General features: G+C 63.2%; 98 protein-coding genes and 1 tRNA gene (1 of these 99 running past the window's edge). 28 read left to right on the forward strand and 71 right to left on the reverse strand.

Annotated features, from left to right (window positions below):
- Positions 1–74: 74 nt before the first annotated feature.
- From ftsB to DSC91_RS18825, 9 genes are all read right to left on the reverse strand, one after another.
- Entirely contained in the window at positions 75–506 is a 432-nt protein-coding gene (gene ftsB, locus DSC91_RS18785; protein ID WP_115780344.1) for a cell division protein FtsB, read from the reverse strand.
- Between the two features lie 108 nt (positions 507–614).
- A complete protein-coding gene (gene eno / locus DSC91_RS18790) occupies positions 615–1898 on the reverse strand; it encodes a phosphopyruvate hydratase (protein WP_115780345.1) in 1284 nt (427 codons plus the stop codon).
- Between the two features lie 138 nt (positions 1899–2036).
- Complete coding sequence (kdsA, locus tag DSC91_RS18795) at positions 2037–2891, reverse strand: 3-deoxy-8-phosphooctulonate synthase (RefSeq protein WP_115780346.1); 855 nt, start codon at positions 2889–2891, stop codon at positions 2037–2039.
- Positions 2888–4549, reverse strand: a complete 1662-nt coding sequence (locus DSC91_RS18800) for a CTP synthase (protein WP_115780347.1) — start codon at positions 4547–4549, stop codon at positions 2888–2890. Before DSC91_RS18800 ends, kdsA begins: the two co-directional genes overlap by 4 nt.
- A 179-nt stretch (positions 4550–4728) precedes the next feature.
- Positions 4729–5532 carry an alpha/beta fold hydrolase gene (locus DSC91_RS18805; protein WP_115780348.1) on the reverse strand — a complete coding sequence of 268 codons (804 nt, stop codon included), beginning with the start codon at positions 5530–5532 and terminating at the stop codon, positions 4729–4731.
- A 107-nt stretch (positions 5533–5639) separates the two neighbouring features.
- Complete coding sequence (locus DSC91_RS18810; RefSeq protein WP_115780349.1) at positions 5640–8591, reverse strand: DNA internalization-related competence protein ComEC/Rec2; 2952 nt, start codon at positions 8589–8591, stop codon at positions 5640–5642.
- Positions 8592–8712: 121 nt separating this feature from the next.
- Entirely contained in the window at positions 8713–9501 is a 789-nt protein-coding gene (locus DSC91_RS18815) for a TatD family hydrolase (RefSeq protein ID WP_115780350.1), read from the reverse strand.
- Positions 9502–9548: 47 nt separating this feature from the next.
- Positions 9549–10292, reverse strand: a complete 744-nt coding sequence (gene lolD / locus DSC91_RS18820; protein WP_115780351.1) for a lipoprotein-releasing ABC transporter ATP-binding protein LolD — start codon at positions 10290–10292, stop codon at positions 9549–9551.
- Positions 10285–11538 carry a lipoprotein-releasing ABC transporter permease subunit gene (locus tag DSC91_RS18825; protein ID WP_115780352.1) on the reverse strand — a complete coding sequence of 418 codons (1254 nt, stop codon included), beginning with the start codon at positions 11536–11538 and terminating at the stop codon, positions 10285–10287. The genes lolD and DSC91_RS18825 overlap by 8 nt, the downstream gene beginning before the upstream one ends.
- 436 nt (positions 11539–11974) lie before the next feature.
- Between DSC91_RS18825 and DSC91_RS38035 the strand changes: the two genes are divergently transcribed.
- The 5 genes from DSC91_RS38035 to DSC91_RS18850 all read left to right on the forward strand — a co-directional run bounded on the left by DSC91_RS38035 (position 11975) and on the right by DSC91_RS18850 (position 18969).
- The gene (locus DSC91_RS38035) at positions 11975–13240 is read left to right on the forward strand and encodes a regulator (RefSeq protein WP_115780353.1); all 1266 of its coding nucleotides are present in this window, start codon (positions 11975–11977) and stop codon (positions 13238–13240) included.
- Positions 13241–13280: 40 nt separating this feature from the next.
- Positions 13281–14987, forward strand: coding sequence for a single-stranded-DNA-specific exonuclease RecJ (recJ, locus tag DSC91_RS18835; protein ID WP_115780354.1), 1707 nt, complete (start codon positions 13281–13283; stop codon positions 14985–14987).
- A 110-nt stretch (positions 14988–15097) separates the two neighbouring features.
- Positions 15098–16202 (forward strand): peptide chain release factor 2 gene (gene prfB / locus DSC91_RS18840; RefSeq protein WP_106313460.1). Its coding sequence is split into 2 segments (ribosomal slippage): positions 15098–15178 and positions 15180–16202, totalling 1104 coding nucleotides; the frame shifts between segments, so codons are not numbered across the junction.
- A gap of 152 nt (positions 16203–16354) precedes the next feature.
- Complete coding sequence (gene lysS / locus DSC91_RS18845; protein ID WP_115780355.1) at positions 16355–17896, forward strand: lysine--tRNA ligase; 1542 nt, start codon at positions 16355–16357, stop codon at positions 17894–17896.
- Positions 17897–18216: 320 nt separating this feature from the next.
- A complete protein-coding gene (locus DSC91_RS18850; RefSeq protein WP_115780356.1) occupies positions 18217–18969 on the forward strand; it encodes a glycine zipper 2TM domain-containing protein in 753 nt (250 codons plus the stop codon).
- A 126-nt stretch (positions 18970–19095) separates the two neighbouring features.
- Here the strand turns inward: DSC91_RS18850 and iscX are convergent, their stop codons facing one another.
- The 10 genes from iscX to DSC91_RS18900 form a co-directional block, all read right to left on the reverse strand.
- Positions 19096–19293 carry a Fe-S cluster assembly protein IscX gene (gene iscX, locus DSC91_RS18855; protein WP_007181290.1) on the reverse strand — a complete coding sequence of 66 codons (198 nt, stop codon included), beginning with the start codon at positions 19291–19293 and terminating at the stop codon, positions 19096–19098.
- Positions 19294–19308: 15 nt separating this feature from the next.
- Complete coding sequence (gene fdx, locus DSC91_RS18860) at positions 19309–19650, reverse strand: ISC system 2Fe-2S type ferredoxin (protein WP_097389705.1); 342 nt, start codon at positions 19648–19650, stop codon at positions 19309–19311.
- A 139-nt stretch (positions 19651–19789) separates the two neighbouring features.
- Entirely contained in the window at positions 19790–21661 is a 1872-nt protein-coding gene (gene hscA / locus DSC91_RS18865) for a Fe-S protein assembly chaperone HscA (protein WP_115780357.1), read from the reverse strand.
- 111 nt (positions 21662–21772) lie between these two features.
- The gene (gene hscB / locus DSC91_RS18870) at positions 21773–22300 is read right to left on the reverse strand and encodes a Fe-S protein assembly co-chaperone HscB (RefSeq protein WP_115780358.1); all 528 of its coding nucleotides are present in this window, start codon (positions 22298–22300) and stop codon (positions 21773–21775) included.
- Positions 22301–22489: 189 nt separating this feature from the next.
- A complete protein-coding gene (iscA, locus tag DSC91_RS18875; RefSeq protein WP_028199494.1) occupies positions 22490–22813 on the reverse strand; it encodes an iron-sulfur cluster assembly protein IscA in 324 nt (107 codons plus the stop codon).
- A 197-nt stretch (positions 22814–23010) separates the two neighbouring features.
- Positions 23011–23424 (reverse strand): Fe-S cluster assembly scaffold IscU, encoded by a 414-nt coding sequence (iscU, locus tag DSC91_RS18880; protein ID WP_115780359.1) that lies wholly within the window; start codon positions 23422–23424, stop codon positions 23011–23013.
- Between the two features lie 89 nt (positions 23425–23513).
- Positions 23514–24737 carry an IscS subfamily cysteine desulfurase gene (locus DSC91_RS18885; protein WP_115780360.1) on the reverse strand — a complete coding sequence of 408 codons (1224 nt, stop codon included), beginning with the start codon at positions 24735–24737 and terminating at the stop codon, positions 23514–23516.
- A gap of 74 nt (positions 24738–24811) precedes the next feature.
- Positions 24812–25342 (reverse strand): Fe-S cluster assembly transcriptional regulator IscR, encoded by a 531-nt coding sequence (iscR, locus tag DSC91_RS18890; protein ID WP_028199491.1) that lies wholly within the window; start codon positions 25340–25342, stop codon positions 24812–24814.
- A gap of 142 nt (positions 25343–25484) precedes the next feature.
- Positions 25485–25982, reverse strand: coding sequence for a low molecular weight protein-tyrosine-phosphatase (locus DSC91_RS18895; RefSeq protein ID WP_115780361.1), 498 nt, complete (start codon positions 25980–25982; stop codon positions 25485–25487).
- 97 nt (positions 25983–26079) lie between these two features.
- Entirely contained in the window at positions 26080–26319 is a 240-nt protein-coding gene (locus tag DSC91_RS18900) for a hypothetical protein (protein WP_115780362.1), read from the reverse strand.
- 269 nt (positions 26320–26588) lie between these two features.
- Between DSC91_RS18900 and DSC91_RS18905 the strand changes: the two genes are divergently transcribed.
- A complete protein-coding gene (locus DSC91_RS18905; RefSeq protein WP_115780363.1) occupies positions 26589–27131 on the forward strand; it encodes a hypothetical protein in 543 nt (180 codons plus the stop codon).
- A 246-nt stretch (positions 27132–27377) separates the two neighbouring features.
- Here the strand turns inward: DSC91_RS18905 and DSC91_RS18910 are convergent, their stop codons facing one another.
- Together DSC91_RS18910 and DSC91_RS18915 are read right to left on the reverse strand one after the other, a co-directional pair.
- Positions 27378–28793: a lactate utilization protein B gene (locus DSC91_RS18910; protein WP_115780364.1), complete on the reverse strand. Its 1416-nt coding sequence runs from the start codon at positions 28791–28793 to the stop codon at positions 27378–27380.
- 148 nt (positions 28794–28941) lie between these two features.
- Complete coding sequence (locus tag DSC91_RS18915) at positions 28942–29664, reverse strand: (Fe-S)-binding protein (protein WP_115780365.1); 723 nt, start codon at positions 29662–29664, stop codon at positions 28942–28944.
- A gap of 179 nt (positions 29665–29843) precedes the next feature.
- Here DSC91_RS18915 and DSC91_RS18920 point away from each other — a divergent pair, with 179 nt between their 5' ends.
- Positions 29844–30650, forward strand: a complete 807-nt coding sequence (locus DSC91_RS18920; RefSeq protein WP_115780366.1) for an IclR family transcriptional regulator — start codon at positions 29844–29846, stop codon at positions 30648–30650.
- Between the two features lie 108 nt (positions 30651–30758).
- Here DSC91_RS18920 and pbpG read toward each other — a convergent pair whose 3' ends face one another.
- Positions 30759–31943: a D-alanyl-D-alanine endopeptidase gene (gene pbpG / locus DSC91_RS18925; RefSeq protein ID WP_115780367.1), complete on the reverse strand. Its 1185-nt coding sequence runs from the start codon at positions 31941–31943 to the stop codon at positions 30759–30761.
- A gap of 774 nt (positions 31944–32717) precedes the next feature.
- On the opposite strand from pbpG, the gene DSC91_RS18935 reads away from it, so the two are divergent.
- Positions 32718–33290 carry a phasin family protein gene (locus tag DSC91_RS18935; protein ID WP_054038013.1) on the forward strand — a complete coding sequence of 191 codons (573 nt, stop codon included), beginning with the start codon at positions 32718–32720 and terminating at the stop codon, positions 33288–33290.
- A 337-nt stretch (positions 33291–33627) separates the two neighbouring features.
- On the opposite strand, the gene lpdA is transcribed toward DSC91_RS18935, so the two are convergent.
- From lpdA to aceE, 3 genes are all read right to left on the reverse strand, one after another.
- Positions 33628–35403, reverse strand: coding sequence for a dihydrolipoyl dehydrogenase (lpdA, locus tag DSC91_RS18940; RefSeq protein ID WP_115780369.1), 1776 nt, complete (start codon positions 35401–35403; stop codon positions 33628–33630).
- Between the two features lie 255 nt (positions 35404–35658).
- Positions 35659–37317 (reverse strand): dihydrolipoyllysine-residue acetyltransferase, encoded by a 1659-nt coding sequence (gene aceF / locus DSC91_RS18950; RefSeq protein WP_115780370.1) that lies wholly within the window; start codon positions 37315–37317, stop codon positions 35659–35661.
- 86 nt (positions 37318–37403) lie between these two features.
- A complete protein-coding gene (gene aceE / locus DSC91_RS18955; RefSeq protein ID WP_115780371.1) occupies positions 37404–40100 on the reverse strand; it encodes a pyruvate dehydrogenase (acetyl-transferring), homodimeric type in 2697 nt (898 codons plus the stop codon).
- A 275-nt stretch (positions 40101–40375) separates the two neighbouring features.
- On the opposite strand from aceE, the gene fixL reads away from it, so the two are divergent.
- The 5 genes from fixL to folD all read left to right on the forward strand — a co-directional run bounded on the left by fixL (position 40376) and on the right by folD (position 47674).
- The gene (fixL, locus tag DSC91_RS18960; RefSeq protein ID WP_115780372.1) at positions 40376–42892 is read left to right on the forward strand and encodes an oxygen sensor histidine kinase FixL; all 2517 of its coding nucleotides are present in this window, start codon (positions 40376–40378) and stop codon (positions 42890–42892) included.
- Entirely contained in the window at positions 42889–43533 is a 645-nt protein-coding gene (gene fixJ / locus DSC91_RS18965; RefSeq protein ID WP_011488992.1) for an oxygen response regulator transcription factor FixJ, read from the forward strand. The genes fixL and fixJ overlap by 4 nt, the downstream gene beginning before the upstream one ends.
- Before the next feature lie 596 nt (positions 43534–44129).
- Complete coding sequence (locus tag DSC91_RS18970; protein WP_115780373.1) at positions 44130–45407, forward strand: DUF3300 domain-containing protein; 1278 nt, start codon at positions 44130–44132, stop codon at positions 45405–45407.
- A gap of 20 nt (positions 45408–45427) precedes the next feature.
- Positions 45428–46369 carry a DUF2950 domain-containing protein gene (locus tag DSC91_RS18975; RefSeq protein ID WP_115780374.1) on the forward strand — a complete coding sequence of 314 codons (942 nt, stop codon included), beginning with the start codon at positions 45428–45430 and terminating at the stop codon, positions 46367–46369.
- A gap of 444 nt (positions 46370–46813) precedes the next feature.
- Entirely contained in the window at positions 46814–47674 is an 861-nt protein-coding gene (gene folD / locus DSC91_RS18980; protein ID WP_115780375.1) for a bifunctional methylenetetrahydrofolate dehydrogenase/methenyltetrahydrofolate cyclohydrolase FolD, read from the forward strand.
- 40 nt (positions 47675–47714) lie between these two features.
- On the opposite strand, the gene DSC91_RS18985 is transcribed toward folD, so the two are convergent.
- Positions 47715–48830: an acyltransferase family protein gene (locus DSC91_RS18985; protein WP_115783333.1), complete on the reverse strand. Its 1116-nt coding sequence runs from the start codon at positions 48828–48830 to the stop codon at positions 47715–47717.
- 353 nt (positions 48831–49183) lie between these two features.
- Here DSC91_RS18985 and DSC91_RS18990 point away from each other — a divergent pair, with 353 nt between their 5' ends.
- Entirely contained in the window at positions 49184–51292 is a 2109-nt protein-coding gene (locus tag DSC91_RS18990) for a M3 family metallopeptidase (RefSeq protein WP_115780376.1), read from the forward strand.
- Between the two features lie 171 nt (positions 51293–51463).
- Here the strand turns inward: DSC91_RS18990 and DSC91_RS18995 are convergent, their stop codons facing one another.
- On the reverse strand, positions 51464–52756 hold the full coding sequence (locus tag DSC91_RS18995; RefSeq protein WP_115780377.1) for an amidohydrolase family protein: 1293 nt from the start codon (positions 52754–52756) through the stop codon (positions 51464–51466).
- A 283-nt stretch (positions 52757–53039) separates the two neighbouring features.
- On the opposite strand from DSC91_RS18995, the gene DSC91_RS19000 reads away from it, so the two are divergent.
- Complete coding sequence (locus DSC91_RS19000; RefSeq protein ID WP_115780378.1) at positions 53040–53738, forward strand: aspartate/glutamate racemase family protein; 699 nt, start codon at positions 53040–53042, stop codon at positions 53736–53738.
- Positions 53739–53825: 87 nt separating this feature from the next.
- Here the strand turns inward: DSC91_RS19000 and DSC91_RS19005 are convergent, their stop codons facing one another.
- Genes DSC91_RS19005 through DSC91_RS19020 form a run of 4 tightly spaced genes read right to left on the reverse strand, consistent with a single transcriptional unit; the run spans position 53826 to position 56115 of the window.
- Positions 53826–54311 carry a lysozyme inhibitor LprI family protein gene (locus DSC91_RS19005; RefSeq protein WP_115780379.1) on the reverse strand — a complete coding sequence of 162 codons (486 nt, stop codon included), beginning with the start codon at positions 54309–54311 and terminating at the stop codon, positions 53826–53828.
- On the reverse strand, positions 54295–54855 hold the full coding sequence (locus DSC91_RS19010) for a lysozyme (protein WP_115780380.1): 561 nt from the start codon (positions 54853–54855) through the stop codon (positions 54295–54297). The genes DSC91_RS19005 and DSC91_RS19010 overlap by 17 nt, the downstream gene beginning before the upstream one ends.
- A gap of 23 nt (positions 54856–54878) precedes the next feature.
- Positions 54879–55406 (reverse strand): PAAR domain-containing protein, encoded by a 528-nt coding sequence (locus DSC91_RS19015; protein WP_162831440.1) that lies wholly within the window; start codon positions 55404–55406, stop codon positions 54879–54881.
- A gap of 43 nt (positions 55407–55449) precedes the next feature.
- Positions 55450–56115, reverse strand: coding sequence for a PAAR domain-containing protein (locus DSC91_RS19020; RefSeq protein WP_115780382.1), 666 nt, complete (start codon positions 56113–56115; stop codon positions 55450–55452).
- A 548-nt stretch (positions 56116–56663) separates the two neighbouring features.
- On the opposite strand from DSC91_RS19020, the gene DSC91_RS38535 reads away from it, so the two are divergent.
- Positions 56664–56798 carry a hypothetical protein gene (locus DSC91_RS38535; RefSeq protein WP_279636334.1) on the forward strand — a complete coding sequence of 45 codons (135 nt, stop codon included), beginning with the start codon at positions 56664–56666 and terminating at the stop codon, positions 56796–56798.
- Positions 56799–57521: 723 nt separating this feature from the next.
- Here DSC91_RS38535 and DSC91_RS19030 read toward each other — a convergent pair.
- The 3 genes from DSC91_RS19030 to DSC91_RS19040 all read right to left on the reverse strand — a co-directional run bounded on the left by DSC91_RS19030 (position 57522) and on the right by DSC91_RS19040 (position 58920).
- Entirely contained in the window at positions 57522–57770 is a 249-nt protein-coding gene (locus DSC91_RS19030; RefSeq protein ID WP_115780384.1) for a hypothetical protein, read from the reverse strand.
- Between the two features lie 672 nt (positions 57771–58442).
- Positions 58443–58519 (reverse strand) — tRNA-Met (locus tag DSC91_RS19035).
- A 113-nt stretch (positions 58520–58632) separates the two neighbouring features.
- Complete coding sequence (locus DSC91_RS19040; protein ID WP_115780385.1) at positions 58633–58920, reverse strand: hypothetical protein; 288 nt, start codon at positions 58918–58920, stop codon at positions 58633–58635.
- 171 nt (positions 58921–59091) lie between these two features.
- On the opposite strand from DSC91_RS19040, the gene xth reads away from it, so the two are divergent.
- Positions 59092–59868 (forward strand): exodeoxyribonuclease III, encoded by a 777-nt coding sequence (xth, locus tag DSC91_RS19045; protein WP_115783335.1) that lies wholly within the window; start codon positions 59092–59094, stop codon positions 59866–59868.
- Positions 59869–59953: 85 nt separating this feature from the next.
- On the opposite strand, the gene DSC91_RS19050 is transcribed toward xth, so the two are convergent.
- The 4 genes from DSC91_RS19050 to glnA form a co-directional block, all read right to left on the reverse strand.
- Positions 59954–62281, reverse strand: a complete 2328-nt coding sequence (locus DSC91_RS19050; RefSeq protein WP_115780386.1) for a prolyl oligopeptidase family serine peptidase — start codon at positions 62279–62281, stop codon at positions 59954–59956.
- Positions 62282–62489: 208 nt separating this feature from the next.
- Positions 62490–64007 (reverse strand): nitrogen regulation protein NR(I), encoded by a 1518-nt coding sequence (gene ntrC, locus DSC91_RS19055; RefSeq protein WP_115780387.1) that lies wholly within the window; start codon positions 64005–64007, stop codon positions 62490–62492.
- 45 nt (positions 64008–64052) lie between these two features.
- A complete protein-coding gene (glnL, locus tag DSC91_RS19060) occupies positions 64053–65195 on the reverse strand; it encodes a nitrogen regulation protein NR(II) (protein ID WP_115780388.1) in 1143 nt (380 codons plus the stop codon).
- A 212-nt stretch (positions 65196–65407) separates the two neighbouring features.
- On the reverse strand, positions 65408–66823 hold the full coding sequence (gene glnA / locus DSC91_RS19065) for a type I glutamate--ammonia ligase (RefSeq protein WP_115780389.1): 1416 nt from the start codon (positions 66821–66823) through the stop codon (positions 65408–65410).
- A 439-nt stretch (positions 66824–67262) separates the two neighbouring features.
- Here glnA and DSC91_RS19070 point away from each other — a divergent pair, with 439 nt between their 5' ends.
- Positions 67263–67727: a rhodanese-like domain-containing protein gene (locus DSC91_RS19070; RefSeq protein ID WP_115780390.1), complete on the forward strand. Its 465-nt coding sequence runs from the start codon at positions 67263–67265 to the stop codon at positions 67725–67727.
- 179 nt (positions 67728–67906) lie between these two features.
- Here the strand turns inward: DSC91_RS19070 and DSC91_RS19075 are convergent, their stop codons facing one another.
- The 4 genes from DSC91_RS19075 to DSC91_RS19095 form a co-directional block, all read right to left on the reverse strand.
- Entirely contained in the window at positions 67907–68737 is an 831-nt protein-coding gene (locus DSC91_RS19075; RefSeq protein ID WP_115780391.1) for a competence/damage-inducible protein A, read from the reverse strand.
- 30 nt (positions 68738–68767) lie between these two features.
- The gene (locus DSC91_RS19080; protein ID WP_115780392.1) at positions 68768–69598 is read right to left on the reverse strand and encodes an EI24 domain-containing protein; all 831 of its coding nucleotides are present in this window, start codon (positions 69596–69598) and stop codon (positions 68768–68770) included.
- Between the two features lie 195 nt (positions 69599–69793).
- A complete protein-coding gene (locus DSC91_RS19090) occupies positions 69794–70792 on the reverse strand; it encodes a sterol desaturase family protein (protein ID WP_115780394.1) in 999 nt (332 codons plus the stop codon).
- 46 nt (positions 70793–70838) lie between these two features.
- On the reverse strand, positions 70839–71858 hold the full coding sequence (locus DSC91_RS19095; protein WP_115780395.1) for a YVTN family beta-propeller repeat protein: 1020 nt from the start codon (positions 71856–71858) through the stop codon (positions 70839–70841).
- A 607-nt stretch (positions 71859–72465) separates the two neighbouring features.
- Between DSC91_RS19095 and DSC91_RS19100 the strand changes: the two genes are divergently transcribed.
- Entirely contained in the window at positions 72466–75087 is a 2622-nt protein-coding gene (locus DSC91_RS19100) for a YadA-like family protein (protein WP_115780396.1), read from the forward strand.
- Between the two features lie 270 nt (positions 75088–75357).
- Here the strand turns inward: DSC91_RS19100 and hrpA are convergent, their stop codons facing one another.
- Entirely contained in the window at positions 75358–79683 is a 4326-nt protein-coding gene (hrpA, locus tag DSC91_RS19105; RefSeq protein WP_115780397.1) for an ATP-dependent RNA helicase HrpA, read from the reverse strand.
- A gap of 23 nt (positions 79684–79706) precedes the next feature.
- Here hrpA and argA point away from each other — a divergent pair, with 23 nt between their 5' ends.
- The 4 genes from argA (at position 79707) to proP (ending at position 83835) form a co-directional block, all read left to right on the forward strand.
- On the forward strand, positions 79707–81095 hold the full coding sequence (argA, locus tag DSC91_RS19110) for an amino-acid N-acetyltransferase (protein ID WP_115780398.1): 1389 nt from the start codon (positions 79707–79709) through the stop codon (positions 81093–81095).
- Positions 81096–81194: 99 nt separating this feature from the next.
- Positions 81195–81470: an oxidative damage protection protein gene (locus DSC91_RS19115; protein ID WP_054043359.1), complete on the forward strand. Its 276-nt coding sequence runs from the start codon at positions 81195–81197 to the stop codon at positions 81468–81470.
- Between the two features lie 22 nt (positions 81471–81492).
- Positions 81493–81750 carry a hypothetical protein gene (locus DSC91_RS37545; RefSeq protein ID WP_162831441.1) on the forward strand — a complete coding sequence of 86 codons (258 nt, stop codon included), beginning with the start codon at positions 81493–81495 and terminating at the stop codon, positions 81748–81750.
- A 582-nt stretch (positions 81751–82332) separates the two neighbouring features.
- Positions 82333–83835: a glycine betaine/L-proline transporter ProP gene (gene proP / locus DSC91_RS19120; protein WP_229758052.1), complete on the forward strand. Its 1503-nt coding sequence runs from the start codon at positions 82333–82335 to the stop codon at positions 83833–83835.
- Positions 83836–84017: 182 nt separating this feature from the next.
- Here proP and DSC91_RS19125 read toward each other — a convergent pair whose 3' ends face one another.
- The 11 genes from DSC91_RS19125 to DSC91_RS19175 all read right to left on the reverse strand — a co-directional run bounded on the left by DSC91_RS19125 (position 84018) and on the right by DSC91_RS19175 (position 92908).
- On the reverse strand, positions 84018–84506 hold the full coding sequence (locus tag DSC91_RS19125; RefSeq protein WP_115783338.1) for a metallophosphoesterase family protein: 489 nt from the start codon (positions 84504–84506) through the stop codon (positions 84018–84020).
- A gap of 32 nt (positions 84507–84538) precedes the next feature.
- Positions 84539–85339 (reverse strand): hypothetical protein, encoded by an 801-nt coding sequence (locus DSC91_RS19130; RefSeq protein WP_175171779.1) that lies wholly within the window; start codon positions 85337–85339, stop codon positions 84539–84541.
- Between the two features lie 2 nt (positions 85340–85341).
- Entirely contained in the window at positions 85342–85917 is a 576-nt protein-coding gene (locus tag DSC91_RS19135; protein ID WP_115780399.1) for a TMEM175 family protein, read from the reverse strand.
- 188 nt (positions 85918–86105) lie between these two features.
- Entirely contained in the window at positions 86106–86492 is a 387-nt protein-coding gene (locus DSC91_RS19140; RefSeq protein ID WP_115780400.1) for a DUF488 domain-containing protein, read from the reverse strand.
- A gap of 99 nt (positions 86493–86591) precedes the next feature.
- Positions 86592–86909 (reverse strand): hypothetical protein, encoded by a 318-nt coding sequence (locus DSC91_RS19145; protein ID WP_115780401.1) that lies wholly within the window; start codon positions 86907–86909, stop codon positions 86592–86594.
- A gap of 138 nt (positions 86910–87047) precedes the next feature.
- The gene (locus DSC91_RS19150; protein ID WP_115783341.1) at positions 87048–87386 is read right to left on the reverse strand and encodes a cupin domain-containing protein; all 339 of its coding nucleotides are present in this window, start codon (positions 87384–87386) and stop codon (positions 87048–87050) included.
- Positions 87387–87528: 142 nt separating this feature from the next.
- Positions 87529–88929 (reverse strand): FAD-containing oxidoreductase, encoded by a 1401-nt coding sequence (locus tag DSC91_RS19155; RefSeq protein WP_115780402.1) that lies wholly within the window; start codon positions 88927–88929, stop codon positions 87529–87531.
- Positions 88930–89200: 271 nt separating this feature from the next.
- Positions 89201–89389: a hypothetical protein gene (locus DSC91_RS19160; RefSeq protein WP_054043350.1), complete on the reverse strand. Its 189-nt coding sequence runs from the start codon at positions 89387–89389 to the stop codon at positions 89201–89203.
- A 295-nt stretch (positions 89390–89684) separates the two neighbouring features.
- The gene (locus DSC91_RS19165; protein ID WP_115780403.1) at positions 89685–91994 is read right to left on the reverse strand and encodes a putative bifunctional diguanylate cyclase/phosphodiesterase; all 2310 of its coding nucleotides are present in this window, start codon (positions 91992–91994) and stop codon (positions 89685–89687) included.
- A 114-nt stretch (positions 91995–92108) separates the two neighbouring features.
- Positions 92109–92345 carry a hypothetical protein gene (locus tag DSC91_RS19170; protein ID WP_115780404.1) on the reverse strand — a complete coding sequence of 79 codons (237 nt, stop codon included), beginning with the start codon at positions 92343–92345 and terminating at the stop codon, positions 92109–92111.
- Positions 92342–92908 carry a DUF4865 family protein gene (locus tag DSC91_RS19175; RefSeq protein ID WP_115780405.1) on the reverse strand — a complete coding sequence of 189 codons (567 nt, stop codon included), beginning with the start codon at positions 92906–92908 and terminating at the stop codon, positions 92342–92344. Before DSC91_RS19175 ends, DSC91_RS19170 begins: the two co-directional genes overlap by 4 nt.
- 95 nt (positions 92909–93003) lie before the next feature.
- On the opposite strand from DSC91_RS19175, the gene DSC91_RS19180 reads away from it, so the two are divergent.
- Positions 93004–93867 carry a LysR family transcriptional regulator gene (locus tag DSC91_RS19180; RefSeq protein WP_115780406.1) on the forward strand — a complete coding sequence of 288 codons (864 nt, stop codon included), beginning with the start codon at positions 93004–93006 and terminating at the stop codon, positions 93865–93867.
- Positions 93868–94041: 174 nt separating this feature from the next.
- Here DSC91_RS19180 and DSC91_RS19185 read toward each other — a convergent pair whose 3' ends face one another.
- On the reverse strand, positions 94042–94980 hold the full coding sequence (locus DSC91_RS19185) for an SH3 domain-containing protein (RefSeq protein ID WP_115780407.1): 939 nt from the start codon (positions 94978–94980) through the stop codon (positions 94042–94044).
- A gap of 330 nt (positions 94981–95310) precedes the next feature.
- Here DSC91_RS19185 and DSC91_RS19190 point away from each other — a divergent pair, with 330 nt between their 5' ends.
- Positions 95311–95856, forward strand: coding sequence for a lysozyme inhibitor LprI family protein (locus tag DSC91_RS19190; RefSeq protein WP_115780408.1), 546 nt, complete (start codon positions 95311–95313; stop codon positions 95854–95856).
- 2 nt (positions 95857–95858) lie between these two features.
- Here DSC91_RS19190 and DSC91_RS19195 read toward each other — a convergent pair whose 3' ends face one another.
- The 4 genes from DSC91_RS19195 to DSC91_RS19210 all read right to left on the reverse strand — a co-directional run bounded on the left by DSC91_RS19195 (position 95859) and on the right by DSC91_RS19210 (position 99709).
- The gene (locus tag DSC91_RS19195; RefSeq protein ID WP_115780409.1) at positions 95859–96407 is read right to left on the reverse strand and encodes a nucleoside deaminase; all 549 of its coding nucleotides are present in this window, start codon (positions 96405–96407) and stop codon (positions 95859–95861) included.
- 50 nt (positions 96408–96457) lie between these two features.
- Complete coding sequence (locus tag DSC91_RS19200) at positions 96458–97588, reverse strand: BMP family ABC transporter substrate-binding protein (protein ID WP_115780410.1); 1131 nt, start codon at positions 97586–97588, stop codon at positions 96458–96460.
- 312 nt (positions 97589–97900) lie between these two features.
- Positions 97901–98209, reverse strand: coding sequence for a helix-turn-helix domain-containing protein (locus DSC91_RS19205; RefSeq protein ID WP_115780411.1), 309 nt, complete (start codon positions 98207–98209; stop codon positions 97901–97903).
- Between the two features lie 66 nt (positions 98210–98275).
- Complete coding sequence (locus DSC91_RS19210) at positions 98276–99709, reverse strand: aminotransferase-like domain-containing protein (protein WP_115780412.1); 1434 nt, start codon at positions 99707–99709, stop codon at positions 98276–98278.
- A gap of 170 nt (positions 99710–99879) precedes the next feature.
- Between DSC91_RS19210 and DSC91_RS19215 the strand changes: the two genes are divergently transcribed.
- On the forward strand, positions 99880–102204 hold the full coding sequence (locus tag DSC91_RS19215; protein WP_115783343.1) for an FdhF/YdeP family oxidoreductase: 2325 nt from the start codon (positions 99880–99882) through the stop codon (positions 102202–102204).
- A 50-nt stretch (positions 102205–102254) separates the two neighbouring features.
- On the opposite strand, the gene DSC91_RS19220 is transcribed toward DSC91_RS19215, so the two are convergent.
- The 11 genes from DSC91_RS19220 to glnT all read right to left on the reverse strand — a co-directional run bounded on the left by DSC91_RS19220 (position 102255) and on the right by glnT (position 112003).
- Positions 102255–102758, reverse strand: coding sequence for a M48 metallopeptidase family protein (locus tag DSC91_RS19220; protein WP_115783344.1), 504 nt, complete (start codon positions 102756–102758; stop codon positions 102255–102257).
- A 162-nt stretch (positions 102759–102920) separates the two neighbouring features.
- On the reverse strand, positions 102921–103229 hold the full coding sequence (locus DSC91_RS19225) for a hypothetical protein (RefSeq protein WP_115780413.1): 309 nt from the start codon (positions 103227–103229) through the stop codon (positions 102921–102923).
- Between the two features lie 157 nt (positions 103230–103386).
- Positions 103387–103584, reverse strand: coding sequence for a hypothetical protein (locus DSC91_RS19230; RefSeq protein WP_115780414.1), 198 nt, complete (start codon positions 103582–103584; stop codon positions 103387–103389).
- Between the two features lie 78 nt (positions 103585–103662).
- A complete protein-coding gene (locus tag DSC91_RS19235) occupies positions 103663–103887 on the reverse strand; it encodes a hypothetical protein (protein ID WP_115780415.1) in 225 nt (74 codons plus the stop codon).
- Positions 103888–103908: 21 nt separating this feature from the next.
- Positions 103909–104178 carry a hypothetical protein gene (locus DSC91_RS19240; protein WP_115780416.1) on the reverse strand — a complete coding sequence of 90 codons (270 nt, stop codon included), beginning with the start codon at positions 104176–104178 and terminating at the stop codon, positions 103909–103911.
- Positions 104179–104295: 117 nt separating this feature from the next.
- The gene (locus DSC91_RS19245; RefSeq protein WP_115780417.1) at positions 104296–106113 is read right to left on the reverse strand and encodes a bifunctional protein-serine/threonine kinase/phosphatase; all 1818 of its coding nucleotides are present in this window, start codon (positions 106111–106113) and stop codon (positions 104296–104298) included.
- Positions 106114–107550, reverse strand: a complete 1437-nt coding sequence (locus DSC91_RS19250) for an APC family permease (protein WP_115780418.1) — start codon at positions 107548–107550, stop codon at positions 106114–106116.
- Positions 107551–107630: 80 nt separating this feature from the next.
- On the reverse strand, positions 107631–108992 hold the full coding sequence (locus DSC91_RS19255) for an FMN-binding glutamate synthase family protein (protein ID WP_115780419.1): 1362 nt from the start codon (positions 108990–108992) through the stop codon (positions 107631–107633).
- 25 nt (positions 108993–109017) lie between these two features.
- Positions 109018–109707, reverse strand: a complete 690-nt coding sequence (locus DSC91_RS19260; RefSeq protein WP_115780420.1) for a GltB/FmdC/FwdC-like GXGXG domain-containing protein — start codon at positions 109705–109707, stop codon at positions 109018–109020.
- Positions 109695–110603 carry a class II glutamine amidotransferase gene (locus DSC91_RS19265; RefSeq protein ID WP_115780421.1) on the reverse strand — a complete coding sequence of 303 codons (909 nt, stop codon included), beginning with the start codon at positions 110601–110603 and terminating at the stop codon, positions 109695–109697. Before DSC91_RS19265 ends, DSC91_RS19260 begins: the two co-directional genes overlap by 13 nt.
- A gap of 11 nt (positions 110604–110614) precedes the next feature.
- A complete protein-coding gene (glnT, locus tag DSC91_RS19270; protein ID WP_175171781.1) occupies positions 110615–112003 on the reverse strand; it encodes a type III glutamate--ammonia ligase in 1389 nt (462 codons plus the stop codon).
- Between the two features lie 227 nt (positions 112004–112230).
- Here glnT and DSC91_RS19275 point away from each other — a divergent pair, with 227 nt between their 5' ends.
- Positions 112231–112836: a helix-turn-helix domain-containing protein gene (locus DSC91_RS19275; RefSeq protein WP_115780422.1), complete on the forward strand. Its 606-nt coding sequence runs from the start codon at positions 112231–112233 to the stop codon at positions 112834–112836.
- A gap of 298 nt (positions 112837–113134) precedes the next feature.
- Here the strand turns inward: DSC91_RS19275 and DSC91_RS19280 are convergent, their stop codons facing one another.
- Complete coding sequence (locus tag DSC91_RS19280; RefSeq protein WP_115780423.1) at positions 113135–114100, reverse strand: LysR family transcriptional regulator; 966 nt, start codon at positions 114098–114100, stop codon at positions 113135–113137.
- A 186-nt stretch (positions 114101–114286) separates the two neighbouring features.
- Between DSC91_RS19280 and DSC91_RS19285 the strand changes: the two genes are divergently transcribed.
- Positions 114287–115343, forward strand: the 5' portion of a protein-coding gene (locus DSC91_RS19285; protein ID WP_115780424.1) for an NAD(P)/FAD-dependent oxidoreductase. The gene runs 131 nt beyond the window's last position; the window shows 1057 of its 1188 coding nt (coding positions 1–1057); the start codon lies at positions 114287–114289; its stop codon lies off the right edge, out of view.

Consider the following 115343-nt stretch of genomic DNA (forward strand, 5'->3'; position numbering starts at 1 on the left):
TCGCGTAGAGTAGGCGTCGATACGCCGAGCCGTCTGGGACTGATGTATCGCAAGCCCGACCAGCCTGAACACACTCAGTGCGCGGCCTTCTTGTCTTTGACCGCCTTCCCGCCGTGCTTGCGATCCGGCTTCGCGCGCGATTCCGGATTCGGCACCACATGCAACGGCGCCGCCGACATCTCGCCGCGCGTGGACGTCGTGACCGAGGGCGTGTTCGCAGTCGGCAACGGCGCGTTCGGCGCGACGAACTGCACGAACACTTCGCTGTCTTTCACCATGCCCATTTCGTAACGCGCGCGCTCTTCCACTGCGGCGGTACCGTTCTGCAAATCCTGGACTTCGCCCTGGATACGCTCGTTGCGCAGCTTCGAATCAGTGTTCTTCTGCAGTTGCTGCGCCAGTTGCTGCTGCAACTCATGCACGCGTAGCCAGCCGCCGTGCCCCCACCAGAGCGGGTACTGGATCAGCGCCAGCAGAACGATCAGGACAGCAGTGACAAGCCGCATGAAGTAAGCACAATAAATACACGCCGCCCTGCGCTATACGCAGGGCGGCGGGGTCAATCAGAAACGAAAGATAACCGGTTCATCGGTCAGCGCTAGCGAACAATCCATTTAGCGCAGATTGTAGAACGCCGACTTGCCCGGGTAGCTGGCGATATCACCGAGGTCTTCTTCGATGCGCAGCAACTGGTTGTACTTCGAGATGCGGTCCGAACGCGACAGCGAACCCGTCTTGATCTGACCGGCGTTCAGGCCGACTGCGATGTCCGCAATCGTCGAATCCTCGGTTTCGCCCGAGCGGTGCGAGATCACGGCCGTGTAGCCGGCGCGCTTCGCCATTTCGATCGCCGCGAAGGTTTCCGTCAGCGTGCCGATCTGGTTGATCTTGATGAGGATCGAGTTGGCGATGCCCTTCTCGATACCTTCCTTCAGGATGCGCGTGTTGGTGACGAACAGGTCGTCGCCCACCAGTTGCACCTTCTTGCCGAGCTTGTCGGTCAGGACCTTCCAGCCGGCCCAGTCGCTTTCGTGCATGCCGTCTTCGATCGACACGATCGGGAACTTGTCGGCCAGGTTCGCGAGGTAGTCCGCGAACTCGGTCGACGACAGTTGCAGGCCTTCACCAGCCAGTTGGTACTTGCCGTCGTGGTAGAACTCGCTGGCTGCGCAGTCGAGCGCGAGCAGCACGTCTTCACCGGCGCGATAGCCAGCCTTTTCAATGGCTTGCAGGATGGTCGACAGACATTCGTCGTTGCTGCCGAAGTTCGGCGCGAAGCCGCCTTCGTCGCCCACGGCCGTGCTCATGCCGCGGTCCGACAGGATCTTCTTCAACGCGTGGAAGACTTCGGCGCCGCAACGCAGCGCTTCGCGGAAAGTCGGCTGGCTGACCGGGACGATCATGAATTCCTGGATGTCCAGGCTGTTGTTCGCGTGCGCGCCGCCGTTGACGATGTTCATCATCGGCACCGGCAGTTGCATTGCACCCGAGCCGCCGAAGTAGCGGTACAGCGGCAGGCCGGCTTCTTCAGCGGCAGCCTTCGCGACGGCCATCGACACGGCCAGCATCGCGTTCGCGCCGAGGCGCGACTTGTTGTCCGTGCCGTCGAGTTCCAGCAGGGTCTTGTCGAGGAAAGCCTGCTCGGAAGCGTCGAGGCCCATGATCGCTTCGGAGATTTCGGTGTTGATGTGCTCGACAGCCTTCAGCACGCCCTTGCCGCCGTAACGGCCGGCTTCGCCGTCGCGCAGTTCGATCGCTTCGCGCGAGCCCGTCGATGCACCCGACGGCACCGCGGCGCGGCCCATCGTGCCCGACTCGAGCAGCACGTCGCATTCGACGGTGGGGTTGCCTCGCGAATCGAGAATCTCTCGACCGATGATATCTACGATAGCACTCATGGTTTCCTCAAGAAATGACGTTGAATTCTTTACTTTGAAACTGCACCTGGCGCAGCTGGTCTCCCCAGCACACTACGCGCCCCGATGCTTTCGACGACCATTGTGCAGCCCGATCGTGACACGCCGCGAACGCCTGAATCAGTTGAAATCGCTTTCGAGGAACGGCGCGCGCTTGACGGCCCGATCTAGCGTAACAAGCGTTTCGAGCAGATCGGCCATGCGATGCAGCGGCACGGCGTTCGGGCCGTCCGACTTGGCTTCCGAAGGCTTCGGGTGGGTTTCCATGAAGAGACCCGAGACGCCGACAGCAACCGCGGCACGCGCCAGCACCGGCACGAATTCGCGCTGACCGCCCGAGCTCGTGCCCTGCCCGCCCGGCAACTGCACCGAGTGGGTGGCGTCGAACACGACCGGTGCGTTGGTTTCGCGCATGATCGCAAGCGATCGCATATCCGACACGAGGTTGTTATAGCCGAACGACACGCCGCGTTCGCACGCCATGAAGCGGTCTTCCGAAAGACCGGCTTCACGCGCCGCATCGCGCGCCTTGTCGATCACGTTCTTCATGTCGTGCGGCGCGAGAAACTGGCCTTTCTTGATGTTGACCGGTTTGCCCGAACGCGCGCAAGCGTGGATGAAGTCCGTTTGACGGCACAGGAAAGCAGGCGTTTGCAGGACGTCGACCACCGACGCGACCTGCTCGATCTCATGCTCGGCGTGCACGTCGGTCAGCACCGGCAAGCCGAGCTGACGCTTTACTTCCGACAGGATGCGCAACCCTTCGTCCATGCCCAGACCGCGGAACGACTTGCCGCTGCTGCGGTTGGCCTTGTCGTACGACGATTTGTAGATGAACGGGATGTTCAGCTTCGCGCAGATTTCCTTCAGCCGGCCGGCCGTGTCGATCGTCATCTGTTCCGATTCGACGACACAGGTGCCCGCGATCAGGAAGAACGGCTTGTCGAGCCCGATTTCGAAATCGCCCAGTTTCATGCTTTCTCCTCAACGCGCGACTGCTGGTGCGCGAGCGCCGCTTCGACAAACGACGTGAACAGCGGATGTCCGTCACGCGGCGTGGACGTGAACTCCGGGTGGAACTGCACACCGACGAACCACGGGTGCATGCTGCGCGGCAACTCCATCATTTCCGGCAGATCTTCACTCGGGGTACGGGCGCTGATGATAAGGCCACCGGCCTCGAGCTGGGGCACGAAGCGGTTATTGACTTCATAACGGTGACGATGGCGTTCGTTCACATCCTTGCCATAGATCTCTTCGGCCATCGTGCCGGGCTTGATCGGGCAACGTTGCGAACCGAGGCGCATCGTGCCGCCCAGATCCGATTCTTCGGTACGCTTTTCGACCTTGCCTTCACGGTCGTACCACTCGGTGATCAATGCGACCACGCGGTTCTCGGTTTCCTGATCGAACTCGGTGCTGTTCGCGTCTTTCAGGCCGACCACGTCGCGGGCGAATTCGATCACGGCCAGCTGCATGCCGAGGCAGATGCCGAGATACGGCACCTTCGCTTCGCGCGCATAGCGGATCGCGGCGATCTTGCCTTCGGTGCCGCGACGGCCGAAGCCACCTGGCACGAGCACCGCATCGAGATGCCTGAGGCTCTCGACGCCTTGCGTCTCGACCTCTTCCGAATCGATGTACTCGATGTTGACCCGGGTCGACGTATGCATCGACGCATGGCGCAGCGCTTCGATCAGCGACTTGTACGATTCGGTCAGATCGACATACTTGCCGACCATGCCGATCGTGACTTCGTGCTTCGGGTTCTCGAGCTTTTCGACGAGGTCAGACCACATCGACAGATCGGCCTGCTTCGGTGTGAGCTTGAGTTCTTCGCAGATGATCGCGTCCAGACCCTGATCGTGCAGCATCTGTGGAATCTTATAGATGCTGTCGGCGTCCCATACGGAAATCACCGCGTCTTCCGGCACGTTCGAGAACATCGAGATCTTCGCGCGCTCGTCGTCCGGAATGCGGCGGTCGGCGCGGCACAGCAGCACGTGTGGCGAAATACCGATTTCGCGCAGTTTCTGCACGCTATGCTGGGTAGGCTTGGTTTTCAGCTCGCCTGCGGTGGCGACCCAGGGCACCAGCGTGAGGTGCACGAAGCACGCGCTGTTGCGGCCCATGCGCAGGCTCATCTGACGCGCGGCCTCGAGGAACGGCAGCGATTCGATGTCGCCCACGGTGCCGCCCACTTCGACGATGGCGACGTCCGGCTCACCGCACGTCGCGGAAGCCGCGCCGCGTTCGATGAACGCCTGGATTTCGTTCGTGATGTGCGGGATGACCTGCACCGTCTTGCCGAGATAGTCGCCGCGGCGTTCCTTGCGGATCACCGATTCGTAAATCTGGCCCGTGGTGAAGTTATTGGCCTTGCGCATCTTCGTGCTGATGAAGCGCTCATAGTGGCCGAGGTCGAGGTCAGTCTCCGCTCCATCTTCCGTCACGAACACTTCGCCGTGTTGAAACGGGCTCATCGTGCCGGGGTCGACGTTGATGTAGGGATCGAGCTTGAGGAGGGTGACTTTAAGACCGCGCGATTCGAGGATCGCGGCGAGGGAAGCGGCGGCAATACCCTTGCCGAGGGAAGATACTACGCCGCCGGTGACGAAAACATATTTGGTCATCGCTGGATGCTCGCGGGAAAAACGGATTATACCGTAAAGCAAGGTCCCGACCCAGCAAAATCCGAGCGACATCGATACGCACTGATGCTACGGCCACGACAATCGCCTGCGCCGATCATGCACCGTTTCGCCTCGCCAGCGCACGCCCCCTCGATGCCACGCCCGACCCGGACGGAGAGTCAGACGCGCCGCTCCAGTTCGCGCAGCATCCGCTGTACCGCGCGCGCGGTTTCGAGCGGTTTTTCCATCGGATACAGATGGCTGCCTTCGATCCATTCCACATGACCGCCGGTCGCGCGGCGGGTCGCGTCCAAACCCGCCTGGCGCACCTCCCTTGAACGCGTGCCGGCAATGAATCCCACCGGCACCGGGGCGCCGTGCGCCAGGCGTGGGCCAAGCGTATGCGGCAAGGTCTTATAGATCTGATACTCGGTGCGACGGTCGAACGCGAGCGAACGGCCGCCGTCGAGCGAGCTCTGCGGGATGCCGAAGTCGATGTAGTCGGACAACATCCGCTCGTCCCAGCGCGCGAACGCCGGCTTCGAATGAAAGTGGCGCCACGCCTCGTCGCGGCTCGCCCACTGCGTGCGGCGCGTGCGGGTGGCGGCCGCGGGCGACAGGCGCTCGTCGAGCCCGGTCCATTGCGACACGCGCAGCATGCTGCTGCGCCAACCGGCGATCACCGGCGAGTCGAGCATCACCACGCCCCTCACCCACTGCGGTTTTTTCAGCGCGGCCATCAGCGACAGATAGCCGCCGAGCGAATGGCCGACCAGCCACACCGGTTGCTCGTACGAGCGGCCGACGTCGTCGAGCAGTTGGTCGACCAGATGCGGCCAGTCCTGCGTGACCGGATAGCGCGCGTCGTGACCGATACGCTCGATCGAGCGCAGCTCATAGTCGTCGGCGAGTTCGGCGAAGATCGTCCGGTAGGTCGACGCCGGAAAACCGTTCGCGTGCGAGAAGTGGATGACGTTTTTCAACTGCGACTATCTCCATTCTGTTTTAGCGCGCCGGATCGGGTCCTGAGTTTTCACCCAGGCCCCAGTCCCGGCGGCACGTTTGTTCTATCAGTGCGGCCGACAATCCATCAGCGATCCATCCAGTAGCGGTGCTGCGTGTCGCGATAGCGCTCGAGCGTCAGTGCGGCGCCGTCCAGGGCCGCGCTCGTTCCGGCGGCGCTGACGCCCGGGCTTCCGTCCGGCCCGGCATTCCGATCGAGGCCTGAGCCGGCGTCTGCGCTGAATGCCGGGCTGACGTCGACCCGCACCGCGCCGTCCGCATCGCTGCGGGCAAGCTCGATGTGCCGTGCCTCGTAACGCTCGAACACACCCGCGTTCGGATGATGAAACCGGTTGCGATAGCCTACCTGAAATAGCGCGACGAGCGGGTCGATAGAGTCGAGGAACGGCTCAGTCGACGAGGTCTTGCTCCCGTGATGCGGCACGACCAGCACCTGGGCGCGCAACGCGTCGCGATCGCGCGCGAGCAGGACGCGTTCGACCGGCGCTTCGATGTCGGCCGCCAGCAAGGCCGTCATGCGCATGGACGCCGTTTGAGCCGCTGTTTGAGCCGCTGTTTGAGCCTTTGCTGCCGGCATGCTCCGCGCGGGCCAGCCGCCTTCTGAAAGCGTCATGCTCGCCGCTGCCGACGCATTCGCCACGCCCGGCGTCCCCACCGCGACTGGCAACGTACTCACCCTCAACACACAGCAATGCGCATTCGGCTTGCCTTGCAGCGGCCCGGCATCCGGCCAGAGCATCGCGAACTCGACACCGTCCCATTGCCAGCGCTGCCCCGCCGCGCAGGGCAGCGTATCCGCCCCGCGTTGCCTTGCGTTCGACCACAGCGGATTGGCGGGCGCCAATGCCGCCACCATCTGACGCACCGCGATCGCGTCCAGTACAGCCGGCGCGCCGCCGGAGTGGTCGGAGTCGGCGTGGCTGACGATCAGCGTATCGAGCGCCGTGACGCCGTGCGACTGCAAAAACGGCACGACAACCCGCTCGCCCGCATGGGTCGATTCAGGCCCCGGTCCGGCGTCGAACAGCAGCGCGTGGTGCGCGGTTTCGACCAGCACCGAGGTGCCTTGACCGATATCCAGCGCCGTCAGACGGAAGCTGCCATGCGGCGGCCCGGACGGCGCCGGCATCAGCAGCGGCAGCCAGGTCAGCGGCGCGGCCCAGCGCAGCGGCCAGCCACGCGGCGCCAGGCACCAGACCACCCCGACCGCGGCCGCGGCGAGCGTCCACGCGTCCGGCTGCGGCAATCGCCAGAGTGTCCATGCCGGGCCGGACAGCATCTGCAGGCCCGCGGCGAGCAGGTCGAGCAAGCTGTGCGCGGCGCGAAAAGCGTAGGCATCGAATGGTGCGGGCAACGCGACGCCCGCCAATACCGCCGGTGTCACCAGCAGGCTCACCCACGGAATCGCAAAGGCATTCGCGAGCGGGCCGATCAGTGGAATTTGCGCGAACCAGTAGACGGTGAGCGGTGCGAGCGCGACGGTCACCGCGAACTGCACATGTGCGGCGCTGCGCAGACGCTCACCGAAGGTGCGAACGCGACGGCGCAAGCCGGACCACAGGCGCGAAAGCCTTGTCGGCGTCACGCCACCCTCTCCCTCTTCATCGCGACGCTGCTCATGCTCCTGCACACGAGGCCGTCCCGACATCGCGAACAGAATCGCGGCCACCGCGCAGAACGACAGCCAGAACCCCGCCGACACGACCGCCCACGGATCGATCAGGAGCACCAGCCCCAACGCCCACGCGAGCACCACCGATCGCGCGACGTTGCGCCCGCCAATAAACGCGAGCGCCACCACGCCCGCCATCCACAACGCGCGCTGCGCCGGCACATTGAATCCGGCCAATGCGGCATGCAGCCCGGCGAACAAGGCGCCACCCGTCACCGCGACGACCTGTGCGGGCAGCAGCAACGGCCAGTTGCGGCCAATGAAACCCGAGCGCCGCCACATCGCGCCGGCGAGCCACGCCGCGAGACCCGCGACAAAACCAATATGCAAGCCCGAAATCGCCACCAGATGACTGGTGCCCGTGCCGCGCATCAACAGCCAGTCGGCCGCGCTGACTTCGTCCTGCGCGCCGATGGCGAGCGCCACCACGATCCCACGATGTGGCGCGTCGGCGAGCACCGTGTCGATGCGCGCACGCAGCGCGGCGCGCCAGCGATCGACCGTCACGCCCACGCCACGCGCTTGACCGGGCAACGGCATGGCGTGAGCCGGTGCGCTCACATAGCCGGTGGCGCGGACATTGCGCGCCAGCAAGCTTGCTTCGGCATCGCGCACGCCGAAGTTCGCATTGCCGTGCGGGCGCTTGAGCCGCACGGTCAGGCGCCAGCGTGCACCCGGTTCGAGCAGCGGCGGCGGCGCATCTTCTGCGATCCACGAGAGTTGAATCACGCGTGGAAACGCGGCGATCGGCGCATCCGCCGACTCGACTTCGAAGAGGAAGCGCGCGCCTTTGTCGTCGCGTGACGGCAGACCCTTGATACTGCCGGCAATGTCGATGTCGCGCCCTTCCCAGGCACTCGGCAAACTCACTGCGAGCCGCGTTTCCGCACGCCAGGCGGCGTAGCCAAAGCCCACGCATAAGGCCGCGATCCACAGCGCGCCCCAACCGACACACGAACGCAAGCGCGCTCTGAACCAGGCGCGTCTCACGCGCGAATTCGCAACTGCCGCACGCGGGTCCGCGATCACCGAAGCAGCGCAGTGCGATCCACCCGAAAGACCACTGCGCACGTCGCTCGAGGAGTCGCAGCACACCTCGCCCGTCGAGTTGCCGCACGCTTCCTCCAAAGAACCGCCGTGCCCTTCGCTAGAAAAGCCGTTGCACACTTCACCCGCAGAGCCGCCCCTCCATTCGCCAGAAGCGCCCCTGCGCAACCCACACGCCGCCACAAGAATCGCCATACACCCCAGCAGCACGAGCGCACACCATCCACCCCAATCCGGCAACGCCGCCTGCCGCTGCAGCCCAATCACACCCAACGCAAACCCGCACCACCATGCCCGCATCCGCCCTCCGCGCCTTCCGCCCAGCCGCCGCCGGACGGCGCAATGCACAGCGAGCAGACGTCGGCAAGCCCGCCGGGCATGTGTTCCGCCCGGCGCGAACCACTCAAACCAGCGCGTTCAATTATGCAGAGGAAAGGGCGAGCCGCGGCAGCGCGGCGAGCGCGTTAGCCGTTGTGCCTAGGGCGGCTTCGTCGGCGGTCATGCCGCGCAGTTGCGCGAGCACCGCACCGATTGCCGGAATCTGCTCCGGCGCGTTGCGCTGCTTGTAGATCCACGAAGGAGCGATGTCCGGCGCGTCGGTCTCGACGACCAGTGCATCGAACGGCAATTGCCCGGCAAGCCGGCGAATTTGCCGCGCCCGCTCGAAGGTCAGATTGCCGCCGAAACCGAGATGCAAGCCCTGGTCGATATACGCCTGAGCCTGCTGGAAACTACCGTTGAACGCGTGTGCGATGCCGCGATGGATCTGATGCCGCCGCAGCCCTTTGATCACCTGGTCCTGCGATTTGCGCACGTGGCAAATCACCGGCAGATCGAATTCGCGCGCCAGTTGAAGTTGGCCGTTGTAGAAGAACTGCTGGCGCGCATCGTCGAGACCCTCGACGAAATAATCGAGGCCGATTTCGCCAATGCCGACGAACAGCGGATCGTCGAGACTCGCCTCGATTTCCATGCGCATCAGGTCGAGGTCGCGCTCCTCTGCACCCGGCGTCAAGAGCGGGTGGATGCCGAGCGCATACGCGCCGCCGTCGATGCGGTGCGCGAGTTCCCGCACCACCGTGAAATTCTCGCGGCCGATCGCGGGAATCACGATACGCCCCACGCCGGCTTGACGCGCCGCGCTGGCAATTGCATCGCGATCGGCGTTGAATTCGGACGCGTCGAGATGGCAGTGCGTATCGATCCACATGGCGCGCCTCGTTAGCTGCGGAGCATCGCTCACGTTCCGCGCGGCGACTAAACCGGCACCGGCGGCTCTTCGTGCAATACGCCGTCGCGCAAACGCATGATCCGATCGCAACGTCCGGCCAGTTCCGGATCGTGCGTGACGATCACGAAGCTGGTGTCGAGCGTTTGCGACAGTTCGAGCATCAGGTTGAACACGGTGTCGGCGGTGCCGCCGTCCAGATTGCCGGTCGGTTCGTCGGCGAGCACGCAAGCAGGCTTGGTGACCAGGGCCCGCGCGATCGCCACACGCTGACGCTCGCCGCCCGACAGTTCGCCCGGACGATGCTTCGCCCGATGCCCCATGCCGACGCGCTCCAGCACCGCGAGCGCTTCGCGTCGCGCGGCCTCGGTCGTCATGCGGCGAATCCGCAGCGGCATGGCGACGTTGTCGAGCGCCGTGAATTCCGGCAGCAGATGGTGGAACTGGTACACGAAACCGAGTGCGCGATTGCGCAGGTCGTTGCGTTCGCGCTCGGAGAGCTTCGTGAACGGCTTGCCCATCACCGAGACATGCCCGGCGCTCGGATCGTCGAGACCGCCGAGCACGTGCAGCAGCGTGCTCTTGCCCGATCCCGACGCGCCGACGATCGCCAGCTTTTCGCCGCGCCGCACGCTCAGTTGCGCGTTGTTGAGCACCTGCACATTGAGGCCGCCCTGCACGAACGACTTCGAAATGCCGGTTGCTTCCAGCACGTTGGGATGCAGCGCGGTGTCTTCAGAGGCCATGGATAAGCTGGTGGAACGGTCATTCATAGCGCAGTGCCTCCGCAGGACGGACCTTCGCACCACGCCAGCTCGGATAAAGCGTTGCCAGCGCCGACATCGCGAACGCGATGATGCCGATCCGCGCCACGTCGGCGGGAATCAGTTCGGACGGCAGTTCGCTGATGAAATACACGGACGGCGGCAGGAACTGCACGCCAAGCAGATGTTCGATCATCGGCACGAGCCACGGAATGCTCCACGCAATCAGGCAGCCGAGCGCGACGCCGGTCGCCGTGCCGATAAAGCCGATCGTCACGCCCTGCACCACGAATATCTTCATGATCGAGCCGGGCTGCGCGCCGAGCGTGCGCAGAATCGCGATGTCAGCCTGCTTGTTGGTCACCGTCATCACCAGCGACGACACCAGATTGAACGCCGCCACCGCGATGATCAGCGTGAGGATGATGAACATCATGCGTTTTTCGATCTGCACCGCCGAGAACCAGGTCTTGTTCTGCTGGGTCCAGTCGCGAATATACAAATCGCCGGACAGGCTGCGCGCCAGCTGATGCGCGACCTCCGGCGCCCGCTGCATGTCGGTCAGACGCAGCCGCACGCCGGTCGGCGCGGGTAGCCGGAACAGCGCTTGTGCGTCCTTGATGTTGATCAGCGCGAGCGTGCTGTCGTACTCGTAATGCCCCGACTCGAAGATGCCCACCACCGTGAACTGTTTCAGCCGCGGCAGCATGCCGGCGGGCGTGATGGTGCCTTCGGGCGCGACCAGCGTGATCTTGTCGTTGACCGCCACGCCGAGATTGGTGGCGAGGTCCGCGCCCAGCACGATGCCGAAGTCGCCCGGCACGAGGTCGGTCAGCTTGCCACCCTTCATTTCCTTGCCGATGTCGGACACTTCAGGCTCGAGCGTCGGTTCGACGCCGCGCAGCGCCACGCCGCTCACAGCGTCCTGGCGCGTGAGCAGCGCCTGCGCCTCGACATACGGCGCCGCGCCGATCACTTCCTTGTTCTGGCGCGCCTCCTGGGCGGTCAATTGCCAGTTGGGCATCGAGCCGGTCGGCGAAAAGATTTCGACGTGCGCCAGCACCGACAGCATCCGGTCGCGCACCTCTTTCTGGAAACCGTTCATCACGGACAACACGACGATCAGCGCCGCGACGCCGAGCGCGATGCCCGACATCGACACGAGCGCGATGAAGGAAATGAAGCCATTACCGGTCGTGCGTTTGCCGGCGCGGGTGTAGCGCCAGCCAATCTGCCATTCGTAGGGAAATTTCAAGCGAATCCTTTTCTGCGTTCTTCGTCTGCTCGTTGGCCTTTTGCTGCGCATGGCGCAGCTTGCGGCTACCGCACCTGTCATGCGGCCTGAGCGCCGTGATCGTTGGTGTCGCGGCAACCCGGATGGTTCCGGTATGACGTTCCGATGCGCTCCGAGGCGCTCCTGTTCTCCAGGCACCCCGAGCGTCACCGAAGCCGTCGCTCCGTCCTCGCCGCCACTGCCGTCAATCAAGCGCGAAGTTTGCCATACAATGCCGCGAACCCGCGCAAAGGCCTTGCACGCGGGGCTCCCGACAGACGCACTGGCCCGGCGGCGGCGTTGGGCGATGGGTCACGCGAAGAAGGCAAACCGCCTGCCGGCGGCGCTGGGCGGCGGGGCTCGAGGCGGTGCCGGAATCCGCCGATATGGTCTGAATACTCGCACTCTTTGCCCTACAATGCGCAGCATCATGCACGCCAACCGTCTTCATCTTCTCCTGCCCTTCGCGCTGCCCTCCGCAGCGGATGCCTCCACCGCCCTGCACGACATCCAGAGTCCGGCCCTCGACCGGCTGATTGCCCGCGCGACGCTGGTCGAACGGGTGGTCGGCGAGGATTTTCAGCGCACGCTGCCGCACGAGCGCTGGGTGGCGCGCCAGTTCGGCGCGCTGCCGGGCGGCAAGGCAGCCGCCGACGAAGCCCCGCTCGCGCCGTACATGCTGCGCGCCGACGGCGGCGAACCCGGCAGCGCCACGTGGGCCTGCGTGCAACCGGTGCACGTGCGCATCGCGCACGACCATCTGGTGCTGATCGATCCGGCCTCGCTCGAACTGTCCGACGACGAAGCCAGCGTGCTGCTGGCGGTCGCCCGGCCGCTGATCGAGGAACTCGGCGTGCGTATCGAAGCGCCGAAGCCCGCGCGCTGGTATTTGTCGGGCGACGGTTTCGGCACGCTGGCAGGCGCATCGCCCTTGCGCGCAAGCGGTCGCAACATCGAAATCTGGCTGCCACACGAGGCCCATTCCGGCGACCGGTCACGCGCCTGGATGAAGCTGCAGAACGAAGTGCAGATGGCGTGGTTCGAACATCCCGTCAATGAAGCGCGGGAGGCGCGTGGGCTACCGGCCGTCAACTCGATCTGGTTTCACGCCCAGGGCGCAGCGCAGCCGGTCAGGAGTCCGTTCGCGCGGGTGTTCTCCGACGCGGCGGCCACGCGTGGCCTCGCCATGACGGCGGGTGTCGAAGTGGGCGCGCCACCGGCATCCTTCGCGGCACTCATGGCGGCGCGCGCCGCGGCCGGTGTTTCAGGCAACGGTTCGGGGCACATGCCTGGCGGCGCGTCCGCAATCGCAATCGCAATCGCGAGCGCTGGTGCTGGTGCTGGTGCTGGTGCTGGTGCTGGTGCTGGTGCTGGTGCTGGTGCTGGTGCTGGTGCTGGTGCTGGTGCCAACGCTAATGCCAATGCCAGTGGCGCCACGCTGGTCGAACTCGATCCCTTCTCCGCACCCTACATCGAGCAGGACTGGGCGCGCTGGAACGACGCCTTCGCCGCCTTGCAAACCGACTGGTTCGAGCCCGCACTAGTAGCGCTGCAATCCGGTCAGTTAAACGAACTCGCCCTGACGCTGTGCGGCGACACCGGCTCGGTGACGCTCACGGTCACGCGCGGCGACCTGCGCAAAATCTGGCGACGGCGCGTGTTCGCCTCGCTGTTTATCGAATGACTCTTCGAATGACCCTTCGAATGATCCACGGCCTTTCCGAATGACTCGAATCGTTACGCGCGCCTCGTCACCCGTCGACGCCGAAGTCCTCACCCGCCACGGCCTGCATCCGGTGCTCGCACGCCTGTACGCCGCGCGCGGCGTGTGCATGCCCGACGAAATCGAAACCGGTCTGGCGCGGCTCGTGCCGCCCGCCGGGCTCAAATGCTGCGAAGACGCCGCCGTGCTGCTCGCCGATGCCATCGAGCGCAAGCGCCGCATGCTGGTGGTCGCCGACTACGACTGCGACGGCGCCACCGCCTGCGCGGTCGCGGTGCGCGGCCTGCGCATGTTCGGCGGCCAGATCGACTACCTGGTGCCGAACCGCTTCGAGTACGGCTATGGCCTCACGCCCGAGATCGTCGCGCTGGCCGCCCGCAGCGCGTCGGGCAAGCCGGAACTGCTGATTACGGTCGATAACGGCATCGCCAGCGTCGAGGGCGTGGAAGCGGCCAATGCGCTCGGCATCGACGTGCTGGTCACCGATCATCACCTCCCCGGCGACGAACTCCCGGCGGCACGCGCGATCGTCAATCCGAACCAGCCGGGCTGTACGTTCCCGAGCAAGTGCATGGCGGGTGTCGGCGTGATGTTTTATGTGCTGCTGGCATTGCGCGCGGAATTGCGCCGCCGCGGCGCCTTCAGCGACGACGTCCCCGAGCCGCGCCTGGACGGCTTGCTCGATCTGGTCGCGCTCGGCACGGTGGCCGACGTGGTCAAACTCGACGGCAACAACCGCGTGCTGGTCGCGCAAGGTCTGCAGCGGATTCGCAAAGGCAAGATGCAGCCGGGCATCGCCGCCCTCTTTCGGGCGGCCGCACGCGACGCCCGCAGCGCGTCGGGCTTCGACCTCGGCTTCGCGCTCGGGCCGCGCCTGAACGCGGCCGGCCGCCTGTCGGACATGTCGCTCGGCATCGAGTGCCTGACCACCGACGACATCGGCCGCGCCTGGGACCTCGCGCAGCAGCTCGACACGATGAACCGCGAGCGCCGCGAAATCGAAGCCGGCATGCAGCAGCAGGCGCTCGAAGACCTCTCCGCGATCAATCCTGAGGGCGCGACCACCATCACGCTGTTCAATCCGAGCTGGCACCAGGGCGTAATCGGCATCGTCGCCGGCCGGTTGAAGGAAAAATTCCACCGGCCGTCGTTCACGTTCGCGCTCGCCGACGACAGCGGCCAGCTCGTCAAAGGCTCGGGCCGTTCGATCTCGGGCTTCCATCTGCGGGACGCGCTCGATCTGATCTCGAAGCGCGAGCCGGGGCTGATCGTCAAATTCGGCGGCCACGCGATGGCCGCGGGCCTCACGATCGCCGCCGCCGACGTGCCTCGCTTCACCGCCGCGTTCGAAGCGGTCGGCCGCGAATGGCTCTCCGAAGAAGCGCTCTCGCGCACGGTCGAAACCGACGGTGAACTCGAGGACGCCTATTTCACGCCGCAATTCGTCGAAATGCTCGACGCCGCCGTCTGGGGCCAGGGCTTTCCGGCACCGGTGTTTTCCGGGGAATTCGACATCGCCTCGCAGGCGCTGGTGAAGGACAAGCATCTGAAACTGCAACTGGTGCGCGGCCGCCAGCGCTTCAACGCGATCTGGTTCAATCACACCGACACGCTGCCCGCGCGCACCACCGTTGCATATCGGTTGGCCAGCGACACCTGGAACGGCGTGTCGCGAGTGCAATTGATCGTCGAGCACGCGGCGAGCTGAAAATCACCGCAAAATCAATCCCAAACCCGCACCGGATCGCTCAAGAGCCTCCGGCGCGGCGTGCCGATCGGCTATAATTTCCCCTTTTTACGAAGCTATAAAAGATCGACATGGAAGCGGAACGTCTCAACGCGATCGAAGCCTCTCTGGCGGACCTGCGCACGCGCGCGGACTCGCTACGGGGGTATCTTTGACTACGACGACAAGGCATTACGTCTGATCGAAGTCAACCGGGAACTCGAAGACCCGGACGTCTGGAACGACTCGAAGCACGCCCAGGCCCTCGGCCGGGAAAAGAAGCTGCTCGACGACACCGTCGGCAAACTCACGTCGCTCGATAACGACCTGCGCGACGCGCAGGACCTGTTCGACATGGCCCGCGAAGAAGATGACGAAGAAACCCTTCTCGCCTGCGAATCGGACGCGCAAGGCATCGAACAACGCGTCGCCGACATGGAATTTCGCCGGATGTTCGCGAATCCGGCCGACCCGAACAACGCCTTTCTCGACATCCAGGCCGGCGCCGGCGGCACCGAAGCGTGCGACTGGGCGTCCATGCTGCTGCGCCAGTACCTGCGCTACTGCGAGCGCAAGGGCTTCAAGACCGAAGTGCTGGAACAGACCGACGGCGACGTCGCGGGCATCAAGAACGCCACGATCAAGATCGAAGGCGAATATGCGTACGGCTTCTTGCGCACCGAAACCGGCGTGCACCGCCTCGTGCGCAAGTCGCCGTTCGATTCGTCGGGCGGCCGTCACACGTCGTTCTCGTCGGTGTTCGTGTATCCGGAAATCGACGATTCGATCGAAGTCGACATCAATCCGGCCGATCTGCGCATCGACACGTACCGCGCGTCCGGCGCGGGCGGTCAGCACATCAACAAGACCGATTCGGCCGTGCGTATCACGCACATGCCGTCGGGCATCGTCGTGCAGTGCCAGAACGACCGTTCGCAGCACCGCAACCGCGCCGAAGCCATGGCCATGCTGAAATCGCGCCTGTATGAAGCGGAAATCCGCAAGCGTCAGGAAGAGCAGGACAAGCTCGAAGCCGGCAAGACCGATGTGGGCTGGGGTCACCAGATCCGCTCGTACGTGCTGGATAACAGCCGTATCAAGGATCTGCGCACCAACGTCGAAATCAGCAATACCAAGAGCGTGCTCGACGGCGACCTCGATCCGTTCATCAGCGCCAGCCTGAAACAAGGCGTCTAAGCGCAACCGGCGCGACATGCCTAGCATCGCCGCGCCGGATCTTGCCGTGCCTCGCCGTATTTCGCCATATTTTTTCACCGCCTGAGGTTTTTTACTGACTGGCCACCCGCATGCGGACCCTTCGGGTGCGGGCCACCGAATACCAAACCATCATGACCGAACCGACCCAGCCGAATGCGGCCCAGCAGAATGTCGCGCCCGAGGTGGACGACAACAAGATCATGGCCGAACGCCGCGAAAAGCTGCGCGAACTGCGTGAGCAAGGCGTCGCCTATCCGAACGATTTCCGCCCCACGCATCACGCCGACGCTCTGCAAACGCAGTACGCCGAGACCGACAAGGACGCACTCGAAGCCAACCCGCTCGAAGTCGCGATCGCCGGCCGCATGATGCTCAAGCGCGTGATGGGCAAGGCAAGCTTTGCGACCGTGCGCGACGGTTCAGGTCAGATCCAGTTCTTCATCACGCCCGCCGACGTCGGTCAGGAAACGTACGACGCGTTCAAGAAGTGGGACATGGGCGACATCGTCGCGGCGCGCGGCGTGCTGTTCCGCACCAACAAGGGCGAACTCTCGGTGCGTTGCACCGAACTGCGTTTGCTGTCGAAGTCGCTGCGTCCGCTGCCGGACAAGTTCCATGGTCTCGCCGACCAGGAAATGAAGTACCGCCAACGCTACGTCGACCTGATCGTCACGCCGGAAACGCGCAAGACCTTCGTCGCGCGTACCAGGGCGATTTCGTCGATCCGCAAGTTCATGGCGGATGCCGACTTCATGGAAGTCGAAACGCCAATGCTGCACCCGATTCCGGGCGGCGCGGCGGCCAAGCCGTTCACCACGCACCACAACGCGCTCGACATGCAGATGTTCCTGCGCATCGCGCCGGAACTGTATTTGAAGCGCCTCGTGGTCGGCGGCTTCGAACGTGTATTCGAGATCAACCGTAATTTCCGCAATGAGGGCGTGTCGGTGCGCCACAATCCGGAATTCACGATGATCGAGTTCTACGCGGCATACACCGATTACAAGTGGATCATGGACTTCACCGAGCAGTTGATCCGCCAGGCGGCGATCGACGCATTGGGTACCGCCACGATCACCTATCAGGGTCGTGAACTCGATCTGGCCACGCCCTTCCATCGCCTGACGATCAACCAGGCGATCCAGAAGTACGCGCCGCAATACTCGGACGCGCAACTTGGCGACGACGCATTCCTGCGCACGGAATTGAAGAAGTTCGGCGTCGACGCCTCGCAGCCGCAGTTCCTGAACGCCGGCGTGGGCGCCTTGCAACTGGCGCTGTTCGAGGAAACCGCAGAGTCGCAATTGTGGGAGCCGACTTTCATCATCGACTACCCGATCGAAGTGTCGCCGCTTGCGCGCGCGTCGGACAAGTTCAACGGTATCACCGAGCGTTTCGAGCTGTTCATCACGGGCCGTGAAATCGCCAACGGTTTCTCGGAGCTGAACGATCCGGAAGACCAGGCTGCCCGCTTCAAGAAGCAGGTCGATCAGAAAGACGCCGGCGACGAAGAAGCGATGTTCTACGACGCGGACTACATCCGCGCGCTGGAATACGGCATGCCGCCGGCCGGCGGTTGCGGCATCGGCATCGACCGCCTGGTGATGATGCTGACCGACAGCCCGAGCATTCGTGACGTGATTCTGTTCCCGCATCTGCGCCGCGAAGACTGATCGTTGCGTGGTTTGCAAGAGAAAAAACGCCCGGTTCGATGCCGGGCGTTTTTTCTTGCGGCGCGTGAAAGACGCCGCCAGATTTAATCTGACGGTTTGTAACCATCGGTAAAAGGTGCGCATCGGCGGACAGGCCATCGTTTTCTCAGCCTGCTGAGGACCCGCAAGAAATCAGGCGCGCCACCGCGCTTCGCGCGGCTTTGACGCGAAGGGGCCGAGATGATTGCCGGAAAATGGTTACAAATTGAAACCTTCCCGGGATCGATTTACCCGACACTCAGTCTCAATAACAGTCGACTCTGCTCCAGACGGAGGCCAATATGGACAATCCAGATACCAAAACCACGCAACAACGTCGTCTTCACCCGCTCGTCGCGACTGCCGCGGGTGCAGTCATCATCGCCAGCCTCGCCGCGACGGCGGCCATCACGGGCCTGTTCCCGAAGGCGTCGAGCAGCGGCGCGCAAACCGATCAGACCCAGGCTGCGCAAGTGACCACCCAGCCGGGCGTGGTCGATTCAGCGGCGCCGGCCAATCCGGCAGCTCAACAGGCAGCCGCGCAGGCCGAAGCTCAACAGGCAGCGCAGCAACAGGCGTCTCAACGCGCCCCGGCGCCGATGCAGCAGCAACAACAGTACGCTCAACAGCAACAGGCCCAGCCGGCACCTCAGTACGCCCAGCAGCAACAGGCCCAACCGGCGCCTCAGTACGCTCAGCAACAACCGTCGCAACCGGCCTACTGCTCGACCTGCGGCACGGTCGAAGGCATCTCGGCGGTCCGTCAGGAAGGCCATGGCACGGGTATCGGTGCGGTCGGCGGCGCAGTGGCCGGCGGCGTAGTCGGCAACCAGTTCGGCAGCGGCAACGGCCGTACCGCGATGACGGTGCTGGGCGCGCTCGGCGGCGGCCTCGCCGGCAACTCGGTTGAAAAGCACCTCCGCAGCACGACGTCCTATTCCGTGCGGGTGCGCATGGAAAACGGCAAGACGCGCTACTTCACGTATCACGAAGCGCCGCCGTTCCAGCAAGGCCAGCGCGTGCGGGTCGAAAACGGCACGCTCGTAGCAAGCTGACCGCTGACTGCCTGAAGGTTCTCCAGGCGTTAAAAAAGGCGATTCCGATGGAATCGCCTTTTTCTTTGCCGCGGCCGGAGCGGCATCAATCGCACCCCGCCGCCAGCGGACAAGCCGGCCTTGTGCTCAGTAGTCCGCGTCTTCGATCCATGCAGCCTGAATCGCTTCAAGGATCTTTTCGTTCGAGCGGTTGGGATCGTCGTCGAAACCTTCCAGCTCGGTCACCCAACGGTGCAAATCAGTGAAGCGCACCTGTTGCGGATCGATGTCCTGGTGCTTGTCAGTCAAGGCCATCGCGATGTCTTGCGTATCGGTCCACTTCATGGCTGCATCCTCCAGTTAGTGATTTTCCTTCGCGTGATTGATCGAGTAGCGCGGGATTTCGACGACCAGATCCTGCTCGGCCGGCACCATCGCCTGGCACGACAGACGCGAGGCCGGTTCGAGCCCCCACGCCTTGTCCAGCAGATCGTCCTCGTCTTCCTCGGACGGCGTCAAGGCGGCGAAACCCTCACGCACGATCACGTGACAAGTCGTGCACGCGCAGGACTTCTCGCATGCGTGCTCGATTTCGATGCCGTGTTCGAGCAGACTGTCGCAGATGCTCTTGCCGGGCACGGCGTCGATCACCGCGCCTTCAGGGCACAGTTCGACGTGAGGCAGCACAACGATTTGAGGCATACATTTTCCGTTTGGGTCTGCGGCACGGCGGCTGCAAACAGGCTCCGTACCATTTTACTGGCGCCGCGCGGACTTTTTAAGTCCGTGCGGCGCGATTCATTGCCGGCCGACGCACGGGGTGCGGGCCATGCCGCCAGTCTCAGATCTCGTCGAGCTTGCGGCCGGCCAGCGCGCGGCGAATGCCCTTGTTCATGCGGCGGGCGGCGAATTCGTCGGTGCCTTCGGCAAGCGTTTTGGTCGCGGCTTCGATGGCGTCGGCATCGTCGCTCTGGGCGATGTCGCGCAACGCGTTGAGCAGCGTGTCGAGTTCCGCGCGTTCGCTGTCGTCGAGCAATTCGGCGTCGGCGGCGAGCGCCGCATCGGTGGCTTCGACGAGACGGCGCGCTTCGACCTGCGCCTCACGCAGCGCGCGCGCGCGCATGTCGATTTCGGCGGTCGAGAAGCTCTCTTCGAGCATCCGGGCGATGTCGTCGTCGGCGAGACCGTAGGACGGCTTGACCACCACCGACGCTTCCACGCCCGAGCCCTGTTCGCGCGCGAACACGGACAACAGGCCGTCCGCGTCGACCTGATACGTGACGCGAATCCGCGCCGCGCCGGCGGCCATCGGCGGAATGCCGCGCAACTCGAAGCGCGCGAGCGAACGGCAATCGCTGACGAGCTCGCGCTCGCCTTGCACGACGTGGATCGCCATGGCCGTCTGGCCGTCCTTGAAGGTCGTGAAATCCTGCGCGCGGGCGACCGGGATCGTCGAATTGCGCGGGATGATCTTCTCGGTCAAACCGCCCATCGTTTCGACGCCGAGCGACAGCGGAATGACGTCGAGCAGCAGCCAGTCGTCGCCGTCCGCGCCGCGATTGCCGGCGAGCAGATCGGCCTGGATCGCCGCGCCAAGCGCGACCACCTGATCCGGGTCCAGATTGATGAGCGGCGGCTGGCCGAAGAACGACTCGACCGCGCGGCGGATCACCGGCATGCGCGTCGCGCCGCCGACCAGCACCACGCCCTTGATGTCCCTGGTCGCAACCTTGGCGTCGCGCAGCGCCTTCTTCGTCGGCCCAAGCGTACGCTGGACCAGCGCCTGAGTGATGGCCTCGAAAGTGGCCTCGTCGATCGTCAGATCGATCTGTGCGCCGTTCGAGAGCGTTGCCTGTACCTTTGCACCCGGCGCGTCGGACAACGTCTCCTTGGTCACGCGTACGCTGTCGAGCAGCAGGCGGACGTCTTCGGGCGCGAGCGTTTGCGGCGCAATGCCTGCCTGCTCCAGCACGTGGCGATACAGGGCATGGTCGAAATCGTCGCCGCCGAGCGCGGAATCGCCGCCCGCCGCGAGCACTTCGAACACCCCCTTGGTGAGCTTCAGAATCGACAGATCGAAGGTGCCGCCGCCGAGGTCGTAGACTGCGTAGAGGCCTTCGGAGCCGTTATCGAGACCGTAGGCGATCGCGGCCGCGGTCGGCTCGTTCAGGAGACGCAGCACGTTCAGGCCGGCCAGACGCGCCGCGTCCTTGGTCGCCTGGCGCTGTGCTTCGTCGAAATACGCCGGTACGGTGATAACCGCGCCGACCAGTTCGTCGCCGAGCGTGTCTTCCGCTCGCTGACGCAGCGTCGCGAGAATTTCCGCCGACACTTCGACCGGGCTCTTCACGCCGTCGACGGTACGGATCTGCACCATGCCGGGCGCGTCGACGAAATCGTACGGCGCGTTCTCGGCGCCTTCCACTTCCGCCTTGCCGCGGCCCATGAAGCGCTTGACCGACACGATGGTGTTGCGCGGATCGGTCGCGGCTTCAGCCTTGGCCGTGCGGCCGATACGGCGGCCGCCCTTTTCCAGGTAACGCACCACCGACGGCAGCAGCGCATAGCCGTCTTCGTCGGGCAGCACGTCGGGCACGCCGCTGCGCACGGCGGCAACGAGGGAATTGGTGGTGCCGAGATCGATACCGACCGCCAGACGCCGCTGATGGGGCGCCGGCGCCATGCCGGGTTCGGAGATTTGCAGTAGGGCCATCTGGATATTCCCGGGGCCGCCTGGCCCCGTCCTGAATTTTGCGTTACTGGATATATTGCTACGGCTGCTCTCGCCGCGTACGCGTACGCACCACCGGCGCACGCCGGACCGCTAGCTCTCGAGCCGTTCGATCTGTGTGCCGATTTCCGATGCCACCCGCTCGATGAACATCAACTGCCGCACCGCCTCGCCCGCCGCCTGATTCGCGCCGCTGTCGAGCAGCGCACCGAGCTTGTCGAAACGCATGCGCTCTTCGTCGCGCAGCTCGGCCAGCAAGGCGTCGAGCGCGTCGACGTTCTTCGCCGCGGCCGCGTCTTCAATCCCTTCGCGCCACTCCATCTGCTGCATCAGAAACGCCGGCTCCATCGCCGTATTGTTCTGCGCGCCGATGTCGATGCCGCGCACATGCAAGAGATAGGTCGCGCGCTTCAACGGATCGCGCAGCGTCTGGTACGCCTCGTTGGCACGCGTCGCCCACTGCATCGCCACGCGCTTTTGCGCGTCGCCCGCCGCCGCGAAGCGGTCCGGATGCACTTGCGCCTGCACCGTGCGGTAGGCGTGATCGAGTGCCGCTGCGTCGAGCGCGAATTGCGCCGGCAGATCGAACAGGTCGAAGTGGCTGTCGTTCAGCGAGGCCATCGGATAAAAGGAGTCCGTTAAGGAAAGCGCACCGGAGTGCAGGCTAAAAACGCAGATCGAAAGCGCCGTGGAGATTCGCCGGCGGATCCGGCGGCAAAGTCAGCCGGAAAGCACCAACCCGGATGCGCGGATGAAACTAAAAAGGCGGCCCGCGCCGCCTTTGATCCGCTGCACGCGGAATGAGCCGATTTATACGCGGAACGATTCGCCGCAACCGCACTCGTCCTTCACGTTCGGGTTGTTGAACTTGAAGCCTTCGTTCAACCCTTCGCGTGCGAAGTCGAGTTCGGTGCCGTCGATATAGGCGAGGCTCTTCGGGTCGACAATGATCTTCACGCCGTTGCAGTCGAACACTTCGTCTTCGGGCGCGAGTTCATCCACGTACTCGAGCTTGTAGGCCAAACCCGAGCAACCGGTCGTGCGCACGCCCACGCGCAGCCCGACACCCTTGCCGCGACGAGTCAGATACTTCTGGACGTGCTGTGCTGCCTTTTCGGTCAACGTAATTGCCATAGCGTTTCTCATTGCGCCGCGCGTGTTCGTCACTCCTGTGCCTACTGACGCGCTGCTACCCTGCCTGCTTCAAATATCGCTCATGCCGGACGGTGTTTGTTGCCTGCGCCGCCCGCTTCGGCTCACCCGGATAAGCACTCAACAGCGCGCCCAGATAAGCACTCAAACGAGCACCCGACCGCGCGCTCGACTGCCGCTTACGCGTGTTGCTGGTCGCCTTCGACGACCGCTTCACCGTGGCGTTGCTTGTAGTCGGCGACCGCCGCCTTGATCGCGTCTTCCGCGAGGATCGAGCAGTGGATCTTCACCGGCGGCAGCGCCAGTTCTTCGGCGATCTGCGTGTTCTTGATCGACATGGCCTGATCGAGCGTCTTGCCCTTCACCCATTCGGTGACGAGCGAGCTCGACGCGATCGCCGAACCGCAGCCATACGTCTTGAACTTCGCGTCTTCGATGATGCCGTCCGCGCCCACGCGGATCTGCAGCTTCATCACGTCGCCGCAAGCCGGCGCGCCGACCATGCCGGTGCCGACCGCATCGTCGTCCTTCGCGAAGGAACCGACGTTGCGCGGGTTTTCGTAGTGGTCCAGAACCTTTGCGCTATAAGACATGATTACACTCCTTGTTTCGTTTCAACCTGCATTCGTTGCGTGATCGACGCAAACCGCGACGCAAAGCGCGCCGCTTAAGCGTTGGCGCGTCAGTGCGCAGCCCACTTGATCGTCGAAATATCGATCCCGTCCTGGTGCATTTCCCACAGCGGCGACAAATCGCGCAGCTTCGAAATTTTGGTCTTCAACAGGTTGATCACGTAATCGACATCCTGCTCCGTCGTGAAACGGCCAACCGTGAAGCGGATCGAGCTATGCGCCAGCTCGTCGTTGCGACCGAGTGCGCGCAGCACGTACGACGGTTCCAGCGAAGCCGACGTACACGCCGAACCCGACGACACCGCCACGTCCTTCACCGCCATGATCAGCGATTCGCCTTCGACGAAATTGAAGCTGATGTTCAGATTGTGCGGCACACGCTTTTCCATGTCGCCGTTCACATACGTTTCTTCCATGTCCTGCAGGCCGCGCAGCAACCGGTCGCGCAGCATGCGGATGCGTTCGTTTTCCGTCGCCATTTCTTCACGCGCGATACGGAACGCTTCGCCCATACCGACGATCTGGTGCGTTGCCAGCGTGCCCGAACGCATGCCGCGCTCGTGACCGCCGCCGTGCATCTGCGCTTCGATACGGATGCGCGGCTTGCGGCGCACGTACAGCGCGCCAATGCCCTTCGGACCATACGTCTTGTGGGCCGAGAACGACATCAGGTCGACCTTCAGCTTTTGCAGATCGATCGCGACCTTGCCGGTGGCTTGCGCCGCGTCGACGTGGAAAATGATGCCTTTTTCACGGGTGATCTCGCCGATCGCCTCGATGTCCTGGATCACGCCGATCTCGTTGTTCACAGACATGACCGACACCAGAATCGTGTCCGGGCGCAGCGCGGCCTTGAACGTATCGAGGTCGATCAGGCCGTCTTCCTTCACATCCAGATACGTGACTTCGAAGCCTTCGCGCTCGAGTTCGCGGCAGGTGTCGAGCACAGCCTTGTGCTCGGTCTTCACCGTGACGATGTGCTTGCCCTTGCTTTTGTAGAAGTGCGCGGCACCCTTGAGCGCGAGGTTGTCCGACTCCGTTGCGCCCGAGGTCCAGATGATTTCGCGCGGATCGGCGTTCACCAACGCGGCGACGTTCTCGCGTGCTTCCTCGACCGCACGTTCCGCGGCCCAGCCATACGAATGGCTGCGCGACGCGGGGTTGCCGAACTGCTCGCGCAGGTACGGAATCATCTTGTCCACCACGCGCGGATCGATCGGCGTCGTCGCGCTGTAGTCCATGTAAATGGGCAGGTGGAGAGTGTCGTTGTTCATCAATTGCTCCGGGGACGTCATTGCTCTGGCTTCTGGGTTTCTGATCAGGCTGCGGTGCGTTCAGATTGCCGCGCCTAGGAACCGGCCATGTTGAAAACTGAATTGGGCCCTTTCGGCACGACGCGGGCGGGTTCGACAGCCGGCGCCTCGTTGCGCCGGTCGCGCAACACCGCCGGCGCACCTTCGCGCGAACGCTGCTGATCGACCAGATCTTTCAGGGAGACCGAATCCAGGTACTCGACCATTTTCTGGTTCAGCGTCGACCACAATTCGTGCGTCATGCAGTGGCCATCGTGCTGTTTGGTGCCCTCGCACGAGCCCTTGCCGCCGCATTGGGTGGCATCGAGCGGTTCGTCGACCGCGATGATGATGTCGGCGACAGTCACGTCTTCAGCGCGGCGGGCCAGATTGTAGCCGCCGCCCGGTCCGCGCACGGACTCGACGATTTCGTGACGACGCAGCTTGCCGAACAGCTGCTCGAGATAAGACAGGGAGATATGTTGGCGCTGGCTGATACCTGCAAGCGTCACCGGGCCCTGCTCCTGGCGCAGTGCCAGGTCAATCATCGCCGTGACGGCGAAACGGCCTTTCGTGGTGAGTCTCATATGGTGTGGGAACCGCAATTCTCGACAAGTTTGGTCAAGTATAAATACATGACTGAATTAGTCAAGTATCCCTATCGTGATTTGGGTCATTTGCTTAATTGCTGGATAAGCGGGCCCAAACTTCACCGATGACGCGCCGGCCTTACGTCGTCAATTGAGGACGCAACGCGGCGATCAGTCCCCGGCAGGCTGCTTCGCATTGATCCAGCACCCGTTCAAACCCTTCAGCGCCGCCAAAATAGGGGTCGGCGACTTCGCGGGCACCGCTCCAGCGGCCATCTGCCTCAGGCACGAACTCCATTAGCAGGCGGATTTTGTCCCGCTGCTCCGCCGGACAAATCTGACGCAGTGCGGCAACGTTTTTGTCGTCCATCGCGATCAGCAGATCGAAGCGCTCGAAGTCGGCGGCAGCGATCTGGCGTCCACGCAAGGCGGCCAACTCATAACCCCGCTGTTCGGCCGCATGCTGCGCGCGGTCGTCAGGCGGCTGACCGATGTGCCAGTCGCCCGTGCCGGCGGAATCGATCAGAACGCGCTCCGCGAGCTTTGCCTCCTCGACCAGACGGCGCATCACGCCTTCCGCGGTCGGCGAACGACAGATGTTCCCCAGGCAGACAAAGCAGACGGACACGGTTTTCATCAGAGGCTTTCGGACGCTAGCCGTCCGCGGATCGGCAGTTGGGAAACAGTGCCGCGATTATACAAAGGTCGACCGGATCGCGCCGGAGCCTACGCATTCAAGACGCTTCGGCCACCGGCATTGCCGTGACGGCGTGCATGGGTTTGGCCGGCAACGTCGCCCTGGTGTCGACCATGCCGTACGAGACGGCGCGCGCCAGCTCCGCGGTCAACTGATCAGCCGCGAGCGGAGCTTGCGAGGAGCGCGAAGCAGCATCGCCGCCAATGTGCAGATAGGCCGCCACGGCAAGCGGCACAACGATGGCAAGGGGCCAGTACACCGATATTGTCTTTTTCATGATGTCGTTTCTTCCGATTAGGGGCTCGCGAGCTCGTGACCCACTATGCCCAGTCCAAATGCTATAGAAATTCACAATCGGGAAAAACCCACTGGCGCGAGATACAGCGTTGCGCTGGGTGGAACAGTCCACTGACTGGTTTGCGGCGGACGACGTCGACCTGAGTCGCGTTATGAAAAAGAAATCCTTACAAACGCATACAAAACTGGCGCGACGGTTAGCGATAATAGCTGTCTTACAGTTATGAAATTTTCGCACTGGTCGTTCCAATGAAACGTATTGCTCCCCTCGGCGGCCTCATGGTCATTGCTGCATTGCTAGGCGGCTGCGCCGTCTATCCGGACGGCACGCCGGTCGGCTACGGCTATGGCGGCGGCTACAGCGGTTATGACGACTACGATGGCTACGCCGCCGGCGTGCCGGTTGTGCCGCAAACCAACGTCTACATGGGCTACAGCAATTACTGGGGCCCGGGTTACTACAACGGGCCGGGCCGCTATTACGGACCCGGGCCCGGGTATCGGGGCTATCCGGATCGGGGACGACCGAATAACGGCAACGATGGCAACAACGGCAACCGGGGAGATAACGGCGGCTGGCACGGTCAGCCGAACGGTGGGCAACACGGAGGACCGCCGCCTCAAGGCGCGGTGAGCGGGCCAAGGGGACCGAGTGGATCTAGCGCGCCACGGCCGGGCGCAGGCAGCGCGCCTCCGCCACAGCAGGCAGGTAATGGCGGTGGGCGTGGCAATGGGGGCAATGCGCAAGCCAGAGGCAGTTACAGCCGCCAGCCTGAGATGACGAACCATTGACCCGGAAGGGAATGGGACAGACGTAGTCGCAGTCTCGCGTCATGGCTCCCGCAGTTGGCGGGCTTGGCGGGTATGCGGGCGGGTATTGCGGACGTGTTTCGGGCGAATTGCCCTTGGCAGGCAGCTTCAGGCCGGCGGCTCCAGTCCAGACGCGTCAGAGACAAAGCGAGAAGCTGGCTAGCCTAAGTAGCCGGCTTCGCGCCACACTCCACCAGCCGCACAAACCATAACGGCCGTGACGCGCATTCAGCCAATATGGCTGCGTTGCGCGGCGTACAACTCTCGGAACGTGCGGCCGACCGGTGCCGGCATGTCGCGCGTATTGGTCCAGCCCGCGCCGCCCAGCGGCAGTCTGGCAATCGAACGATTTCGCCCGCCCATTCTTTCCAGCACGCGAACGGCCAGCTTGGTGAACAGCGCGTAAGCATCCGGGTGCAGCGCGAGGAAACCCCAAACCGCGAGCCCTGCCCGCTCCCGCCATGGCCGCAGGCGCCGCTCGACCTGCTTCTCGCGCAGCTTGCGCAGCAGATCGGACAACGGAATGCCCACCGGACACACGCTGTTGCACTCGCCGCACAACGTCGCCGCCTGAGGCAGATCCAGCGCCTTGTCGATCCCGACATAACTCGGCGTCAGCACCGACCCCATCGGCCCCGGATAAACCCAGCCGTAGGCATGACCGCCCACCTTCTGATACACCGGACAGTGGTTCATGCAGGCGCCACAGCGGATACAGCGCAACATGTCCTGGAAGTCGCCGCCGATCAGCCCCGTGCGCCCGCCGTCGACCAGCACCACGTACATATGCTCGGGACCGTCCTGATCGCCCGCGCCGCGCGGCCCGGTCAGCACGGAAAAATAGTTAGACGTGGCCTGGCCGGTTGCCGAGCGCGGCAGCAGACGCATGGCTGTCGCCAGATCTTCCAGCGTGGGCAGCACTTTCTCGATGCCGGTCACAGCCACATGCACGCGTGGCATCACCGTGCACATGCCCTCGTTGCCTTCGTTCGTGACCAGCACGACCGAGCCCGTCTCCGCCACCACGAAATTGCCGCCTGTCACGCCCATGTCCGCGGTCATGAAGTGCGGCCGCAGCATCTCGCGTGCTTCGCGGGTCATGTCGGTGATCTCCGTCAGACGCGGCCGGTGATGCGTTTTCGCGAAGAGGTCGGCGATCTCGTCCTTATCCTTATGAACGACCGGCGCGATGATGTGGCTGGGCGGCTCGTTGTCGTTGATCTGCAGAATGTATTCGCCCAGATCGGTTTCGATCGATTGCACGCCCATCTGCCCCAGCACTTCGTTCAGACGCATTTCCTCGGTGACCATCGATTTGGTCTTGATCACCTTCTTCACATCGTGCCGGCGCGCAATATCGCCGACGAGGCGCGCGGCCTCCTGCGTCGTCTCCGCGAACAGGACCGTGACGCCGCGCCGGCTCGCTTCACGTTCGAAGGTCTCGAGCCACACGTCGAGATTTTCCAGCGCACGATTGCGGCGCTCCTTGAGCGCGGCGCGAGTAGCGGGGAAATCGATTGCGGTCATGGCCGCGGCGCGAGCCGACACGAACTTGGTCGACAGCTTGGTGAGGTTCTGCTGCAGACGCTGGTCGGCGAGTTTCTGGCCCGCGCGGGCCTTGAAATGCATCGATTGGACTTGCATGGCGGCCTTGAGCGTATTCGAGTGAAATGCGCGGTTGAAATGCGCGAACTAAATTTGGCTGAAATGCGGCGGTTGAACTGCGGCTGGTGAACTGCGCGAATGGGCGTGTGCCGGATCAAGTGCGCCCGTTCGCGCCCTGCGACGATCTTCAAGCGTCGCCGGCCAGCACCTGGGCGATGTGCAGCACGCGCGTGGCGGTATCGCCGGTGCGCCGCAAGCGGCCTTCGATATTGAGCATGCAGCCGAGGTCGCCGAGCACCACCGTGCCGGCGCCGCTCGCGCCGATATTCGCGCATTTTTCGTCGACGATCGCCGTGGAGATGTCGCCGTGCTTGATCGCGAAGGTGCCGCCGAAGCCGCAGCAATGCTCGCAATCCTTCATTTCGGTCACCGCCACGCCCACCTGCGCCAGCAACGCACGCGGTTGCGCCTTGACCCCAAGTTCGCGCAGCCCGGAGCAGGAATCGTGGTACGTCACCTGGCCCGCGAACTCGCCGGGCTGCAATTGCACCTTGGCCACATTGACGAGGAAATCGGTCAACTCGAACACTTTGGCCCGCAACCGGCCAAAGCGGTTCATCAGCTCCGGATCGTCCGCGAACAGGTCGCCGTAATGCGCGCGGATCATGCCGCCGCACGAACCGGACGGCACCACGACATAGTCGAACTGTTCGAACTCGCGCAAGGTTTTCTCGGCCAGATCGCGCGCAATGCGCCGCTCGCCCGAGTTGTACGCGGGCTGTCCGCAACAGGTTTGCGCGGGCGGCACCATGACCTCGAAACCGGCGCCTTCGATCAGCTTGATGACCGAAAAGCCGATCTCGGGACGCATCAGGTCGATCAGGCAGGTGACGAACAATCCGACTCGCATGAGCCCTCCTTCGGGAAAACGTCCCTGATTATCCGCTGTTTGCCGAACAATACCAACGGCCGGAAGGCATAGGACGAATGCCACGTTAAATTGGAATAGGCGTTCCAACCGCTTTCCATCTTTTCACAATACGGGATACAATCAATTTCCGCTGTTTGACGCATCAACCGATTCCTCCCATGAGCGACACGAACCCGGATCCCAAAACTTCGATCCAGGTGATCGAACGCATGATGCGCTTGCTCGATGCACTCGCCGCGCATAGCGACCCGGTCAGCCTGAAAGAACTCGCCATCCGCACGGAGCTGCACCCGTCCACCGCGCACCGCATCCTGAATGACATGGTGATGTGCCGGCTGGTCGACCGCTCGGACCCCGGCACTTACCGCCTCGGCATGCGCCTGCTCGAACTGGGCAATCTGGTGAAGGCGCGGCTGTCGGTACGCGACGCGGCACTCACGCCGATGCGCGAACTGCACCGTCAAACCGGGCAGACCGTGAACCTGTCGGTGCGCCAGGGCGACGAGATCGTCTATATCGAACGCGCCTACTCCGAGCGCTCCGGCATGCAGGTCGTGCGGGCGATTGGCGGGCGCGCGCCGCTGCATCTGACCTCGGTCGGCAAGCTCTTCCTCGCCGCGGACGAATCGACCCGCGTGCGGGCCTACGCCACGCGCACCGGCCTGTCCGGTCACACGCAGAACAGCATCACCGATCTGACCAAACTTGAACGCGAGCTGTCGCACGTGCGCCAGCAGGCCTGTGCACGCGACAACGAAGAGCTGGAACTGGGCGTGCGATGCATCGCAGCGGGGATTTACGACGACACCGGCAAACTGGTCGCCGGCCTGTCGCTGTCGGCCCCGGCGGATCGCTTGCAGGATTCGTGGCTGGGGCAGCTCAGCCAAACGGCGCTGTTGATTTCCGAGTCGCTGGGTTATCGCCCTCAGACGCCGCAGGAGCCTACACATTCCCAGCACGCGTAAGCGGATGGCCGCCCTGCCTCCGAGTCAATAAAAAAGCCTCGCATTCCGCGAGGCTTTTTTCTGGCCGGTTCAAAAACCGGCCGCCAGAGCGCGCTAGCGCAACTTCATTCAGGTGCCCGCGCCACCTGCATCCGCGCTGGTGATGCGCGGCTGGTCGCCGCCGTTATCGAGCCACGTGCGCAAACGCGTCGCGTCCGCAAAGCGCGAGTATTTACCCGACGAGTCGAGCAGCACGATGATCATCGGACGACCGTGAATGGTCGCCTGCATCACGAGACACTCGCCCGCTTCGTTGATGAAGCCGGTCTTTTGCAGACCGATGTCCCACGTGGGGTTACGCACCAGGGCATTTGTGCTGTTGTACGCCAGCGAACGCTTGCCGGTGTACACCTCGTAGCTGTGATCGGTGGAGAACTTGCGGATCAGCGGATACTGATACGCCGCGTTGACCATCTTTACGAGGTCACGCGCGCTCGACACGTTCTGGCTCGTCAAACCCGTGGGGTTTTCAAAGTGCGTGTCGGTCATGCCGAGTTGCTTGGCCTTCGCGTTCATGGCCGCGAGAAAGGCCGGACGGCCGCCCGGGAAATAACGCGACATCGCTGCGGCCGCGCGATTTTCCGAGGCCATCAGCGCGATGTGCAGCATGTCTTCGCGCGAGAGCACCGAGCCCACCGACAGACGCGAGCCGGTGTTCTTCTCGTAGTCGCGGTCTTCGTCGGTGACTTCGATCTGATCGGTCATCGGCTCTTTCGAATCGAGCACGACCATCGCGGTCATCAGCTTGGTGATCGACGCGATCGGCACCACGGCGCGCGAATTCTTGTCGAACAGCGATTCGCCGGTGTTCTGATCGATCACGTAGGCAACGCTTGAACGCAGCATCAGCGCGTCCGGCGTGTCGTGCAGACCGAAAGCCTGGCCGACGCTAGGCTGACGCGGTTCGTACGCGACGCGGCGCATCACCGAATGGTGGTGACCGTTCGACGAGTACGTCACGCGCTTGCGCTTGACGCTCGCGCGCGGCGCGTCGTCATCCGCGGCAGCCACGGTCTTTACAGCGGCGCCTTTGACGGCCTTCTTGCTCGACACTTTGTCGGCGGCGGCCGCAGCGGGCTTTTTGGCCGCTTTCGTATGTTTGGAGGTTTTTGCCGTTGTGGCGGGCGTGGCGGCAAGAGTGCTCACAGGCGTGGCGAACGCCGCCGCGATGACCATGGAGACGGCCACCGACAGAGCGGTGCTGCGGGCCGCGCCGTGGATCACTTTTAGCGACGAAAACATGTCGGTTTTCATGGGTGTTCGGTAGGGAGCGGCGAGAGGTTTCCGCAAGTGTAGTAAAACAACGAAAAATTAGCAATTTGAAGCACTTATACGCGCTCCTTAAACCGGCTTGTAAGCTCCGATCGCAAAAACACGAATAAGTGCCGCGCTTCGATCGAAAAAAACGATCGCCAACGCGCTTCGTCTCGCCTTTGCCGCCATATGCCGGAATCGAGCCGACTCTTTCAGCATAACGGCAATTTCGAGACAACCTTGATCAGGGGAAATACGGTCAGAGCGCAGGCATGTAAAGCGTTGCCGGCGCACCGGAACGTCGAAGAGGTCTCGCCGCAAGCTGTTAAACGCCTGCTGGAGACCGCCAACGCGCATTCGACCGGCATAGAGGATTAACGTTCCGTGACACTTTCCGGTTTACATCGGCGCGGCCAATTGGTGGTTTTTTGTCAAATATCGATGCCCCCGCCAGCGCTGCGCCTCATCAAGTAGTCAAAATCTCTCGTGAAATCGGTAACAAATACGGATTTATCCCGCACCAGCACGGTGCAACAGACAAATCAACCTGCGTCAAACGAATGTCATGCTTGCTGCATAAGATGTTGTTTTATCAGCAATTTCTTAACATTGTGCGACGCACAAAAAACACTTGACATTCGTTGCCGCCATCCTAAAATAGGAACCATTGCTGCGATGCACAATACATCGCGGTCCGGGGAGACGATCTGAGAGCGTCTCGCCACCAACCCAATGCGGTCCGCACAGACAGACCGCGATCCAGGAGCGTAAACCATGACTCTGCTGACCCCTGAGCAATTCGCTGCAGCCCAGAAAGCCAACTTTGAAACGCTGTTCGGTCTGACGACCAAGGCATTCGAAGGCGTCGAAAAGCTGGTTGAACTGAACCTGCAAGTCGTGAAATCGACGCTCGCGGAAAGCCAGGAAAATGCCCAGCGCGCGCTGTCGGTGAAGGACGCGCAGGAACTGCTGGCACTGCAAGCGAGCCTCGCACAGCCGGTGGCTGAAAAGGCGCTGTCATACGGCCGTCACGTGTATGAAATCGTTTCGGCAACGCAAGGTGAATTCACCCGCGTCGCAGAAGCCCAATTCGAAGAGCAAAACCGCAAGGTCCAGTCGCTCGTCGAAAACGTTGCGAAGAATGCCCCGGCCGGTTCGGAAACCGCTGTCGCCGTGCTGAAGTCGGCTATCACCGCCGCCAACACCACGTACGAAACGGTCCACAAGGCAACCAAGCAAGCTGTCGAAATCGCCGAAAGCAACTTCAATGCTGCCGCAACGGCCGCATCGAAGGCAGCGTCGCAAGCCGCTGCACAAGCATCGCGCTCGGCAAAGAAGGCAGTCTAAGTTTCAAAGCTGCCGAGTTTCCTGCATATCACGCCGGCCCGCCTCACAGGCAGGGCCGGCGTTATCGCAAGCAACAGCGTCGTGCCGTTGCCGCTCACACGGTTCTATTTGGCCGAACGCTCCGATACGTTGAACAACGTATCGTTTGCCCGGCGAAAGGCCGGGATTTTTTTTCCCGCTGCCTGAGAGGCGCGGCGCATGGTGCATGCGTTGCTTCACGGCAAGCGCTCTACGCTGCTTGCTAAAAAAAACGGCGCGCCCTTTGCGGGGCGCGCCGTTTTTTTTGCTTCTGCTGCCTTCTTCAAAGCTCGCCTGCATGCAGGCGAGCCCGGCCGCATTACTTCTTTTTCTGCGGCGGCAGGTCAGTGCAGACGCCTTCGTACAACTCGGCGGCCATACCGATCGATTCGCCGAGCGTCGGGTGCGGGTGAATCGTCTTACCGATATCCGTTGCGTCCGCACCCATTTCGACCGCGAGACACACTTCGCTGATCAGGTCGCCCGCGTTCAAACCGACGATCCCGCCGCCGATCACGCGATGCGTTTCTTCGTCGAACAACAGCTTCGTGAAGCCTTCGTCACGGCCGTTGGCGATGGCGCGGCCCGAAGCGGCCCACGGGAACACCGCCTTGCCGTACTTGATACCCTCGGCCTTCAGCTGGTCTTCCGTCTTGCCGGCCCACGCCACTTCCGGATCGGTGTAGGCCACCGACGGGATCTGCAGCGCGTCGAAGTACGCTTTTTCGCCATGTGCGACTTCGGCGGCGACGTGAGCTTCATGCACGGCTTTGTGCGCGAGCATCGGCTGACCGACGATATCGCCGATCGCGAAGATATGCGGCACGTTGGTGCGCATCTGCTTGTCGACGTCGATGAAGCCGCGATCCGTTACCGCCACGCCGGCCTTGTCCGCGCCGATCTTCTTGCCATTCGGCGTGCGGCCGACGGCGACCAGCACGAGGTCATAGCGTTGCGCTTCGGCCGGCGCCTTTTCGCCTTCGAACGACACATAGATGCCGTCGTCCTTCGCTTCTGCCGCGGTGGTTTTGGTCTTCAGCATGACGTTGGCGAAACGCTTGCTGTTGTACTTCTCCCAGACCTTGACCAGATCGCGATCCGCGCCGGCCATCAGACCGTCGAGCATTTCGACCACGTCGATCTGCGCACCGAGCGTCGCGTACACCGTTGCCATTTCGAGGCCGATGATGCCGCCGCCGATCACCAGCATGCGTTGCGGAATCTGACGCAGTTCGAGCGCGCCGGTCGAATCGACCACACGCGGATCTTCCGGAATGAACGGCAGCTTCACCGCTTCCGAGCCTGCGGCGATGATTGCCTGCTTGAACTTGACGACCTTCTTCCCGCCTTCGGTCTGCACTTCCATGTGATGCGGATCGACGAACGAGCCCGTGCCCGTCACGACTTCGACCTTGCGCATCTTGGCCATGCCGGCGAGACCGCCGGTGAGCTTCTTGACGACGCCCGACTTGAAGTCACGCAGCTTGTCGAGATCGATTTGCGGCTTGCCGAACGTGATGCCATGCGAGCCGAGCGCTTCCGCTTCGTCGATGACGAGCGCCGTGTGCAACAGCGCCTTCGACGGAATACAGCCGACATTCAGACAGACGCCGCCGAGCGTTGAATAGCGTTCGACGAGCACCGTCTTCATGCCGAGGTCGGCCGAGCGGAATGCCGCCGAGTAACCGCCGGGGCCCGAACCGAGCACGAGCATGTCGCACTCGATATCCGCGCTGCCGGCGAAGCTACCGGCTTGCGGAGCGGGCGCAGCCGCTTTGGACGCAGGCGCGGGCGCCGGTGCAGGCGCTGCCGCCGGAGCGGGTGCTTGCTCAGGCGCCTTGGCCGGCGCTGCGTCTGCAGACGTTTCGACAAGCGCGATGAGTGTGCCTTGCGAGACTTTGTCACCGGCTTTGACGCGCACTTCCTTGACCGTGCCGGCGGTATCGCTCGGCACTTCGATGGAGGCCTTATCGGACTCGAGCGTCATGAGAGCCTGTTCGTTCTCGATGACATCACCCGGTTTGATATTGACTTCGATGACATCGACGTCCTTGAAGTCACCGATATCCGGCACTTTTACTTCGACGAGACTCATAGTGTCCCCTTCTCTTATTGATCGTGATGAGGCGACGAACCCAAAAAATGCAGCCTATAAGCCGGCAACGCCCTGGACAGAATCAACCTTTGCTGTCCGCCCAAGGACGCGCCTTTCTTTTGCCTACTTTTCTTTGGAAGACAAAGAAAAGTAGGTGCCGCCCCGCACAGGGGCGACGCTAATAGACCAACATGAAAACAGGTTCAACGAGAAACGCGGATAACTGATAAACACAGCGCCCCGCGCAACATCAGATCAAAGAATCACACGCCGAAAATCGGCAAGAATCGCACCCAGATACGCATTGAACCGCGCCGCCGCAGCACCATCAATTACCCGATGGTCATACGACAAGGAAAGCGGCAAAGTCAGACGCGGCACAAACTGCTTGCCATCCCAAACCGGCTTCATCGCACCACGCGACAACCCGAGAATGGCGACTTCAGGCGCATTGATAATCGGCGTGAAATTAGTCCCGCCAATACCGCCGAGCGAAGAAATCGAGAAGCAGCCGCCTTGCATCTGATCCGGCTTCAGCTTGCCATCACGCGCGAGCTTCGAGAGCTCGGCCATTTCCTTCGCGATATCGATCAACCCTTTCTTGTCGGCATCGCGAATCACCGGAACGACCAGACCATTCGGCGTATCGGCGGCAAATCCAATATGGAAATACTGCTTGAACACCAGGTTGTCGCCGTCGAGGCTGGCATTGAATGTCGGGAACTGCTTCAAGGCAGACACAACCGCCTTGATCACGAACGCCAGCATCGTGATCTTCACGCCGGCCTTTTCGTTTTCCTTGTTCAACTGCACGCGCAGCGCTTCGAGATCGGTGATGTCCGCTTCGTCGTTATTCGTGACGTGCGGAATCATGACCCAGTTGCGATGCAAATTCGCGCCCGAGATTTTCTTGATGCGCGACAACGGCTTCGGATCGACCGGACCGAACTTGGTGAAGTCGACCTTCGGCCACGGCAGCAGATTCAATTCGCCGCCACCCGCGGCAGCCGGCGCTGCAGCACCTGCCGGCGCAGCACGCTGCCCCGTCATCACACCCTTGATGAAGCCGGTCACGTCCGCTTGCGTAATACGGCCCTTCGGACCCGTGCCCTGCACCTGAGTCACGTCGACGCCGAGTTCGCGCGCGAACTTGCGCACGGACGGCGAAGCGTGGCTCGGACGGCGAGCGCCACCCTCGCCAGCCTGAATCAGCGGTGCTTGTGCGAGCGCAGACGGCGAAGCCGGAGCGGGCGAAGGAGCAACCGGCGCATCCGACGGCTTCTCGAGCGCTTCCTGCCGCGGCGCCGGTGCGGCAGCCGCAGCCGGTGCAGCAGCGCCATCCGCTTCCAGCACGACGATGACCGAGCCTTCCGACACGGCATCCCCGACCTTGACCTTCAATTCCTTGACGACGCCGGCGGCCGAGCTCGGCACGTCCATGGTCGCCTTATCGGATTCGAGCGTCACCAGCGACTGCTCTTTCTCGACGCGATCGCCGACCTTCACCGAGACTTCAATCACGGGAATGTCTTTGTAGTCGCCGATATCCGGCACTTTGACTTCCTGCAGACCGCCGCCGGCGGCAGCGGACGCAGGCGCAGCAGCCGGCGCAGGCGACGGCGCCGCAACCGGTGCAGCAGCAGGCGCCGCAGCCGGTGCGGGAGCAGCAGCACCCGCACCGTCCAGCACGACGATCAGCGAGCCTTCCGACACGTTGTCGCCAACCTTGACCTTCACTTCCTTGACGACGCCGGCGGCCGAGCTCGGCACGTCCATCGTCGCCTTGTCGGATTCCAGCGTAACGAGCGATTGCTCTTTCTCGACGGTATCACCCGCCTTCACCAGCACCTCGATCACAGGAATATCCTTGTAATCGCCGATGTCCGGCACTTTGACTTCGATCGCTTGACTCATTGTTAGTGTCTCCTGGGCCGCGCACGCCACCCGCTCCTGTCGATCAGGAGCAGGCGCGCACGCCGTGGCACACGGGGAATGATGCCTTAGACGGTCATCGGGTTGGGTTTGGCGGGATCAAGGTTGTACTTCTTGAGCGCCTCGGCGACGACCTTGCGTTCGATCGTGCCTTCGTCTGCCAGTGCATTCAACGCGGCAACCGTGACCCAGTAGCGGTCGACTTCGAAGAAGTGACGCAGCTTTTCGCGCGTGTCCGAACGGCCATAGCCATCCGTGCCCAGCACGACGAACTTCTGCGGCACGAACGCGCGGATCTGCTCGGTCAGCGCGCGCACGTAGTCGGTCGATGCGATGACCGGACCTTGCGCACCCTTCAGCAGCTTCTCGACGTGCGAGAGCTTCTTCTCTTCCGTCGGGTGCAGCAGGTTCCAGCGCTGCACTTCGTGACCTTCGCGAGCCAGTTCGGTGAAGCTCGGCACGCTCCACAGATCGGCAGCGACGCCCCAGTCGTTCTTCAGCAGATCGGCAGCGGCGATCACTTCGTTGAAGATCGTGCCCGCGCCCATCAGTTGCACGCGCGGCGCCTTTGCGTCGGCTTCCGCTTTGCGGAAGGCATACATACCCTTGATGATGTCGGCCGCTACAGCATCGCCCTGCGGAATCGCCGGGTGCTCGTAGTTCTCGTTCATCACCGTGATGTAGTAGTACACGTCTTCCTGGTCGGCAACCATGCGACGCAGACCGTCCTGCATGATGACCGCGAGTTCGTAACCGAACGTCGGGTCGTAGCTGATGCAGTTCGGCACCGATGCCGCCCACAGGAGCGAGTGGCCGTCTTCGTGTTGCAGACCTTCGCCGTTCAGCGTCGTGCGCCCGGCCGTGCCGCCCAGCAGGAAACCGCGCGAACGCATGTCGCCCGCCGCCCAGGCCAGATCGCCGATGCGCTGGAAGCCGAACATCGAGTAGAAGATGTAGAACGGGATCATGATCTCGCCGTGCGTCGAATACGACGTCGCGGCTGCGATCCAGTCACACATGCCGCCGGCTTCGTTGATCCCTTCCTGCAGGATCTGGCCGGATTCCGATTCGCGGTAGAACATCAGCTGGTCGGAATCTTCCGGCACGTACTTCTGGCCTTCCTGATTCCAGATACCGATCTGACGGAACAGGCCTTCCATACCGAAGGTACGCGACTCGTCCGGCACGATCGGCACGATGCGCTTACCGAGCGACTTGTCTTTCAGCAGGATGTTCAGGATCCGCACGAACGCCATCGTCGTGGAGATCTCGCGGCCTTCGCCCGTGCCCTTCAGCAGCGGCTCGAACGCGTCGAGCGCCGGCACCGGCAGCGAGTCGGCCTTCTGGCGACGCGCCGGCAGATAGCCGCCGAGGTCCTGACGGCGAGCGCGCATGTACTCGAGTTCCTTCGAGCCTTCTTCGAACTTGAGGTACGGCACGTGGACGAGGTCTTCGTCGGAGATCGGCAGACGGAACTGGTCGCGGAATTTCTTCAGCTGGTCCACATGCAGCTTTTTCTGCTGGTGGGTAATGTTCATCGCCTGGCCGGCTTCGCCCATGCCGTAGCCCTTGATCGTCTTCGCGAGGATGACGGTCGGCTGGCCCTTGGCGTTCGTGGCTTCGGTGAACGCCGCGTAGATCTTGTGCGGATCGTGGCCGCCACGGTTCAGGTTCCACACGTCCTCGTCGGACCAGTCGGCGACCAGCGCCTTCAGTTCCGGCGTGTTGAAGAAGTGTTCGCGCACATACGCGCCCGACTCCGACTTGTACGTCTGGTATTCGCCGTCGACGACTTCCATCATGCGGCGCATCAGCGCGCCCGACTTGTCGCGTTGGAACAGCGCATCCCAGCGGCTGCCCCAGACGACCTTGATGACGTTCCAGCCGGCGCCGCGGAATTCGCTTTCGAGTTCCTGGATGATCTTGCCGTTGCCGCGCACCGGACCGTCGAGGCGCTGCAGATTGCAGTTGATCACGAACACGAGGTTGTCGAGGCGTTCGCGGCCGGCCATGCCGATTGCGCCGAGCGATTCCGGTTCATCCGTTTCGCCGTCGCCGAGGAAGGCCCAGACCTTGCGGCCTTCGGTCTTCGCGATGCCGCGCGCCTGCATGTACTTCATGAAACGCGCCTGGTAGATCGCCATGATCGGGCCGAGGCCCATCGAGACGGTCGGGAATTGCCAGAAGTCCGGCATCAGCCACGGGTGCGGGTACGACGAGATGCCCTCGCCGCCCACTTCCTGACGGAAGTTGTCGAGCTGGTTTTCGGTCAGACGGCCGAGCAGGAACGCGCGCGAGTACACACCCGGCGACGAGTGGCCCTGCACGAACACGAGGTCGCCGCCATGTTCGGCCGACGGTGCATGCCAGAAGTGGTTGTAGCCGACGTCGTACAGCGTGGCGGCCGACGCGAACGAGGCGATATGGCCGCCGACGTTCGTGTCCTTGCCCGCGCGCAGCACCATGGCAATGGCGTTCCAGCGCGTGTACGAGCGAATCCGGTGCTCGAGGTCCTGGTCGCCGGGAATCGGCGCCTGACGCGACACGGGAATCGTATTGATGTAGGGGGTGTTTGCTGAGAACGGCAAATGTTCGCCGTGCACGCGGGCGAATTCGATTTGTTTTTCGATCAGGTAGTGAGCGCGGTCGGGGCCCACAGCAGAAATCACGCCATCCAGCGCTTCAAGCCATTCGCCGGTTTCCTGGGGATCGTCGTCTTTTTCAGCGGCGACATATTTCATGACTTCGTCGGGTACAGCGGACATGCTCGTCTCCTGGATATAGAGGAACGCTCTTTGAACAGACGACGCGGACGAAGCACGACCGCGGCAGCTTCGGGCGATTGTAATAAGGGTCCTGACGTCTGCGCAACAAAATTTTCGAATTACGAGATCGAATCTCATAATGCGGAAAATTGTTGCGGCGCAACCTGATTTGACTGCCGATCGACGGATACGTCGGCTAGTTTGCGCCGATTACCGTCACTTTCTGCGCTTTTTTGCGCCATTTGCTAGCGACACGCTGCGCTACAATGCCACGCATGTTGACCGAACGGCTTTTCGCACGCTCGGCGCGCACCGCCGGTTCGCCGGGCGATTCGACGCCGTCCTCCCGCTGGCACCACGGACCGTGGTGGTCGAACTCCTATTTGCTCACGCCGCTGCTGTCGATCCTGGTTTTCCTGGTCGTCATGAGCCTGATTCTATGGAGCCTGAACCGGCGCGAACAGCAGCAGCAGGAAGACACGCTCTACCGTAATGTCGCGTGGGCGCAGCAGCAGATCCGCCTGTCCATGACCGGCGCGCAGGAACAGATACAGGCCCTTTCCCGCGATCTCGTCGCCGGCCACGCCGATCCGCATTCATTCCAGGTGTCCACCACCGACATCATGCAGGGGCATCCCGAGATCCTCTACATGAACTGGTACACGAGCCTGCAGCAGCCGCGCTGGCCCAATACCGCGCTCCCCGTGTTCGGCCAGCGCCTCGCCAAACCGAACGACGCGCAAATGGACGAGGCCGTCAAAGCCGCCTTCAACGAGGCCCGCAATACGCGCCGCCAGGTGTACTCGCCGCTGATCTACGACGACCTCGGCAACGGCTACATCACGCTGCAAACGCCGGTCTACCGCGACCGCGACTTCCTCGGCACGATTGCCGCCGTGTTCTCGGTGGAAGGCATCCTGAAGCACGACATTCCGCCCGAGTTGTCGGCGAAATACAAAATCTCGATCATCGACGTGAACAACCGCGAGTTGACCACCACGTCGACCCGCCCGCGCCTGCCGCGCGACATGTTCTACGATCTGCCGCTCGACCCGCCGGGCCAGGGTGTCTCGGTGCGCGTCTACGCGTTCCCGCAGATGACCAACTTCACCAACAACACGCTGGTGTGGCTGGTGGCCGGCCTGTCGTGCTTCGTGTTGTGGAGTCTGTGGAGCTTGTGGAAGCACACGCGGCAACGCTTCGAGGCACAGCAGGCGCTCTACGCCGAAGCGTTCTTCCGCCGCGCAATGGAAAACTCGGTGCTGATCGGCATGCGCGTGCTCGACATGCACGGCCGTATCACCCACGTCAATCCGGCCTTTTGCCGCATGACCGGCTGGGACGAAAGCGATCTGGTCGGCAAGAATGCGCCGTTCGCTTACTGGCCGCGCGACGCCTACCCCGAGATGCAACGCCAGCTCGACATGACGCTGCGCGGCAAGGCACCCTCATCGGGTTTCGAATTGCGGGTGCGCCGCAAGGACGGTTCGCTGTTCCACGCGCGCCTCTATGTGTCGCCGCTGATCGACAGCTCGGGCCGCCAGACCGGCTGGATGTCGTCGATGACCGACATCACCGAACCGAAGCGCGCGCGCGAGGAGCTCGCCGCCGCGCACGAGCGCTTCACGACCGTGCTCGAAAGTCTCGACGCCGCCGTCTCCGTGCTGGCCGCCGACGAAGCCGAACTGCTGTTCGCCAACCGCTACTACCGTCACCTGTTCGGCATTCGCCCGGACGGCCATCTGGAACTGGCGGGCGGCGGGTTCGACAGCGCCCAGGCCTCGTCCGATTCGATCGATATGGTGGATGCCTACGCCGGTCTGCCGGCTGCCGCGTTGACCGAAAGCACCGCCGACGCGCAGGAAGTCTATGTGCAAAGCATCCAGAAATGGTTCGAAGTGCGCCGCCAGTACATCCAGTGGGTGGACGGCCATCTCGCGCAGATGCAGATCGCGACCGACATCACCACCCGCAAGCAGGCTCAGGAACTCTCGCGTCAGCAGGACGAGAAACTGCAGTTCACCAGCCGCCTGATGACGATGGGCGAAATGGCCTCCTCGCTCGCGCACGAACTGAATCAGCCGCTCGCGGCAATCAATAACTATTGCTCTGGAACCGTGGCACTGGTTAAATCCGGTCGAACGACGCCTGACAATCTCCTGCCCGTGCTCGAGAAAACCGCCCAACAGGCGGTGCGGGCTGGCATGATCATCAAGCGCATTCGCGAATTCGTGAAACGCAGCGAGCCGAAACGCCAGGCCACGCGCGTAGCCGATATCGTCGCGGACGCGGTGGGTCTCGCCGAACTCGAAGCGCGCAAGCGCAAGATTCGCATCGTGACCGATCTGCGCTCGCGCCTGCCGGTGATTTACGTCGACCCGGTGCTGATCGAGCAGGTGCTGGTGAACCTGCTGAAGAACGGTGTCGAAGCCATGCACGACGCGCGGCCGAATGCGGTCGACCCCGTGATTCGCGTGGTCGTGCGACTGGAGAGCGGGTTTGTCTGCATCAGCGTCGTCGACCAGGGGCCGGGCGTCGACGAAGCGACAGCCGAGCGTCTCTTTGAACCGTTTTACAGCACCAAGTCCGATGGCATGGGCATGGGGTTGAACATTTGCCGTTCGATTATCGAATCGCACCGCGGCCGTCTGTGGGTGGTCAACAACGTCGAATCCGACGGCCACATCACAGGCGCCACGTTCCATTGCAGTCTGCCTATTGGAGAGCCTGACGGCCCGAGCAACGGCGGGTCAGAGGCGCCGACACCACAAACCGTTACGGGAGAGCTATGAACAGCCCAGTCACCACACAGGAAACTGTCTTTGTCGTCGACGACGATGAGGCCGTGCGAGATTCGCTGCGCTGGCTGCTGGAGGCGAACGGCTACCGCGTGCAATGCTTCTCCAGCGCCGAGCAGTTCATCGACGCATGGCAGCCGCATACGCATCCGGGCCAGATCGCATGCCTGATTCTCGATGTGCGGATGTCAGGCATGAGCGGGCTCGAGCTGCAGGAACGCCTGATCGCCGACAACGCGTCGCTGCCGATCATCTTCGTGACGGGGCACGGCGACGTGCCGATGGCTGTGTCGACGATGAAAAAAGGCGCGATGGACTTCATCGAAAAACCGTTCGACGAAGCCGAACTGCGCAAGCTGGTCGAGCGCATGCTCGACAAGGCGCGCAGCGAAAGTACCAGCGTGCAGCAGCAACGCGCCGCCGCCGAACGTCTGGGCAAGCTGACCGCGCGTGAGCACCAGGTGCTCGAGCGCATCATCGCCGGCCGCCTGAACAAGCAGATCGCCGACGACCTCGGCATCAGCATCAAGACGGTTGAAGCGCACCGCGCGAACATCATGGAAAAGCTCAACGTCAATACGGTTGCCGATCTGCTGCGACTGGCGCTGTCGAACAAGCCGCAACCGGCGCAGTGAACCAATAAGCATAACGACCGCGGTACACCCCGCGGGTCGCGACTGTGTCTCAAAGGCCGGACTGCCGAACAGTCCGGCCGGCTTTGCTCCTCTCTCCTCCCTCCCCCTGCTTCACAACAACTTCACAACAACTTTGCAACCACGTCGCGACAGCGACCGGCGGCATGACTCAGCACACCCGCATTCACATCCGTCAATCATTACGCATAACTCAGCATACGCTTACGTCGGGCGGCAATAACTTCTTTCCTCCGACAAGATTGACAAGCGCTGCTACTCCCCTTAATTTACACAGAACTCCTCAATAGGAACCGTTGATGCCCGATGAACGCGGGACAAACGTGCTGTCGTTATCGTATGCGGCGTCGCCATGCGACGTAAATCAACTAAGACGGTTGCGCCGCATTGCCGAGGTATCCGTCACATCGAACGGTTCAAGCGGAGCTGAGCCGGCCTTTATTCGCCTTACTCGCCTGATTCACCTTACTCGCCCTACGCGCGTTACCCGCTTCCCTCTCCATTGCGTCGCTCCAAAGCAGCGCAGCATGCGCTGCTCATCCACTTCGCGCGTCTAACCCAGCCGGGAGGATTTCATCGTGAAACGATCCGGAACACACCGTTCGCGTGTGTTGCTTGTTTGCGCCGCACTTGCGGGCGCACCACTCTTCGTCGGTCTGGCCATGCCGGGCGCGGTTTACGCGCAAAGCGCCGCGAAGCTGTCGAACCAGCAACTCGATTCGCTGACCGCGCCCATCGCACTTTATCCCGACGCGCTGCTCGCGCAGGTGTTGATGGCCGCCACCTTCCCACAAGACGTGCAGGCTGCGGCCGCATGGTCGAAAGCAAACTCGAAGCTGCAAGGCGACGACGCCGTCAAAGCGGTCGCGTCCGAGCCCTGGGACCCAAGCGTGCAGTCACTCGTCGCCTTCCCGCAGGTCCTCGCGACCATGGCGTCGAAACCCGACTGGGTCTCGCAACTCGGCACCGCCTTTCTCGGCCAGTCGAATGACGTGATGGACTCCGTGCAGCGCCTGCGCAAACAGGCGCAGGCCGCCGGCAATCTGAAAACAAGCTCGCAGCAGAAGATCGTGGTCGAGCAAAGCACGATTCAGATCGTGCCGGCCAATCCGCAGGTGGTCTACGTGCCGACGTATAACCCGACTGTCGTCTACGGTGCGTGGCCCTATCCCGCCTACCCGCCCGTGTATGTGCCGCCGCCTCCCGGTTATGCAATCGCGAGCGGTTTGGCTGCCGGCCTCGCGTTCGGCGCCGGCGTCGCGGTGGCCAATTCGCTGTGGGGCGGTTTCAACTGGAACACGCACGACGTCAATATCAACGTGAACCGGTACAACAACATCAATGTGAACAACCGGATCAACGTGAACAGCAGCACGACGAACTGGAACCGCAACACTAACGTCAATCGCAACGTCAACAATACGAACATCAACCGCAACGTCAACAACAACCTCGGCGGCACGCAGCGCGATGCCTATCGCGGCCGCGACGACACCGCCCGCGCCCAGGCGCAGCAGACCTTGCAGAACCGCACCGGCCAGAACCTGAGCGGCAATGCAAGCCAGCGCGTGCAAGGGATTCACCAGGGCGGTACGCAGAACGCCGATTTGCAGAACCGCGCGCAGAACACCAACCGCGATAACGCATTACGCGGCGCCGGCGACGGCAACACCGCGCGGCAGGACACGCAGCGTGGCCAGACAAGCCGCAACGCAGCCTCGAACAGTTCCGGCGGCGGCCTCGGCGCCAACGGCGGCGGTCAGCAACGCACGGGCGGCGGTTTCGCTGCAAACGGCGGAGGCGGCAGACTGGGCGGTGGTGGCGGCGGCGAACGCCACCTCGGCCGCAACCGTTGAACGATCAAGAGGAGTCCCTGATGATTCGCTTATTTCCACGCGGCGCGTTGCGCGCCCACGTTCTGACACTCGCCGCCGCCTTCGGCACGACCGGCACCCTGCTGGTGGCGCCGGTACTGCTGCTCGGCGCGAGCGCCGCACACGCGCAGACGGTCTATCCCAGTGCCGACGCCGCCGCCAGCGCGTTTGTCGACGCCTTGGCCCGCAACGACGAAGGCGCCCTCAAACACGTACTCGGCAACGATTTTCATCGCTTCATTCCTACCGAAGGAATCGGCGAGGACGATATCTACCAGTTCCTCGGCGCATGGTCGAAAGGGCACCAGATCGTTGAGGATCCCGTGAAGAGCAAGGGTCGCACAACCGCCCATCTGGCCGTAGGCGACAGCGGCTGGACCTTGCCGATTCCGCTCGTGCAGGCGGGCAAGGGTTGGCGTTTCGATCCGCCCGCCGCGCAGGACGAGATGCTGACGCGCCGCATCGGCCGCAACGAACACGCGGCGATCCTGACCTCGCTCGCCTACCTCGACGCGCAAAACGATTATCACAATCTGACCCAGCACTACGCCCAGCGCTTCGTCAGTACGCAGGGCCAGCACGACGGCCTGTACTGGGCAACGGCGCCCGGCGAAACGGAAAGCCCGCTCGGACCACTCGCCGCCACCATGCCCAACGGCACCCTGCCGAAAGAGGCCTACCACGGCTACCACTACCGGATCCTGACGGCGCAAGGTGCGCACGCGAAGGGGGGCGCGCAGAACTACGTCGAAAACGGCGTGCTGGCCAAAGGTTTCGGTCTGATCGCTTCGCCGGCCGAGTACGGCAAGACCGGCGTGATGAGCTTTATCGTCAATCAGGACGGTCAGGTCTATCAGAAGAACCTCGGGCCGCAGACCGCGCGTGCGGCGGCCGCCATTAAGTCGTTCGACCCTGACGATAGCTGGCAGCCGGCGCAGGAGTAGCCAGAAGTCGCTCGACGGCCGCGGCGGCGCACCCGCCGGCCGCGCCGATCTACGTTGGAACCGGCAAGATGTCCATGTTGACGCAGGCGCCGCCATTCGGCGCCTGCGTCCATTGCCGATGCCCGCGCGTCGATGCCCGCGAGATCACCCTGCGTCGGCACCCATGTCGGCGTGTCAGCACCGGCATCCTCGTCGGCACACCCACGGCCGCCAATCACGTCCGGCGCCCAGCGCCAGCATGCACAGTCGGCCCGCCCCGGAATCCACACATGGCACGCCATGCGGGGCCGGTATAATGTCGGACTTTGCAGCGCTGCTTATCCCTGATTCGCGCCGCGCGCTTTTCATGCGCCGACCCGTTTCCGGTGAAAAGCGCCATCGCCCATGCCGCACATGCGGGCCCGCGCCCTGCTCCGCTTTCCAAACTGCCCATCTCGACCGACCATGACTGCCAAACTGATCGACGGCCTAGCCCTTTCCAAGACCTTGCGCGCCGACGTCGCCACGCGCGCCGCCGCCCTCACGGCCCGCGGCCATCAGCCGGGCCTCGCCGTGGTGCTGGTCGGCGACAATCCGGCCAGCGAGGTCTATGTGCGCAACAAGGTCAAGGCGTGCCATGACAACGGCCTCGGCTCGTCGTTCGACCGCTATCCGTCCGATCTGCCGGAAGCCGAACTGCTGGCGCGCATCGACGAACTGAACCACGATCCGCGCATCCACGGCATTCTGGTGCAACTGCCGTTGCCGCCGCATATCGACAGCCACAAGGTGATCGAGGCGATCGCCCCGGAAAAGGACGTCGACGGTTTTCACGTTGCCAATGCCGGCGCGCTGATGACCGGCCGCCCGCTGTTCCGTCCGTGCACGCCGTACGGCGTGATGAAAATGCTGGCGGCCTACGAGATTCCGCTGCAAGGCGCGAACGCGGTGGTGATCGGCCGCTCGAACATCGTCGGCAAGCCGATGGCGCTGCTGCTGCTCGAAGCCGGCGCGACCGTCACGATCTGCCATAGCAAGACACGCGATCTGGCCGCGCATACCCGCAACGCCGACGTGGTGGTCGCCGCTACCGGCCTGCGCAATATTCTCACTGCGGACATGGTGAAGCCAGGTGCGGCCGTGATCGACGTCGGCATGAATCGCGACGAAGCGGGCAAGCTGTGCGGCGACGTCGATTTCGCAGGTGTAAAGGAAGTGGCCGGCTACATCACGCCGGTGCCGGGTGGCGTCGGTCCGATGACCATCACGATGCTGCTCGTCAACACGATCGAAGCCGCCGAGCGCGAAGCAGCGGCGAAGGCGTAAAGCTGAAGGGCATGCCGGCGAGGTGCTTTCGCCGGCATCCTCAAGGGGCCGCCTGGTCCCCGGCCGCTATGCCCGCGCCAGGCGCCGCGGGCCGGCGCGCAAGACGCCCACGGCACCACTTCAGCACCGGTCGCTCCACGAAGTGCCATGACAGCGCCGCGCACAGCAGGATAAACGGCGCGGCGATCAACACCGCCGTCACGTGGCTCAACTGCGGCGCGATATTCGCGACGCATTGCTGCATCATGAAACCGTACAGATAAATCCCATAGGAGTAGTCGTGACGCGGCACAAAGCGCCTCAGGAGCGGCGTCGCGCCCACCCACAGCACGCCGTAGACAAAAGCCAGATAGAACAGCGGCTGAGCGCCGGCCGTGTCGCGGAACACCAGAAACACCATCGCTAACGCGAGCGCCGTCAGACCGTTGAGGTCGATCCGTTCGCGCCAGCCGTACAGCAACATTCCCAGCATGAAAAACGGCTCCGGCCAGAACGAATAGCCGCCGGGTGGTTCGCTGAAGTCACGCAGTCCGATCTGCAGATGCGGCAGATGCACGCGCAGAACGAACGCGGCACACCCGAGCGCCGCCGCCAGCGTCACGCCGCGCGCGCTGGACAGGAGCCCCAGCATGCCGGTCGCCACCACGATCAGATAGCAGCGCACTTCGAGCGGCAACGTCCACAGCGGCGCGCAGACATCGACGGGAAAGCGGTTGTGCTCGAATACGCCGGGCAGCGCCCAGCCGGTTTTCAGCACGATGGTGGAGAAGTTGTCGAGGCTGGCCCACGTCATGCCGGAGGCGAAATAGTCGCGCAGCGGCAGCGTGGTAAACAGCGGCCCGAGGATGAATACCGTCACCAGCGAGCCGCCCGCCACCGCCGGCCATAGGCGCGCGATGCGCAACGCGACGAAACGAGGCACCGAACGTTGCCGGTCGAAACTGGCGGTCACCAGCATGCCGCTCAGCAGAAAAAACGCGTAGACACCGAGTGCGCCAAACCCATCGAAACCGAGCGCGTTCTGGACCCAGTCCGTCGTGCCGTCGGGTGCTTGCAGCAGATAGGAGTGGCCGTACACCACGGCAATGGCGGCGAGAAGCCGCACGAGATCGAAGTTGTTGCCTTTGCGCGATAGAGCGTGCGAAAGCGGGTTCATCGATACCTCTTGCAGAAAGCGTCGCTGACGGATGGCGGCACGCCAGAATGCGGCATGGCAGCAATTCGCACCGTTCGCTTTCGCACAGAGCGCCGCGGCGCAGCGGGAGCGGCGAATCGGGTGCCGATCGGGCACAAATCGGGCGCAAGCCGGTGGCACATTCCCACCGCCTGAACCGCACGCGGCACCCGCTCCTCCGCACACAGTCACGCGACATCTGATAATTTGTCTGCTGACGGATTGGAATCGGCGCGCCCCGCCCCAATAATGTCCACATGGAGTGTCATTAGGGTGCCATCGCGCGCCCGTCGATGCACCGATTACCCGTTCACCCGCGTCAGACAGGAAGCCTTATGTCCACTACCCCCTCGAAGCACGACAATCCGCTCCTCGATTTCTCCGACCTGCCGCGCTTTGGCGAAATCCGCCCCGAACACGTCACGCCCGCCCTCGATGTCCTGCTCGCCGATGCCGCCGCCGCTGTCGAGCGCGCCGCCGAGCCCATGACGCCCGCTTCGTGGGCCGATGTGGTCGAGCCGGTCGAGCGCGCTACCGAACCGCTGTCGCGCGCCTGGGGCGTGGTCGGTCATCTGAACGCCGTGGCGGATACGCCGGAACTGCGTGCCGCGTACGGCGAGAATCTGCCGCGTGTCACCGAATTCTGGTCGAGCGTCGGCCAGAATCTCGCGCTCTATGAGAAGTACAAGGCGATTCACGCCAGCAGCGATTTTTCGTCGCTGACCGGCGAGCGCAAGAAAATCCTCGGCAATGCATTGCGCGATTTCCGCCTGTCGGGCGCGGAATTGCCGGAGGACCAGAAACCGCATTTCGCCGAATTGCAGGAAAAGCAGGCAGGGTTGTCGAAAGCGTTTTCGGATCACGTGCTCGACGCGACGAACGTGTACGCCTATCTCGTCGAGGCCGGCAATGAGACGCAACTGGCCGGCCTGCCCGAAGACGTGATCGAAGCCTCGAAGGAAGCAGCCGAACGCGAAGGCAAGACCGGCTACAAATTCACGCTGCACTTCCCGTCGTATTTTCCGGTGATGCAGTACTCGGAAAATCGCGCAATGCGCGAGACGATGTATCGCGCGTATGTGACGCGCGCGTCGGAACTCGGTCCGCAATACGGCAACGGCAAGCCGGAATGGGACAACACGGCGGTACTCGCCGATCAGTTGAAGCTGCGCGCCGAAGAAGCGCACATGCTCGGCTACAACAACTTCGCCGAAGTTTCACTCGCGCCGAAGATGGCCGAATCGCCGGCACAAGTCATGGCCTTCCTCGAAGACCTCGCCACGCGCGCGCGTCCGCACGCCGAACAGGACTGGAAGGAACTGCGCGAATTTGCCGCGAACGAACTCGGCATGGCCGACCTGCAGCCGTGGGATATGACGTTTGCCGCTGAACGTCTGCGTCAGAAGCGCTATTCGTTCTCCGAGAACGAAGTCAAACAATACTTCCCGGAAGACGTCGTCTTCAAGGGCCTCTTCAAGGTCACCGAAACGCTGTTCGGCGTGCGCATCCGTCGCGACGAAGCGGCCGTGTGGCATCCGGACGTGCGCTTTTTCCGCGTCGAGAATCAGGACGGCGGCCTCGTCGCGCAGTTCTATCTCGATCTGTATGCACGCGAAGGCAAACGCGGCGGCGCATGGATGGACGACGCACGCGGCCGTCACAAGCACACGCACGGCAGCGTGCAAACGCCGGTGGCGTATCTGACCTGCAACTTCTCGGCGCCGGTCGGCGGCAAGCCCGCCTGCTTCACGCATGACGAAGTGATCACGCTGTTCCACGAGTTCGGCCACGGCCTGCATCACATGCTCACGCGTGTCGACGAACTGGGCGTGTCGGGCATCAACGGCGTCGAGTGGGACGCGGTCGAACTGCCGTCGCAATTCATGGAGAACTTCTGCTGGGAGTGGGACGTGTTGAGCGACATGACGTCGCACGTCGACACCGCCAAACCGCTGCCGCGCGATCTGTTCGACAAGATGCTCGCCGCGAAGAATTTCCAGAGCGGTCTCGGCACGCTGCGCCAGATCGTGTTCTCGATGTTCGACATGCAACTGCATACCGGTTTCGATGCGTCCGGCACGAAGAACGCCACCGAACTCGCGAGCGAGATCAACGAGCGTTTCCACGTGGTGCCGCAAGCTCCGTTCTCGCGTTGGCCGAATACGTTCAGTCACATTTTCGCGGGCGGTTACGCGGCGGGCTACTACAGCTACAAGTGGGCGGAAGTGCTGTCCGCCGATGCGTATGCCGCGTTCGAAGAAGCGGCACAAGCCGCGAGCGGCAGCGTGCTCGATCAGGCAACCGGCATGCGCTATCGCAAGGAGATTCTGGAAGTGGGCGGCAGCCGTCCCGCAATGGAATCGTTCAAGGCGTTCCGCGGCCGCGAGCCGAATATCGATGCGCTGCTGCGCCACAATGGCATGACGCCCGCCGCGACGCATTGATCTTGCGTTGATGCATTCGCCGGCGTTGTGGATAACGCCGGCATCGGCAAAAAACGGTGATTGAACCACACCCTGCATCGTTGGATACCCGTCCAATGATGCAGGGTGTTTTTTCATGAGCCAGCACCGGCATTTTCCATTCGCGTGCGTGTCACGAGCGGCGCGCCGTGGCTAGCCGCGATGCAGCTTGAAATCAACCTGCGCGGGACGCCCTTCCAGCGACAACGCCGCGCGCGCGGCAGGCGCACGGCTCACCACCTTGCCACGGCTCACCACCGCGAGCCGCGCGGCGCGCAAGCGGATCGCTTCGACCGGATCGCGTGCGTCCAGCAACACCAGATTGGCGGCGCAACCGGGCGCCACGCCGTAGTCCTCCAACCCGAGAATCCGCGCGGCATTCACCGTGACCGCGTCGAAGCAGGCATGCATGCCGTCGACGCCCGTCATCTGCGCAACATGCAAACCCATGTGCGCGACTTCGAGCATGTCGCCCGAGCCGAGGCTGTACCACGGGTCCATCACGCAGTCGTGGCCGAACGCGACGGTGATGCCCGCCGCCATCATCTCCGGCACGCGGGTCATGCCGCGCCGTTTCGGATACGTATCGCTGCGGCCCTGCAGCGTGATGTTGATCAGCGGATTGGCGATCGCCGCGACACCGGACTCGCGCATCAGCGGCAGGAGCTTGCTGACGTAGTAGTTGTCCATTGAATGCATCGAGGTCAGGTGCGAACCGGTGACGCGCCCATGCAGGCCGAGCCGGTGCGTTTCGGCGGCGAGCGTTTCGATGTGGCGCGACATCGGATCGTCCGATTCGTCGCAATGCATATCGACGCGCAAGCCCAGCTCCGCCGCGAACTCGCACAACATGCGCACGGACTGTGCGCCATCGGCCATCGTGCGTTCGAAATGCGGAATCCCGCCGACCACGTCGACGCCCATCGCAATCGCACGCTTGAGATTCTCGAATGCGCCGACGCTGCGCAGGACGCCGTCCTGCGGAAACGCGACCAGTTGCAAGTCGAGATACGGTGCGACGCGGCGCTTCACTTCGAGCAGCGCCTCGACCGCGAGCAAGCGCGGATCGCACACGTCCACGTGACTGCGAATCGCCAGCAGACCGCGTGCGACAGCCCAATCGCAGTACTGCAGCGCGCGCTCGATCAGCGCCTCCTGCGTGAGGTCCGGCTTCAGTTCGCCCCACAGCGCGATGCCTTCCAGCAAGGTGCCCGACGCGTTCACGCGCGGCAGACCGTACGAAAGCGTCGCGTCCATGTGGAAATGCGGATCGACGAATGGCGGCGTGACGAGCGATCCGGCTGCGTCGATTTCTTCATGCGCGTTCGCGGCCAGATTCGGTTCGACGGCGACGATGCGACCCGCTTCGATGCCGATGTCGACGGGTTGCTTCTGCTGCAGCGCGGCGCTCGGCGGCAGCATCGCGCGGCGGATAATCAGATCCATGATTCGCTCCCTGTTGACCGCTCTTTGACTGATTGCGATTCTATCGGCGTCAGAAAATGCGTGCCGTGTTTTAACAGAAAGCCGTACCGGCAGGCAGAGGGAAATCCGTACCGGCTGCGGGCGACGACGCACGCCTATACTCGGCTTTTCGGCTTTTCGGCTTTTCGGCTTTTCGGCTTTTCGGCTTTTCGAACGTTCGACGCCAGGCGTTCTGCGTCGAGGTCGGGGCATCCTCGTTCAGCGCACAACGGTACCTGCATCCTCCCACCACCGGAGCAAAACCATGAAAACCATCGGCGTGATTGGCGGAATGAGCTGGGAATCGTCCACCGAGTACTACAAGCTCCTGAACCGCCACGCCAAGGCGCGCCTCGGCGGCCATCACAACGCCCGCAGCCTGATGCTGACGGTCGACTTCGCGCCGATCGAGGCCAACCAGCGCGCCGGCAACTGGACCGCGCTCGGCGATCAGCTGGCCGACGCCGCACGCCAACTCGAACGAGGCGGCGCCGACCTGGTGATACTCGCGACGAACACCATGCATCGCGTGTATGAAGCGATCGAACAGGCGATCGACGTGCCCTTCCTGCACATCGCCGATCCGACCGGCAACGCGCTGCGCGCCGCGGGAATCGAGCGGGTGGGCTTGCTGGGTACACGTTATACGATGGAGCAGACGTTTTACACGGGGCGCTTGCACGAGCGCTACGACTTGGAGGCGCTGGTTCCGGACGAAGCTGAACGCGCGGATGTGCACCGCATCATCTACGACGAGCTGTGCCACGGCAACGTGAATGACACCTCGCGTGCAGTGTATCAACGTGTGATCGAAGGACTGGCCGCCCGTGGCGCGCAGGCGGTGATTCTCGGCTGCACGGAAATCACCTTGCTGATCAAGCCGGAAGATTCGGCATTGCCCGTGTTCGACACGACCGCGTTGCATGCGCAAGCGGCGGTGGATTGGGCGATCGAGTCGGAGTGAAGGCAAGCGCGCCTTGTGCTTGCACGAGAGGCGACGCCAGAGGTTAAAAAGCCCCGTCGCAGCGGGGCCGTGTTCCCGAACTACCGTTCAGTCTTTCAACAGTTCGTCCAGCTCTTTTGCGCGGCTCTGCGTGATGTTCGCCATACATTCCCAGAAGAAAATATAGCGTTCGGCGGCTTCACCCATTGAGTACGTTTCGCCATAGCATTCGTTGTCGCGATACGTAGCCCAGGCATTCTGCGCCTTTTGGAAGAAGGGAAACGCTACAGGCTCACCGCTAGCCTTGAGCGACGCGTCGACACTCTGAATCTTCGAAGTTACCGCCTTCAGCTTCTTTTGAAGTTGGCTGTTCGCCTTGTTGAATTTCAGGTGTGAACACTGCGCCAGATCGTCATTGCTCGCATGCTCGCCTGAATCGCACATGCGTGTGATTTCCGCCGCCGGTCGCCCAGCAAAAGAAGCCTCGGGCGACTTGAAGTAATGGTAATCGAACTCCCCCGAATACACCGTCTTCGCACTCGCCACGACAGGCAGTAGCACTAGCGCGCACAACAACTTAGTGCGATGAGTCATAAACCCCCGCTTCGAACATTTCTGCTTCACGATGACGACGTTTGAGCAGACCTTTAACCGGATGCCCCTTTGACGTTGCATACTGCCTCATCTTGTTGCCTACCTTGTTGTATTCCCCAGTATTGACAAAATCGAGAACGTCATCGCCGTGATGCTGCAGGTTGTACATGAAGCATACAAGCGCGTCGTATTCGAACTGATACAACGGAACCTTGATCCTCCCGTTGATCGTGTTCTCGGCCCATGCGACATCTTGCCGGAGAAGCACCTCAGCCTGCGCTTCCGTAATCCCGTTCCTGAACGGTTTTTCGGACACCGCGCCCGATATCTTGCCAAGATGCACCAGATGCCCGTATCCGATTGTGGCATTGCCGCTCTTGCTTCCATCCTTGTCGTACATGGTCTCGCTATACGATTCCCAGCCCTCAAGGAATTTTAAGCCGTCCCCTGATACTTTCCACGGCTTGCACAAGCGCCGCGTGTAGGCCGTGACATTAGAGTTAGGGTTAGTGTTCGTTGTTGCGGTACAGAGTGCGTCAGGCATGATGATTCGTTAGGTGAGTTGGTTTATTGAATGGTTTCGCGGTGTCCGATGTATAGCCGGACGCTTTGCGGGCCGTTCGTCCTGTAGCGCCCGGTCTTCCCGGTGCTATCCGTTACGCCACGAACCAGCGAACCGAACGCGTCGCGGATCGTGTACAAGGTATCTGGAAGCGCGCGGCCGTTTCCGTCGCGGAGGGTGAACTGTTCGCCGTATCTTAGGGGCGCGATTTTCGATATCGGTTGATGACTGCTACTCTGGCTCGACACCGCAACGGCAGAACGTTCGGCCAGATCGTCGCACCACGATTCACGCGCGAGCAGGCCGATAATCGCCTGTGGAGTCGCACAACCGCATAACACAATGTCTCCGTCGAGCGCGACCTCGCGCACGTTGAGGTAGCGGGGCCGACGCGGGCCACCGGACTTGATGATTTGCCCCGTGCTATTGCATGTCGCGCAATACGCATCTCCTCCGATCAAGGCGGCCTGACGTTCGTAAAAGGTGACGCGTAGCGCGGCGATATACGGCAGAACTTCACCGCCGCCGGTCAACGCGTCGCCTACGACTGCGATTCGACGCATCATGATGGGCCCCTTACTCTCGCGTCCGTTCGACGCCGTGTTCGTTGATGGGCACAAAGATTGTTGACGTGCGTGGTTCGCGGTGCGGGCTATCGTTGATGAAGTCTCCGTTATCCAGCACGCTACCCACGACCGCGTAGGCAAGATGCGGCCTGTCCGGCACGCCAACGCCCGTAACGATCCGTGCGCGCGATCCGTCCGCGTATTCTACGAAGTCACCGATACGCGCGGCCATGCTCAAACCTTCGACTTTGTAGCCACTCGTTGCATCTTTCAGTACGCCCCCGCGTGGTGTCGTTGCACCTTTTACGGCGAATCGGTGCAGGGGTCCTGGCGGCGGGGGTACGTAGTCCGCATCGAATAGCCCTTCGATCTGCTCGCCTTCCGCTACGAAGATTCCCGCGTCTTCCCATATGGTAGAAATGATGTGATCGCCGTTGCTCAGACTGCTACCCACAAGCGCGGCGGGTCGGTGGTCAATCGTGGTCGCAAATCCGGCACCGTCCAAAATCACCGCCTCGCTACCGTCGCCAGACGTCACAACATCGCCAACGCGCGCGAGGGGAAGCCCGCAATAGGTATTTTCGGAGCCGCTTGTCACACATCCTCCGCGCTCGGTGCGTGCGCCGATCGTGGCGAGCCAATACGTTGTGCCTTTGCGCTTTTCCTGTTCCGACATTCCGGTGTCTCCTGTTCGGGATAGTTGAAAGGACGCCGGTCCGCCATTGACCGGCGCACACACGCGACCGCTGGGCCGTCGTGAGTTCAAAATCCTCGGTGGAAACGATCACCTGGCGATATCGGACAAGGATTAAAAAGGGCTCGGAAAATGCGCATTGCATGACATGCAGCGAAGTTTGATATTCGACAATTTGTGTCCAATATCGCGATTCATTCGGACGCTCGAACCGTGTCCCGAATATCTCGAGCCCGCGCAATGCGGGCTTTGTCGTTTCTGTGCCCGTCTGATCTCCTGGAGAGGCTCCCCATGCGCGACCTGTACGCCAGTTACGCCACCGCCTTGCGTGATGCTCTGCGCCACGCCATCGAGTGCGGCGGCAAGTCCTCGTTAGAGCGTGCCCCACCAGGGCGTGCGGTCCGCTTCCACGCTCACAGGCAGCGATGCGACCGCGCACGCGAAGGAAACAGCGGTAAGCCTCACTGAACGCTGCGGTGTGAACCGGCATACCGTGACGGCGCACGTCGCGATCATCGAAAAGGATCTGGTTGGCATCCGGCAGAACGCCGGACGGCGATCATGCGAGTGTGCGCATTGATGCGCTCCTGCGCGGGGTGGGTATCGTCGTCGATGCCGACAGGGACACGACGGTCCCCGCGAACGACGCGGCGCAGGCGGCATAAGATGGCCGGGCTCGATCTGAGCGTAGACAGACGCGCAATTACGACAGGCGTACGTCTCAAACCAAAGGACGAAATACGCGCGATCGTGCGGGCGCTCAACAGGACCGCCTCGCAGGCCCACACAGATGCCACGCGTGCGGTTCGCGCGAACGGCTACAACATCGAGGCAAGCGCAATCAGGCGCTCATTCTCGATCGAACGCGCTACGCCCTCGCGGCTTTCGATAACACTGCGTGCGACGGGTGCCCCCATGGCGCTCATCAACTACGACGAGACGCAGACAAGGTAAGGTGTAACGATGCGCGTGAAGAACGGCCGCAAGCTGCTACGCCACGCGTTCATTGCGACCATGCCAAATGGCCATAGGGATATCTTCAAGCGCGAAGGCTCGGGACACCAGCGTGTAACGAAAAAAGGCCGATCGTATATGAGCGGCCTTCCCATTCGCTCACTTTACGGGTCTTCGATACCGGATGCGTTGACGAACGACATCGTATAGAAAACACTCGCGCAGACTATCGGCGACAAGTATCCCGCGATTCTCGCGCATGAATTTGCATGGCGTGAAAAATAGCGTCAGTGGCTGGCCGCGCTCATGCTCCGGCCGCGCGGTCGATTGGTGGATGCCTTGGCTTGCTGCAGAATATCTGCCCGTACCTTGGGGTCGAGCAGACAAACGGTATCGGTCACGACCAGAGAAAACGCCACGTCATAGGCTTCGGCCTAGGCTCTGTAATTTTCTGCCGAATCGGCAAGCGCACTCGCCAGAAGCCCATAGTCGCTCTGGTGCTTTTTGCCGGTGGGCATGTACGTCTGGATCGTTCTTGCCAGGGCGGCGAGATTGGCGAATTGCGCCTGATGCCGCGCGATCAACGCGGCGGCTTCCTTTGCTACGCGCCTAACATCTAGTTCTTTGAGGGTGTAAGTGCCGCGGGGTTTGCGGGTGTGAGAGGCTTGGACCGATTTTGTCATGGTGCGATTTCCGGTGTGTTCCTGAATCGCCCGACACTCGCTAACAGACGGGGTGAGCGGGCACATGGCAAAGTTGGCGGACCGGTTGTTGTCCCATCCAGGCAGACGCTCGCGCGTCTCCTTGCCAAGGCCCGCCCATTGAAAAATATAGGCGTGCGACGACAGTCCCGCACCCTTTCGGGCGCGGGAGGGACAACAGGACCAGGCCGCCAAGCCTGGGCCGCCGTTGTTTGCGGCGGCAACGGCGAATGTGTAGCGCGTCCGTTTCGAACTGAGCAACTAGCCAGGCCAATCGGAAAATTCCCGGTTTCGTTCCGACGTTTCGCCACTATCGGCACCTGTCTCATGCGATCGAACGTTTGCGCATCGACCAATCCCGACTGCCGTTGCGAACAGAATGAACCAAAGTTAACATCGGCGCCGACTGTTTATAAGCGATCGCCATCAAATCTGCTCACGAAGATGTTGGGAATCCTGAGGCTTATGGAAGTAGTGTGGAGAATGTTGCGGTGGGTGTGGAGGATCAACGGACAACAAAAAACCCGCACAGGGCGGGTTTCAGTTCGGGACATACTCGCATAAAATGCGCCGCGATTGTCCTGAGAATGTACTAACAACGAATCGGGACGATTTCAGATCACACACGAAGTCGACTAGAAGCGTTGATGCACTTGGTTGCGGGGGTAGGATTTGAACCTACGACCTTCGGGTTATGAGCCCGACGAGCTGCCAGACTGCTCCACCCCGCGTCAGAGAAAAGCGATTGTATAGGGACGCTCGCAAGACGTCAAACAATCGGGTGAAATAATTTCAGACGAGGCGCAGCGCGTGGTCGCGCGCATGCCGCAAATGAGCGAACAACTCAGAGATCCGCGACCGTCGCGCCGTCCACTTTGCCGTCGATGATGTCCTCGCCGTACTGGCTCGCGCTGCGTTTCGCGACGCCGAAATCGGAGAACGTGGACGGCAGCACGAGACGAAATACGCGGCTTGCCTTCGAGCCGCTGATGGCGCCCGGCCGGCACACGCGCACCGCCACGTCGTAACCTTCGGCGTGACGTTTGTGACCGTCGAACTTGTCGAACTGCCGCGAAAACACCAGCGGATGCACTTCGAAGTCCTTATAAAGGGCTGGATAAAGTTGGGCCATGATGCATCCTCGATGTGCGTAAATATGATCCCACTATACGCCGCGGCATGACGGCGGCACGCTTTTATTTTTTCACGGCCGCCGAGGCAATTTTCACCGTCGCTCGCCTCGCGCGATAAGATGCGGGACTATCGGAATCGACTCGATGCCCAGCAAGAATGTGAGAACTTCATGAAAATCGCCACGTGGAACGTCAACTCCCTCAAGGTCCGCCTGCAACACGTCATCGACTGGCTCGAAACCAGTCATACCGATGTGCTGTGCCTGCAGGAATTGAAGCTGACCGACGACAAATTCCCCCGCGCCGAACTCGAAGAAAAAGGTTACCGAAGCTGGTTCGCCGGCCAGAAGACCTACAACGGCGTCGGCATCCTGGTGCGCGAAGGCCTGAACGTCGACGAAAGCAGCATCGTGCGCAACATCCCCGGCTTCGAAGATCCGCAGCAACGCGTGATCGCCGCGACCGTCGAGGGCGTGCGGATCATCTCCGCCTATTTCCCGAACGGCCAGGCGCCGGGCACCGACAAATTCGCCTACAAGCTGAACTGGCTCGCCGCCCTGCACGACTGGATCGCGAGCGAAATGGCGATCTATCCGAAACTCGCGCTGCTCGGCGACTACAACATCGCGCCGGAAGATCGCGACGTGCACGATCCGAAAGCGTGGGAAGGCCAGAATCTGGTGTCGCCCGAAGAGCGCGCCGAGTTCGTGCGGCTGATCGGACTCGGCCTCCTCGACGCGTTCCGTCAGTTCGAGCAGCCGGAGAAGATTTATTCGTGGTGGGACTACCGGATGATGGCGTTCCGCCGCAACGCGGGGCTGCGCATCGACCATATCCTGCTGTCGAAGACCCTTGCTGAAATCTGCTCGTCGTGCGATGTCGACAAGGTGCCGCGCAAATGGGAGCAGCCGTCGGACCACGCGCCGGTCGTCGCGCAGATCGGCTGAACCACGCCGCACGCATGACCTCGTGCGGCGCTCTCGACGCAATGCGAACGCAGCGGCGGCCGGCCGGCCGGCCGGCTTCAAAAGCCTACGCCGGCCCGTTTAAACAGCGCCACAGGAATTCGAACACCATCGCATCATGCCCGGCCTGCTCCAGCTCATCGGAGCCGCCGTGGCCGCCTTCCGTGTTCTCCCGATACCAGACCCTTGCCGCGCCCAGTGCCTGCATGCGCGCGGCCATCTTGCGCGCGTGTGCGGGATGCACACGGTCGTCGGCAGTAGACGTGGTGAACAGCACGGGCGGATACGCCACGCCCGAACTCACGCGGTGATAGGGTGAGTAAGCGGCCAGCACGCGTGCCGCGTCAGGGTCGTCGGGGTCGCCGTATTCGTCGATCCACGATGCGCCTGCGTGCAGCAGGTGATAGCGGCTCATGTCGAGTAGCGGCACTTCGCACACCACGGCGCCGAACAACTCGGGACGCTGCACCATGCACGCCGCGACCAGCAGGCCGCCATTGCTGCCACCCTGAATGCCGAGTTGCGCGGCACGGGTCACACCTGTGCTGATGAGCGCCTCAGCCACCGCGATGAAATCGTCGAACGAGCGCTGCCGATGCTCGCCCTGCGCCGCCGTATGCCACTGCGTGCCGAACTCGCCGCCGCCGCGAATATGCGCCACCACGTACACCCCACCCCGCTCCAGCCAGCCGATGCCCGGCCCGGTCAGATAACCGGGCAGCAGCGGGATCGCGAAGCCGCCGTAACCGTTGAGCAGGCAGGGGCGCGTTTGTTCGGGTGGGTGCTTGTGCGTTTGTTCCTGCGTTTGTTCCTGCGTTTGTTCGCGCATCCGCTGCTTCGCCTGCGCTGTCTGCTCTTGCGCAGTTTGCTGTGTAACCCGGGGGCCGATCACGGTGTACGGCACCCGCGTGCCGTCCGCGGACACCGCGTGTCCATGCGTCACCGCGAACGGCGTCGCATCGAACTGAGTCGGCCAGCGATCGAGCAACGTCCAATCAGTCAGGTCATTCTGGGCAAGATCGCTAAGCCAGTACGCCGGCGGCTGCAAATAGTCGTCGGTATCGACGAACACCTCGTCGTTCAGCGTCGGCTCGACAGGTGAGACATCGGCTTGCACATCGTCACGCGACGGAAAGAGACGGTGATGCCAGTGCCAGGTTTGATCGGCCGCTTGCGACGGGACCCACAGCGAGGTTCTGCTCTGCACATTGTCCAGGTACGACACGATCAGGTGATTGCGCGTGTGTGTCCACTCGCAGGCGGAGGTTTGCGATGTCGGCGTGAAAAGCGGCACCACGTCGCGCTCGCCGCGCAAGAATGCCGCTTCGCGGATCGCCAGCAACGCGCCGCCAGGATAGCGCACTCCGTTGCAGTCCCAATCGAGGCGTGGCTCGAGCAGCAGCCAACCCTGCCAGCCGCCGACCGCGACATGCGACGGCACGTCGTATCGCAGCCAGGCGCCGGTGCCATTGGCAGCACTGCCTGCATTAGCTGCGCTGCCTGTACTGGCTGCATTGACTGCACTAGCCGAATCAGGCCCATCGGCCGCACGCGCCACACCGGTGGCGTCGGCACCGCCCACAGCCCCATTGCCGCTATCGAGGTAATACGTCTGCGAATCGAAGAAATCGACGCTGCTCACCACCGTGTGGCGCTGCTCGATCGGATCGTAGTGGGCCTCCACACCGATATCGCCAAACGCCCCCTTGAAGACCACCGGCGCGTCAGACAGTGCGCTGCCCCGCGTCCAGCGACGCACCTCGCGCGGATAGCCGGAGCGCGTCAGCGTCTTGCGGCCGTTGTCCCAGCCGACGTAAAGCGTATCCCGGTCGATCCACGAAGCCGTGTGCTTGCCGGCCTTCGAGATCACGAAGCCATCGTCGACAAAACGTTGCGCGTCGATGTCGAACTCGCGTACAACCAGCGCATCCGAGCCGCCCGGCGACAGCGTGACCAGCGCGCGGTCGCCATCCGGATAGAGAATGTCGAGTTCGGCAACGACCCACGGCGTGCCTTCCGCTGCACCGAGCGCGTCGAAGTCGAGCAGGTTCTGCCAGACCGGTGCGCCACTGCGCCAGGCCGCCCACGTCGTGCGCCGCCAGATGCCTTTGGGATTGCGCTCGTCCTGCCACAGGTCGTAGGCCCACTCCTTCCAGCGATCGGGAATGACCGGACGCTCGCGCGGCAGATAAGCGTCGGCAAGCCGCTGTTCGAGCGACTCGAATGCCGCGCTGCTGCACCACGCAGCGCGCGTGCGGACGTTCTGCGCTTCGACCCACGCGAGCGCTTCAGGGTCGTCGAGCGCTTCGAGCGACAGAAAGGGATCGGGGGAAAGCGGCCAGGAGAAAGGGGCGGAAGAAACGGGGGAATCGGGAGAAGCAGAAGAATCGGGCATCGTCGGCTGTCGAATGAAAACAGCGTCGATTATGCCTTGCGGGAGCCCGAGGGCCTTTGACGCTGCGCGCCGGAGCCGCCGACGGTGCAGCCGACGAAGCTGTCCATGCGGCGAGGCCTACGCGGCTGTCAGGCGTCGCCCTAACGGGACAGCCTGAGCAACAACCGGCGGGGCGGCTGACAAGCCGCCCCGCCAGACCCCGCCAACCTCACGGCTCGAGATTGAGCTCCTGAATCTTGCGCGTAATCGTATTGCGGCCAATGCCGAGCCGCTCCGCCGCCTCCACCTTGCGTCCGCGCGTGAAATCCAGCGCCTCGCGAATCACCGCCGCTTCGAAACGGCGCGCGAGTTCGTCCATTACGTCGGCCGCATTCTCGCGCAACATCCGCGCGACTTCGGTGCGCAAGCCGCCTTCCCAGGCGGCGACGGTGGTCGCAACGAGCATGCCGGCGGCGCCAGCCGGATGCGTGGCCGCGCTGGTTCCGTTGATCGGCGCGCCGCCGGCGAGCCCTGCCTCACCGGCGCCGACCGCCCCGCCTCCGCCGCCCGCGAGATCGGCCACACCGGCTTGGGTGGGACCCAGATCGGGCGGCAGGTCCTTGATCTCGATGGTCTGCGCCGGCGCCATCACCGTGAGCCAGTTCGCCAGATTCTCCAGTTGGCGCACATTGCCCGGAAACGGCAGCGATGCCAGATAGGCGAGCGCCTCTTCGGACACGCGCTTTGGCTCCACGCCCAGATCGCGTGCACTCTTTTGCAGGAAGTGGCGCGTGAGCAGCGGAATGTCTTCGCTGCGCTCGCGCAAGGCCGGCAAGCGCAAGCGGATCACATTGAGCCGGTGATACAAGTCCTCGCGGAACAAGCCCTGACGCACGCGCGATTCGAGATTCTGGTGCGTCGCGGCAATCACGCGCACATTGGCGCGCAGCGGATTGTGGCCGCCGACGCGATAGAACTGGCCGTCCGACAGCACACGCAACAGACGCGTCTGCAGATCGAATGGCATATCGCCGATTTCATCGAGAAACAGCGTGCCGTTCTCAGCCTGCTCGAAGCGCCCCTGGCGCATGGCCTGAGCGCCGGTGAACGCACCCCGCTCGTGACCGAACAGTTCGGATTCCAGCAGATCCTTCGGAATCGCCGCAGTGTTCAGCGCGATGAAGGGACCGTTCGCGCGTGGGCTATGTCGGTGCAACGCACGCGCGACCAGTTCCTTCCCGGTGCCTGATTCGCCGGTAATGAGCACGGTGGCCGCGGAATGCGACAGCCGGCCGATCGCGCGAAACATGTCCTGCATTGCCGGCGCCTGGCCGAGCATTTCCGGTGCATCGGCGACACGGTCGTCCCACGTCTGTTCGCCGCGCATGCTTTCGTCGACCGCGCGACGGATCAGCTCGACCGCCTTGTCGACGTCGAACGGTTTGGCGAGGTATTCGAAAGCACCGCCCTGGAATGCGGCGACCGCGCTGTCCAGGTCCGAGAACGCCGTCATGATGATGACGGGCAAGCCCGGCACCTTGTCACGGACGGTTTGCAGCAATTCGAGGCCGGAACCGCCCGGCATCCTGATGTCGGACACCAGTACCTGAGGGCTGTCGTGATCGAGCGCCGCGGAAGCCTCGCGCACGTTCGCGAAGCTGCGTGTCGCGAAGTTTTCGCGGGCGAGCGCTTTTTCGAGCACCCAGCGAATCGATTGATCGTCGTCTACTATCCAGATCGGCTTCATATAGGTCGGTCAGAAGTCTTGAGAGGCCTTGAGAGGCGTTTGGTGTTAGCAGTCGAGCGGCAGCAGAATCTGAAACTCGGTGTGGCCCGGCCGGCTTTCCACTTCGATCAGCCCGTCGTGCTGTTGCACGAAAGTCTGCGCGAGCGTCAGGCCGAGACCGCTGCCATCCTCGCGCCCCGACACGAGCGGATAGAAAATGCGGTCACGGATTTCCTCGGGAATGCCCGGGCCGTTGTCAGTGATATGCAAGTCCAGTGCCAGCTTACATAAACGTTTCGACACGGTGATCTTGCGCGCAACGCGAGTGCGCAGTTCGATGCGCGCGTCGCCTTGCGAGATGCGCTCGCGCAATGCTTCGGCCGCATTGCGCACGATATTGAGCAGCGCCTGGATCAGCTGCTCCTTGTCGCCGCGCAGGTCCGGCACGCTCACGTCGTAATCGCGCTCGATCGTGAGACCGCGCGGAAACTCCGCGAGAATCACCTGGCGCACGCGCTCGCACACTTCATGAATGTTCACGTCGCCGACGATATGCGGATGACGGTGCGGCTCCAGCAAGCGATCGACCAGCGTTTGCAGCCGGTCCGATTCCTTGATGATGACCTGTGTGTACTCGCGCAACTCGTCGCGCTGACGCTCGCCGAGTTCGAACTCGAGCAGTTGCGCCGCGCCGCGAATCCCGCCGAGCGGATTCTTGATTTCGTGCGCGAGGTTGCGGATCAGTTGCTTGTTGACCGCCGTGAGGTCGTTGATGCGCTCCTCGCGGTCGGTGCGGATATGCCGCTCGTTCTCGAACAGTTCGAGCAGCACATAGTCCTGAGCGCTTTCCAGGTGACCGACGACCGCATGCACATGCAACGGCTCGTGGCCCGGACGCTCGAGTACGGCGTCCAGATGCGTCGCGTGAAAACGGTGGGCGGCGATCGCCGAAATCGTGGCGAGCAGTTCGTCCGCGTTCGAGAAGATGTCCGGCCACGCCATCTGCGTCAATTGCTTGCGCGAGAGCTCCAGCATCGACTCCGCCGACGGGTTCGCAAACACCACGCGCAGCGTGCGTTTCTCCAGCACCAGCGCGACCGTCGGCAATGCTTCGAAGCCCGGCAGCAAACCGGAACCCACCAGCTGAGCGTCGTCCGACAGCGTCTGCTCGTGCCCTTTCCTTGCCTTCATCAGATTCTTCAGAACCATCTTGCAGTCTGGCCGATAGGAGATGGTGATCAATCAGGTTTGCAGCTTATTGTCCTGCCCGATGCCCTGCTTCATTGTCCTTGCGCCGCAAACGCCGCGAGTGGACTGATGCGCGTCTAACAAAAAAGGGACGGCGCCGCCGTCCCTTCGTGACCGATCGCGAGCGTCGGGCAAAGCGCTTCGCCGTTTGAAAGGCGAAGCGCCATTGCCGCTTACAGCGAGTAGTACATTTCGAATTCGATCGGGTGCACCGACTGACGATAGCGTTGCAGCTCGCCCGTCTTCAGTTCGATGTACGCGTCGAGCATCGAGTCCGTGAACACGCCGCCGCGCGTCAGGAATTCGCGGTCCGCGTCGAGTGCGTCCAGCGCCTGGTCGAGGCCGGCACACACGGTCGGGATCTTTGCATCCTCTTCCGGCGGCAGGTCGTACAGGTTCTTGTCGGCAGCTTCGCCCGGGTGAATCTTGTTCTGCACGCCGTCCAGACCCGCCATCATCAGCGCGGAGAAGCACAGGTACGGATTCGCCATCGGATCCGGGAAACGCGTTTCGATACGGCGGCCCTTCGGATTCGACACGTGCGGAATGCGGATCGACGCCGAACGGTTGCGAGCCGAGTAAGCCAGCTTCACCGGTGCTTCGAAGTGCGGCACGAGACGCTTGTACGAGTTCGTCGACGGGTTCGTGATCGCGTTCAGCGCGCGAGCATGCTTGATGATGCCGCCGATGTAGAACAGCGCGAATTCCGACAGACCTGCGTAACCGTTGCCCGCGAACAGGTTCGTGCCGTCTTTCCAGATCGACTGGTGAACGTGCATGCCCGAACCGTTATCGCCGACCACCGGCTTCGGCATGAACGTTGCCGTCTTGCCGTACGTGTGCGCGACGTTCTGGATGATGTACTTCATTTGCTGCAGCCAGTCGGCGCGTTGCACCAGCGTCGAAAACTTCGTGCCGATTTCGTTCTGGCCTTGACCCGCGACTTCGTGATGATGCACTTCGACCGGAATGCCGATCTGTTCGAGCAACAGGCACATTTCCGAACGGATGTCCTGGAACGTGTCGACCGGCGCGACCGGGAAGTAGCCGCCCTTCGTGCCCGGACGGTGGCCGGTGTTGCCGCCTTCGAATTCCTTCGACGACGACCACGGTGCTTCTTCCGAGCCGATCTTGATGAAGCAGCCCGACTGGTCCGTGTTCCACTGGACCGAGTCGAAAATGAAGAATTCCGGTTCCGGACCGAAGTAGGCGGTGTCGCCCAGGCCCGTGCTCTTCAGGTACGCTTCAGCGCGCTTTGCCAGCGAACGCGGATCGCGCTCATAGCCCTTGCCGTCAGCCGGTTCGACGACGTCGCAGGTCAGGACGAGGGTCGACTCTTCATAGAACGGGTCGATGAAGGCGGTGTTCGCGTCCGGGACCAGCAACATGTCCGATGCTTCGATGCCCTTCCAGCCGGCAATCGACGAACCGTCAAACGCATGGCCGCTTTCGAACTTGTCTTCATCGAATGCCGACACCGGCACCGAAACGTGTTGCTCTTTGCCGCGCGTGTCGGTGAAACGGAAGTCGACAAACTTGACGTCTTCGTCTTTGACGAGTTGAACGACGTCGGCCACGGATTTACTCATAACCTATCTCCTGATTAACGAATTCGGCGGATTCAGCCGCCGCCCAATCTAGCTGACCCGCCCCGGCGCGTCCACCCCTCTATCGTTGAGGACGAACATAAAAGCCTGCTGGAACAAATCGATCGGCACCAATAAAGCAGCTTCTGTGCCATGTATGCGCCAGCCCGGCGCAAAACCACACCGCACGCGCGCTTGCAGGGAATTCGCGCACCGAACTGCATGCGGCCCCGAAATCCTCGCGCCGTATAGCGCACCGAGTTAGTGCATCATTACAATCGGCAGCGAGTGATGGCTTCATTGTGGTGCATTCACGTGAATATGCACCATTTTTGAACGTGCATCCCCTTGTTTCGGGCGGACGAGGCGCCCTTGGCGAACCGCATGTGCGCCGCACGCCGCGCGCTAAAATAATCATTTGGTCCGATGGAGATTTGCGCTCATGAGCACGCTCGAACAGTTGTACGCCCAGGCGGACAAACGCCGCACCGAGAACCAGTTGCCCTATGCGGGCGCGGTGTCGCCCGCCGAGGCGTTCGAAATGCTGCAACTCGATCCGCGCACGCGTCTCGTCGACGTGCGCACCCGTGCCGAACTCGATTGGGTCGGCCGGCCGGTTATCGGCGACGGACAATACGTCCATGTGGAATGGACGCGCTATCCGGGCGCTGTGCCGAATCAGGAATTCCTTCAGCAACTGAGCCAGGCCGCCCCGCCCGATACGCCGGTGCTGTTTTTGTGCCGCAGCGCCGCGCGCTCGAAGCTCGCCGCGATCGCCGCCACCCAGGCGGGCTACACCAAGGCGTACGACCTGCTGGAAGGCTTTGAAGGCGACAAGGACGGCCAGGGGCATCGGAAGACGGTGTCGGGCTGGTGCTTTCGCGGGTTGCCGTGGATCGGCGCCTGATTGTTGATTCGCAGGGGCCTTCGGGCGATGGGCGGGACAATTAGACGCATCGTCGGCGCTGCATGTGACAGGCCGATGATGCGTTGAGTCTTAAGTCAGGCACGGGCGCAACAGCGCCCGAAGGAAGGATGGAGTGCGCGGCGATTAACCCTGGCAAGACCACGTGGCAAGACCAACGCTCAACCGCGCGGTTTGGCCGCAGCCGCCTCGAGTTCGACGATATCGCCGCCCAGCAGGTGCACACCTTCACGCAGCTTCACGAAGGCCGCCGCCACCGCTTCCGGTTCGCCCTTCACGCCAAGATCGATGTGATGCCGCGCATACACGCCGCCACGCTCGGCATCGCCCACGCTCGGCAGGCTGAACACTCGCACGCCCGGAAAATCGTGTTCGATTTTTTCCATCAGCGGAGTAAGGCGCGACTCCGGCAGCTCGAAGACCAGCAATGACTTTTCCGCGTGCGGCATCGCGTGATGCAGATGCGCGTACTGCGTATCCAGCACCCATTCGATCATCGGCCACGCCATCACCGGAAAGCCCGGCACGAAGTAGTGCTGTTCGATCGAGAAACCGGGAATCTTGTTGTAGCCGTTGGGAATGATCGACGCGCCCCGCGGATACGTGCCCATATTCAAACGATGCCGGTTCTCAGGCGAATTCAGATCGAGCGGCGTAGCGGAATTCGCCGGATGCATATCGCGAATGCGCTCCTGAATCAGCGTCGCGGCTTCCGGATGAAGCTCTAGCGGCACGCCGAGCGCGGCTGCCGCGCATTGGCGCGTGTGGTCGTCCGGCGTGGCGCCGATGCCGCCCGTGGAAAACACAATGTCGCCCGACGCAAACGTGCGTCGCAACGTGGCCGTGATGCGCTCCGGCTCGTCGCCGATGTATTCCGCCCAGCCAAGCGACAGTCCACGCGCGCCCAGCAACTCGATGACCTTCGGCAGATGCTTGTCGATACGTCTGCCCGACAGGATTTCGTCGCCGATGATGATGACGCCAAATGCCATTGCCGCCTCTTTCGCTTAGTCAGTAATGCATCAGTAGGGAACCGGCGCCGCGTGCCGCGGGCCGTGCTCTTCCGCGCGCATGCGCTGCAGCGCGCGCAAACAGTAGTAGCCGAACCACAGCGCCGAAAACACGAGGATGAACGCGTAAATCCAGATCGTCACCGCGGTGATCACCGGGAACAGCACGATCAGCCAGACCGACGACGCCCACAGCAGTGTCGGCAGCGACCCCAGCAGTCCGCTCGCGATGCCGATCAACAGCAGCGGCAAGCGGAAGCGCCGCACCAGCGCGCGCCGCTCGTCACGTGTGGCATGCAGCGCAAGCGCGTCGTAGCTCATCACGCGATACGTCAGCCAACCCCACAGAAGCGGTGGAATCAGCGCGAAAAACGGCGGCACCAGCCAGAGCGGCAATGTGACGACCAGCAGCACGAGACAGACCAGTGTGGTCCACAACGCCTGACCGAGGCTACCGTACCACGTTCCGCCGCGGCGCATTTCAAGGCCGGAGAACTGCCGCGCCGACAGAAAGCGGATCACGGCCGGCATCGACAGCGTGGCGATCAGCAGCAACACCGTGACGACGATCAACGGAATCGCCATCGCAATCACGATGAACGGCGCAATCGCCGCATGCAGCCCCGAGAAGCCGAGCCAATCGAACAGATGATAAAGCGTGACCGTGAACGACCAGCTTTCGAGCCACGCACGGGTGGCGCCAATCAGGGTCTGCCAGGAAAACCACAGGATCACGCCCCACCCGACCGTTGCCACCAGAAACGGCAGGAAAGTCAGCCAGAGCATGCGCGGGTGGAGCGCGCTTGCGAGCGCACGTCCAAACGAGCGCAACAGATCATTCATGCGAGCCAGTGCCGGTGAACGAAACGATGGAATAAGGGAAACGGCGCGACGACCCGGCAAAACGTGCGGCGGCCAGATCAGGATACGGACCGGAAAGCCGAACGGAAAACGAACCGGAAACGTACGCGCAAACGTGAACAGGATAAACCACGTGACGCGCCGCCGGGAAAACCGGCGGCGTGAGAAGAAGCATGCTCAAACCGGAGCGGCGTCGCTGCCCCCGGTGCGGCGCTTCGGCGAAAGCCGCCCGGCGATGCGCACGAAGGCGAGCCAGTGCTGCGCCCAGAAACCGTCGCCGTAGCGCCGGCCTTCGAGTTGGTCGCGGATGCCGGTCGGCTCCATCTCCCGGCTCCAGGACACGCTGCGAAACAGCATGTCCCACCACGGAAACAGCACGCCGAAGTTGCAACCGTACTTCAGGCCTTCATGACCGTAGCCGATTGCATGGTGACGGCGATGGAAAGTCGGGCTGACCAGCAGGCGCTCGCCGAGCCAGCCGAAGTAGAGACGAACATTGGCGTGCTGCACGCTCTGCGCCAGGTTCGTGATTGCCACCAGCACGACGAATTGCGACGGCGGCACGCCGATCACCAGTGCGATCACCGCGAAGAACGACGCTTGCAGCAGATCGTCGAGCAGATGGTTACGGTCGTCGGACCACAGCGACATTTGCTGCTGGCTGTGATGCACCGCATGCAATTCCCACCACACGCCGATCCGGTGCTCCCAGCGGTGATACCAGTAACCGGCGAAATCGAGCACGAGCAGATACATCACGAACGTGACGAGCGGCTGCGTGGTGACGCCCGGCCACAGATTGTCGAATTCGATATTCGCGATGTCGTGCAGACGCAGCCAGGCCTGCACGTTGTCGAAGAACGGCTGCAGCGCGAAAAAGAAGAACAGGTTGAGGATGCCGAGCTTGGCGATCCACGTGTAAATCACGTCGACGCGCACGGCCCTGCGGTTGTCCCACTGCTCCACCGGGCGGAGCGCCTCGAGCGGACGCAGGATCGCGTACATCGCCAGCACCTCGAAGATGCCGACGATTACCCAATACAGGCTGTCGTAAGTGTCTTCGTCGTAGTCCATCAGATCGAAGTGGAACAGCAGCGGCTGCACCACGTCGACGTACAGCAGCGTCTGCACGGCTGAGACGAAGCTGTCGAGAGAAGAAAAAATCAGATGGAACATGGTGCTGGCCTGTTACTTCATTTCTGACGGTTCACCTGTTACAACGTCACGCGCCGTTCGGCGCCGTGACCGGCGCGCGATTGAAGAAATAGATACCGTGCGGCGACCGCCCGACAGCTATCGTCTGGATCAGCTTATGCGTGTTCAGGTCGATGATACCGACATGTTTTGCGAAGCGGAATGTCACCCACAGATAGCGTTTGTCGGCGGAAAGTTCCATGTCGTCCGGCCCGGGCATCAAGCCGGTAATGTCGCCGACATTGGTGAGCGTGTCTTCGTCGATGATGCTGATCGTGCTCGCGACCCGGTTCGACACCGCCACATGCTTGCCGTCGGCCAGCGAGCGGAAGTTGTGCGCGCCCTTGCCGGTCTGGATCGTCTTGACGATTTTCTGGTTGCGCCAGTCGACCACCGCGACATAATCCGCCCCGGTCATGCCGATCAGCAGATATTTCTCGCCCGGTGTCATCCACAGGCCGGCCGGCACCTTGCCGACCTTCATTTTCCATTTGACGGTTTGCGTGGCCAGATCGATAGCGGCGAGCTCGCCCGACACCTGCAGCGTGACGAAAACCGTCTTGCTGTCATTGGTGAACGCCATGTGGCTCGGCATCACCGCGAGCGGCAGACGCGAAGCCAGCGTCATCTGGTTCTTCTGGCTGTCGTAATGATAGATGTCGAGGCGGTCCAGACGCAGCCCGGTGGTGACGAGCCACTTGCGGTCGGGCGAAAAACCGATCTGGTACGGATCCTCGATGTTCTCGACCCAGCGCTGAACCTGGCCCGATTTCGGATCGACGAACATCAGGTTGTTCGACACCGAGTTGGCGACGATCAGCGACGAATTGTCCGGCGTGGCCATCAGGTGGTGGGGTTCCTTACCCGTCGGCACGGTGCCGACGACCTGGTGGGTGGCCTCGTCGATCAGGCTCAGCGTGGCTTCGCCGGAATTGAGCACAATCACGTTGTTGGCGTGGGCCGCCGGAGAAAAAAAGCCTGCGGCAGCCACCAGTGCCGCGCCTGCGGCGAACGTGGCAGTCAAGCCGGGAAGAAAAAATTTACGCATGAAAACTCACTTCGGAGAACAACCATCATTGTAGAACGTTTGCTGTGACCAGCGGTTGACGTGGATGCGGGTGCGATGCGCGAAAAAACGGGGGGACGCCGAGCCTCCGAGGGCGAATCTGTCAGCAAATTCCGAGGCATTGACAACCCGACGCCGGTTTTGCGTAGGAAAATCAGCGGCGACCCGTATCAAATCATTTAACCCACAACACCACAACCCATTAAACTCTCATGTCATTTTATTTTTCATAAGACAAAACAAGATTATTCTTTATATCAAACAACATAAAAATACGCCCACCCAAAACCTATTACACTCCGCCATTTATTTCCAATAATTTAGGAATTGGCTTATATCGGCTCCGCCCCGCCGGACCTGACAATCTCGCCGTTCATCGCCCATGCACTTAATCCCGTGGACTTGAAAGCACGATGCGAGTAATTCGGACGCGCGAATAATTTTTCAGAACACGAAACGGACGGAATAAATAACCGCGGCCGTCGTGCTCTATTTATGCGCGAGACACCAAGGGCGATGACGCCTTTTCCGACTCAAAATGCTTTCGTGTGCCGTCCACGTTCATTGTTCCGGCGGAGTTTTCTGAAAAATGAATAAAATCGACAAATCGGTTTGGTGTGACGTTTCGTGTGACGTTTCGTCTGAAACAGCGGGCTCGTGGGTCGCCGCGTCGGAGACGGTTCGCCCGGAGACGAAACGCGGCGCGGCGCGCAAGCTTGTATTGACGCACGCTGTACTGGCTGGGGCGACGTTGCTGGGCGGTGTGCCGGTGGCGCAGGCGGCCACGGTCTATTTCGCCGCCGGCGCGGTGGCTCCGGGTTCGGATCCCGATGCGATTGCGTCACAACCGGGCTCGGTGGCAGCGGGCGTAGGTTCGAGCGCATCGGCTTCCGGGTCCATCGCGATCGGCAACTGGGCGAAGGCCTCGAACACAGCCGCGATCGCGCTCGGGTTCAACGCGCAAAGCAGCGGTGCGGGGTCATTCGCAGCCGGAATGTGGGCGCTGGCCGACGCTGATTTCAGCACCGGCATAGGCAACTACGCCGTGGCGAAGGGCATCGGCGCGACGGCCCTCGGCGCGTCCGCGCAGGGCAATGGCATGCATTCAGTTGCGCTCGGCTATACCTCGGAGGCGCAAAGCGCCGATTCGGTCGCCGTCGGCTCTTATTCCCGCGCGAACAACTCGCAAGCGAGCGCGTTTGGCGCCAACGCTTATGCGTTCGACGTTGGCAGCACGGCACTCGGCGCCAACGCGCGCGCGGATCGAAGCGGCGCGGTCGCCATTGGCCTTGACGCTGCCGCCTCCGCCGACGGCAGCGTCGCACTAGGCCAAGGCTCAGTGGCTACGCTGGCGAATACCGTGTCGGTCGGTTCGGCCAACCAGCAGCGCCGGATAACCAATGTTGCCGCCGGCACCCAGGCTACGGACGCCGTCAACCTGAGCCAGCTGAATGCCGCTGCCACCGACGCCGCGCGCTATTTCAAGGCGGGCGGCGCCAACGACGGCTCCGACGACGCCGCAGCAACCGGCGACCACTCGGCTGCGATCGGCGCCTCTGCCAATGCGTCCGGCGACCACTCGGCAGCGATCGGCGCCTACGCCAACGCATCCGGCGACGCGTCGTTTGCAGCCGGCACCGCCTCGTGGGCCCAAGGCGACAACAGCACGGCCCTCGGCAGCCTCGCCACGGCAGCAGCCGACGGCTCAACGGCCCTGGGCCACAACGCAAAGGCCGTCGCGGCCAGTTCGGTCGCGCTGGGCCAAGGCTCGCTCGCCGACCGTGCCAACACCGTCTCCGTCGGTGCCAGCGGCGCAGAGCGCCAGATCACCAACGTCGCAGCCGGCACCGCCGCTACAGACGCCGTCAACCTGAGCCAGCTGAATGCCGCTGCCGCTGACGCCGCACGCTATTTCAAGGCAAGCGGCGCCAACGACGGCTCCGACGACGCCGCAGCAACCGGCGACTACTCGGCTGCAATCGGCGCCTCTGCCACGGCGACCGGCGACCACTCGGCCGCAATCGGCGCCTCTGCCAATGCGTCCGGCGACCACTCGGCAGCGATCGGCGCGTACGCCAATGCAACCGGCAACGCGTCATTCGCAGCCGGCACCGCCTCGTGGGCACAGGGCGACAACAGCACGGCCCTCGGCAGCCTCGCCACGGCAGCAGCCGACGGCTCGACGGCCCTGGGCCACAACGCAAAGGCCGTCGCGACCAATTCGGTCGCGCTGGGCCAAGGCTCGCTCGCCGACCGTGCCAACACCGTCTCCGTCGGCGCCAGCGGCGCGGAACGCCAGATCACCAATGTCGCAGCCGGCACCGCCGACACCGACGCCGTCAACGTTGCCCAACTGAGGGAGGTTACGGCTCACACCGACGCCAAACTCGATGGCGCGGTGATGTACGACAAGAACGCCGACGGCAGCGTCAACAGGAACAGCGTCACGCTAGGCGACGCAACGAGCGGCGGCACGGTGATCCATAACGTCGCCGACGGCGTGGACACAAACGACGCCGTCAACCTGGGTCAGTTGAACGCGGCCATCAACAGCGCGGTCAGCAACATCACGGTCAACACGGCCAATCCCTTCTTCAGCGCTGACGGTGACAGCACCAGCGAAGGCGCAGTGTCGTCAGGCGCGCACTCGGTTGCCTCCGGCGCGAATGCGCAGGCCACGGGCACCAACGCCGTGGCGATCGGCGCGAACTCGGTCGCCAGCGGCAACAACGCCACGGCGCTCGGCGCCGCGGCAAACGCCGGCGCAGACAATTCGGTAGCGCTCGGTCAAGGCTCGGTCGCGGATCGGGCGAACACCGTATCGGTCGGCGCGGCGGGTCAGGAGCGTCAGATCGCCAACGTTGCAGCCGGCGTGCAAGGCACGGACGCCGTCAACGTCAATCAGTTGCAGCAGAGCGTGAGCGGCGCCGTCGGTCAGGCCAACAGCTACACCGACGACCAGATCCGCTCGGCCCGCCGCGATTCATACGGCGGCACCGCATCGGCGCTGGCGGCGGCAGGCTTGCCGCAAGCAGTCTTGCCGGGTCGCGGCATGGTGGCGATTGCGGGTGGCACATACGGCGGCCAGTCGGCCATGGCCATTGGCGTGTCGCAACTGTCGGAAACCGGCAAGTGGGTCTACAAGGTGCAAGGTACGACCGACTCGCGCGGTCAGTTCGGCGCGTCCGTCGGCGCCGGCATGCACTGGTAAAACCACGGCAGGAAGCGTGACGGGCCCGCTCGGAACCCGTCACGTCGAGGCCAATGGCGTTGCCGTACTAGCAGCGAGCAGGCGCGGGCCCGAAAGAACTCGCGCCCTTTGCGCGTGACATCATTTTCGAAAGGAGTGGCGTCGCGCGCTTTTTTGCTCGACACCACGTGCAGGAGCGCATCGGCCAACGCTGGACAAGGGAGGCAGGCACCCGCGGCGCCCTACTCCGTGCGCCGCCCAGCGCAGCATCGGTCCCGCATCATCTGGCGCTCAGCGCTGCATCGACTCCCAGACTTTGTAGAGACGCTTCACCGAAACCGGCATCGGCGTACGCAACTCCTGCGCGAACAGCGAAATCCGCAGTTCCTCCAGCAGCCAGCGGAATTCCGACAAACGCGTGTCCAGCACGCCGCCACGTTGCGCCAGCGCGCGCTGATAGTTCTGCAGCAGTGGCTGGAATTCGGCGAATTGCCGTGTGTCGCGTGCGGAGTCCGCCTTGAGCTTGTCGACACGCAGCGCAATGCCCTTCAGGTAACGCGGGAAGTGCGTCAACTGCGCGTACGGCGTATCGACCACGAAGCGTTTGCCGATCAGGCCATCCAGCTGGTTCTGCATGTCCGCATGCGCGGCCGTGAACGCCTTCGCCTGCACCAGCTTTTTCGTGACGGTCGCGTATTCGCCCAGAATCTGCCCAACCAGGCGCGAGATTTCCTGAGCCAGCAAAGTCAGACGGCTGCGGCCTTCGTCGCGGCGCGTATGGAAACTGACGTCATCGGCCGGCAGCGGGTCTTGCAGGCAGGCACGGTCGAGTGCGGTGTCGATCAGTTGATCGCGCAGTTCCTCCTGCGTGCCGCGCGGCATGAACTGCATCGCCATTTCGCGCAGACCCGGGAGATTCTTTTCCAGATACTTGATCGGTTCTTTCAACTGCAACGCGAACAATCGCCGTAACCCAGCGCGATGGATGCGCGCGGCTTCGTCCGGTGAATCGAACACCTCGACGTCGCAATGCGTGCCGCGGTCCACCAGCGCCGGATAGCCGAACAAAGTCTGCCCGCCACGGCGAATTTCGAGCAATTCCGGGAGCTTGCCGAAATTCCACGTCGTCAGCTTTTCGTACAGCGCGGTGCCTTGCGCGCCGTCTTGCGACGCAGTTTGCGGACCGGACGCAGCGACGCCCTTGCCTCGCGGCCCCGCACCGCTTGCCGCACTGACTGCGCCGCCCGCTTGCGCGCCAACGGCCACGCCGCCACCGCCGCCCGCATCCGCCAACGCCGCCCCGGCCGCGCCTGACGCAATCTTCTGAAAATGCTGCTGCGCCTGGCCGCCGAGTTCAGCGCGCAATTGCGCCAGGTTGCGGCCCATCGCGAGCTGCCGGCCATGCTCGTCGACGACCTTGAAGTTCATGAACAGATGCGGCGTCAGCGTCTCGAGTTTGAAGTCCGACTGCTTCATCGCGACCTGGGTCTGCTCGCGAATGTCCGCGATCAGCGATTCGAGCAAACCGCCCGCGCCGAAGCGCGGACCGCTATGCCGCTCGACAAAACCGGCTGCGAACTCAGGCAGCGGCACGCAATGACGCCGCAGCTTCTGCGGCAGCGATTTCAGCAGAAGTTGCGCCTTCTCTTTCAGCATGCCGGGCACGAGCCACTCGCAACGCCGCGCGTCGACCTGATTGAGCGCATACAGCGGCACCGCGAGCGTCACGCCGTCGCGCGGCGAACCAGGCTCGAAGTGATACGTGAGCGCCATCTCGACGCCCGCCATCGTCATGCGCTTCGGGAACAGATCGGTCGTCACGCCGGCGGCTTCGTGCCGCATCAGATCGTCGCGCGACAGATACAGCAGACGCAGCTTGTCTTCCGGCTGGCCGCTCTTCTTCACCTCGTCGCGGTACCAGCGCTCGAACGACGCACCGGTGTAAATGCCTTTCGGCAACGCCTGATCGTAGAAACCGAAAATCAGTTCATCGTCGACCAGCACGTCCTGACGGCGCGACTTGTGTTCCAGTTGCTCGATATCGGCGAGCAGCTTGCGGTTATGCGCAAAGAACGCGAGCTTCGTATCGAACTCGCCTTCCACCAGCGCGCCGCGGATGAACAACTCGCGCGCACGCGCCGGATCCTGTTTGCCGAAGCTCACGCGCCGCCGGTGATAGATCGGCAGGCCGTACAGCATTGCGCGCTCGAACGCCGACACCTGCGCCGCGCGCTTTTCCCAATGCGGCTCGGACAACGACTTCTTCAGCAGATGCTCGCCGATTTTCTCGATCCACTCCGGCTCGATCTTCGCGATGCAGCGCGCGTACAGACGGCTCGTCTCGACCAGTTCCGCGGCCATCACCCATTTGCCCGCCTTCTTCACCAGCGCCGAGCCCGGCCACAAATAGAACTTGATGCTGCGCGCGCCGAGGAAATACGGTTCGTCGTCGGCTTTCAGGCCGATGTTGCCGAGCAGGCCGGTCAACAACGCGAGGTGAATCTGCTCGAAGGTCGCTTCGGCTTCGTTCAGCCGCCAGCCGTGCTCGCGCACCACCGTCAGCAGTTGCGAGTGCACGTCGCGCCATTCACGCAGACGCAGTTGCGACAGGAAATTCTTGCGGCACTCGTCCTGCAATTGCCGGTTCGACTTCTTGTGCGCGATCGCTTCTTCGAACCAGTTCCAGATCTTCAGCCATTGCAGGAATTCTGAGCGTTCGTCGGCGAACCGGCGATGCGCCTGGTCGGCCTGCTCCTGCGCTTCGATCGGCCGGTCACGCGGGTCTTGCACCGACAACGCACTGGCGATGATCAGCACCTCCTTCAACGCCTGCTGATCGCGCGCGGCGAGAATCATCCGTCCGACGCGCGGGTCGAGCGGCAAGCGCGCGAGTTCGCGGCCGAGCGGCGTGAGCTGGTTGTCGTCATCGACGGCGCCGAGTTCGTTGAGCAGCTGATAACCGTCGGCGATGGCGCGGCCAGGCGGCGGCTCGATGAACGGAAAGGTTTCGATCGCCGTCAGATGCAGCGACTTCATGCGCAGAATCACCGACGCCAGCGACGAACGCAAAATCTCCGGATCGGTGAAGCGCACGCGACCCTGATAATCGCTTTCCTCATACAGGCGGATACACACGCCGTCGGCGACGCGGCCGCAGCGCCCTGCCCGCTGATTGGCGGCAGCCTGCGAGATCGACTCGACCTGTAGTTGCTCGACCTTGTTGCGATACGAGTAGCGCTTCACGCGCGCGAGGCCCGTGTCGACCACGTAGCGAATTCCCGGCACCGTCAGCGAGGTTTCGGCGACGTTGGTTGCCAGAACGATGCGGCGCGCGTTCGAGGTGCGGAACACGCGCTCCTGTTCGGCGGCGGACAAACGGGCGAACAGCGGCAGGATTTCCGTGTGCGGCGGATGGTGCTTGCGCAGCGCCTCGGCGGCATCGCGAATCTCGCGCTCGCCGGGCAGGAACACCAGCACGTCGCCGGGGCCTTCGCGGCACAGTTCGTCGACCGCATCGACGATCGCTTCCATCAGATCGCGATCGGTTTCGCGCTGGGTCTTCGGCCTTTCGCGCGACGACGAGGAAGAAGAGCCTTCCGCCGCCTTCACCGCCGGACTGTCCTCCGCGACCGGCCGATAGCGCACTTCGACCGGATAGAGACGCCCGCTCACTTCGATCACCGGGGCGGGCTTTTCTTCGCTGCCGAAATGACGCGCGAAGCGATCCGCGTCGATCGTCGCCGAGGTCACGATCAGCTTCAGATCGGGCCGTTTGACGAGGATTTCCTTCAGATAGCCGAGCAGAAAATCGATATTCAGGCTGCGTTCGTGCGCTTCGTCGATGATCAGCGTGTCGTAGGCTTTGAGCAGCGGATCGGTCTGCGTTTCGGCAAGCAGAATGCCGTCGGTCATAAGTTTGACCGACGCGCCCGGCGACAGATTGTCGGTAAAACGCACCTTGTAGCCGACCACTTCGCCGAACGGCGTGCCGAGTTCTTCGGCGATGCGGCGGCCCGTTGCCGAGGCGGCGATCCGGCGCGGCTGAGTGTGGCCGATCAAACCGGTGCCGCCCGCGCCAAGACCACGCCCGAGTTCGAGGCAGATTTTCGGCAGTTGGGTCGTCTTGCCGGAGCCGGTCTCGCCGCACACGATCACGACCTGATTCTGCGCGATTGCCTTCGCGATCTCGTCACGACGACCGGAAACCGGCAGCGCTTCCGGAAAGGTGATCGGCGGAATCGGGTTCGGTTCGACCACACGCTGAACGCGCGGCGGACGTGGTTCACGACGCGGCTGACCACTTTGCGCTTCACCTGCCTGCGGTGAATTTTGCGCGCGCCCGTCATCACGACGCGCCGGCTGCGCAGCGCCAACGGCATCGGGTTGCCTGCGCGAAGCATCGGCACGCGGCGGCTGTTTGCGCCCTTCATGCGCAGCTTTCGGCGCCTGCGCGCCCGCTTCGCGGCGCGCCTCACGTGGCGGGTGATTTTTCTGCGGCGACGCTTGCGCGCCGTCCGCGATACGTCGCGGCTCGCGCGCCGTTTCCGGCGTGTTGCGGTTAGCGTCCGGCGCCACATTCTCGTTCGCCGGAGCGGGACTTTTGGGTACATTCGACATGGGGGCGCATTATAATCCCCGGCATGAATTCCCAAACCGACCTCGTCCCCGCGCCCGCGAGCGTTCCGGCCCCCGCCGGAACAACGGAAGATCTCGCCCAGCACGCGCAATTCGTCGACTGGATGCGCTCAGTCGCCCCGTACATCCATGCGTTCCGCAACAAGACGTTCGTCGTCGGTTTCGGCGGTGAGGTGGTGCATCAGGGGCTCCTGAATGCGCTCGTGTCCGACATCGCGCTGCTGCAGGCCATGGGCATCCAGATCGTCCTGGTGCATGGCTCGCGGCCGCAGGTCGAAGAGCAGATGAGCCTGCACGGCGTGGAATCCGAGTTCTCGCACGGCATGCGCATTACCGACGCGCGCGCGTTGGAGTCCGCGAAAGAAGCGGCGGGCGAAGTGCGTCTGGATATCGAAGCGGCGATCAGCCAGGGCTTGCCGAATACGCCGATGGCGCACGCGCACATCAGCGTGGTGTCCGGCAACTTCGTGACGGCGCGCCCGGTCGGGATTCTGGACGGCGTCGATTTCGCCCACACCGGTGTGGTGCGCAAGATCGACGCGGATTCGATCCGCCATTCGCTCGCGAGCCGCAAGCTGGTGCTGTTGTCGCCGCTCGGCTTCTCGCCCACCGGCGAAGCATTCAATCTGTCGATGGAAGACGTCGCTTCGGCGGCGGCCATCGCATTGCGCGCCGACAAGATCGTGTTCCTGACCGAGACGCCGGGCCTCATGGGGACCGGCGAAGACGGGCCCGAACTGATTCGCGAACTGTCGCTCGACGACGCCTACAAGCTGCACGAAAGCGGCGAAGTCACGGGCGACGCGGGTTTTTATCTGAAGCATTCGATCCGCGCCTGCCGCGGCGGCGTAGCGCGGGCCCACATCATCCCCTACGCGCTCGACGGCAGCCTGCTGCTCGAACTGTTCCTGCACGACGGCGTGGGCACGATGATCTCGTACGAGAATCTCGAAAGCCTGCGCGAAGCCACGCCGGACGACGTCGGCGGCATTCTCTCGCTGATCGAGCCGCTCGAATCCGACGGCACGCTGGTGCGGCGCGGCCGCCACCAGATCGAACGCGACATCGACCATTTCTCGGTGATCGAGCACGATGGCGTGCTGTTCGGCTGCGCAGCGCTGTACCCTTATCCGCAGGAGCGCATCGGCGAAATGGCGTGCCTCACGGTCGCGCCTGAAGCGCAAGGCACCGGCGACGGCGAGCGCCTGCTCAAACGCATCGAACAGCGCGCCCGGGCACGCGGCCTCACGCGGATTTTCGTGCTCACCACGCGCACCGAACACTGGTTCCTCAAACGCGGCTTCGTCAAGGTCACGGTCGACGACCTGCCGGAAGACCGCCGCCGACTTTATAACTGGCAGCGCAAGTCGCTCGTGCTGATGAAACAGCTCTGAGCAACCCCATATAAAGCGACTGCCCACCGTAACTATTTTTTTATGGGACCGCAGTAAGTGCTGACGCACTCACTCCGGTCGACAAAGGAGAAGCACAGCATGACTCGTACGGTTCAATGCGCGAAGCTCGGCAAGGAAGCCGAAGGCCTCGATTTCCCGCCACTGCCGGGCGAACTCGGCAAGCGGATCTACGAAAGCATTTCGAAGGAAGCCTGGCAGGCCTGGTTGAAGCAGCAGACCATGCTGATCAACGAAAACCGCCTGAACATGGCCGATCCGCGCGCGCGCCAATATCTGATGAAGCAGACCGAAAAGTTCTTCTTCGGCGAAGGCGCCGATACGGCACAGGGCTACGTCCCGCCGGCAGCCGAGTAAGCGCCTTCGGCCGCACGCCGGTATGGGCGGTCAGCCGTATGAAAAATCCGCGCCGCGAGCGCGGATTTTTTTCGCCCTTTTCGCCCTTTTCCCCCTTTTCGCCTGCTTGCCGCGCTTCTCGCTGCTGGACACGCCCGGTTTTCATCGCCGCGTTCGCCACTCGACGCGCCGCATTTTTGCCGAGCCTGTGGCCGCTAAATCGCCGGCTTTCAGTTACACCTTTCCCCGCTTTCAAGCCCCTGCAAAATTCACTAACCGGACCATTTCCGGCCACTTTTAAGCCTCTTTTCCATACCGCCGCAATCCGCTGGATCCCCCGCCACGCAAGGGATTGAGCACCCTTCCCAAGCTGCTGACCGAAGCCCGGGTTTGCGCGATCATCCGTCATCGTGCTATCATGTTCATCGTTCCAACAGCAATTCACCTGCATTTCACCTTCAGTCGCGTTCTTTTCAAGCTGGCTCGCCGTGTCTTTTCTCCGCACGCCGCCACGCTGAATGGGACAGTTTTTATACAAGAAGGCTTGTCGGTCGTTTCCCCGCTTGAGCTCACATCGCGACTCACATCGCGAGCGGCGATCCAGCACCGGCCTTTTTCGTTTCAAGCCTTTCAGCGGCGCATGGGCCAGCTTCCAGCCACCCCGGCGTCCTCATGCATCTGCCCCCCTTCTACGGCCACGCAGATGCAACCGTCAGCACAATCTAGACGAGTGTCTTTTTGCGAATCGTTCGCGAGGCACGGGCGTTCTGTTTTCTTTTCACGCCCCTTTTCTCTATCGCCTGTGGGTGAAAGAGATGCCTTTGCTCTGCTCGCGAAACGGCACTTCCCCAGCACCCGTGGCGGAACGTTCATGCGCGTTTTCATGAGTTTCGTCGCAGTCATTGGAGTTTTCACCTTGACCGCTTCCAGCAACGGCTTCTGGCGACACCACAAAGAAGAACAACGCCTCTCGCTCGACGACATCACCGTCGTCGACAAATCTCTCCTCAAGCGGGCCGTCGGCGCGATGGCGCTCGGCAACGCGATGGAATGGTTCGATTTCGGCGTGTACAGCTACATCGCTGTCACGCTCGGCAAAGTGTTCTTTCCGTCGTCGAGCCCGTCCGCCCAGCTGATCGCCACCTTCGGCACGTTCGCCGCGGCGTTCCTCGTGCGGCCGGTCGGCGGCATGGTGTTCGGGCCGCTGGGCGACCGCATCGGCCGTCAGCGGGTGCTGGCCATGACCATGATCATGATGGCGCTCGGCACCTTCGCGATCGGCCTGATTCCGAGCTACGCGACGATCGGCATTTTCGCGCCGGTGTTGCTGCTGGTCGCGCGCCTCGTGCAAGGCTTCTCGACGGGTGGAGAATACGGCGGCGCCGCGACCTTCATCGCCGAATTCTCGACGGACAAGCGCCGCGGCTTCATGGGCAGCTTCCTCGAGTTCGGCACGCTGATCGGCTATGTGCTCGGCGCGGGTACGGTCGCGGTTCTGACGGCGACGCTCTCGAACGACGCGCTGCTCTCGTGGGGCTGGCGTGTGCCCTTCCTGATCGCGGGTCCGCTGGGTCTGGTCGGCCTGTACATCCGGATGAAGCTCGAAGAAACGCCCGCGTTCAGGAAGCAAGCCGAGCAACGTGAAGCCGAAGACAAAGCGCTGCCGAAGCAATCCTTCCGCGAGTTGCTCATGCAGCAATGGAAACCGCTGCTGCTGTGCGTCGGCCTGGTGCTGATCTTCAATGTCACCGACTACATGGCGCTCTCGTATCTGCCGAGCTATCTGTCGGCCACGCTGCACTTCAACGAAACGCACGGTCTCTTCCTCGTGCTGCTCGTGATGGTGCTGATGATGCCGATGACGCTGGCAGCGGGCCGCCTGTCCGACACGATCGGCCGCAAACCGGTGATGCTGTTCGGTTGCGTGGGTCTGTTCGTGCTGTCGATTCCCGCGCTGCTGCTGATCCGCATGGGTACGGTGCTGCCGGTGTTCGGCGGACTGATGATTCTCGGCGTGCTGCTGTCGTGCTTTACCGGCGTGATGCCGTCGGCGCTGCCGGCGCTGTTCCCGACGAAGATCCGCTATGGTGCGCTCGCGATCGGCTTCAATATTTCGGTCTCGCTGTTCGGCGGGACGACGCCGCTCGTGACGGCATGGCTCGTCGACAGCACCGGCAATCTGATGATGCCCGCGTACTACCTGATGGGCGCGTCGTTGATCGGTATCGTGTCGGTGATCGCGCTGCGCGAAACGGCTCGCAAGCCGCTGCTCGGCTCGGGTCCGTGCGTCGCGACGCGTGCGGAAGCGCATGCTGTGCTGCGCGGCGAGCGTGAAGCGGCGGAGATGGATGAAGGCTACGCTGCCGCGGCTACGGCGCGTGCCTGATGCTGGGGTGTGCTGCGGTAGTTGGTCGAGGTGGTTGATCGCGGTAGTTGATCGAGGCAGTTGACCGCCGAAGTTGCACACGGATCACCCGCATATCGCCCCGCAGTAACGGGCGGCGGCCAACCGCGACAATTCACGTTAGCGTGTCCGCAAACGGGCCGGCAGATATGCCGGCCCGTTTTTCATGTCACCAGGGAATCGAACGTCGCGCTTACATGCGCGCCTTCGATAACGAGCATGCCGGCGGAAATCGGCAACTTGAAACGGCGTGGTCCGGCGCTGCCTGGATTGACGAACAGCACACCGTCGCGCTCACTGATCGCAGGCTTGTGCGAGTGTCCCGTCACGACCACGCCGATGCCTTCGCTGCGCGGATCGCCAGCCACGTCGGCGATGTCGTGCACGACGAGGATCGTCACCTGTTGCACGGTCAGCTTGACGTGCGTCGGCAGCGAAGCGACCGGCTCGCCGATGTCGTTATTGCCGCGCACCGCGGTGACCGGCGCAATCCGCGCGAGCGCATCGAGCACCGTCTGATTGCAAATATCGCCCGCGTGGATGATCGCGTCGCAGCCTGCGAGGTACTGCAGCACTTCGGGGCGCACGAGGTTGTGCGTATCGGAGATCAACCCGATTCGGGTGGCGACGGAGGATGGGATGCGCGAGGTCATCATGCCAGTATCAGTCAACGGTGTGAGTCTGCCTACAGCGGAGCGGTGGGTTGACGCGTCAAAACCCGCACCGGCCGCTTCGCGCGAAGCAAGCGCCTGGTCGCCCCCTGCACCGCCATCGACACCACTGCCGCGCACGCAAAGCTCAGCCACACGCCGTAGTGCGGCAACATCGTCGCGGTCACGGCGAAGAACGCCGCAAACGAGCCGCGCCCGATCACCATGCCGCGCATCAACAGCGCGACAAAGTCCGCGCCATGCGCACGCTGGGCGGACACGGCAAGCACGATGCCGAGCAAGGGAAACACCGACAGCAGCCCGCTCCACGTCGCCCCCATCGACGCGGACAGCGTCGTCACCGCCACCGTCAGCAGCGCGCCGGCGAGCATGCGCAGCGCGAGGTCGCCGAGGCCGACGCGCGCCGCCGGCACGTGACCCGCGACGCGCGGCAGGCCGCTTTGCGAAACGGCAACGGCAACACAGGCCGCCCCCACCGCCCACCACAGTCCAACCGGCAAATGCGTCAGCAGCAGCGCCACGCCGCCCCATCCAAGCATCCCGGCCGCCAGCGCGAGTGGCCATGCTGAGCGCCGGCACGTCCACGCGTACGCAACATTGAACGCCTCGGACGCGGCAATCGCTGCGATCGACGCCGCCGACGCCTGCGCGGCGAACGCCGGCCCGCGCTCCAGTGCGAGCAGCAACACGATCGGTCCGGCCACGACAGGCAGCCCCGCCAGCCATCCCGCCACCGACGGTCCCCACACACGCCCGGCCATGGTCAACGCGGCGAGAAACCCCGGCACCAGCGCGAGCTTGAGCGCAAGCAACATGCTTACGCTTCCATCAGGTGTTCGATGCGGCGGTCGGGCACCAGCCACCACGCCGCGGCCAGCGTATAGAGCGCCGCCGAGAGCCACGGCTGCACGAATGCCAGCGCCATGCCCGCCAGATAGATGACGACGGAAACCTTGCCCTTGAAGTCGTTGCCGACCGCCTTGGCGATCGTCGACTCGCTGCCGTGCTCGCGGATCAGCACACGGGTCAGGATGAAATACGCAATCGCCGACATGAACAGCACGGCGCCGTACATCGCGGTCGGCCAGGCGGCGAGATGATTCTCGCCGACCCAATGCGTGACCGCCGGCAGCAGCGACAGCCAGAACAGCAGGTGGAGATTCGCCCACAGCACCGCGCCGTTGACCTTCTGCACGGTATGGAAGAGGTGGTGATGATTGTTCCAGTAAATGCCGACGTAGATAAAACTCAGCACGTAGGCGCAGAACACGGGGATCACGGGGCGCAGCGCGGCGAGATCGTAGCCGTCCGGCACCTTCAATTCGAGCACCATGATCGTAATGATGATGGCGATCACGCCATCGCTGAAGGCTTCGACGCGTCCCTTGCCCATCGGTCGGTTTCCTGATTGTGTAGTCGCGATTGTGAAGACCTGTGCTTGCGAGCGTGGCGCACCGCCATTGCCTACCCTTACCCGCCGGACTCGCCGTATGCGGGACCGGCGAGGCAAATCCGCACGCCGCCGATTATCGGCGATGACCACGGGACTTGTCGAATGCCGGCCGGCGGCGCAGGCGCGCCTCACCTTATCAGCGCACCCCGCTCGCTTAACAACTGACGAAGAATGCTGCGATGGCACCGGCTCTCGTCCTCGCAATAGCAACCGACGGAAAAGTTTGCCGTTCTCGACAAGGCGGCAAGCAGGTCCAACACCTTGCTGGCATCGCCACCATTCATCTCCGCGCGAAATTTTTTTGCGAACGCGGCCCACTCGGCATCGCTCGTCACCGCCTTTGCCTGTTTGACCAACTCCGCGTCAGGCGACAGATTGGGCAGCCACACATCGTAATAGTCGCGGGCGCCGAATTCCGCCCGGGGTACGCCACGCGGCGGTCGCCGCACGGTGCCGATACGCAGCCCTTCGTCGGGCGCTCTCGGAGACCCGAGCTGGACGATGCTAACGCTCATGTTTTTTTCCCAGTTCGTGGTGAACTCGCGACCTTCCCCAGTCGGGTCGATACGCGCCGCTCGTCAGTGGTTCCGCGATCCAGCTGCGACGTCTGCGGCTCAACGTCTCAGGCCCTTCATCGCCTCAATTTCCATGGCCGCATTCCGCTCTTCGCTCGCCTCGATCGGGTCCATCGCCTCGTCGATCGACGCGGCGGCACGTTCCGCCGCTGCTTTCGTTTCGTCGAAAACGGGATCGAATTCCGCCTCGTCGTCGCCCGGCGGCTCCAGCATGTCGCGAAGCATGGACGCCAGTTCCGGCGTGTTCCAGGGCGCGCCCTGCTGCTTCTGTTTCTTGATGTAGTGTCTGACTTCCGCGTCCTGTTCCGGGGTCAACGGAAGACCGCGAAAAGTGCTGTTGGGGTCGGCATCAGTCATGATCTCGCTCCAGGATACGTGCCAGTTCGAGTTTAATCCAGTTAGCGCGCCGTGATCTCGGCGATCGGTCAGCGCGTATCGAGCTGTCTTGCGCTGTCAGGGTTCGTTTGGCGCGAGACGGCGTTGGCTGGTGATCGGTCAGCGGCAAACCTCAGGGTAGTAAACCGCCAGCCACACGCTCGGCTCCACGTCGCTCGTCCATGCCACCCGGTGCCGGCAATGCGCTTCGATCAACACGTGGTCGCCCGGTTTCATCGGATGCGGCTCACGCTCGCCTTCGAATTCGAGCGTCGCCGCGCCGCTCAGCAGCACGACCCACTCGGCCCGTGGACTGTCGTACCAGAAGCCCGGCGGGCTGGCGTGCCCTCGCGAGACGATCCTCTCGATGCTCACGCCGGCGTCTTCCACGAGCGCGTCGATCTGCTCGTCAGGACCTGACGGCGCGCTGAGATCGAAGAGGTTGCCGCTGCTGATCATGCGTTTCATCGCTTGTTCTCCGGCCGTGCTCGTCACCTGCGTTCGCCGCGCATTTTCTCCGGCAATGCTCGTTACCTGCTTTCGCCGCGCAGTTTCTCCGGCCATGCTCGCCACCCGGTTGGTTTGCCACCGGCAACACCGTTCATTTCATCGGCTTGAGTCCGTCGAGCAAAGTCGGCACCAGCTCGCTGATGGTCGGATGAATGTGCATGGCGTACTGCAAGGTCGGATACGGCGCGCCGGCCGTCATGATGTCGACGAACGTGTGCAGCGCTTCGTCGCCCTCGATGCCGTGGATCGCCGCGCCGAGAATCTGCCTGCTCTGCGCGTCGACCAGCACCTTCATGAAGCCGTCGGTCTCGCCGCGTTCGCGCGCGCGGCCCACCCGCGTCATCGGCATGGTGGCGATCAGCGCGTCGCGGCCGGTTTTGCGCACGTCGGCCTCCGAGAGTCCGACGCGTGCGAGCGGCGGGTCGACGAATACCGCATACGTCATGATCCGCGTATCGACGCTGCGCGCGCCGCCGTCGAGCAGATTGGCGGCGACGATCTGAAAGTCATCATAGGAAGTGTGGGTAAAGGCACCGCGTCCGTTGATGTCGCCGATCGCCCAGACGCCCGGCACGTTGGTGCGCAACTGGCCGTCGACGGGAATCGTGCCGTGCTTGTCCGTCTCGATGCCGGCGGCGTCGAGGCCGAGGTCGTCGGTATTCGGTTCGCGTCCGGTGGCGAACAGCAGGTGCGACGCTTCGAGCGCGGGAATGTTCTGCTCAAAGCCGATGCACACCTCGTTCTCGTGATGCGGATGCGGTTCGACCCGCGAGGGCTGCACGCCGAAGACAAACTCGATCCCCTCGCGCGCCAGCACCTTCTGCACGGAGTCGGCGAAGTCGGCATCCTCGCGCGTGAGCACGCGCCCGCCGCGCACCAGCACCGTCACCCGGCTGCCGAAACGGCGAAAAATCTGCGCGAACTCGAGTGCGATATAGCTGCCGCCGACAATCGCCAGGTGGTCCGGCAATTCGGTCAGTTCGAGCAGATTGGAATTGGTGTAGTAGCGAATGCGCTCAAGCCCGTCGAGCGGCGGCACGACTGCGCGCGTGCCGGTATTGATGAAGATTTCGTCGGCGCTGAGTTCATCGCGCACCACGCCGTCCGGGCCGCCGATGGCGAGCGTATGCGCGCCGGTGAAGCGCGCGTGGCCGGTGAAAACGGTGACGTTGGCCGTGCCGCGCAGCCATTTCTCGACGCCGTCGCGCGATTGGCCGATGATCCTGTCCTTGCGCGCCTTGACGGCTGCCAGATCGACGCTGACCGCGCCGCTCACCTGCACGCCCAGGTCCGCGGCGTGGCGCGCCACGTGGGCCGCACGGGCGCTGGCCACATAAGACTTGGTGGGTGTGCAGCCGACATTCACGCAGGTCCCGCCGAAAGCCCCTCGTTCGATGACCGCTGTTTTACGGCCGCTTTGGCCGAGACGGACGGCAAGCGGCGCCCCGCCTTGTCCTGTGCCGATCACGACTGCGTCGAAGTGCTGTGGCATGGCAGATCTCCCGAGGCTGGGGTGCAGGTCGTAGCATCTTACCCTCAGCGCCTCGTGTTGCCTCGTGTTGCCTTGTGCTGCCTTAAGTTGCCTCCGGACGCCTTGTTCGCCCGTGCTCGTGCGTTCTCGTGCGCTCCGTTGCGCTCTGCGAAGTCACCGCGCCGGCCGGCAATCTGTTTCCGCTCCGCCGATAGGCCGACGCTGGCCGATTGTTGGGAATTGCGCCCGAAGCCGGTGCCAACCGATTGTTGGAAATCGCGCCTGGTTGTGTTCAGGCGTGGCAATGCACGGCGCAGATCAATTCGCGCGAACGTTGCAGCGCGGCCTGCGCACCGCGTGCCGCGACGACCCAGCCGACCTGGCCGAGGTTGAAATCCTGCGACACCATCACCTGCATGAGGGCGACCATCGGCAGGATCACCGCCGGTCGATAGAGCTGGTTTTGAATCAAGGCTGGCATAACGGCTCCCATCGCGCTGGGCCGTTTCGGCATGGCGCGGAATATACATTTCGATGGGAGAATTTTAGGGAGACCGGAGGCGCGGATAAATACCGGGAACGCGAAGGCACTTGTTTGCGAAACTGAACAATCGAATCCGGACGCCTGCAGCAGTGGGAGCCGACTGCCGCATTAACCCATCCGGTGAAATGGGTTTGATGTGGCTGTGGCCGTAGCCGTAGCCGCAGCCATAGACATAGCTGTAGGCGTAGCCGCAGCCATAGCCGCGCCCGCGCCCGGAAACGCCGGAGGGCGTTTATGAAGCGCTGGCCAACCCCACCTGCGCGTCATGCAAACTACGCGCATAAGCGCTTGCCCCCACAGGCCGGCTATAAAAATACCCCTGTTGCTTGTCGCAAGCGATTCCGCGTAAAAACGCCGCCTGCTCGGCGGTCTCCACTCCTTCCGCCGTGACGTTCATGCCGAGCGAATGGGCCATCGCCACCACCGCCTGCGTGATCGCGATCGAATCGCGATGATCCGGCAAGCCGGCGACGAAGGAGCGATCGATCTTCAGGTTATGCAGCGGAAACCGCTTCAGATACGACAGCGACGAATAACCGGTGCCGAAATCGTCGACGGAAATGCGCACGCCCATCGCGCTCAACGCGCTCAGCATCGGCAGGACGGCGTCGCTGTCGCTCATCAGCAGCCGCTCGGTGATCTCCAGTTCGAGCGCCGCCGGCTCGAGCCCGGACTGTTCGAGACAGCGCTCGATCCGCTCCACCAGCCCGCCTTTGAACTGACGCGGCGACAGATTCACCGCGACGATCAAATCCGGCGCCAGCGTGCGCCGCCATTGCGCGACCTGCTCGCAGGCCCGCGCCAGCACCCAGGCGCCGATCTCGACGATCAGGCCGGCGTCTTCGGCCACGGGGATGAATTCCGCCGGCGAGACATTGCCCAGCTCGGCGTTGTACCAGCGCAGCAGCGCCTCGGCGCCGATCGTGCGGCCGTCCTGGCTGTCGACGATCGGCTGATACACGAGGCTCAGTTCGTCGGTGGCGAGCGCGCGCCGCAATGCCTGCTCGATCATGAAGCGGCGTTGCAGATGCTGATTCAGCTCGGCGGTGAAGAACTGAAAATTGTTGCGGCCGCATTGTTTCGCGTGGTACATCGCCGAGTCGGCGTTGCGCATCAGCGTGGGCACGTCCTGACCGTCCTCGGGAAACAGACTGATGCCGATCGACGCCCCCATGTAGTACTCGTTGTCCGCCACCGCGAACGGTACGGCGATCGTGTCGAGAATGCGCTGGGCGAGCGCGATCAGCCGGCCCGTGCTTTCGTATGCGCTGACCACGATCACGAACTCGTCGCCGCCCACGCGCGCGAGCGTATCGTCGCGCGCGACACACGCCGACAGCCGCTCCGCCACGCTGCACAGAAGCGCGTCGCCGGCCTCGTGACCGGCGGTGTCGTTGACCTTCTTGAAACCGTCCAGATCGACGAACAACACGGCGACCCGCGCCAGTTCCCCCATGCCGGCCACCTCGCCCGGGGCGAACAGATCGCGCATTCGCTCGGCCAGATAAGCGCGGTTGTAGAGGCCCGTGAGCGGATCGCGCGTGGCCAGAAACTTGAGCTGCTGTTGCGCCTCGCGCACCGGCCCGATGTCGGTGAACGAGATCAGCACCGAGCTGGGCTCGCTGTCGCCCGGCTTGATGATCGGCACGACATTCTCAGTAATCCAGACGACATCGCCGTCGGTCAGCTCCAGACCCATCGTGACGCCGAGCCTGGGTTTGCCGGTTTCCAGCACCTGACTGGTCGGACGATCCGCGTCGGTGACGACGGAACCGTCCTCGTGATACGCGCGCACCATCACCGTCAGAATGTCGTGGCCGATCAGATCGGGGCTCGCCCGCAGAATGCGCTGCGCACTCGGATTGCAGGCCAGCACCACGCCGTCGCGCGACTGCACGATGATGCCTTCGTTGAGATGATCGACAACCAGCCGGTGATGCTCCTCGCTGTGCGCGAGGCGCCGCGCCATTGCATCCTGATGGACGGCGAGCCCGACACTGTGGCTGATGTCGTGAAGCATCGCCGCTTCTTCGGCGCTCGGCCGGCGCGACGTACGGTGATAGACCGCGAACGCGCCCAGCACCTTGCCGGCATCGTTTTCAAACGGCACCGACCAGCACGCGCGCAAACCGAGCGGCAACGCCAGGTGCCGGAAATCGGCCCACAGCGGATCGGTTTCGATATCTTCGACAGCAACCATGCGCCGCTCGTACATCGCGGTGCCGCAGGACCCGGCTCGCGGGCCGATCGGGACGCCGTCGATCGCGGCGCTGAAGTGCGCCGGCAGCGAAGGCGCGCCGCCCACGCGCGCGCGTGCGCCGTCCGCATCCAGTAGCAGGATCGAACAGGTCGCACCATCGCCCAGCAGCGCTTCCGCGCGGCGGCATACCTCATCGAGCAATTCCGGCAGCGGCGTGTTGCGGGTAATCAGCCGCAACACCGTCCGCTCCGACGCCAGCACCCCCTCGGCCCGGTCCGCCCCGTAGCGGGTGCCCTCTGGCGCTGCTCCCTGCGTGCAATCTGATGTCGCTTCGCGTGTCATTTGTGCGCCCCCTAACCCCACATCGGCAGGTTAGTGTACGCGGCGCACCGGGGTTTACGCGAGGCCGGCGCACTTAAATCGCGTTGCTTCGCGCAAAAGGCGTGCGCCGGACGGCTAGCGGGTCAGCGAATGCAGCGTCTGCACCATTAACACCGTGACTCCGACGATTGCGGCCGTCGTCAGCGCCAGCCCCGCCAGATGTGCGAACAGCGCCACACGGGCGTCGAGCGGCGCGGATATCGCGCGTGAATCGGGGACTGCCGGCGCGGCTGTCGAACCGCTTTCGCCCGCCCTGCCATTGGACGTGCCGCGGTTGAACGTGCCGCACCCGGGCGTACTGCACGCACTCACGTCAGGCTCGCGATGCCCGGCCGCGCGAGGTGCAGCACCTCGTAGACCGTGCGGCCCGCCGTGGCGACCGGCGCCGCCGCCGACAGCGTGAGACGGATCAGCTTCCAGTTGGCGACGTCGAGCGCTGAGACCACGGCCACCGTATCGTCCTGCTCCGCAATGCGGCGGTTCTCCTCGGCCAGCGCCGCGCGCAGCTCGGCGCGGTTGTCCTGCTCGCCGATCGGCTGCTCCTCGCGATACAACGCGAGCGCCTTTTGCGCCGGCCCCTTGCGGGCATCGAGCGGCAGCCAGGTTTCGACGTCCGGACGGCCGAAGTCGTCGATCACGTTCTGAAAGCGCGAGCCCATGAAGAAGTCGGCGGTCTGCTCCGCGTCGAGCCACAGATACACCGCCGAATACACGTTCGCGGTGGCGCCGAAGCGGCCCCGTTCACGGGCGACGAAAGCCTTGAATCCCAGCCCTTCGGTCGCGTCCCACAACGGGCCGCGCTGCGTCGCGCGCTCGCGAATGATCCCCATGTCATAGGTGGACGGCAGACGGTGCGAATACTGTTTGGCAAGCATGGCGAACTCCTTGTGGTTTCGACTGAGGATAAGCTTGCGCCGGCTCGATCATTACATCAAGATATGGTGATTTATATCTGCGATAAAGTTTTGATATGAGCACCCTCGCCCGTCCTCTCGATCTGGATGCGATTCAGGCCTTCGTGCTAGTGGCGGATCTCGGCAGCTTCACGCGCGCCGCGGAAGTCATGGACACCTCGCAGGCCGCAATGAGCCTCAAGCTCAAACGGCTCGAAGCGCGTCTGGGCTACCGCTTGCTGGAGCGTACACCGCGCGCCGTGAGGCTCTCGGCGCGCGGCGATGCCTTCATCGGCGCGGCCCGGCAACTACTGTTGGCTCACGAGCGCGCACTGGCGGGAACCGCCGATGCGCCGGAGCGCCGGCTCAAGCTCGGCATCAGCGACCACGTGGCGGGGCCCAATCTGCCGGCGTTGCTGGGCCGGCTCGCCGCTTACGATCCGCTGCTTGTCATCGAGGTGCGCATTGCCGCGTCACGCGACGTGCTTGCATGGTTCGAGCGGGGTGAAGTCGACGCGGCGATCGGCCGTCGCGAGGGCGATCGCCGCGATGGACAGCTGCTGGCCGAGGAACGGCTGGGCTGGTTCGCGGCGCCGGGCTGGCAGCATCGCGAGGGGCAGCCACTGAAGCTGGCGACGCTCGCCGCACCGTGCGGCATCCGCGCGATTGCCACGGACGCGCTCGACGCGGCCGGGATCGCGTGGACCGAGGTGTTCGTCGGCGGCGGTGTGATGGCTGTCGGCGCGGCCGTCAGCGCGGGGCTCGCCGTGGCCGCGCTGGCGCAGCGCGTGGCGCCGGCGGGAGCGGTCGAGGTCGGCGAGCAGCTCGGCCTGCCGACGCTGCCGACCTCCAAAGTGGTCCTGCATACGCGGTTGAGCGACCCTCGCTCGCAGGAAACGTTGCGAGCGGTCAGTTCGGCGTTTCTTAACGCGGCGTACTGAAGGGACGCGCCGGCTCACCGCGTCGCCAACGCGGGATAGCGAGCGCGTCGCAGCGAGCTGCCTTGGCCGGGTGCCGCTCGTGCTTTGCGGCGATGAGGACCCCGAATCCCGACCCTGATTCCAGCTCACACGAGTCGAGGTGCCTGCCCCTCGTCACCTGAGGCGTCAACGCGATCAGCCGCGCTGATCCGGGGGCCGGTTGCCTCCGCCTCCGCTGTCCCCTCCTCCGCCCGAAGGTCGGCCGCCGCCACCCTGTTGAGGCCCGCCTTGAGGGCGGTTATTCCCGCCGCCTTGCTGACCTCCCGGTGGACGGCCGCCTGCATTATCCGGCTGCTGGCCGCCCGGCGGACGCCCGCCGGCATTCCCCGGCTGCTGCCCGCCCGGCGGCCGCCCACCCGCATTCCCCGGTGCCTGCCCGCCCGGTGGCCGCCCACCCGCATTCCCCGGTGGTTGACCTCCCGGCGGCCGCCCACCCGCATTCCCCGGCGGCTGCCCGCCCGGCGGACGCCCACCCGCATTCCCCGGTGGCTGACCTCCCGGCGGCCGCCCGCCGGCATTCCCCGGCTGCTGACCTCCCGGCGGACGCCCACCCGCATTCCCCGGTGGCTGACCTCCCGGCGGCCGCCCACCCGCATTCCCCGGCGGCGGGCCGCCTGATGGCCGCCACCCTGGCGGCCGTCCGGCACCGGGTCTCGGCGGTGGCGGGGGCGGATGATGGGCCCAGCGCGATTGCTGGCCATACCACGGCCTGCCCCGATAATAATTGCCCCAATAAGTGCCGATCGAGAACGTCACGATCGGCAACCCGATCACCGTGCCGTAGCTCATCACCGGCACATTGCTGCCCTGATAGGGATAGCTGAGCCTCCCCGCATACACCCATCCGCGCAGGTTCGGCGCGGCAACGTCACACCATTGATAGCTGCTGATGCAACCCATCACGCTAACGGGGACACCGCCCGGCAACTGTGTCACGACCGGATAGTCCGAAGCCGGCCCGGCGCGCACGTTGACCGTGCCGTTCGTATAAGCCTGCGACTGCGCGGACGCCGCTGCTGGCAGGGCCAGCAAGCCAACCGCGGCGTATATGCATCGAACGAGGTGCTGTTTCATTTTTTGTCCCGTTTTTATGTCCCGCGTTTGCGTGCGTGCCGCTACCGCCGGCAAGCGTGCCTACCTGCACGCACGCGTGAATGCGTCGAGCCTGGCCGTCGCCACACATGGCATGGACGGCAGGGCGCCTGCTTTTCCGCGTCAGCAATGCCCATGCCCGACACCACCCGGCAAATGCTTGCGGACTTGCCCTACCCATTCCAGCGCGCCCCGCGCAAGGCAAGATTTGGTAATCACCTACCCGAACTCACGCTGTTTTCGGGCATCTGTGTTCCAGCGACTCGGCCGATCATCCAGTGCATGAGAAACCCATGCACTGCCGGGAGCACCATGAAAACTTTCCGCCCAATTCTTGTCGCCGCGCTCATGCTCGCGCATCTGCCCGCTCACGCCACCAGCTTCGACTGCACCAGGGGACGCTCGCTCACTGAACGGATGATCTGCAACGACCCAGCGCTCTCGAAGCTCGACGACACGCTTGGGCAACTGTACTGGAAAGCGCGGCGGCGGGTCGTCAACCGTCGCGCGTTCCTCACGGACAGCGACAGCAAGTGGGCGTGGCGGGAAGCGAATTGCCGCGATGCGGAGTGTCTGGGGACGTGGTATTCGACGCGGATCGAGGAACTGCAGCGGCTGATCGAAAGCATGCAAGCGGGAACGCCGGCCGCACCGGACACTCCGCGTAAGGCGCCGATGCCCGCGCTACAACAAACCGAGATCGCGATGCTTCGGTGCACCGCGGCGGACCCCGGGCTCGTCGTGAACGAACAGTGTCCCACCGTGATCAAGGAGAACAACAGCCGGTGGAAATATCAGCCACACGGCGGCGACTGGTTCTGCGGACTGGCGATGCTTGCGCCGGCGGACGTGCGGTAGCGCTACCTGCCGCTCCAGAACCTCCGCTGAACCTCCATCACCTCATCCTCCACGTCGGGCACCGGGCCGATCACCTCGACAGGCTTCTGGCAATGATCGAACACATACCGGCAATCCACGCTCATGGTGGGATTTTCGGCATGAGCGCCGGTCGCCTCCAGCAGGCGCTTCTCGGTCATGCCGAACACGACGCGGCCGATATTGGCCCAATACATCGTGCCGGCACACATGCAGCAAGGCTCGACCGACGTGTACAGCGTGCAACTCCATAAGTACTCCGGCGTGAAATTCAACGCCGCCACGCGAGCCAGCACAGACTCGGCGTGATTCACCGTGTCGACATTGCCCTGCTCCATCAACACGGTCTCCTGATCCGGGCCGACCAGCACCGCGCCGAACGGGTGGTGCCCCAGCAGCGTCGCCCGCTCGGCGACCCGGCTCGAATGCCGCAGATGACGCACGACCTGCTCGTGCGTCGGCGTCAAACCCTGCGGCGGATAGGCCGCCGCCACGCCGGCGGCGCCAGTGTTGCTCGAGACGGTAAGACTCACGGGCGATCTCCTTTAATTTTTAATAATAGTTAGGCAAACCAATCAATGTATTACTTCGGCAGCGAACCGTCGACGCCCTGCACGAACCAGTTCAAACGCAGCAGTTCCGCATCGCTTAACGACTTGCCCGCGGCCACCTTCACGGCGCCGGACTGATCCGCGATCGGCCCGGCGAACGGATTGAATTTGCCGGAGATGATGTCGTCGCGCTTCTGGCTCAAGGCCTTTTGCGCCGTCGGCGACACCGCCTCCGTGTTGATGTTGGCCAGATCGATCGCCTTCTCTTTCAGCCCCCACCACACGGGCGAGTTGTTCCAGGAACCCGCCATCACCTGCTGCACCAGATGCGTGTAGTACACGCCCCAGTTGCTCACGCACGCGCCCAACTGCGCGTTCGGTCCGAACTTCTTCATGTCGGAGTCCCAGCCGAATGCATGCACTTTCCTCTGCTCGGCCGTCTGCATCGTCGCCGTCGAATCGGTGTTCTGGATCAGCACGTCGGCGCCCTGGCCGATCAGCGTCTCGGCGGCCTGCTTTTCGAGGCCCGGGTCGAACCAGCTGTTGATCCACACGACCTTCACGCGCGCATTCGGGTTGACCGAGCGCGCGCCCATCGTGAACGCGTTGATGTTGCGCACCACCTCCGGCACCGGCACCGAGCCGACAAAGCCGAGCGTGTTGGACTTCGTCGTATAGCCGGCGACCAGCCCCGCCAGGTAGGCGCTCTGGTAGGTCCGCACGTCATAGGTGGCGAAGTTGGCGGCCTTCTTGTAGCCGGTCGCATGTTCGAACACGGCGTCCGGGAAGTCTTTCGCGACCTTCAGCTCGAAATCCTGGAAACCGAAGCTCGACCCGACCACGATCTTGTTGCCCTTGGACGCCAGATCGCGAAACACACGCTCCGAATCCGCCGACTCCGGCACGTTCTCGACACGCGTCACTTTGATCTTGTCGCCGAATTTCGCCTCGACCTCTTTCACGCCCTGCTCGTGCGCGTAGGTCCAGCCGGCGTCGCCCGGATTGCCGAGGTAGACGAAGGCGATGCCGAGCGGCTGCGCAGTCGCGGCGGCGGCCGCCCCGGCGCCGAACGCGAGCGACGCGCCGAACGCCGCTGCAAGAACAGTGCGGACGGTCTTGATGCGCAATGAGTGATGCAGCACTCGCGCCAGCTTTGTTTTCATGAATTCTCCGAAGATGGTTTCCAGGTGCCTGCCACAGTACTCGGGACTGTCCCGAGCAAGGCTCCAGCATAGGGGGTCATATTCGAAGGTCAATTTCAGCGGAAAAATTATTATTCGTTATCTCGTCCATAACGAATCCGGTATTTTGGTGAGCGGAGAACAGCTTCCAGCCGTCGCGCGAGTGCATCGGCAAGTGGTACGGCAAGTGCTCAGTGCAGGCACGATGTCCTTATCAGGCAAGCGCACAAAGCGCCCATGACAGCCGGACGCCGAGAGCGCAGCCGTCATCCTCGCGCCACACTCAGCACTCGCTCAATGAACTTGCGGCGGCGGGTCCGCCTGCTCGTCGTCAGGCGCGCCGCCCTCGCCGAACAGCTCCGCGCACAAGCCCTGGCCGATCTCGCTCAGGCGCGCCGTTCCCGTGCCTTCTTCGTTGAATGTGGTGTCCACCAGACCGCCGTCGGCCAGCGCCGTCAGTTGCCGCCGCAAGGCGCTCATCGGCACGTCCGCCTGCTTGGAAAGCTTGGCGAGCGACCACGCGCCGCCCGGCGTTTCCCGATACGCGCGCCACAATTGCGCCAGTATGGCGACCAGCACCGGATCGAGTTCGTCGTCTTCCATCGTGAATGTCTCCTCGTTTTCTTAAAGCCCTGCCGGTCCAACCCAACCCGGCCCTGCTCCGCCCCATCAGGCCATCTGCGCCGCCAGTTCACCCAGCGTCCTCAATGCCGCCTCGGTCTGCGCCGTCCACGGATAGCTGTAATTGAGCCGGATGAAATGGCGAAAATCGTCGCGCATCGAAAACATCATGCCCGGCCCGACCGTGATGCTGCGCGCGAGCGCGGCCTGATAGAGCCGCATCGAGTCGACACGCTCGGGCAATTCCACCCACAGCACGTAGCCGCCTTGCGGCGTCGACATGCGCGTGCCGGCCGGGAAAAACCGCTGCACCATCGCCATCATGATGCTCGCCTGCTGCCGGTAGAGCTTGCGCAGGTGCCGCAGATGCCGGTCGTAGCCGTCCTGCCGAAGGTAATCGGCGACCGCGACTTGCGGCACCGAAGGCGTAGTCAGCGTGTTGAGGAACTTCAGCTTCTCGACCTGTGCGCGGTAGCGCCCCGGCATGGCCCAGCCGATCCGGTACGACGCGGTCAGGCTCTTCGAAAACGACGCGCAATGCAGCACCAGTCCCTTGGTGTCGAAGTTCTTCAACGTCGACGGCCGCGCCTCGCCGAAGTACAACTCCTGATAGACGTCGTTCTCGATGGCAGGAATTTCGTGCGCGGCGAGCAGTTCGACCAGTTGCTGCTTGCGCGCGTCGGGCATCTGGAAACCGAGCGGATTCTGGAAGTTCGGCATCACCATGCATGCGGCGATCTTCTGCCGGGCGATGACCTCGGCCAACGCCTCGATGTCGATGCCGTGGACTGGATGCGTCGCCACTTCGATGGCGCGCATGCCGAGACGCTCGATGGCGTGCAGCATCGCGTAGTAAGTCGGCGACTCGACGGCGACCGTGTCGCCCGGCCTTGCGACCGCCTGCAAGCTGAGGTTGATCGCCTCCGTCGCGCCGAGCGTGATGATGATTTCGCCGGGATCGACCGGCACGCCATTCTCGGCATAGCGCCGCGCGATCTGGCGGATCAGCTCGGGATTGCCGGGCGGCAGGTCGTCGATCAGATTCCAGCTCGCGTGACGCCGGGCGATCGCATTCGCATACTGGTTGATGCGCCGCCACGGGAACAGCGACGGATCGGGGTACGGCGAGCCGAGCGGCACGGCGTCATGCGCGCGGATGCTGCGCAGGGTCGACAGCACGAGGCGGCTCACGTCGACCGCGGCGGCCACCGGTGGTGTATGAACCGCCGGCTGACGGCTCAGACGCGGCTCGTCGAGCGCCGCGGCCGTCGCCAGCGCGTCGCGCACGAAATAGCCCGACTGCGGCCGGGTCTCGACAATCCCCCGGCTTTCCAGCAACGCGTACGCATGCAGCACGGTCTTGATGCTGACGCCATGCTGCAGGCTCGCCTGTCGCACCGATGGAATCCGTTCGCCCGCCGCGAACACGCCGCGGCGCACGGCTTCGGTCATGTCGTCGGCGAGTTTTTCGTAGAGTTTCAAGGACCTGGCTCAGACGAAGGCGTGGGCGGGAACGCCAGTCTATGACAAATTTCCCACAACTGTACTCCTCCGCTTTCCGATTTTCTGTATGCTGCACTGCACTTGGAACACAGTAGGCTTCCATGCATCGGCATAAAAACCTCGTCCAAGCCCCATCCGGCGGCAAGATCATGAAGAAACCCGAAGCTCGCATTGAACCGTACACGCACCCCGCCGCCGGCTGGGGCGCGCTCAAATACGTCGCCATCAACCTGCTCAAGGAAAAGGTGACGGGCGGCGACTACCGCATGCTGCTCAAGCAGAATCAGCCGGACGGCTTCGACTGCCCGGGTTGCGCGTGGCCGGACCGCGAGCACGCGTCGACCTTCGAGTTCTGCGAAAACGGCGTCAAGGCCGTCGCCGCCGAGGCAACCAGCAAGCGCGTGAGCCCGGCGTTCTTCGAGCAACATACGGTCGAAGAACTGATGGCGCAGTCGGATTTCGAGCTGGAACAACATGGCCGTCTGACCGACCCGCTCGTCTACGACGCCATGCGCGACCGCTACGTGCCGATCGGCTGGGACGAAGCCTTCGACCTGATCGCCGATCACCTGAAGCGACTCGACGATCCCGACAGCGCCGCCTTCTACACCTCGGGCCGCGCGAGCAACGAAGCCGCGTTCCTGTATCAGCTGTTCGTGCGCCTGTATGGCACCAACAATTTCCCCGACTGCTCGAACATGTGCCACGAAGCCACCAGCCGCGGCTTGCCGCATACGGTCGGGATCGGCAAGGGCACGGTCACGCTCGACGACTTCGAACACGCCGATACGCTCCTGATCTTCGGCCAGAATCCGGCGACCAACCATCCGCGCATGCTGGGCGAACTGCGTGAGTGCGCGAAGCGCGGCGCGACCATCGTGTCGATCAATCCGCTGAAGGAACGCGGCCTCGAACGCTTTGCCAGCCCGCAGCATCCGGTGGAAATGATCACGATGGGCAGCACGAAGATCAGCTCCGTGTTCATCCGGCCGAAAATCGGCGGCGATTTCGCCTTGATCAAGGGCGTCGCCAAACGCGTGATCGAACTCGACGACGAAGCGCTGGCCTCAGGTCTCGCACGTGTGCTCGACGTCGCGTTCATCGCCGGACACACGGTCGGCTTCGACGCCTTCGCCGACGACTTGCGCGCCGAAAGCTGGGACACGATCGTCGCCGAATCGGGCGTGCCGTTCGACGACGTGCTGAAGCTCGCCGACATCTATGTGAAGGGACGCGCGGTGATTTCGACGTGGGGCATGGGCCTCACGCAGCACAAGAACTCCGTGCCGACAGTGCAGATCCTGTCGAACCTGATGATGATGCGCGGCAATATCGGCCGCCGCGGCGCGGGCTTGTGCCCGGTGCGCGGACACTCGAATGTGCAGGGCGACCGCACGGTCGGCATCGAAGAAAGGCCGACCCAGGCGTTTCTCGACCGGCTCGGCGAAGTCTACGATTTCGAGCCGCCGCGCGAGCACGGACTCGACGTCGTCAACACGATCCAGGCGATGCTCGACGGCAAGGTCAAGGTGTTCATCGGCCTGGGCGGCAACTTCTCGATCGCGACGCCGGACACGCCGCGCACGTGGGAAGCCATGCGCTCGTGCGAGCTGACCGTGCACATCACGACCAAGCTGAATCGCAGCCACCTCGTGCACGGCCGCGACGCGCTGATTCTGCCGACGCTCGGCCGCACCGAAATCGATCTGCAGAATGGCGTGGCGCAAGGCGTGAGCGTCGAGGATTCGATGAGCATGGTGCACATTTCGTATGGCATGAACAAGCCGGCCTCGGAGAATCTGTTGTCGGAGATCGCCATCGTCGCGCGCATGGCGCAGGCCACGCTCGGCAGCGCCAAGGTCGACTGGCTTGCCCATGCGGCCGACTACGCGTTGATTCGCGACGGCATCGCGAAAGTGATCGACGGCTTTCACGACTACAACGAGCGCCTCAGGAACCCGGGCGGTTTTCACCTGGGCGTGGCGTCGCGCGAGCGCATCTGGAAAACGCCGAGCGGCAAGGCGCAGTTCCTCGTGCATGCGATCGACGTCGACACGCCGATTCATCAGGCGCGCGCAGCGCACGGCAAGCGTCTGATGACCTTGATGACGACGCGCTCGCACGACCAGTACAACACGACGATCTACGGCCTCGACGACCGGTATCGCGGCGTGTATGGGCAGCGGCGCGTGCTGTTCGCCAACAAGGACGATCTCGCGATGCTGGGTTTCGTGGCGGGCCAGCGCGTGGATATCACGAGCGTGTGGGCCGACGGGATCGAGCGCCACGCGGCCGGGTTCCTGCTGGTCGAGTACGACATTCCGCGCGGTTGCCTCGGCGCTTACTACCCGGAGACGAATCCGCTGGTGCCGCTGTCTTCGGTCGCCGACGGCGCGGGAACGCCGACGTCGAAGTCGATTCCGGTCCTGTTGACGGCGTCGGCGCTCGAGACGGTGGAAGCGGTTGCTGCCTGACGGCCGGCCGGCGGCCCTGCTTTGCGTGTGTCCGGAGTGAACCTCGACGCTCAGGCCTGGTTTTTCGTCAGATCGCGGTGCGTCAGATACAGGCGCAGATCGAATTCGATCTGGTGATAGCCCGGCTGCATGAACTCGCACAGGCGGTAGAACGCCTTGTTATGGTCGCTCTCCTTCAGATGGGCGAGTTCATGCACGACGATCATTTTCAGGAACTCCGGCGCGGCGTCCCTGAATAGCGAGGCGATGCGAATTTCTTTTTTTGCCTTCAGCTTGCCGCCCTGCACGCGCGAGATGCTCGTGTGCAGGCCGAGCGCGTGACGCACGACGTCGAGCTTGCTGTCGTAGGCGACCTTGTCGATTTGCGCGCCGTTGCGAAGGTGTTCGCGCTTGAGCTCCGCGCAGTACTCGTACAAGGCCCGGTCTGTTTGCACCTGGTGCGTGCCGGGGTACCTTGCGGCGAGATAGTGGCCGAGCTGGTTGCCGGCGATCAGCTTGTTGACTTTCTCGTGCAGCCCGGCTGGGTAGCCGGTCAGGTATTTCAGGTGGTGCATGACGGTGTGCTTTGCGAATGGCGACGGCGCGGGTTGCATGCGTCGCGGCGGAAACAGTGGGACGCGAGCGCTGCTTGGCGAGGTTCTGCGCAACCGCGCAATTATCCGGGCCGCTACGGGAGCGGCCGGTACGCCAAGGTCCGCCTGAGCGAATGTACGCGATCAAACGTGCGGCAGGTCGTCAATGCATTTTTCGACGTGCTCGCCGGGAACATCCGTGTCAATCCCGTCGCGACCGTCGGCGTGCGCGACAGACACGATTTTTGGCCCCAGAAACCGTACGCCGCCGAGCGTAAAAAGGGACCAAACAGCATTCCCCCGACGGATGGTGGCCACGACTTCGGACACCTCGACAATCGACGTGGGCGACAACCAGTCACGCGTTGCCGGGTCGACGGGAGCCCAACGCACGTGGGTGATCCTGTCGTTGGCCGGGTTGATGCGAATGGCGTCTACAGCAAACGTAGCCATATCGGCCTCCATCGTTCTGACAAAGGGATGTCAGCATTATGCGCTGCTTCTTTTCCTGATACACCAGCCAACTTGCTTGCCGGATCATGCGCCACGGCGCCGCGCCGCGCCGCGCTTCGAGCGCGATGACCCGCACACGTGCCGGGCAGCGTTGCCTTCAGTCGGACTCGTCGTTAGGCGAGACGCTGTCGTCGTTCTGGACGAGCTTCGGGCGCCCCGCCGCGTCTGGGCCGGTATCCACCAGCTTGTTGCGGTAGTCACAGGCGGGACAAAGGAAAAAGAATCCCTGTTCGTCGACTTCCGGTACGGTGCGATCAAAGTCGAACGACACATTGCAGTTTCGACAGGTCCACATAGCGGCCTCCGTCGGTATCTTCGAGGAATCCCCGTACGACCGATACTATCCGCAAGCCGCCTCTACGGCGCAAGAGAATCAGTGCTGCCCCGCGTTCAGGAGCATCCAGATCTGCCGCGTGGGTGCACCTGCGAGAATGCGCGCAAACACGGCGCCGCACCGCACGCAGGTGTAGTGCTCTTCAGCTCGCGTATCCTTCACGAGGCCGACGCCGTTGGGCGTGAGGTCGTCGTGCGGAGTCGCAATCGCCGACTGCCCATACAGATCAGCGCATTGCGCGCATGGTTGAATCCAGAGTTCCATGTTTGACAACCCGAGCGGTGATCAACCGTTGCCGGCATCCGAGCCGACTTCCTGCATCGTGTCGACGCGCCGCTTGCCTTCGACATACCCGGCCTCACGGGCGGCTTCTTCGCTGCCGAAAGTGGCGACAAGTTCCTGGAAGCGAATGCTCTGCCCTGCGAGGTGGGCATCGGAACCGTGGCGACAGATGTACGCCGAGTAATGCCACAAAGTGATCGGGGCCGGGGGACCGTATGCAAGGATTGGCAGGACCCAGACTTCGTATCCGTTGTGTTCGATCTTGTCCCACATGGCTGTCTCCATCGTGATCGTCGAGGAATCGTAGCATGCAATTCCTGATCGACACGGATCCCGCCGGCGAGCGCAGCGCGGACCAGGTGCGTGCAACGACCTGGCTGCGGACCCCGCTCAACGCCGCATCAAGGACCACAACAGCAGCGCCAGCAGCAGCACCACGACCATCTGCCAGAACAGCACCGGATCGCTCTCGAGCAAGGGCTTGCGCCGAACCGGCGCCATCGCGTCCCGCCCGCTCGATAGACGTTCGAGATCGGCGCAGACTTCGAGCACGTCCTGATACCTGCGCGCCGGATCGGGCTGCAACGCTTTCTCCAGCACCAGGTCGAGCCATTGCGGCGCGTCGGGCCGGTATTGATAGAGCGGCACGCGGCCATTGAAGCCGTACGGCAGCTTGCCTCCGCTGAACAGCCGGTACAGGGTCACGCCGTACGCGAACACCTCGGAGCGCGCATCGCCCAGTGCGCCCTTCATCAATTCGGGCGCCATATAAGCGGGCGAGCCCGGTGCAACGTCCGGGCCCGGCACCTGCATGCCCGGCATGTAGGCGAAACCGAGGTCGAGCAGGCGCGTGTTATCGCCAGGCATCACCAGCACGTTCTCGGGTTTGATATCGCGATGGAAGATATCGCGGCGATTCAGCACGTCGATCGAATGGCCCAGTTGCCGCGCGATCCCGAGCGCACGCGGCAGCGCCATGGGCTGCGGCGCCGCCAGCATTTTTTCGAGCGTAATGCCTGCACCGAGCGGCATCACCACATAGAGCCGGGTTTGCCGGTCGGCATCGATCGGCATCGGCGCGAGCACGCCATCGTCGCCGATCTTGCCGGCCAGCCAGCGCTCGCGCACGATCGACTGGCGCACGTTCTCGTCCTGCTCGACACGCGGCTTGGGAAACTTGAGCGCCAGCGGCGTGTTCGGCTCGGCCAGATCGTAGCCGGCGAAAATCCGCGAATAGAAGCCGTCGCTCAGCACGCTCCTGAGCAGATATCCGTCGACCACCTCGCCGGCGTCGGGCACCGCCGGAATCGGCAAGGCGCCGACCACCCGCTCAAGATACCCGACGTCGAGCAAGGGCAGGCTGCCCACGTCGAGCACCGCGCCCGTCACGTCGTCCTGCGAGCCGCGCGCCACCGCCAGCGCGCCGAGCCGGCGTGCAGTGTCGAGTGCGCCGCCGCGCGCCGCCAGCACCGTCTGCAGCTCGCGCATCGGCACGCGGCGATAGAGCCCGTCGGAGCACATCAGCAGGCGGTCGCCCTCGCGCAGCTCGAGGGTTTCGATGCGCGTCACCAGCGTCGGCAGCATGCCGACCGCGTGCGCCACATAAGAACCGAAGGCGACCGGCACCACGTCGTCGTCGCCGAGCTGGGTCAGTTGGCCGTCGCGCAGCAGGTACAGCCGCACATCGCCGGCCGCCACCAGATACGCGGTAGCGCGGCGCACGATCAGCGCCGCAAATGACGCGGCCATCTGCGTCAATGCGGGATCGACGCGGCCGATCTGGTGCAGCCAGCTGTGGATGGCCTCGAGCGCGCGGGCCGCGGCCACGCCGGGCTGCAAGGTGTCGGGGAGTCCGTAGTAGGCGTCGATAAAGGTCCGCACCGAGAGTTCGGCCGCGACCCGTCCGCCCTTGCTGCCGCTCACGCCATCGGCGAGCGCGATCACGCTGCCGCGCGCGGCGCGCGCCGCCAGATCGCCGAGCATCACGCCGACGTAGTCTTCGTTGACGTGATCCTGCCCGCGGGCGCGGGCAGGGAAAGAAACACAAGCGATCTCGAGCGCGGCGCACTCGCCGCGCTCCGGCCTCAACTGCAGATCGATTTCCTGGCCGCCCATTGCGCGGCCGCTGGCGGGCCTTCCCTCTGGATCGTCTGGCGCCGGGCTGGTGTTCGGCGCGGGCAAGCTATCCTGGGAGAAGGGTTCATTCATTTACTTTTTGCCGTGGGTCATCACGTCGCTGGTTTCCAGATCGTGCTCGATCTTCTCGAGCACCTGCGGCGAGCGCTTCTTGAGCATCAGCAACCAGACCGCGCCAACCAGCATATACGCAACGAACAGATACGGCAGGATGTTATACGGATAATCGGGCACCGGATACACGCTGCCGATCACCGCACCGACCATCGCCAGTGCGCCGAGCACGCCCCACACGACGTTGCTCGTCTTGAGCTCGCCCTGCTTCTTCAGATAAACCGGTGCCGCGATGGCGACGAGGAAATACACGACCAGGAAGCCAAAAGTCGCAAACGTGCTGGTATAGCCGAAGGTGTTGAGCGGACCCGTGCCGAGCATCGCGATGCACACCACGAAGGTCACGATCGAGGAAAACGCAACGGCCAGATACGGCGTCTGGTGAGTGCGGTGCACCATGCCCATCGAGCGATGCACGAACTGATAGCGACCCATCGAATAGAGCAGGCGGCTGGACGAGTTGATGCACGCAAGCACGCACGAAAATGCGCTGACCGAGGCAATCAGATAGAACACCGGACCGAGCGGCGAGGCGCCGACGCTCGTGAGCAAGGTGCTGAGCACGGCCGAATCGCCGCCGAGCTTGGCTGCGTCGTCGTGATAGGCGATCGTCATCGAATAGGCCACGAACATGAAGAACAGGCCCGACAGGATCACGCACCAGACTACCGCGCGCGGAATGACGCGCAGCGGATTCCTGGTTTCCTGGCCGAGCGAGGCCGCGCTCTCGAAACCCACGTACGAGAAGATGCCGAGCACCATGCCCTGCGCCATGCCCTTGCCGCTCACGCCCTGCAGCCCCAGTTGCGTATGGTCGACGATATGGTCCGGATGCAGTGCGAGCACATAGATCAGCACCCCGCCCACGATCACCACCGAAGCAGCTTCGATTGCCAGCGACAGGCGCGACGAGAGCTTCACGTCACGCGCCGAGAAGAACCAGGCCAGGCCGACAAAGACCGTGTAGACCGCCCACGACGGAATATTGACTCCCCAGGCCGTAAAAGCGTTCTGCACGAACACCACGCCTGCGGCGCCGACCCCCATTGCAGTGCCTACGTACGCCGCGATCAATCCCCAGCCGGCAATGCCCCCCGCCATCGGCCCAAGCGCGCGCGAGATATAGATAAAGAACGAACCCGCCGACGCAATCCGGCTCGACAGCGCGATGATGCTCATGCTCACCAGCAGCAGCCCGAGCGTCGAAAGGCCGTAGATCAGCCAGGTTCCCGCCCCGGCCAGCGCCGCGATCGCGGTCACGTTGATCGAGGGCGTGAAAGTCGGTGAAAGATTCGCGATGGATTGGCCGATCACCTCGGGAAAACCTAAGGTACCGGCACGCAGGCCACCCGATGATGCCGGCGCTGCTTGCGTGGTGCTTTGCGGAGTGCTCATATTGGGCTCCTGTTAGAGGGGTGAATCAAAGTTGAATGCGCTCCACTTTTCCACAGTCAAAAATCTCGAAACAATTCAATTCATTTGGTCCATCCGGGAATCCACGAAGTGCCCGCGAGCGGCACGCGCGCCATCGCCGCGGCTTCCACCGTCAAGGCGACGAGGTCCTCGGGCTCCAGGTGATGCACGTTCTGCTTGCCGCACGCACGCGCGATCGTTGTGAGTTCCATGTTCAGCGTCTTCAGGTAATTGCGCACGCGGCGCGATCCCTCATCGGGCTGGACGCGCTGTTCGAGCACTGCGTCCTGCGTGGTCACGCCGACCGGGCACTTGCCCGTGTGGCAGTGATGGCAGAAACCCGGTGACGTATTCAACGCCGCGTAATCCGCCGCTGCCGGATGCAGCGCGCCGTTCTGAAAGTACGTGTCGCTGTTGCAGCCGAGCGCCATCAGCATGCCCTGCCCGATCGCCACCGCGTCAGCACCGAGCGCCAATGCTTTCGCCACGTCGGCGCCGGTACGGATGCCGCCTGATACGATCAGTTGTACCTGGCCTTTCATATTCAGGTCTTCGAGCGCGTCCACGGCCTGGCGAACCGCCGCGAGCGTCGGAATCCCCACGTTCTCGATAAAGCAGGTCTGCGTCGCCGCCGTGCCGCCCTGCATCCCGTCGATCACGACCACGTCGGCACCCGCATGCACCGCCAGCTTGACGTCGTTGAACGTGCGGGTTGCGCCGACCTTCACGTAGATCGGCTTTTCCCAATCGGTGATTTCGCGCAGTTCCTGAATCTTGATCGCCAGATCGTCGGGACCGGTCCAGTCCGGATGACGGCTCGCCGAACGCTGATCGACGCCGGCCGGCAAGGTGCGCATCGAGGCGACGCGCGGATTGACCTTCTGCCCGAGCAACATGCCGCCGCCGCCCGGTTTCGCGCCCTGGCCGATCACGATTTCGATCGCGTCGGCGCGGCGCACATCGTCCGGATTGAAGCCATAGCGCGAGGGCAGGCACTGATAGACCAGCGTCTTCGACGAGCGGCGTTCTTCCTGTGTCATGCCGCCGTCGCCGGTGGTGGTCGAGGTGCCCATCGCGGTCGCGGCCTGGCCGAGCGCTTCTTTCACGTTCGCGGACAATGCGCCGAAGCTCATGCCCGCAATCGTGATCGGAATGTCGAGCACCACCGGCTTCGTGGCGAAGCGCGCGCCGAGCACGGTCCGCGTCGCGCATTTCTCGCGATACCCTTCGAGCGGGTAGCGCGACAGCGAAGCGCCGAGAAACAGCAGATCGTCGAAATGCGGCACGCTGCGTTTGGCGCCGAGGCCGCGAATCTCATAGAGGCCACGCTGCGCGGCGGCGTGGATATAGTCGATCGTCTTACGGTCGTAGCCTTGCGACTCTTCCTGCTGCAAGCGGGCGAAGTGAACGGGTTTGGCTTCCATGGGAACCTTCTTCGAGAGCGTGTGTTCAATATTCCTGGTTCGCGTCGGCGTTCCAGTGATAGAGCGTGCGGGCGGAGGCGATCCGTTTGAACGACGCCGGGTCGTGGTCCATGCCGGCGGCGCCGAGCAGTGCACGCACGGCGTCGAGATCGGCTTGCGTCATCGGCTCGTACTGCGCGTCCGCGCCGAGCGATTTCACTTCGCCGCGCACGTACAGCACCGCTTCGTAAAGCGAGTCGCCGAGCGCGTCGCCCGCATCGCCGCAGATCACCATGCGTCCGGCCTGAGCCATGAACGCAGAAAAACTGCCCACCGAACCGCCCACCACGATGTCGCCGCCCTTGAGCGAAATACCGCAGCGCAGACCCGCATCGCCGTCGATCACCAGCAGGCCGCCATGCGCGGAAGCGCCCGCGCCGTTCGACGCAAAACCCTTCACATGCACCTTGCCGCTCATCATGTTTTCCGCGACGCCGGTGCCCGCGCTGCCGTCGATCTCGATCGTCGCGTGTTTGTTCATGCCGCCCGCGTAGTAGCCCGCGTGACCGGCAATCGTCACCTGCACCGGTGCATCCACGCCCACGGCGAGGTTATGCGCACCGTTCGGCGCGACGACTGTCACCACCTGCCCTTCCAGTTCGCTGGCCGGCTTGTGCAGAAACCGGTTCAGCTCGCGAACCGTGGTGCGCTCCAGATCGAAAGTCAGGCTTTCCATACATACATCTCCTCAGGTGCCGGTTCGAAGACCCTGGCGTTCTTGATGTCGGGCAGATGGGCAAGCGAACGGAACTCGGAAGCGATTGCGACGTAGTCGTCGTTTTCCGCGATCACCGCCGGTTTGCACGCGAACGGGTCGCGAATCAGCGCGAGTTCGGTCGAGGTGCCCATCAGGAACGTGTAGAAGCCGTCGAGTTCTTCGAAGCCTTTTTGCAATGCGGCCGGCAGCGTGTCGCCTTCGCGCAGCCGCCATTCGAGAAAGCGGCAGGCGGCTTCGGTATCGTTGTCGGTGTCGAAGTGAATGCCTTGCGGTTCGAGCTTGCGGCGCACGCCATGCGCGTTCGAGAGCGAGCCGTTGTGGACCAGACAGAAGTCGTCGCCCGCCGTAAAGGGATGCGCACGGTCCGGCGTCACCGCCGACTCCGTCGCCATGCGCGTGTGCCCGACCAGATGCGAGCCCGTCAGGTTCGCAAAGTCATAACGCCCGGCGACTTGCGAGGGCGAGCCGATGTCCTTGTACAGATCGATCGAGCGTCCGCTCGAGAGCAGATACAGCTTCGGATAGCGTTCGCGCAACCAGCTCTTCACGCGCTCGACATTGCCCTGCACCGTCAACACCGCGTGATTGCCTTTCGAGTCGAGACGCGCGGTGACGTCCATCGCCGCGTTCAACGCCTCCACCAGCGGCTGCCACGCAAAATCCGCGCCTTCTTCGGTGAAGCCCGCGTAGATGCTCAGCTTGCGCTGGCTCGCGTCGACCGGTTTGCCGAACACCGCGAGACCCGCCGAGTCCGGTCCGCGCTCGGTCATGCCGATCAGCATCGGCACCATCAGCTCGCCGAGCCGTTCGCGCAGTGCCGGCGTCTTCACCAGCAAGCCTACGATTCCGCACATTGTGGTTCTCCTTAGAAAAACTCGAGGTAAGTCTTCAGCTCCCAATCCGACACGTGGCGCATGTATTCGAGCCACTCCATCCGTTTGAGCTTGAGGAATTCGTCGGCAAGCGGGCCGAGCGCGTCGCAGACCACCCGGTCGCTTTCCAGCGCATCGAGCGCCTGCTCGAGGTTTTGCGGCAGCACGCCGATACCGTGTTCGGAGAGCTTCGCGGGCGACCATTCGTACAGGTTTTCGTTAGCCGGTTCGCCAGCCGACAGGCCACGGTCGATGCCGTCGAGTCCCGCGGCAATCACGGCCGCGGTCGCGAGATAGGGATTGCATGCGCCGTCGGGCAGACGCAGTTCGATACGCTCGCCAGGCATGCGCACCATCGTCGAACGGTTGTTGTCTCCGTAGCTGACGTAGGCCGGCGCCCACGTCGCGCCGGTCAGCGAGCGGCCGACAACGAGGCGCTTGTACGAGTTCACCGTCGGATTGCACAGCGCGGTCAGCGCCGGTGCATGTGCGAGCAGACCGGCCGTGAACTGATAGCCGAGCTTGGAGAGGCCCATGCCGAGCGTGTCAGCGGGATCGGCGAACAGGTTGCGCTCGCCGTCGCCGATCGACATATGCATATGCATGCCGTTGCCCGGACGATTCGCGAACGGCTTCGGCATGAACGAGCAGATCATGCCGAGTTCGTTGGCGATCTCGGAGGCCGCCATCTTGAAGAACACGTAGTGATCGCATGACGTCAGGCAATCGGTGTACGTGTAGTTGATTTCGAACTGCCCGTTCGCATCTTCGTGATCGATCTGATAGACGTCGATACCGACCGCGCGCATCGATTCAGTGAGCTTTTCCAGGAAGACGCGCGTGCGCGAGAGTCCCTTGTAGTCGTAGCACGGCTTGGCGAGCGTATCGCTCGGATCGCATGGCTCCAGCGCGCCCGATGCCGAACGGCGCAGCAACGAGAATTCCGGTTCGAGGCCCGTGAAGAGCGTCCAGTTGCGCTCGGTCATCCGGGCAACCTGTTTCTTCAGGGTCACGCGCGAATCGTATTGCCACGCTTCGCCATTCACATGACCGTCGCAGACAATCCGTGCCAGGCCCGGCTGCCACGGCACCGGCGTGAGCGTCGCCAGATCGCCGACGGCCATATAGTCGGGACCGTTCGGCTCGATGCCGACGCCCCAGATCGCAAATCCCGCGAAACCGGCACCCGCTTTCAACACGCTCTTCAAATGACTGAGCGGCACCGATTTCGCCTTGGCCACGCCGTGAATGTCGACAAACTGCGCCAGCACATACTTCACGCCCTGCTGCGTCAGATAAGCTTGCGCCTCTTCCGCCGAGCCGAAGCGGGGCACGCATCCGAGTTCGTTGACCGGCAGCTTGCTCGCATCGTTCAGGTTCATTGCCTCCACTCCTCGCAACACCATCCTTCGTGATCTGGAAAAGCCACACGCGATGCGTGTGACCGGGCTATGCAACACGCTTTCGAACGCCGGTCGCGGCGCGCTTCAAGCTTGTCTTCAATCAAATAGGAAATTTATTGACGAGCAACTAAGATTCCCATTGCGAAACTCTCCGCGCGCGACCCGGCGCCGCCATCTGCTACGCTTTCTTTTTCCATGAGGCCTACATGCAAACCGGTGAAGACAATAAAACGCCGCTCGAACGCTACCTCGGCATCACCATCCGCGAACTGCGCCAGCGCCACGGCCTGACGATCGCCCAGGTCTCCGCGCAGGCCGGCATCAGCCGCGGCATGCTTTCGAAGATCGAGAACGCGCAGACTTCTGCAGGTCTCGATGTCCTCAACCGCATCGCCCAGGCGCTCGGCGTTTCGCTCTCCATGCTGTTCCGCAACTTCGACGTGCCGCAAGGCGGCGCGCAACTCGTCAAGAAAGGCGGTGGCATGGAGGTGGTTCGCAAAGGCACCAAACGCGGTCACACCTATCACCTGCTTGCCTACGACCAGGGTCCGCACAAGCTTTTCGAACCCTTCCTGATCACAATGGAGGACGAGGCTGAACGTTTTCCCGTGTTCGAGCACCCGGGCACCGAATTCATCCACATGCTCAAGGGCGTGCTCGAATATCGCCACGGCCAGCACACCTACGTCCTTCATCCCGGCGACACCCTCACCTTCCAGGGCGAGATACCACACGGTCCGGAACGCCTGATCAAGACGCCCATTCAATTCCTGTCGATCTTTGTGTATCCGCAATCGAGCGCGGCCGACTGATCGCTTGCCGCCTCCATTGCAACCGGCGCTTCTACCAATGCAACGTTTGTGCCATGTTTATCTAAGTGAATCAAAGATTCCCACCAATAAACGCTTTGGGCGCAATCCGCCATTCCCGATATCGACGTTGAATGGCTCATCAGCCTGACCGCGGTGCACATCGTCGTTGTGACTGGTGCGACTTTGCACAAAAACGAGGTGTGCGGTTAAGCAGCGTCAGAAGCCGCGCTTATGCAAATGGGAGGTTGGGCGCCTGAACGGCATGCGAGGCGGCCTGCACCCCGCCTCGCCGCATCGGTCAGCGCAAGGCATCGTCCGGCAGATCAGGCAGCGCCCGCGCCACCGACGGCCGGATCGCGTTGTCCAGCACACCACGCGTCAGCGTGACGATGTCGCCGGCGAACTGATCCCATTCGCCCTGGCGGTGCAGCAGAAAGAAATCGCGCCGCCCGAGGCGGCCCGGCGGCAACGGCAGCACCGCGATATCGTCCAGGTAGTGGCGTGCCTGCCACAAACACAAGGGCGTCGAAATCGCAAAGCCCACACGCGACGCCACCAGACTCAATAGCGGATCGGTCGCGTCGAATTCGTAACGCCGCGGACTATCGATCCCCAGGTGCCGCGCGAAACGTTCGATCTGCTGGCCGATCACCGAGCGCGCCGTGTAGCGGATCAGCGGCATGTCGAGCGCGAGCGTGCGCCAGTCGATGTTGCGGCGTCCACTCAGGTGGCTGCGCGCAACCACCGCCACGAATGCCTCGGAAAACAGCGGTATTTCGACGATCCGCGCGTCGTTCAACGTGGTCTGCGTACAGATCGCCATATCCAGTTCGCGATCGTGCAACTGCTTGCTCAAGCCCGGCGTCAGGCCTGACCACATCGAAATCTGCCGCTCCGAATTCGACACCGCGCGGATCAGTTCAGGGCCGACCGTCGCCGCGAACGAATCCACGCAACCCAGCCGCACCGGCATCTTGCCCGTATGCGAGGCGTCACCGATGCGGGCGCTGACCATCTGCGCATGCTCGATCAACGGGCCCGCCAGTTCGAGCAGCGCACGCCCCGCCACGTTCGGCCGCGGCGGCCGGCTCTCGCGGTCGAACAGCGTCAGGCCCTGGTCGCGCTCCAAGCCGGCGATCGACTGGCTGACCGCGCTCTGGCTCACGCCGAGCTGCTTCGCCGCGCCCGTCATCGAGCCGCTGTCGCACACGGCGACGAATGCCTGCAACGCGCGCAGATCGATCGGGGTCGGGGTTCGTCTCATGAAATGCTCCGCTCGCGTGAGTGACTGGCCGGCCATCCTGCGCGACACGACAGCACAGTGCCGGGGTTCACAGGGCTGATGTGCAGGATGAGAAATTGCTTTGGCTTGCCATAAGTTTGCCTAATACAAAAATGATGCAGCCAATGTTTTCCTAGAATTCGCCTCATTGCCCACACAGAGGTCCGCATGAGCCACTACGATTTCATCGTGATCGGCGCCGGTGTCGTCGGCGCGTCGGTCGCCCATCATCTCGCAGCACTTGGCGCGCAAAGCGTGCTGGTGGTCGAGCAGGGCACGATCGGCGCGGGCACCACCTCGCAATCGTCAGGCCTGCTGCGCACCCACTATTCGGTACGCCAGAACGTGGAGCTCGCGCGCGCGTCCTGGTGGGCGTTCAATCATTTCGCCGACTATGTCGGCGACGACGAAGCGTCCTGCGGCCTCGTCAAATGCGGCTATCTGATCTGTTCGCCCGAAGGCGACAAGCTGGAGCCGTTGCGCGCCTCACTCGCCGCGCAGCATGAGATGGGTATTGAAGTGCGCTTGCTCGACAAGCGCGAGGCGCACGAGCGCCTGCCGATCGCAAGCTTCGACGACGCCGCGCTGATCGGTTTCGAGCCGGAAGCCGGCTTTGCCGATGCCTATCTGGTGGCGACGGGCTTTGCCCGTTCGGCGCGCCGGCGCGGCGTCAAGATCATGGAAGGCGTCACGGTGACGGGCCTTATCCGCGAAGGACGCCGAATCACCGGCGTCGAGACGAGTGCCGGAACCTTCGGTTGCGACACCCTCATCAGCACGCAGAACATCTGGACACCCGAACTCGCCGACTGGATCGGCGTGCCGCTGCCGGTCAAGCCGGAACGTCACACGGTGCTCGCGCTCGAATGCGACGGCGCCGCGTACTCGTTCAAGATGCCGGCATTCAAGGATCTGGGCTCGGCCGGCATGCTCTATTACCGCAGCTATGGCGGCAGTCAGATGCTCGTGTCAGAAGGTGTGGTCGGCGAGACGCTGAACTCGCCGGAAACGGAACAGGGCGATATCTCGCTCGACTATGTCGCCGAAGTCGGCGCGCAAGTCGCCGAACGCTTTCCTGCTTACGAAGCCGCGGGGCTGGCCTCGTCGTGGACCGGCGTCTACGACGTGACGCCCGACTGGAATCCGGTGTTGGGCAAGGTCGCCGATATTGAAGGACTCGTGGTCGGCTTCGGCTTCTCCGGGCACGGTTTCAAGCTCTCGCCGG

Source organism: Paraburkholderia caffeinilytica (genome assembly GCF_003368325.1).
Taxonomy (GTDB): Bacteria; Pseudomonadota; Gammaproteobacteria; order Burkholderiales; family Burkholderiaceae; genus Paraburkholderia; species Paraburkholderia caffeinilytica.

Coding starts and splice junctions, on each gene's coding strand:
- ftsB (WP_115780344.1), bottom strand. CDS start 506: ATGCGGCTTGTCACTGCTGTCCTGATCGTTCTGCTGGCGCTGATCCAG.
- eno (WP_115780345.1), bottom strand. CDS start 1,898: ATGAGTGCTATCGTAGATATCATCGGTCGAGAGATTCTCGATTCGCGA.
- kdsA (WP_115780346.1), bottom strand. CDS start 2,891: ATGAAACTGGGCGATTTCGAAATCGGGCTCGACAAGCCGTTCTTCCTG.
- DSC91_RS18800 (WP_115780347.1), bottom strand. CDS start 4,549: ATGACCAAATATGTTTTCGTCACCGGCGGCGTAGTATCTTCCCTCGGC.
- DSC91_RS18810 (WP_115780349.1), bottom strand. CDS start 8,591: ATGCGGGCATGGTGGTGCGGGTTTGCGTTGGGTGTGATTGGGCTGCAG.
- DSC91_RS18815 (WP_115780350.1), bottom strand. CDS start 9,501: ATGTGGATCGATACGCACTGCCATCTCGACGCGTCCGAATTCAACGCC.
- lolD (WP_115780351.1), bottom strand. CDS start 10,292: ATGAATGACCGTTCCACCAGCTTATCCATGGCCTCTGAAGACACCGCG.
- DSC91_RS38035 (WP_115780353.1), top strand. CDS start 11,975: ATGCGCAGCATCATGCACGCCAACCGTCTTCATCTTCTCCTGCCCTTC.
- recJ (WP_115780354.1), top strand. CDS start 13,281: ATGACTCGAATCGTTACGCGCGCCTCGTCACCCGTCGACGCCGAAGTC.
- lysS (WP_115780355.1), top strand. CDS start 16,355: ATGACCGAACCGACCCAGCCGAATGCGGCCCAGCAGAATGTCGCGCCC.
- DSC91_RS18850 (WP_115780356.1), top strand. CDS start 18,217: ATGGACAATCCAGATACCAAAACCACGCAACAACGTCGTCTTCACCCG.
- iscX (WP_007181290.1), bottom strand. CDS start 19,293: ATGAAGTGGACCGATACGCAAGACATCGCGATGGCCTTGACTGACAAG.
- fdx (WP_097389705.1), bottom strand. CDS start 19,650: ATGCCTCAAATCGTTGTGCTGCCTCACGTCGAACTGTGCCCTGAAGGC.
- hscA (WP_115780357.1), bottom strand. CDS start 21,661: ATGGCCCTACTGCAAATCTCCGAACCCGGCATGGCGCCGGCGCCCCAT.
- hscB (WP_115780358.1), bottom strand. CDS start 22,300: ATGGCCTCGCTGAACGACAGCCACTTCGACCTGTTCGATCTGCCGGCG.
- iscA (WP_028199494.1), bottom strand. CDS start 22,813: ATGGCAATTACGTTGACCGAAAAGGCAGCACAGCACGTCCAGAAGTAT.
- iscU (WP_115780359.1), bottom strand. CDS start 23,424: ATGTCTTATAGCGCAAAGGTTCTGGACCACTACGAAAACCCGCGCAAC.
- DSC91_RS18885 (WP_115780360.1), bottom strand. CDS start 24,737: ATGAACAACGACACTCTCCACCTGCCCATTTACATGGACTACAGCGCG.
- iscR (WP_028199491.1), bottom strand. CDS start 25,342: ATGAGACTCACCACGAAAGGCCGTTTCGCCGTCACGGCGATGATTGAC.
- DSC91_RS18895 (WP_115780361.1), bottom strand. CDS start 25,982: ATGAAAACCGTGTCCGTCTGCTTTGTCTGCCTGGGGAACATCTGTCGT.
- DSC91_RS18900 (WP_115780362.1), bottom strand. CDS start 26,319: ATGAAAAAGACAATATCGGTGTACTGGCCCCTTGCCATCGTTGTGCCG.
- DSC91_RS18905 (WP_115780363.1), top strand. CDS start 26,589: ATGAAACGTATTGCTCCCCTCGGCGGCCTCATGGTCATTGCTGCATTG.
- DSC91_RS18910 (WP_115780364.1), bottom strand. CDS start 28,793: ATGCAAGTCCAATCGATGCATTTCAAGGCCCGCGCGGGCCAGAAACTC.
- DSC91_RS18915 (WP_115780365.1), bottom strand. CDS start 29,664: ATGCGAGTCGGATTGTTCGTCACCTGCCTGATCGACCTGATGCGTCCC.
- DSC91_RS18920 (WP_115780366.1), top strand. CDS start 29,844: ATGAGCGACACGAACCCGGATCCCAAAACTTCGATCCAGGTGATCGAA.
- pbpG (WP_115780367.1), bottom strand. CDS start 31,943: ATGAAAACCGACATGTTTTCGTCGCTAAAAGTGATCCACGGCGCGGCC.
- DSC91_RS18935 (WP_054038013.1), top strand. CDS start 32,718: ATGACTCTGCTGACCCCTGAGCAATTCGCTGCAGCCCAGAAAGCCAAC.
- lpdA (WP_115780369.1), bottom strand. CDS start 35,403: ATGAGTCTCGTCGAAGTAAAAGTGCCGGATATCGGTGACTTCAAGGAC.
- aceF (WP_115780370.1), bottom strand. CDS start 37,317: ATGAGTCAAGCGATCGAAGTCAAAGTGCCGGACATCGGCGATTACAAG.
- aceE (WP_115780371.1), bottom strand. CDS start 40,100: ATGTCCGCTGTACCCGACGAAGTCATGAAATATGTCGCCGCTGAAAAA.
- fixL (WP_115780372.1), top strand. CDS start 40,376: ATGTTGACCGAACGGCTTTTCGCACGCTCGGCGCGCACCGCCGGTTCG.
- fixJ (WP_011488992.1), top strand. CDS start 42,889: ATGAACAGCCCAGTCACCACACAGGAAACTGTCTTTGTCGTCGACGAC.
- DSC91_RS18975 (WP_115780374.1), top strand. CDS start 45,428: ATGATTCGCTTATTTCCACGCGGCGCGTTGCGCGCCCACGTTCTGACA.
- folD (WP_115780375.1), top strand. CDS start 46,814: ATGACTGCCAAACTGATCGACGGCCTAGCCCTTTCCAAGACCTTGCGC.
- DSC91_RS18985 (WP_115783333.1), bottom strand. CDS start 48,830: ATGAACCCGCTTTCGCACGCTCTATCGCGCAAAGGCAACAACTTCGAT.
- DSC91_RS18990 (WP_115780376.1), top strand. CDS start 49,184: ATGTCCACTACCCCCTCGAAGCACGACAATCCGCTCCTCGATTTCTCC.
- DSC91_RS18995 (WP_115780377.1), bottom strand. CDS start 52,756: ATGGATCTGATTATCCGCCGCGCGATGCTGCCGCCGAGCGCCGCGCTG.
- DSC91_RS19000 (WP_115780378.1), top strand. CDS start 53,040: ATGAAAACCATCGGCGTGATTGGCGGAATGAGCTGGGAATCGTCCACC.
- DSC91_RS19005 (WP_115780379.1), bottom strand. CDS start 54,311: ATGACTCATCGCACTAAGTTGTTGTGCGCGCTAGTGCTACTGCCTGTC.
- DSC91_RS19010 (WP_115780380.1), bottom strand. CDS start 54,855: ATGCCTGACGCACTCTGTACCGCAACAACGAACACTAACCCTAACTCT.
- DSC91_RS19020 (WP_115780382.1), bottom strand. CDS start 56,115: ATGTCGGAACAGGAAAAGCGCAAAGGCACAACGTATTGGCTCGCCACG.
- DSC91_RS19030 (WP_115780384.1), bottom strand. CDS start 57,770: ATGACAAAATCGGTCCAAGCCTCTCACACCCGCAAACCCCGCGGCACT.
- DSC91_RS19040 (WP_115780385.1), bottom strand. CDS start 58,920: ATGGCCCAACTTTATCCAGCCCTTTATAAGGACTTCGAAGTGCATCCG.
- xth (WP_115783335.1), top strand. CDS start 59,092: ATGAAAATCGCCACGTGGAACGTCAACTCCCTCAAGGTCCGCCTGCAA.
- DSC91_RS19050 (WP_115780386.1), bottom strand. CDS start 62,281: ATGCCCGATTCTTCTGCTTCTCCCGATTCCCCCGTTTCTTCCGCCCCT.
- ntrC (WP_115780387.1), bottom strand. CDS start 64,007: ATGAAGCCGATCTGGATAGTAGACGACGATCAATCGATTCGCTGGGTG.
- glnL (WP_115780388.1), bottom strand. CDS start 65,195: ATGGTTCTGAAGAATCTGATGAAGGCAAGGAAAGGGCACGAGCAGACG.
- glnA (WP_115780389.1), bottom strand. CDS start 66,823: ATGAGTAAATCCGTGGCCGACGTCGTTCAACTCGTCAAAGACGAAGAC.
- DSC91_RS19070 (WP_115780390.1), top strand. CDS start 67,263: ATGAGCACGCTCGAACAGTTGTACGCCCAGGCGGACAAACGCCGCACC.
- DSC91_RS19075 (WP_115780391.1), bottom strand. CDS start 68,737: ATGGCATTTGGCGTCATCATCATCGGCGACGAAATCCTGTCGGGCAGA.
- DSC91_RS19080 (WP_115780392.1), bottom strand. CDS start 69,598: ATGAATGATCTGTTGCGCTCGTTTGGACGTGCGCTCGCAAGCGCGCTC.
- DSC91_RS19090 (WP_115780394.1), bottom strand. CDS start 70,792: ATGTTCCATCTGATTTTTTCTTCTCTCGACAGCTTCGTCTCAGCCGTG.
- DSC91_RS19095 (WP_115780395.1), bottom strand. CDS start 71,858: ATGCGTAAATTTTTTCTTCCCGGCTTGACTGCCACGTTCGCCGCAGGC.
- DSC91_RS19100 (WP_115780396.1), top strand. CDS start 72,466: ATGAATAAAATCGACAAATCGGTTTGGTGTGACGTTTCGTGTGACGTT.
- hrpA (WP_115780397.1), bottom strand. CDS start 79,683: ATGTCGAATGTACCCAAAAGTCCCGCTCCGGCGAACGAGAATGTGGCG.
- argA (WP_115780398.1), top strand. CDS start 79,707: ATGAATTCCCAAACCGACCTCGTCCCCGCGCCCGCGAGCGTTCCGGCC.
- DSC91_RS19115 (WP_054043359.1), top strand. CDS start 81,195: ATGACTCGTACGGTTCAATGCGCGAAGCTCGGCAAGGAAGCCGAAGGC.
- DSC91_RS37545 (WP_162831441.1), top strand. CDS start 81,493: ATGGGCGGTCAGCCGTATGAAAAATCCGCGCCGCGAGCGCGGATTTTT.
- proP (WP_229758052.1), top strand. CDS start 82,333: ATGAGTTTCGTCGCAGTCATTGGAGTTTTCACCTTGACCGCTTCCAGC.
- DSC91_RS19125 (WP_115783338.1), bottom strand. CDS start 84,506: ATGACCTCGCGCATCCCATCCTCCGTCGCCACCCGAATCGGGTTGATC.
- DSC91_RS19130 (WP_175171779.1), bottom strand. CDS start 85,339: ATGTTGCTTGCGCTCAAGCTCGCGCTGGTGCCGGGGTTTCTCGCCGCG.
- DSC91_RS19135 (WP_115780399.1), bottom strand. CDS start 85,917: ATGGGCAAGGGACGCGTCGAAGCCTTCAGCGATGGCGTGATCGCCATC.
- DSC91_RS19140 (WP_115780400.1), bottom strand. CDS start 86,492: ATGAGCGTTAGCATCGTCCAGCTCGGGTCTCCGAGAGCGCCCGACGAA.
- DSC91_RS19145 (WP_115780401.1), bottom strand. CDS start 86,909: ATGACTGATGCCGACCCCAACAGCACTTTTCGCGGTCTTCCGTTGACC.
- DSC91_RS19150 (WP_115783341.1), bottom strand. CDS start 87,386: ATGATCAGCAGCGGCAACCTCTTCGATCTCAGCGCGCCGTCAGGTCCT.
- DSC91_RS19155 (WP_115780402.1), bottom strand. CDS start 88,929: ATGCCACAGCACTTCGACGCAGTCGTGATCGGCACAGGACAAGGCGGG.
- DSC91_RS19160 (WP_054043350.1), bottom strand. CDS start 89,389: ATGCCAGCCTTGATTCAAAACCAGCTCTATCGACCGGCGGTGATCCTG.
- DSC91_RS19165 (WP_115780403.1), bottom strand. CDS start 91,994: ATGACACGCGAAGCGACATCAGATTGCACGCAGGGAGCAGCGCCAGAG.
- DSC91_RS19175 (WP_115780405.1), bottom strand. CDS start 92,908: ATGCTTGCCAAACAGTATTCGCACCGTCTGCCGTCCACCTATGACATG.
- DSC91_RS19180 (WP_115780406.1), top strand. CDS start 93,004: ATGAGCACCCTCGCCCGTCCTCTCGATCTGGATGCGATTCAGGCCTTC.
- DSC91_RS19185 (WP_115780407.1), bottom strand. CDS start 94,980: ATGAAACAGCACCTCGTTCGATGCATATACGCCGCGGTTGGCTTGCTG.
- DSC91_RS19190 (WP_115780408.1), top strand. CDS start 95,311: ATGAAAACTTTCCGCCCAATTCTTGTCGCCGCGCTCATGCTCGCGCAT.
- DSC91_RS19200 (WP_115780410.1), bottom strand. CDS start 97,588: ATGAAAACAAAGCTGGCGCGAGTGCTGCATCACTCATTGCGCATCAAG.
- DSC91_RS19205 (WP_115780411.1), bottom strand. CDS start 98,209: ATGGAAGACGACGAACTCGATCCGGTGCTGGTCGCCATACTGGCGCAA.
- DSC91_RS19215 (WP_115783343.1), top strand. CDS start 99,880: ATGAAGAAACCCGAAGCTCGCATTGAACCGTACACGCACCCCGCCGCC.
- DSC91_RS19220 (WP_115783344.1), bottom strand. CDS start 102,758: ATGCACCACCTGAAATACCTGACCGGCTACCCAGCCGGGCTGCACGAG.
- DSC91_RS19225 (WP_115780413.1), bottom strand. CDS start 103,229: ATGGCTACGTTTGCTGTAGACGCCATTCGCATCAACCCGGCCAACGAC.
- DSC91_RS19230 (WP_115780414.1), bottom strand. CDS start 103,584: ATGTGGACCTGTCGAAACTGCAATGTGTCGTTCGACTTTGATCGCACC.
- DSC91_RS19235 (WP_115780415.1), bottom strand. CDS start 103,887: ATGGAACTCTGGATTCAACCATGCGCGCAATGCGCTGATCTGTATGGG.
- DSC91_RS19240 (WP_115780416.1), bottom strand. CDS start 104,178: ATGTGGGACAAGATCGAACACAACGGATACGAAGTCTGGGTCCTGCCA.
- DSC91_RS19245 (WP_115780417.1), bottom strand. CDS start 106,113: ATGAATGAACCCTTCTCCCAGGATAGCTTGCCCGCGCCGAACACCAGC.
- DSC91_RS19250 (WP_115780418.1), bottom strand. CDS start 107,550: ATGAGCACTCCGCAAAGCACCACGCAAGCAGCGCCGGCATCATCGGGT.
- DSC91_RS19255 (WP_115780419.1), bottom strand. CDS start 108,992: ATGGAAGCCAAACCCGTTCACTTCGCCCGCTTGCAGCAGGAAGAGTCG.
- DSC91_RS19260 (WP_115780420.1), bottom strand. CDS start 109,707: ATGGAAAGCCTGACTTTCGATCTGGAGCGCACCACGGTTCGCGAGCTG.
- DSC91_RS19265 (WP_115780421.1), bottom strand. CDS start 110,603: ATGTGCGGAATCGTAGGCTTGCTGGTGAAGACGCCGGCACTGCGCGAA.
- glnT (WP_175171781.1), bottom strand. CDS start 112,003: ATGAACCTGAACGATGCGAGCAAGCTGCCGGTCAACGAACTCGGATGC.
- DSC91_RS19275 (WP_115780422.1), top strand. CDS start 112,231: ATGCAAACCGGTGAAGACAATAAAACGCCGCTCGAACGCTACCTCGGC.
- DSC91_RS19280 (WP_115780423.1), bottom strand. CDS start 114,100: ATGAGACGAACCCCGACCCCGATCGATCTGCGCGCGTTGCAGGCATTC.